This is a genomic window from Lysobacter korlensis, assembly GCF_042434515.1.
In genome coordinates, this window is record NZ_JBHLTG010000007.1 from 1 (window position 1) to 115032 (window position 115032).

The following is a 115032-nucleotide window of genomic DNA, read 5'->3' on the forward strand; positions in this document are numbered from 1 at the left end:
GGTCAGCATTCAGGTCCGCCGCCTCCACCACCAGCCGCTCCGCCGCCGCGGTGAGCATCGCGATCGTGACCGTCTCGCTCGGAGTGCCCAGCCCGGTTCGAATCGCATCCGCCCCGGTCACCGGGAGCCTCCCCGCCGCGACCGCACGCCCCACCGGCGCGAGCCACGCCGTGCCGGTCCCATCCCAGGGCGCAGGCGCCGCTTCAGCCGTCGCGGTGTCACTCTCGGGTGCCGGCGGAACGAACTCCGCTTCCTGCATCACCTTGCCCACCCGCACCAGGGTGGCCGCCTCCCGCCCGGTGGAGCCGGTCAGCTGCTGCACCAACGACTCCGGCGTCCGCGCACCGGTGCGCTGCGCCAGACCGGCATACCCGAGATCCGGCCGAGACCGCCACGCGATCTCACCCGCGTTGGCCGCAGCACTGGCCGAGATGCGCTGCCCGATGTCGGCCAGGGCGCTCTGCGCGCGCATCAGCTGGTCGTCATCCAGCGGCGAGAACGCCGACCCCTCGACCGGCAGCCGCGACGCAGCGGCCTTCATCCCTTCGAGGAGATCCAGCAGTTCTGGCATGCCTCCATTCTCCCACGAATCGAAGCTTCGTTCGAGTAAATGTGGAAAGATTCTTTCCACAGATTTGCTGGTGAAGCGGCTCTTTTATCCACCTGTGGGGGAGGGGTCCCGCACCGGCGGCTAGTGTCCGCGACGCACCAGACTCCGAGCCGACGACGCGAATCGGCGTGCACGAAGCGAGCGTGACGCCGGCCGCGGCAGCTCGCGAAGCAGGTCGCCGACGGCCGAGACACCGCTCGTCGGTGCGCCCGCCGCAGTCCGCGTCGGCAGGTCGCCCGCGAGCGCCGCGTTGAGCAGCGCGACGAGCTCATCCCGCGTGGTCGCCCGGTGGATAAGGCCGAGCCGGGAGACCTGCTCGCTGAAGATCAGCTGGTGGTCGTCCACCACCTCGTCGTCGACCGGCACACGCGGAACCACAATGGGGATCCGGCCCAGCTGGCGCATGTCCATGACACCGCCGGCGCCACCCTGCAGCACCACGGCGGTCGCCTCAGCGCACAGGGCGAGCAGCTCGGCGTGGCTCAGGATGGCGTGATTCTCGGCGCCCGGAAGCGGCCTGCCCGGACCGTGCTGCATCACCACACGCACGTCCGGGTGCGCCTGCACCCACGGCTCCATCCAGTCGACCAGGCGATTGAACGGCAGATGGTAGGTGCCGGCACTGACCACGACGGTCGCGCTCACAGCACGATCCCGACGTTGCGCGATCCCGGGTACTTCACGGCCAGGTCATCCCATTGCACGAGGAAGCTGTCCGTGAAGGGGAACACGAGCCGCCCGCTGAGCGACGGGGCCGCGATCCGGTCCACCGGCTCCAGGTAGGCCGTGCGCGCTCCGAACCTGCGGGCCTGCACGAAGAACGGCAGCGCCGCAGCCGCGCCGGTGCTGAAGACGAGATCCGGCCGCTCGCGTCTCAGCACCTCGCGAGCCAGGCCGAAGTTCCTCAGCAGGTTCGGCAGGTTCCGGACCGTCGGGTAGTGCGCCTCGACGACCCGCTCCCCCGCGAGCCGCGAGCGGGCGTCCTCGGTCGGCAGCGTCACCCAGCTGCGCTCGTGCTGGCCCCACCAGGGGCGCAGCGCGAGGGCCTGCGTGAGGTGGCCGCCCGACGAGCAGACGATCAGGATGCGCATGTCAGATTCCCTTCCCGAAGCGCTGCACGATGCGTGCCACACGGTCGGCGGTGATCAGCCGCAGCGCGATCGCGAGCGCGAGATGCGCCTTCGGCTGGCGGAAGTCGTTCCGGATCGCCCGGCGGGCCCAGCCACGTGCCTCGCGACGCTGCCCGCTCGCGGCGAGCGCGAATGCGATCTGCGACTGGATGTGCCCGAGATTGCGGGGATCCGCGCCGAGATCCGGGTGCTTCGCGAGCAAATACTGCAGCGCCTCCGCGTAGAGCGCCCACTTGCCGAAGAAGTACGACTGACCCTGCCAGGTCACGCCGACCAGCGGGCGGTTGACCACGTGCACGTCGGTGATGGCGGATGTCCGGAGCAGGATGTCCCAGTCCTCGCCGTACGCCTTCGGCAGGTCCTCGTCGATCATGCCGAGCTGCTCGATGAGCGCGGCGCGCCGGAACACGAAGCTGCTGGAGTGCAGGCCGGCGAACTTCTTCTTCAGGAGGTCGCGGTGCGTGACCGTGTCGCTCGGCACGAGCCGCTCGTGCGTCCGCTCACCGTCGTCGACGACCATCGCCGTTCCGACGAGCAGGGCATCCGGGCGCTCAGCGAACAGCTCCATCTGGCACTCGAGCTTCTCGGGGAACCAGTAGTCGTCATCGTCGAGGAACGCGACGAACTGCGTCGTCGCCGCGAGGATGCCGGTGTTCCGTCCCCCCGCGAGGCCGCGGACCCGGTCGTTCACGAGCGCCGCGAGTGTGCGGTTCGGCGGCAGCTCCACGTCGGGCAGCACCGGCTCGCAGGCGTCGAAGACGACGAGGATCTCGATCGGGCCCTGGTAGGTCTGGTCGACGATGCTCTGCACCGCCCGCTTCATCATCTCGGGCCGGTTGTGCGTCGGCACCACCGCCGTGACGGGCGCGTGGGTCCGGACGGGGGCCGGAAGCGTGTCGGTCATGCCATCACCTCGGTAGCGGGGACGTCGGAGATCACGACGCGGGCCTTGCCGCGGTCGTGCGGGATGGAGTCGACGAGCTGGACCAGCACCGGCACGGATCCCTCGACGATCGACCGCAGCTCTGCCGCCGCCCGTTCGATGACCGCGTCGGCGTCGGCGACGGCGCCCGGGACGCAGCGCAGCACGATGCCGGCGTCGGCCTGCTGATGCACCTGGAACTGGCGGACCGCATCCGGCCGCGCGTTGAACAGGCCGGTGAGCCCGCCGGACACCCGCGCGCCGTTCGGCAGTCGCAGCACGTCGCTGACCCGCCCCTGCACGGCCGCGATCCGCGGCAGCCGCAGCGGCCCACCGGGAGCGTCCGGCAGGGCGCGGGTCCGGTCGCCGAGCCGGTAGCGGATCAGCGGGAAGACGCGGTTGCAGAGGTCGGTGACCACGACGTCGCCCTCGACGCCGGACGGCGCGGGGCGGTCCTCGTCGTCGAGGATCTCCACGACGCGGAGGTCCCCGAGCACGAAGAGCCCCTCGGCGCCGGGCGCCTCCGCGGCGATCCATGGCACCTCGGCTGAGCGGTACTGGTCGAAGACGGGAGCACGGAGCGTTTCGCGGAGGAACGCCCGCTGCGACGGCGTGATCGGGGCGGCGGTGACACCGATGGCACGGGGCGCCGGCAGCCGGAGGCCGCGTTCCCGCAGGAACGCCGCGAACTCGGTCAGGCCGCCGACGTATCCGTTCACGAGGGCCGGCGGATGCCTGCGCCACTGCTCCGCGAACGCTGCCATCGACTCCGGGGTCAGGGAACGCGCGTCGAGGAACCGGTGGCGTGTCGGCCACCACTCCAGCGTCTCCTTCAGGCGCGCACCGTCGGTGCGCCGCTCCCGCTGGACGAAGGCTTTGTCATCGCCGGGGTGGATGCCCCACCAGCGATAGATCCGCCACCACATCGCGGCGACCGGCGCGCGCCGGTCGTGCAGCACGCGCAGCGGCTCGCCGGTGCTGCCACCGGTCGACGACGGCAGCCGACGCCTGGCCGGAACACCGGCCACCAGGAGATCATCGCGTCGTTCGCGGAGCTCCGCCTTCTCGATAACCGGCAGCGACTCGAAGACGTCCGGGTCGAACAGGTCGTCGCGGGTGAAGCCCGCCTCGCGGTAGCGGTCGCGGTAGAAGGCGGTGGAGTCGAACGCGAACCGCACCAGCTCGAGCGCGCTGATGCGCTGGAACCGACGCAGCTCATCCGGGTGGGCGTCCTCCCACGCGGCGCTCTGCTGCGCGGCCCGGCGAACACGCGGTTGCGCGACGCCCGACTTCAGGTCGAACGCCGCGCGGGCGGCGCGCCGGCCGGCGCTGAGCTGCCGCGACGCGCCGGGAGTTCGGAGACCGGACATGGCTCAGGCCGGCTGTGCGAGCGCGGCGACGGGAACCGGGCGAGGCTCCTGCCAGATCTCTTCGACGAGGCGCGCGGTGCTGCGGATGTTCCCCGCGCTCGAGGCGCCGAAGACGATGGACTCGATGCCCGGCTGCTCGTGCACCCACTCGAGCGCCTCGCGCGGTGGAATCGCGCCAGAGGCGAACACCGACATGGCGACGGGGCGGAACCGGCGGTGCTGCAGCGCCTCCGCGTACGCGGAAGTGCCGCCGGAGACGCGGAAGCCGAGCTTGTTCATGTTGGCGCAGACGATCGGATTGTCGATGCCGACCCGGTCGAGCGTGTCGAGGAGCATCGGCAGGTTCATGGTGATGAACCCGGGCTCAGCGCCGTAGCGCTGCTTCACGTGCCGGGCGAAGATCGCGAACGCCTCGTCGAACCCGAGTCCGAGCAGCAGGTCGACGACGACGTTCTGCAGGAAGATGACCGGCGTCGAGAGACCCGCGAACATCTTCATCTCGGCGTCGACGAGGAGGGTCACGATCCCCTCGATGTCCTTGGTGGCGAACGACTTGCCGCCGCGGAGCGCCGCGTTGAGGAAACCCTCATCCGGCAGGAAGCGCTTCAGCGCCCCCATCATGCCGTCCTCCGTCACCGCGTTGGCGTACTTGTGGGCGTACGGCATGCACGGGTAGAAGCGGTAGTCGGGGTACTGGTCCGGGTTGCGGCGGACGTGGTCGGCCACCTCGGCGATGCGGTCATGGGTGGTGCACATGAAGGTGCGGATGCCCTCGGCGTAGGCCAGGTCGAGCACCTCGAGGATCGCGGAGGTGTCCTGAAAGCGGATGGCCTGAGCGCGCGCCTTCTCCTCCGACATGTGGTTCACCCCGAAGAACTGGTTGTCGCCGAACAGCAGACGGTCCATGGGCTGGCTCTCCTCTCTCATCGGGCGACCTTCCCGGCGGTGCGGCGCAGCCAGCCGAGTCGCTGGGCGACCGGTGCGGTTGCAACGGCAGCAGCGCCGGCGGCCGCGAGCTGCGGCTCGGCACGACCGACCGGGGTGCTGGACCCGGCGTCGGCGTCCGCGATCAGCAGCTCGATGGCGCGGTCGGTGACCGACGCGCTGCCGAAGCTGTTCTGGCGATGCGGGCGCGCTGCGACTTCCACTGCCGCGATCGACTCGACGAAGTACGCCAGCTGCGCACTGTATTCCTCGCCTCGGAGGTAGAACCAGACCGGCTGGGTCAGTTCCGTCGTGTAGCGCACGTTCCAGCCGTGTTCGTAGCCCGCGGGCGGCTCGGCCGTGTCCCGCAGGTACAGCTGGCACTCCTGGCGGTCCGCGGCGATCTTGCCCTTGGACCCCCAGATGGTGATCTTGGTGGTCATCTTCCGCTGGGACTCGTCGGACCAGTTGACCGAAAGCTGCGCGCTGGTGCCGCCTTCGTAGAACAGGGTGCTGTAGACCTCGTCGTCGGTCTCTGCGGAGAAGATCCGGCCGAGCACCGTGCCGCCGGCGGCGACCGGCTCGCCGAGGAACCAGCTGAGCAGATCCAGCGGGTGGGCGGCGTAGTCGTAGAGCGACCCGCCTCCGGTCTCTCGCTTGCTGCGCCAGGTGGAGCCCTTCGGCTTGAGCACGACTGGGCCGTAGGACTCGGCGAGCACGTGGCTGACCTCGCCGATCACACCGCTGTCGAGCAGCCGCTTGACCTCCTGGAAGGCGCCGACGAAGCGGTTGTGGTAGCCGACCTGCGTGACCAGCCCGAGATCCGCCGCGCGGGCCGCGAGCTCCTCCGACTGCGCCGCCGAGAGGGAGAGCGGCTTCTCGCAGAAGACGTGGAGCCCGCGGTCGAGCGCCTGGTTCACCAGAGCGTAGTGCGACGCGGTGGGCGTCGAGATGACCACGGCGTCGAGCTCGATGCTGTCGAGCATCCTGCCGTAGTCGGTGAAGGTGCGAAGACCCGTGTACTTGCCGAGCACGTCGAGCACATAGCCGGTGGCGTCGCAGACGGCGGCGACCTCAACGCCGGGGTGGGCGCGGATCATCGACAGGTGGGACATGCCCATCTTGCCGACACCCACGACGCCGACGCGGATCATCGCACACCCCCGGTCGTCGACGCGGCACGCCGGTCCTGAGCGGCGCGGAGCGCCGCCGACTTCGCGGCGCGGGCGTTGGACGGGTGCTTGCGCTTCGAGGTCGCGGGCTGGGGCGGACCGCTCGTCCTGGCCGGAGCCGCGGGGCGGCCCGACGCGTCGGACGTCCGATCGCGACGGGCGGCGGTGCGGGCGTGGATGAGCGCGGCGAACGCGCCGAGCAGACCGCCGAGGAAGAGCCCGGCGGCGAGGAAGGTCGGCAGGGACGGCTTGTCCGAGTCGGCGGGCGCGGTGGCCGGGCTGACCAGCGTGCCGGAGTAGAAGGTCGCGGAGGAGAGGGACGCGAGCTGCTCCTGCAGGGTCTGGATCTGCAGCTGCAGCGCGCGCTCGGTCTCGCTGCCGTCCTTCGCCTCCTCGACTTGCACCTCGAGGTCCACGATCCGGGCGGTGATGTTGTCGGTGGCTTCAGTGACGACCCGCTGCGCGTTCGCGACGCGCTGGTCGCCGTAGGCGTTCGCCACCGCGTTCGCGCCGGCGGCGGCGCCCTCGGCGGTGCCCGACGTGAACGTGAACTGCAGCACCTGCGAGCCGCGGGGCACGGTCACCTCGGTCGCCTCGCGCAGCGACACGATGTCGGAGCCGGGCAGTGCCTTGGCCGCACGGCCGAGCACCTCGGTGGAGGTCGCGACGACCTTCTCGGTGTCCATGTTGACGCTGCCGGATCCGCCGACCTGGCCGACCGTGATCGGCTCGACCGTCAGAACCGCGGTGGTGGAGTACTTGTCCGGCCAGAGCGTGAATGCCAGCACGGCGAGGAGGATGAGCGCCGCAGCAACCCCTGCGAGGGTGCGCCAATGGTGCGCGATGTCACGGTAGAGGTCGTCCAGCGACCATGTGGTTTCCACAGAGGCGTCCTTTTTCGGGTGTCAAGACAGCCTTCAGCGTAGGTTGCGGGTTCCCCCAGCCTCAGTCCCCAGTCCGAGGGACACGGCGGTCCCCCTTCCGGCGGACCCGGCGGCGAAGCGGTGGCTCACCACTGCGGCGGGTGCCGCCGGTGCCATCGAATGCGCCGCTCCAGCTGCGCACCGATCGACAGCAGCACGTGCTCACCGCCCGGACGTCCGATCAGCTGCACGCCCATCGGGAGCCCGTCAGTGGTCTGCGAGACGGGGAGCACGAGAGCGGGCAGTCCGCTGACGTTCACGAAGCTGGTGAACGGGGTGTACTGCACCTGCTGCGCGAAGTTCCGCTCCGGATCCTCCGCGTCGTACCAGCCGAGCGGCCGCGGCGGCAGGGCGAGGGCCGGGGTCAGCACCGCGTCGAACGGCGCGAACAGGCTGATCACCCGCCGCTCGAACGCCGCCAGCGTCGCCAGGGCCTCCACCAGGGTGCGGGCGGGGAGCTCCCTGCCGCGGCGGACGAGCCACGCCGTGAGGGGCTCGAGCAGGTCGAGCTCCGCTCCCTCCGCCGGGACGGTCGCCGCGCCCGCCTGCCAGAGCGTGCGGAACGCGTCCGGGTATTCCGGCGTGGAGCCGAGGTCGAACGATTCCAGACCGTGCCCGAGCCCGTTCAGCTCCCTCAGCGCCGACTCCACCGCGGCCGTCGCGTCCGGGTGCAGGCCGATCTCATAGGCCTCGTCCCAGGGGCTCGACGTGAGCACGCCCAGCTGGAAGCGTCCCTCCCCGCGCACCGCCGCATTCAGCAGGGCACCGCCGTCCCACGACGGGGCACGGGTGGCGAAGGCGTAGTTCCCCCCCTCGACCAGCGCGTCGAGGAGCATCGCGGCGTCGGCGACCGTGCGGGCGAGGGGCCCGGGCACGACGAGCCCGCCGAGCCGGTCGAGGCCTGAGCCGGAGGGCACACGCCCGCGCGCCGCCTTCAGCCCGACCAGTCCGGTGGCGGCCGCCGGGATGCGCACCGACCCGCCTCCGTCGGATCCGGGCGCGAACGGCAGGAGTCCCGCGCTCACCGCCACGGCGGCGCCGCCGCTGGAGCCGCCGGCGCCCAGCCGGGTGTCCCAGGGGTTCACCGCCGGGGGTGCGACCTTCGACTCGGTGTAGGAGGGGAAGCCGAACTCCGGCGCATGCGTCTTGCCGAGGCTCACCGCACCAGCGGCGTCCAGGGCCTCGACGACCTCGTCCGACTCGTCCGGCACGAACTGCTCGAACAGCCGCGACCCGAACGTGGTGCGCACGCCCGCCCGCCGGTTCAGGTCCTTGTCGCCGATCGGCAGCCCCCACAGCGCCGCGGCGCGGGGCACCTCGGCCAGCACCCGCGCCGCGCGGGCTCGTGCGGCGTCGGCGGTCACGGTGGTGAACGCGCCGAGCTCTGGGTTCAGCCGCTCGATGCGGGCCAGGTAATGCTCGGCGAGCTCGACAGGCGAGATGTCACCCCGGCGCAGCCACTCCGCCTGCTCCTGCGCGGTCAGGTGGTGCAGCTCGAACATCCCCGAAGCCTACCGAGGGCGTTCAGCCGCGTTTCTTGATCGACTTCTGCATCAGCACGGTGCCGAGCCAGCGGTCGAACTTGAACCCCACCTTGCCCATCCGCCCGATCTCCTCGAAGCCGAACGCCTTGTGCATCGCGATCGACGCGTCGGCGCCCCGATCGGCGATCACGGCGATCAGCTCCCGGATGCCGGCCGCCCGGCTCCGCTCGATCAGCTCGGCCATCAGCGCCTTGCCGAGGCCCTTCCCGGTCGACGCCGCGCCGAGATAGATCGACAGCTCCACGGTGTACCGATATGCGGCCTTCTCCCGCCACGGATAGACGAAGGCGTAGCCGAGGATCGTGCCGCTCGGGCTCTCGGCGACCAGGTACGGGAAGCCCAGCTTCTTCACGTGACCGAACTTGCTGCGGAGCGCCTTCAGGGTCACGGGCTTCTCGTCGAAGGTGACCGTCGAGTTGCGCACGTAGTAGTTGTAGATCTCGCGCACGTACGGCAGGTCGGTCTCCACGGCGTCCCGGATCGAATACGCGAACGGCGCCTCCGGGGCGGGCGGCTTCCGCAGGTGGGGCGGCAACTTCCGGCGCGGCGCGTACTCCTCCTCGAGCATCAGTGCTGGGCCACGGCCGGTCGGTCCATGGGCGAGAGTCTAGGCGTTCGCCCCCGCGGCGTCGCCGTCGGGCAGCCGCCAGTCGATCGGGGCCGCTCCCTGCGCCTCCAGCAGCGCGTTGGCGCGGCTGAACGGCCGGGATCCGAAGAACCCCCCACTCGCCGAGAGCGGACTCGGGTGCACCGACTTCACCACGGGCGTCGCGCCGAGCAGCGGTTCGAGGCGCTGTGCATCCCGGCCCCACAGGATGGCGACGAGCGGCGTGCCGCGGCCGACGAGGGCACGGATGGCGTGCTCGGTCACCGCCTCCCAGCCGATGCCGCGGTGGGCGCCCGCCGCGCCGGGCCGCACGGTGAGCACCCGGTTCAGCAGCAGCACGCCGGCATCGCACCACGCGGTGAGGTCCCCATGAGCGGGCGGGTCGACGCCGAGATCGTCGCGCAGCTCACGGTAGATGTTCGTGAGACTTCGCGGCAGCGGCCGGACGTGCCGCCCCACCGCGAACGCGAGACCGATCGGGTGGCCGGGTGTCGGGTAGGGGTCCTGACCGACGATCAGCGCTCGCACGGAGGACAGCGGATACGTGAACGCCTTGAGCACGTCGGCTCCGGCGGGAAGGTAGCCGCGGCCGGCCGCCGACTCGGCCCGCAGGAACTCCCCGATCCCGGCGATCGCCGGGGCAACCGGCGCGAGCGCCTCCGCCCACTCCGGGTGGACCAGCTCGGCAAGCGGCCTCGGTGTCACGGCTCTGACCGTCAGCTGCCGACGGTGCGGACCAGCACGCCGGCGGAGTCCTCCGACACCTGCCACACGCTGCCGCGCCCCTCGACGCGCAGGGCGCCGTCGCCGACGATGAGCACGGTCGACTCGTCGATCGCCACCGCGCCGTCCAGCAGCCCGGCCTCCGTGGCGGCGATCACGCGGGCGAGGGTTCCCCACTGCACTGCGTGCGCGTCGACTGCCAGGTCGACCAGGGCGAGTCCCTCGGCGACGGTGACCTCGTCGAGGTCCTCCCCCGCCTCCTCCGGGCAGACCGGCACCTCGCCGATCCGCCAGCCGCCGAGGATGGCGCTGTCCGCCGCGATGGCGGCGCCTGCCGAGAATCCGAGGTACGGCAGGCCGTCGGCGACCAGCAGGCGGATCTCGTCGATGAGTCCGGCGACGGCCTCGAGATAGGCCGGTGTCAGCCCTCCGCCGACCAGCAGCGCGTCGATGCCGCTGAGCACCGGGGAGTCGAAGGTCTCGCCCTCCTCCACCGCATGCACGACGGTCTCGCAGCTCGCCACCGATGCGAGCGCCCCGGTGTAGCGGGCTCCGACCTCACCCGAGGCCTCCCCCTCTGCCAGCACCAGCAGCACCCCGATGCGCGGCACGACCCGCCCCGCGCCCGCCGCACGGATCTCCGCCTCCGCCACGAACGTGCGGTAGACGGCACCGAAGTACTCGGCGTCCCAGCCCCCGCCGACCAGGTGAATGCTCATGCGTCGAGCCTAGGACTTGTCTGCGGCGGGGTCGCCGCGGAACGGACACCGCGGCACCGGCCGCCGGGCGACGCACTACCATTCCGGCATGGCGGTGCAGCGTACTGGTGCGGTGACGCTCGCACTCGTCGGCTACCTGTTCCTGGTCGAGATCGTCAGCGGCGTGCTGCAGGGCTACTACGTGCCCCTCATCCCCGATCTGGTGAAGCACTTGGGGATCCGCGACGCGGACTTCAACTGGTTCGAGGCGGCCCAGCTGCTGCTCTCCGCGATCGTCGTGCCGGTGCTCGCGAAGCTCGGCGACATGTACGGGCACAAGCGCATCCTGCTCGTCTCGACGGCGCTCACGGCTGGGGCCACCTGGTGGCTCGTGATCGCCGCCGACTTTCCCACCTTCCTCGTCGCATGGGCGTTGCAGGGCTTCTACGTGGTGTGGCTGCCGCTCGAGGTGGCGCTGATCTTCGACCGAGCCCGCCGCACCCGCACCGGCCCGTCCGACACCCGCCGCGCCGCCGGCTACCTGGTCGTTGCGCTCGAGACGGGGGCGATCCTCGGCGCGCTGGGCGGTGCGCGGGTGTTCGCGGCGCTCGGCGAGAACGTGCCCGGCACGCTCGCAGTTCCGGCGATCGCGGTGACGCTGGTGTTCTTCGCGATCCTGTTCGGCGTGCCGGAGTCGACGCCGACCCGCGGGCGGTCGCTCGACACGCTCGGCTTCGTGCTCCTCACCGTGGCGCTGCTCACCCTGACCTCCGGGCTCACCTTCCTGCGCATCAACGGGCCGGGGGCCTGGTGGGTGTACCTGCTGATGGGAGTCGGGCTCCTCGCCTTCGTGCCCTTCGGCCGGCACGAGCTCCGGCACCGCGATCCCGCGATCGACCTGAGGATGCTGCGGCAGCCCAGCATGTGGCCGATCCAGCTGACCGCGGGCCTCGTCGGCATCAGCATCCTCGGGGCGCAGGCGCCGCTCAGCACGTTCGCCGGCACCGAACCGTCGAACGGCTTCGGGCTGGGACTCGGATCGGCCGAGATCTCGTACATCATCGGCGGCTATCTGGTGTCGATGATCGTCGGCGCCCTGCTGTTCCCGCAGCTGTCGCGGTGGACCACCCCGCGGATCGCGATGATCGTCGCGGCCTTCTTCGTGGCCGCGGGCTACCTGGCGTTCCTGCCGTTCCACGACACCGTGGCGCAGGTGACGGTGAACATGGTGATCGCCGGGGTCGGGTCCGGTGCGCTGGTCGGCGCTATGCCGGCCGCCGCGGCTGCGGCGGCGCCCCGCGGGCAGACGGGTGTCGCCACCGCGCTGACCAACACCACGAAGACCATCGGCGGATCGCTGGCGTCCGCGGTGTTCGCGGTGGTGCTGGTCTCACTCGCGGCGGAGGCGGTGACCTCGACGGCGGCGAGTCTCGCGGGCTACCTCGTCGTGTTCGCCATCTGCGGCGGCGGCGCCCTCGCTGCCGCGGTGCTGCTGTTCTTCGTGCCGAGGCTCGCCTTCGCCGACCCGGCCGACGACACGGACATCCCCACTCCCGCGACTGTTCCCGTTCCGGACTAGTGCGTCCGGCGTGCCGGACGCACTAGTCCGGAACGGAAGCACTTCATGGCGCGGCGCACGTCAGTCCCGAATGCGCAGATCGCCCCGCATCACCTTGTGCGGCGCGGCCTGCGCCACCGGCTTGATCGTGATGTGGTCGATGTTGACGTGTGCGGGAAGATCCAGCGTCGACGCGATCGCCGATGCCACGTCCTCCGCGACGAGCGGCGCGACGACGCCGTCGTACACCGCGTCCGCCTGCTCACGGTCGCCCTTGAAGCGCACGAGGGTGAACTCCTCGGTCTTCACCATTCCGGGGGCGACCTCGACGACCCGGATCGGCTCGCCGGCGAGCTCCAGCCGCAGCGCACCGACGAGCGCCCGCGCGGCGAACTTCGATGCGTTGTAGCCGGCACCGCCCTCGTAGACCACATGCCCCGCGATCGAGGTGACCGTCAGCACATCCGCGACGCCCGCCTCTTTCGCCCCCTGGCGCAGCAGCGGCAGCAGTGCGCTCGTCACCCGCTGCACCGACAGCACGTTGATGTCGTACATGCGCCGCCAGTCCTCGGCGTCGCCCGCCTCCACCGTCGCGAAGCCGATGGCGCCGCCGGCGTTGTTGACGAGCGCGGAGATCGGCGGACCGGAGCCGAGGAAGTCCCGCAGCGCCGCCACATCGTCGGCGGAGGTGAGGTCGGCGCGGAACCACTCGGCGCCGGTCTCTGCGGCGAGCGCCTTCAGCCGGTCCTCCCGCCGCGCGACGCCGACCACGTCCCAGCCGCGCTCCCGCAGCTCGCGCACCGTCGCCGCCCCGATCCCAGAGCTCGCCCCGGTGACGACCGCGCGTCGTGCCATGCCGTTCCTCCGTCCCGGCAGCCCCGATCCGGTGGCCGCCACTGCAACGCTAGCGAGTTCGGACCGGCGTCCCCACACGGCCGAATGACCGCTGGGACTCGCCTGAGCGACAGCCGCGCGTGGCTAGGCTGGAAGCGATGACGAGTCCGCCGGACGCCACCACCGCACCGCCCCCGGCGACCGCCCAGACGGTCGTCCCGAAGGTGCGCGTCCCGTTCTGGGACAACGCCCGATTCGTCTGCGTCACGCTCGTGGTGGTCGGGCACGCCATCCAGCGGCAGACGGCCGACAGCGACAACGCCCTCATCGTCTACCTCTTCCTCTACGCGTGGCACATGCCGGCATTCGCGATCATCAGCGGCTACTTCTCGAAGACCGGGTCGCCGAACGCCCGGCAGATGAAGAAGGTGCTCACCGACATCCTGCTGCCGTACGTGATCATGGAGACGATCTGGACGCTCGTGCAGTTCCTCGTCGAGGGCAAGCGTGAGTTCAATCCGACGCAGCCGTCGTGGACGCTGTGGTTCCTGCTCGCCCTCGGCATCTTCCGGCTGATCCTGCCGTACGTCGCACTGATCCGGTGGCCGCTGTTCTGGTCGGTCGCGATCTCGGTGGGTGTCGGCTACTTCGACAACGTCGATACGACGTTCTCGCTGTCCAGAGCCATCGGGATCCTGCCCTTCTTCGTGCTCGGCTGGAAGGTGCGGGAATGGGGCCTGATCGATCGGTTCCGGGTGATGGACCGGCAGGCGTGGTGGCTGCGGCTGTCCGCCGTCGGGGTGCTCGCGCTCTGGCTCGCCGTGGTCGTCGCGTTCCTGCCGACCTGGCGCGAAATGGATCTGCGGTTCTGGTTCTTCTACGACCGGTCCTACGAGGGGCTGGGCGAGGACCAGTGGTGGGGCGGGATGTTCCGGCTGGTGTGCATCGCGCTCGCGGTGCTGCTGTCGGCGGCGTTCTTCGTGCTGATCCCCCGGCACGAGACCTGGATGACCGGGTTCGGTCAGGCGACGATGTACATCTACCTGCTGCACAGCTTCGTGCTCTATCCGATCCGGGAGACCGGGATCCTGCGCGACGAGAACTCGTCCGCGATGTGGCTCGTCACGATGATCCTCGCGAGCATCGCCGTGTCGATCGCACTCGCGAGCCCCGCGGTGCGGCGCGTGTTCCGTCCGCTGATCGAGCCGAAGCCGAGCTGGCTGTTCCTCGACAGCGACGCGGGCGGCCGATCGAAGACGGATCCGACCGGCTCCCGCAGGGACGCCCAGACCGGCCGACCCGGACGCTGAGCGCGGCGGGCCCGTTACGCCGTGTGTCGCACTCGTTGACCCCTCAGCCGACGGTTCTTAGGCTCGCTGAGGAGGGGCGTGCCGACGCGTCCGAATACGACTTCAGCCCGAGAACCGGCCCCAACGGAGGAACATCATGAGCGACTGGCAGTTCGAGACCAAGCAGATCCATTCCGGGGCAGCGCCCGACCCGGTCACCGGCGCTCGCGCCACCCCGATCTACAAGACGACCTCGTACGTCTTCAACAGCTCCGAGCACGCGAAGAACCTGTTCGCGCTCGCCGAGTTCGGCAACATCTACACCCGGATCCAGAACCCGACGCAGGCCGTCGTTGAGGAGCGGGTCGCGGCACTCGAGGGCGGCACCGCGGCACTGCTGGTCGCCTCCGGTCAGGCAGCGGAGACCTTCGCGGTGCTGAACATCGCGCAGGCGGGCGACCACATCGTCTCGTCGTCCTCCATCTACGGCGGCACATACAACCTCTTCAAGTACACCCTCGCGAAGCTCGGCATCGAGACCACGTTCGTCGAGAACCAGGACGACGCCGAGGAGTGGCGCCGCGCCGTGCGGCCGAACACGAAGCTGTTCTTCGCCGAGACCATCGGCAACCCCAAGATCAACGTCCTCGACATCTCGCTCGTCGCCGATGTCGCCCACGAGAACAACCTGCCGCTGATCGTCGACAACACCATCGCGACCCCGTACCTCATCCGTCCCTTCGAGCACGGCGCCGACATCGTGCTGCACTCGGCCACCAAGTTCCTCGGCGGACACGGCACGGTCATCGGGGGCGTGATCGTCGACGGCGGGAAGTTCCCCTGGTCGAAGCACGTCGACAAGTTCCCCGGCCTCACCGAGCCGGACCCGTCGTACCACGGCGCCAGCTACACCACCGTGCTCGGTGACGGCCTCGCCTACATCATCAAGGCGCGGGTGCAGCTGCTGCGCGACCTCGGCTCGGCCATCTCTCCCGACAGCGCATTCACCCTCATCCAGGGGATCGAGACGCTGAGCCTCCGGATCGAGCGCCACGTGCAGAACGCGCAGGAGATCGCCGAGTGGCTCGAGAACCACGAGGACGTCGCGAGCGTGAACTACTCCGGCCTGCCGTCGAGCCCCTGGTACTCGGCCGCGAACACATACGCCCCCAAGGGGGTCGGCGCGGTGCTCTCATTCGAGCTGAAGGGCGGCGTGGACGCGGGCGCCGCGCTGGTGGACAGCCTGCAGCTGTTCAGCCACCTGGCGAACATCGGCGACGTGCGCAGCCTCGTGATCCACCCGGCCTCGACCACCCACTCCCAGCTGACCCCGGAGCAGCAGCTCACGGCGGGCGTCACGCCTGGGCTGGTGCGGCTCTCGGTGGGCCTCGAGAACGTCGAGGACCTGAAGGCGGACCTGGCGGCCGGCTTCGCCGCCGCCCGTGAGGTGACCCGCGCCGCCGCCGGCGCCTGACCCGTCCGTCGCAGCTGGAGCTGCGACCTCCCGGCGGGAGTCGTCTCTCGCGCCGCGAGGTCGCGGTTCCAGCTCTGACCGCCTGGGCGCTGTAACAAATGCGAGCGGTCAGCCGCGGCCCGCGATACTGAGGGGACGATGGACTGGCAGACTCCCGAGGACGCGGTGCCCTCGGCGTTCGTCACCGAGGCCAACACCCGAGCGCTGCTCGGCAAGCCGCCCGCGAGCGGCGCCTGGCGCGAGGGCGACCCGTCCGGCGACCGGCTGTTCGCATCCCTCGGCCCCCTGGACCTGGAGCGCGGCGGGCATCTGCCGGCCGTCCGAATCGCCTACGAGTCCTGGGGCACGCTGAACGAGGACCGCAGCAACGCGGTGCTCATCCTGCACGCGCTCACCGGGGACAGCCACGTGATCGGGCGGCCCGGTCCCGGGCATCCGACCGCCGGCTGGTGGCCGGGACTCGTCGGTCCCGGCAGGGCCATCGACACGGATCGCTGGTTCGTGGTCGCCCCGAACATGCTCGGCGGATGCCAGGGCAGCACCGGTCCCGCCTCCCTCGCGCCGGACGGGCACGAATGGGGTCCGCGGTTCCCGTACCTCACCATCCGCGACCAGGTGGAGGCGCAGCGGGCGCTGACCGACGTGCTCGGCATCTGGCGGTGGGCCGCGGTCGTCGGGGGGTCGATGGGCGGGATGCAGGCGCTCGAGTGGGCGATCGGGCACCCCGACCGGCTCGAGCGGGTCGCCGTGCTCGCGGCTCCCCCGCAGAACACCGCGGACCAGATCGCGCTCAACTCGGTGCAGCTGGAGGCGATCGAGATGGACCCCGCCTTCGCCGGCGGCGAGTACTACGACGCCCCCGACGGCGACGGCCCGCACCGTGGGCTCGCGCTCGCCCGCCGGATGGCGCTGCTCAACTACCGCTCGCCCACCGAGCTCAACGACCGGTTCGAGCGGACCTGGCAGGGCCGGGTCGATCCCCTGGGTGGCGGCGGTGTCTTCGCGGTCGAGAGCTATCTAGACTTCCACGGCAACAAGTTCACCCGCCGGTTCGACGCCAACAGCTACATCACGCTGGTGAACGCGATGACCTCGCACGACATCGCCCGGGACCGCGGCGGCGTGGCCGCGGCGCTCTCCCGGGTGACGGCTCGCGCCCTGGTGCTCGGCATCGACTCCGACCGGCTGTTCCCGCTCGCCGGGCAGGAGGTCATCGCCCGGCATCTGCCCCACAACCTCGACGGCACCGTGCCGGCGGTGATCGAATCGCCCTTCGGACACGACGGGTTTCTCATCGAGGACCGCGCCGTCGGACCGCACGTGCAGCGCCTGCTCGACAGCTGATTCTGACCGCTCAGATCCTCGCTGATCGCTGATCCGGTGGCCCTGCGGGTCTCAGACGTCGGAAATCGGAGATTCGAGTTCGCGTCACCTTCGCTACACTCTCGCTTGTGGTGACGGCCCAGCAGCCCGGCGCCGAGAACGCGACCCGACGCGTGCGAGTCGCGCTGCTCGACGATCACCGCCTTGTGCTCGACGGCCTGAAGGCCCGGCTCGAGCAGGGCGGTGAGTTCGACGTGCCCATCAGCGCCGCCACGTGGGCCGAGCTTCTCGACCACCCGGACTTCCCCGTCGACGTCGTCGTGCTCGACCTGTTCCTCGAAGACCGGATCCCGGTTCCTACGAAACTGCGGACCTTGTCGTCCACCGGCGCGACCACCGTGGTGATGAGCCGTCACGCCGATCCGGCCTCGATCACGTCCGCGATCCGCGCAGGGGCGCTCGCGTTCGTGCCGAAGACCGAGTCCGCGGAGGAGCTGATCCGGGCCATCCGCTCGGCGGCCACCGGCCGGTCGTACCTGTCGGAGCCGCTCGCCGCGACGCTGGCCGCATACACGCCGCCCGACGATCCTCGCCTCGGCGCGCAGGAGCAGCGGGCCCTGATGCTGTACGCGAGGGGGAACACGATCCGGGAAGTAGCAGATGAGATGAACACCACCGACGAGACCGTCAAGTCGTACATCAAGCGGGGCAGGCGGAAGTACCGTCGGGTCGGGATCGATCTCGGCACACGGGTGCTGCTTCGTCGCCACGCAGTGCGCGAGGGCTGGCTCGCACCGGATCAGCCATGACCGCCGACCAATCCTGACGCGAGCCCGCTCTGATCCGCGCGCGCTTCCCCGCCGTCCCCGCGCTCCTCGCGGTGGTCACCCTCACCGGCTGTGTTGCGGCGGCGCCGGCACAGCCGTCGGCGTCGACGTCCGAGCCACGCGTCTCGGTGGCACTCGTGCAGAACCGCAGCGACGCGCCGGTGAGACGGCTGCAGCTCCGCGTCACCAACGAGTCGGCGGAGGAGCTGCGGATCCGGACGGCGACGCTCGAATCCACCGCGCTCGCGGCCCCCGCGGTGTGGGAGAAGGGCACGACCGTGCCGGCCGGGGCGACGCGCGACCTTCCCGTGCAGTTCCCTGGCGCCAGCTGCGCGGACGGCGAGCCGCAGACGGTCGTGCGGATGGAGGTGGAGACGGCTGCCGGACCGGCCACCGTCGAGGTGCCTCCGGCCGACCCGAACGAGCGGATGCCGCTGCTCACCGAGACCGACTGCTTCGCACAGGACGTCGCCGCCGCAGGGCGGGTGTCGCTGGCCGGCCTGCGCGTCGGGGATCCCTCCGAGCCGGCGAAGCTCGAGGTGCGGGTCGAGTCGGCCGGCGGCGACACGGACCTGCGGGTCGACTCCATGGAGTCCACGGTGCTCTTCAATCCGCTCGACGCCTCCGGCGCACCGTCCGCCTCCGGCGAGGTCGGCCTGGAGCTGCGCGGCGGGGACGCCGAGGCCACTGCGCTCGTGCCCATCGTGCCGAACCGGTGCGACCCGCACGCGCTCGCCGAGGACAAGGTCGGCACGCTCTTCGTGTTCGCCGCGGAGGTCGAGGGTGGCCGGTCCGGCGAACTGAGGCTGCAGGCGTCGCCTGAGCTTCGCGCCGACCTGTACGAGTACTTCACCCGCGCCTGCGGCCTCTGAGCCGTTCCCCTCACGCCGCGATGGACAGGCGGGCACGGATCCGCCACGCGCATGCGGCACGGATCCGCCGTTCGCGCCCCGCACGCACCCGCGGGAGTTCGCGGTTCTGAGCGACGCTCATCCCGCTGCACCCCGCGTGTCGCGCCCCCGTGTCCCCCGCCGAACCGCAGAATTCCCAGCGGGGGGAACGAACACCGATGGACCTGATGACGCGTGAGCGGGATCGCCTGCTGCACCGCACGGCCCGCGCCTACGGGATCTCGTTCACCGTGGTGTCCGCGCTCTGCCTGAGCGTGCCGGGCGCCGTGGGCATCGACGTCTATCTGGTCTGCCTGCCGCTCTACGCGCTCCTCGCCTCCTTCCAGTTCCGGATGGGCCGGACCCTCTCGGCGCGCTGGGGGCTCGCCGCCCTCGTGATCGGGCTCGGCATCCTCGTGCTGGTCGCGTCGCCGGAGGCGGCTCCCCCCGGAGACGCCGGCGTGCTCGCGATGACGATCCTCGCCGCCGCATCCCTGGGGTCCTCTGCGACGGCGCTCGTGGTGTCGGCTCGCCGGCTCTGGGTGCTGGGCGCATCCTTCCTCACGACTGCCGCCGTCGTCACCGCACTGACCTTCCGGCTGCAGGATCCGTTCGAGACCGTCGCGGTCGTCACGCTCGGCTGGCTGCTGGCGGCGCTGCTCGGCGTCTGGATCTGCTCGGCGGTGCCGCGAGCGGTGCAGCGCATCGCCAGCATCGGCCGGGCGCACCGCGCAGAGCGCCAGGCCAGCGAACTGGAGGCGCAGCGCCGGCAGAGCGCCCGCCTGCTGCACGACACCGTGCTCGGCACGCTGACGCTCCTCGCCCACTCGGGCGTCGGAGTGTCCCCCGCTGCGCTCCGCCAGCAGTCCGAGGAGGACGCACAGCTGCTGCGACAGCTGCGGCTGGGCGCGAATCCCTCCCCGTCGCCGTCCGCACCCGCAGCGCTGCAGCAGCCGGTCGCGGAGACCGTGCTCGGCACCACGCTGGAGTCGGTCAAGCGCCGGTTCGGCCGGATGGGCCTCGAGGTCAGCTGGCACGGCACCGGGCAGCTGCTGCTGCCGAGTGAGGTGCTCGACGCGTTCCTGCTTGCGCTCGCCGAGTGTCTGGAGAACGTGCGCCGCCACTCCGGCGTCACCAACGCCCACGTCACCATCACGGATGACGAGACGACGGTCCGCGCCCTCGTCACCGACTCCGGCGTCGGCTTCGACCTCGACGGCGTCGAGGACGACAAACTCGGCTTCAAGGAGTCCGTCGTGGGTCGCCTCGCCGAGGTCGGCGGCAAGGCGCGCCTGTTCTCGGCGGCGGGTTCGGGCACCACCGTGGTGCTGGAGGTGCCGCGATGACGTACGCCTACCCGGAGGAGAACACCCTCGGCGTGCCGCTGGCGCGACGTGGGCGGCGCTCCGCCCGTGCGGCGAGCCGCACCGTGAACCGCGCCAGCCAGGCATACCGCGGCAGCCTCGGCACCTCGTACCTCGCCGCCGGCGCCATCGTCCTGGTCGCCCTCCGCGCCATCTACGGGCTCGCCTGGTTCGCCGGCTACTGGGAGAGCTACCCCGAGCCCCTGCTCGCCCTCGCGGCGTGGCTGGCGCTGCTCGCGACGGGCCTCTTCGCCGTGGTGGAGCTCCGCGGCCCCGGGGAGCACCTCTCGGGCGGCAAGTTCGCACTCTTCCTCGTCGGCATCACCGTGGCGACGGGGCTGGACCTCGTCGCGGTGTGGGGTCTGGGCGACATCGGCCGCTACGCCACCGCCTCCGTCGCCGCCGGGATGGCGCTGCTGCTGGTGCTGACCCTGCGCGGCGCCGTGGAGCTGCTGATCTCCGCTGGGCTGCTTGGCGCGGTGCTCGCCACCGCGATGGTGCTCGAGACGGGGATCTCGACAGCGCACCTGGCGCAGCAGATCGCGACGCTCGCCTTCGCCGTGCTCCCCACCGTCATCGGTGTCGTGCTCGTGCACGGGTTCCGGCGGATGATGCAGGTCGAACTCGACCGCGTGCTGGTGCAGAGCACCGTCTCCGCACCCCGATTCGCCGTCGGCATGCTGGCCTCGGAGGAGCTCGCCCGGCTCGACCTCGACGCCGAGAAGCTGCTGCACTCCATCGCGAACGGAAGCGTGCCGCTGCCGCTCGACGGGCGCACCGCATCGAAGGCGGCGTCGCTGGCCACAGAGCTGCGCCTGCACCTCATCGAGGGCCGCCGGGAGACGTGGCTGTATCACGCCATCACGGAGTCCGACCTGCTCGGCAAGTCGGTGACGCTCAGCGACCCGGGGTCCCTCGCCGGCCTCCTCGACCCGCGCCAGCGCGACGGCCTGCTGTCGGCGGTCTGGCTGCTCGTCAGCGACAGCGCGAAACCGACGTCCGCCCGCACCGCTCAGCTGACGCTCGGTCCGGTCGTTCCGGAGACCGACTTCCAGAGCTCGATCCGCTTCCCGATCGAGATCCAGACCACCGGGGTGTCCCGCGCCCGTGTCGACCCGTCGGTCTGGGAGGCGCTGGGTAAGGTGGGCTCCTACTTGGACTCCAGCCGCAACTCGAGCCTGCGGGTCGAGATCCTGTGCGTCGTCGCGCGTCCGAGTGACGTGCACACGCCGAGCCGTGACGCCGGCCGTGACACCACCCCTGAAGACTCCACCCAAGAAAATCCGAGTTCGGCGGCACCTGCGCCGATGGAGAGATAGAGGCACACCGTGTTCGACGCCACCCCGAAGATCCGGCTCGCGCTGGTCGATGACCACCGCATGATCCTGAGCGCACTCACCGAGTGGATCCGCAACGCGGCCGACGACATCGACATGGTCGCTGCCGTCGCCACGTGGCCGGAGCTGCTCACCCACCGCGAGTTCCCGGTGGACGTGGTGCTGCTCGACCTCGATCTCAAGGACAACATCCCGGTGTCCCTGAAGATCTCCACGCTGAAGACCACGGGCGTGAAGGTGGTGCTGATGAGCACCTACTCGGAGCCGAACGTGGTGCGGGAAGCGCTCGCGGCCGGCGCGCTCGGCTACCTGGTGAAGAGCGAGGATGCCAGCATGATCGTCGAGGCGATCCGCTCCGCGGTGAAGGGCGAGTCCTTCATCTCGGCGGAGCTCGACCTGGCGCTCAACGCGAACGACATCGGCGGCTCCCCGAAGCTCTCGGCGCAGGAGCGTCGCGTCATGGCCCTCTACGGCGGCGGTGAGCCGGTGAAGAGCGTCGCCTACCAGCTGGGCATCTCGGAGGAGACGGCGAAGAGCTACCTCAAGCGGATCCGCGAGAAGTACCGCATCGCGGGCTTCGACGTCGGAACCAAGGTGGGCCTCCGCAAGCGCGCGATCGAGGACGGCATCCTGCTCGAGACGGGTGTGCCGCGCGAGTTCTGAGTTCCGCGCTCGCCCGACGTGGCCCGGCTGCCTCACGGTGGCACGGGCCACTTCGGCGTTCCGGGGCAGGCCCGCCGGCCCGCATCCTCCGATCCGGCCTGCCGGAGTGCGCTACAGTCCGGGCAGCGGGATCGGCTGCGTACGGGGCACGGCGGGCACCTGAGAGGCGGGAGCCGCCGCGCGGGAGGTCAGCACGCTGACCGCAACGAGGAGGACGCCGGCGGCGCAGGCGACGAGCCCCAGCCACGCGGGGGCGACGTAGCCAAGGCCCGCCGCGACGACGACTCCCCCGAGCGCGGCGCCGAGGCTGTTCCCGATGTTGAATGCGGAGTGGTTCACCGCCGCGGCGATGCTCTGGCTGTCGCCGGCGACATCCATCAGCCGGGTCTGGATCGCCGGGGACAGCGCCGCGCCGGTCGCGCCGATGGCGAACAGGAAGAAGAACATGCCGGCCGGGCTGGCGGCGGTCAGCGCGTACCCGAGCAGCGCCAGCGCGAACAGCCCGAAGCCGAGGAACAGGGAGCGCACCACATTGCGATCGGCCAGCCATCCGCCGAAGAGGTTGCCGACCGTCATCCCGGCACCCATCGTGATGAGGGCGATCGGCACGAGCGACGGATCGAGCCGGGCGAAGTCGGTGACGGCCGGCGCCACGTAGGTGTAGACCGCGAAGAATCCGATGAAGCCGACCGAGCCGACGCCCAGAGCGAGCCATACCTGCAGGCTGCGGAATGCGCGCAGCTCCCGGCCCATTGTGGCGGCCGGATCGCCGGCCTGCTTCGGCACCAGCAGCCGGATCGCGACGAACGTCGCCGCGAAGATCGCCGCCACAGCGAAGTAGGCGACGCGCCAGCCCGCCACCTGGCCGAGGAGCGTGATCGACGGCACCCCGACCACATTCGAGATCGTCAGCCCCGACATGACGAGCGCGACACCCTGCCCGCGCTTGCCGGGTCCCATGATGTCGGCGGCCACGAGGGACGCGATGCCGAAGTACGCGCCATGCGGGAGCCCGGCGACGAAGCGGGCGGCGAGGACGGTCTCGAAGGTTGGCAGCAGTGCCGACGCGACCGTGGCGAACGTGAAGGCGGCGGCGAGGCTCAGCAGCAGGGTCCGCCGTGGGAAGCGGGCGGAGAGCGCCGCGATGGTCGGGGCCCCGACCACGACGCCGAGCGCGTAGGCCGAGATGAGGATGCCGGCCTGACCGTTCGCCTGCTCGGGCGAGCGGCTGTAGAGGCCCGGGAGCAGGTCCGCCGCGAGGTTCGGCAGCAGCCCCATCGCGACGAACTCGGTGGCGCCGATGCCGAAGCCGCCGAGGGCGAGGGCGAGGAGCGCGAGGCGGGCGCGGCCGGGGGTCAGCGACACGGGAGCCAATCCGGAGGAACGGGAGGGGACGGGCTCACCGTCGAGCCCCGCAAGTCTACGGGGCGCGTCTTTCGGTCGGACGCATCCGGGATCAGCGCACGGTGATCAGCCCGGGGTGATCAGCTCATGGCGCGGGCACAGTCGATGCAGTGCTCCGCCTCGGGCCGCGCCTCCAGACGGTCGACTGCGATCTGTCCCCCGCAGCGCAGGCAGCGGCCGTATGCCGCGCCGTCGATCCGCTCGAGGGCGCGGTCCACCGCGGTGAGGCGGCTCCGGGTGGCGTCGCGGAGCCCGGCGATCCGCGACCAGTCCGACGAGAGGGTGGAACCCTCCGGGTCGTGCTCGTCGTCGGCGGCGTCGGCGCGCGCCCCGCGCACCAGGTCGAGCTCCGCCGCCTCCTCGCGCAGGCGCTCTCGCAGCGTCGCACGCCGTTCGAGCAGCGCGTGGCGCAGCTCGGCGAGCGTGCCGGCGGGGAGCGGAGTGGCATCGGTCATGGTGCGCCCATCGTAGGGCGCACCATGCCGACGTCTCAGGCCTTGGAGAGGGTCGTGGTGACCGGCGTGGGGTTCTCGAACAGGTCGAGCACGGGGCAGTGCCCGTCGACGGCGTTCTTCAACTCCTCGTAGCGCTCGAGCGTCTCGGGTCCGGTGATGCGGATGTCGAGACGGACCGCGCCGAAGCCGGGGCGCACGCTCTCCTCGATGCCGAAGAGCCGGCGGGCGTCGAGATCACCCTCGGCGACGATGTCGATCTCGTCGACCTGGATGCCGAGCGCGTGCGCGTAGAGACGGTAGACGACGACCTGGCAGGAGAGCAGCGCGCCGAGCGCGAACTCGACGGGGCTCGCGGCGACGTCGTCGCCGGCGAGTGCGGCGGGCTCGTCCACCGTGAACACGTGCTTGCCTGCGGTGATGCGGGTGGCGACCGCGCCTTCGCCGGCCGCCTTCACCCGGTAGGTCAGCTGGGCCGAGGCGGTGTCGGCCGCGATGCGCTCCCCCCACGCGGTGGCTGCGGCGGTGAGGCGCTCAGCGCGCTGCTGGGCGATCGATGCGGTATCTGATGCGGTGTCGAGAAGGGTCATGCGGCGACGGTATGCGGGCCGCGCCGACCTCGCGAGCCGCATCGACACGCTGCGAAACGGAACGCAATCCTGGGTAACACGCCAGGAGCGTGCGCTACTCGGCCGACTCGAGCGCCTGCTCGAGCCGCTCCACCTTGCCGGTGAGCTCGCCGGTGCGGCCGGGCCGGATGTCGGCCTTCAGCACCAGGGAGACCCGGGACCCGAACTCGCCGACCGCCTCGGTGGCCCGCTTGACGACGTCGAAGACCTCGTCCCACTCGCCCTCGATCGTGGTGAACATGGAGTCGGTCTCGTTGGGGAGTCCCGACTCGCGCACGATCCGCACGGCGGCGGCGACGGCGTCGTGAACCGAGCCGTCGGAGCGGCCGGTTCCGCTCGGCGCGACGGAGAATGCCACCAGCATCGTTCTTCCTCCTGTCCGGGCGGTTTCCCGCCCCTGCACACGAGGCTACGGCTCGAGGGTGAGAGCGGGTTCCGAGTTCCTGGACGGGCCGGCGAGCACGCTTCCCTCCTGCGCGCCGCGAGCGCCCAGCCGCCAGAGCTCCCGCACCGCCCAGGCGAGCAGCACGAAGTACAGCAGATTCCGCATCGTGAGGGCGACCAGCATCAGCGGATGCAGGGCCAGCAGCGCCCCGTACAGATGCGGATAGACGATCTGGGTGAGCCCCGCGAGCATCAGCGTCAGCGCCGCCGGGACACGGAACGGGCGCGCACGGGCGAGCGTGCCGGCGAGCACGGGCACCGCCAGCCAGGCCACGAACTGCGGCGAGCCGACCTTGTTGACCGCGACCAGCGAGACCACCAGCGCCAGCGCGAGCACCGGGAACAGCTCCTCCCCCGCCGCGCCGGCGCGGAACGCGCGCCACCCGAGCCAGAGCACCGCGAGGACGGCGAGTGCGAGGGCCGGGGTCACCAAGGAGGCCGCGAGGCCGACGCCGGGCCCATCGACCTGGAAGGTCAGGATGCGGGTGTCGTAGTAGATGCGGGTGCCGCCGGTGGCCAGCGCATGCCACAGCCACGGGGTGGCGACCGGCGCCTCGATCTGCATGCCGCGATCCGCCTGCGTGGTGAGGAAGCTGAACACGTGCAAGCCGCTGCCGTAGAGCTGCGCGATCAGCAGGACCAGCAGGCTGGTGACTCCGGCGGCGACGAGCACTCTGGCGCGGTCGCGCAGCGCCACCACCGCGGCGAGCACGAGAGCGGCCGGCCACACCTTCATCCAGGCGGCGACCGCCAGCAGCACGCCAGCGACGGCGGGCCGCCTTCTCAGCCACAGCACCGCGACGAGCGCGAGCGGCACGGTGACCGCGTCCAGCCGCCCGATGGCGATCGGTCCGAGCAGCGCCAGGAATGCGAGCCACCACCAGGCGGCGCCCTGGTTGCGGCCGGTGCGGCCGACGCCGGTGAGCAGCGCGAAGGCGCCGGCGTTCAGCGCAAGAACCAGGGTCAGCCACGTGCTGCTGTAGTACTCGAAGCCGGCGACGGCCGCCGCCAGCATGGGCAGCAGCGCGAGGATCGGGTACACCCACTCGGCGTGGATCCCCACCCAGTAGTCGGAGTAGACGGCTCGCTCGATCCATCCGCGGTAGACCCAGCTGACGTCGCCGAGCGGCAGGCTGGGTGAGGTGAGGTTCACCAGCCCGAGCCAGAGGTGGAGCAGAGCGAACGCGGCCCAGAGCACCAGACGCCGCTCGGCCAGCGCTGCCAGCGCTGCCAGCGCCGGCCGGCGTCGGGTCACGCGCGCGTCCCGAGCAGGTGCGCGATCGTGGCCGGCAGCGCGGCCGCGAGATCGAGCACGGTGACCGGTCCGCCGTTCGAGGCGCGGTCGCCGGCGATGCCGTGGATCACGGCCGCCGCTGCGGCGAGCCGCGGCAGCACGGCTCGGTCCGCCAGGATCTGGTCCGAATGCGTGGCGAGCAGCGCGCCGAGCACGCCGCCGAGGGCGTCGCCGGAGCCCGCCGTCGCCAGCCATGGGGTCGCGCTGCGTGCCTTCAGCAGCACGCCGTCCCCGGCGACGTGGGTGACGAAGCCCTTCAGCAGGACGGTGACGCCGAGCTGCTCGGCCGCACGCGATGCGAACCGGGCGGGGTCGGCGGCGATGTCGGCCCGCTCGGCCCCGAGCAGCCTGGCGAGCTCCCCGTAGTGGGGTGTGATCACGACGGGTCCCGCCGCGTCGCCCACCAGGTCAAGCGCCCCGGCGTCGATCACGGCCGGAAGATCCTCGCGCAGGGCGTCGCGCAGCAGCGCGGTCTCATCGCCGGTCCGGGACTCGGCGTCCATGCCGCTCCCGACGAGCCAGGCCTGCACGCGGCCCCTCCCGCTCACCGCCTCCGGGCGGCGGGCGAGCACCAGCTGCTTCGCGGATTCCGGACCGACGTACCGCACCATCCCGACGCCGGTTCGCAGCGCCGCTTCCACACCGAGCACCGCGGCACCCGGATACTGGGCCGAGCCGGTCATCACGCCGAGCACGCCGCGCGAGTATTTGTCGTCGCCCTCGTCCGGCACCGCGATCAGCTCGGCGGCCTCCTCGGCGCGGAAGAAGTCGGTCACGGAACCGACCATAGTTCGATCGGGCGGTAGTTTGAGCGGATGAGCATCAGCATTCCAGGACGCGTCGTGCTGTTCGACTACGGCGAGGTGATCTCCGTCTCTCCGTCCCGGCAGGACCGGGACGAGCTGCTGACCATCGCCGGTGTCGACCCGGAGCCCTTCTGGCGGGCGTATGACGGTCACCGCGACGAGCTCGACCGCGGCACGCTGTCGGTGCCGCAGTACTGGGCGCGGATCGCCGAAGACGTCGGCGCCGGCTGGCCGCTCTCCACCGTGCACCGGATGTGGACGGTGGACTTCCGCTCCTGGATCACCGTGGAGCCCGGCACGGTCGACCTGATCGACCGGCTGCACCAAGGCGGCACCCGGATCGCGCTGCTCTCGAACGCCGGCTTCGACTACTCGTCGCCGTTCCGCTTCTCCCCCATGGCGCAGTGCTTCGAGCGGATGTTCGTGAGCGCCGAGATGCTGAGCCTGAAGCCGGACCCGGAGATCTACCTCGAGGTCGCGCGGGAGCTGGCTGTGGAACCGGAGCAGCTGGTGTTCATCGACAACAAGCTCGTGAACGTCGAGGGTGCCGCGGCCGTCGGCATGACGGCGCACCATTTCACCACCGCGGACGGGCTTCGCGCCTTCCTGGAGTCGCTCGCCGCCTGATCCCGCGGATCCGCCGGACGCGCGTGCCGTCAGACCGCGGTGTGCGCTTCATCGGTGTCGGTGGTGCGGGCTCTCTGCCGGCGGGCACGGTCCAGCCTGCGCATGACCGGGGTCGCGCCGACGCCGTGGATCAGCACCGATCCGACGACGACGAGCGAGACGATCGCGAAGAGCCGCTCACCGCCGGGGAAGTCGCCGTTCTGCAGCGCGTACGCCACGTAGTAGAGCGATCCGACGCCACGGACGCCGAAGAACGCGATGACCATGCGCTCCCGGGAGCCCGTCTTGCCGCCCGCCAGCCCGATCAGGCCGCTCAGCGGCCGGATCACCAGGAGGAAGGCCAGGGCGATCAGGATCTCGGCCCACCCGATGTCCGCGAAAAGGCCCCGGGAGATCGCGCCGCCGAGCAGCACCAGCACGGCCACGGTGAGCAGTCGCTCGATCTGCTCGACGAACTGATGCATCACCGCGTGATAGCCGTGCTCCCGCTCCGCGGCGCGGACGGTGCAGGCGCAGACGAAGACCGCCACGAAGCCGTATCCCTCCGCCAGCTCCGCGGCTCCGTAGGCGAGGAAGGTCGCAGCCAGCGCCACGAACCCCTCGGTGCTGGTGAGATTGAGCCGCTCGCCGACGCGCGAGAAGAACAGCCGGCCGAGCAGCCACCCCACCGCCAGTCCGGCGAGCAGACCGATCCCCAGCCGCCAGAGGACGTCGACCGCGAGCCACTCGGGCAGCCAAGCCGACGGCGCTGCACCCACGAGGCTGATGGCGATCGCCGCGTAGGTGAACGGGAACGCCAGCCCGTCGTTCAATCCCGCCTCGGAGGTCAGCGCGAACCTCGCCTCGTCATCGTCCTGCTCCGAGTCGGTCATCGGCTCATTGACCTGCACCTCGCTGGCGAGCACCGGGTCCGTCGGCGCCAGCGCCGCGGCCAGCAGCACCGCGCCCGCCACGCCGAGGCCGAGGGCCGCCCAGCCGAGCACGCCGACGAGCAGCATGGACAGCGGCATCGTGATGGCGAGAAGCCGCCACGTCGATGACCACGACCGCCAGCCCGGCTTCCGATTGAGCGCGAGGCCCGCCCCCATCAGCGAGATGATGACGCACACCTCGGTCAGGTGCACGGCCACCTCGACGTGCTCTGTCGGGTCGGGATCCGGGAGGCTCGGCACGAGCGCGAAGCCGACGACCCCGGCAGCCAGGAACACCATCGGCATCGAGAGCGGCGCCCGCCCGAGCAGCCGGGGAAGCAGCGCCGCGCCGAGGGTGGCGACGCCCACCGCGGCGAAGACGGCGGCGGGGCCGTCGAGCTCGAACTCCACCGCGGGTCAGAGCCTCGCGCGGCGGGCTCGAACCACGCAGTACACGCCGTAGGCGATGAAGCCGACGCCGACGGCGATCAGGACGGCGACACCGTACGGCAACTCAGCGAGCGCGAGCAGGGCCGCGTCGAGCCCGGTCGCCTGCTCCGGATCGGTGGTCACGGCGGCCACACCGAACAGCACGCCCACCACCACCAGTGCGATCCCCTTCGCCACGTACCCGGCGACGCCGACCACTACTGTCGCGTCCCCCGCGGAGCCGGTCGGCGTGCGGATGTCCTCGAGGAACTTCTTCCGCACTCCCTTGACGATGAAGAAGCCACCGACACCGATCACCAGCGCCGCGAGGAGCAGCAGCAGCAGCACGCCGAACGGCTGCCCGAGCAGGCGGGCCGTGAAGTCGCGGGTCGAATCGCCACCCGAGGAGCCGCCTGGCACGGCGAATCGGAGGGCCGACACCGCAAGGGAGAGGTAGACGACCGCCTTGCCACCCTCCTTGACCCGTCCGATCCAGCGCCGCTTGGTGTCGGCGTCGCGCACCAGCAGCGTCTCCAGCAGCTGCCACAGGCCGAGAGCAGCGAAGCCGACCACCATGACCCACAGCAGCGCGCCGCCGCCGGGGGTGGACGCAAGGGCTGAGAGCGCGCCGGACTGGTCGGGATTGTCTCCCGTGCCGAGCGCCACCGCGATGGCCAGTCCGCCGATGACCCCGTGCAGCAGTCCGTTGACCGCGTAGCCGATCCGTGCGCCGAGTTCCACCGGGCGGCTGTTCGCCGCCTTCCGAAGCGGCGATCGCGCCGATGAGCTCACCATGCCGTCAGCATATTGGCGAGGATGCCCGCCTCCCAGCCTCCGCCCGGATGCCCCGAGCGAATTGGCGGGCGGTTGGGAGGAAAGCAGACTCAGCGACGTCTCGTGGCGTCCTGCACCTCGCCGACGAGCTCCTCGAGGATGTCCTCGAGGAACACCACGCCACTGGTCGCGCCCTGCTCGTCGAACGCGCGCGCCACGTGCACCCCGGTGCGGCGCATCGTGGCGAGGGCGTCCTCGAGGTCGGTGCCGCGGAAGATGGAGATCAGCTGGCGGATGCGCTTCGGCGGCACCGGCTCGGTGAACTCCTCCTCGTCCAGGTCGATCACATCCTTCAGGTGCAGGTAGCCGGTCGGCTCGTTCCGCTCGTCGACGAGCACATACCGCGAGAACCCGCGCTGGGCCACCGCGCGCTCGATGTCCGCCGGTGTCGCATCCTCGGGGAGTGTGACCAGCTCGCTGGTCCGGAGCGTGATGTCCTCGACCTTCTTCTCCGTGAACTCGAACGTCGCGAACAGGGCGCCGGTGGTGTCTTCGAGCACGCCCTCACGTGTCGAGTGCCGCACGATGGACGCCACCTCGTCGAGCGTGAAGGCGCTCGTCGCCTCATCCTTCGGCTCGACGCCGAAGAGCCGCACGATGGCGTTCGCGATCGCGTTCAGTGACCAGATGATCGGCTTGAACACCCGGGCGACCATCACGAGCGGCGGCGCGAGCAGCAGCGCGGCACGGTCGGGAAGCGAGAACGACAGGTTCTTCGGAACCATCTCGCCGAGCACCACGTGCAGGAACGACACGACGACCAGAGCGATCACGAACGCCACCGTGGCGACGACGGACTCGGACCAGCCGGTGATCGCCAGCGGCACCTCGAGCAGGTGGTGGATCGCCGGCTCCGACACGTTCAGGATCAGCAGCGAGCAGACGGTGATGCCGAGCTGGCTGGTCGCGAGCATCAGCGTGGCGTGCTCCATCGCCCACAGTGCCGTCTTCGCCGCCCGCGACCCGGCCTCGGCGCGCGGCTCGATCTGCGAGCGCCGGGCGCTGATCACCGCGAACTCGGCGCCGACGAAGAACGCGTTGACGGCGAGCAGGATGCCGAGCCACGCGATCCCCCACCAGTCGGCGGCGCTCATGACCGGCCTCCCGCACGTGCGGATTGCGTCTCGGCGCGCTGCTCGGGACGCGGGGTGAAGCGCACCCGGTCCACCCGCCTCCCGTCGAGACGCTCGACGCGGAAGACTCCGGCATCGATCTCGACGTGGTCGCCGACCACCGGGAGCCGGCCGAGCTCGCTCATCAGCCAGCCGCCGACGGTCTCGTACGGCCCATCCTCCGGAACCGTCACTCCGGCGCGCTCGAGCAGCTCGTCGGGGCGCAGCAGCCCGGGGAAGGTGAGCCAGTCGCGGCTGCGCACCACGTCGACCCGGCTGCGGTCGTGCTCGTCCGAGACCTCGCCGATGAGCTCCTCGACGAGGTCCTCGAGCGTCACCACTCCCGCCGTGCCGCCGTACTCGTCGACCACGATGGCCATCTGGTAGCCGCGCTGGCGCAGCTCGGTCAGCAGGGAGTCGAGCCGCATGGTCTCCGGCACGCGGAGCGCCTCGGTGGTCAGCGCGCCGACGGGCACGTCCGCGCGCTTCTCCCGCGGCACGGCGACGGCTTGCTTGACGTGGACCAGACCGACGACATCGTCGATGCCGTCGTCGGTCACCGGGAACCGGGAGAAGCCCGTCCGGACGGCGAGCTGCAGGACGTCCTTCGCGGTCTCGCCGCGCTCGATGCTCGTCACCCGCGGGCGCGGCGTCATGACGTCCTGCGCGGTGTGGTCCGCGAACGCCAGCGTGCGGGCGAGCAGCGTCGCCGTCTCACTGTCAAGGCTTCCCTGGCTTGCGGACCGGCGGACCAGGGAGGAGAGCTCCTCTGCGGTGCGCGCACCGGAGAGCTCCTCCTTCGGCTCGATGCCGACCGCGCGCAGCAGCCCGTTCGCCGAGTTGTTGAGCAGGGACACCGCCGGCCGGAACACCGTGGTGAACAGCGTCTGGAACGGCACCACCACCTTCGCGGTCGCGAGCGGCAGGGCGAGCGCGAAGTTCTTGGGCACCAGTTCGCCGATGATCATCGAGAGCAGGGTGGCGAACAGCACCGCGACCACGGTCGCGATCGGCTCGACGCCGCCCTCCGGCAGCCCCAGCGCGGTGATCGGTCCGCTCAGGATCGCCGAGAAGGCCGGCTCGAGCGTGTAGCCGGTGAGCAGCGTCGTCAACGTGATCCCGAGCTGTGCGCTCGACAGGTGCGTTGAGGTGATCTTCAGCGCGTTGATGGTCGGGCCGAGACGCTTCTCCCCGCGGTCGCGGCGCTCCTCCAGGTCCGCCCGGTCGAGGTTGACGAGAGAGAACTCACTCGCGACGAAGAGGCCGGTTCCGACCGTGAGGACCAGGCCGATGAGCACCAGAAGCCACTCAGGCACAAGCGGCTCCCGTGCCGCGGCGGGGCAGGCGCCCGACACCGCGGGGCTCGCGGAACCGAGCCGCTATCGCGGGAAGGGAGGGCGCCGGCGTATGAGACGGAGGGTCATCCATTACCGGGGAGTATACGGCCACTCCCCCTCCGCCGACCCGGGAACCGGGACAGAGCAGGCCGCTACCAGCTGACCGGCAGCGCCTTGCCCTCCTCGTAGCCCGCCGCGCTCTGCAGTCCCACGAGTGCGCGTTCACGGAACTCTGCGACGGTGCGGGCGCCCGCGTAGGTGAACGAGCTGCGCAGTCCGGATGTGATCATGTCGAGCAGGTCCTCGACGCTCGGGCGGTGCGGGTCGAGATAGATCCTCGAGCTCGAGATCCCCTCGGCGAAGAGCTCCTTGCGGGCGAGCTCGTACGGGTCGAGCCGCCCGAACCGCTCCTGCACCGCCTTCGTGGACGCCATGCCCCAGCTCTGCTTGTACAGCCGCCCGTCAGGCTCACGCTCGAGCTGCCCCGGCGCCTCGATCGTGCCCGCGAACCACGAGCCGATCATCACGGACGACGCTCCGGCGGCGAGCGCCAGCGCGACGTCACGCGGATAGCGGACCCCGCCGTCCGCCCACACTCGGGCGCCGATGCCGAGCGCCGTCTCCGCCGTCTCGAGGACCGCCGAGAACTGAGGACGGCCCACCGCGGTCATCATGCGGGTGGTGCACATCGCACCGGGGCCCACTCCGACCTTCACCACATCCGCCCCGGCGCCGACGAGGTCCCGCACGCCGTCCGGGGTGACGACGTTGCCCGCCACCAGCGGCACACCCAGCTGCAGCGCAGCGACCTTCTCCAGGGCGCGCAGCATCCCGTCCTGGTGGCCGTGCGCCGTGTCGAGCACCAGGGTGTCGACACCGGCCTCGGCGAGGGCCTTCGCCTTGCCCGCGACGTCCCCGTTGATGCCGAGCGCTGCAGCCACCTTCAGCCGGCCCTTCCGGTCCACCGCCGCCGTGTAGAGGGTGGAGCGGAGCGCGCTCTTGCGGCTCAGCGTGCCGACGACACGCCCGTGCTGCACGACGGGCGCGAAGTCGAGCTCTGCGGCGACCATCACGTCGAACGCCGCACGCGGGTCATCGACGTCCTCCAGCTCCAGAGAGGTGAGCGGACCGTGGAGCAGGTCGCCGAGACGGGCATCCGGGAGCGCGCTGCCGAGCCGCGTCGCCGCGATGCACCCGAGATAGCGGCCGTCGTCATCCTCGAGCACCACTCCGTGTCCGGTCAGGGCCGGGAGCAGCGACAGCGCCGTCGAGACGGTGTCGTGGGCCGCGAGCCGCAGGGGTGTGTCGAACCAGGTGGGCTGATCCTTCACCCAGCGGATGGCGGCATCCAGATCCTGCAGCGGCATGTCCTGCGGCAGCACACCGAGCCCGCCCCGCCGTGCCAGGGTGGCCGCGAGCACCGGCCCGGTGACCGAGTTCATGTTGGCCGAGACCACCGGGACGGTCGCGCCGGTGCCATCGTCCGGCGCAAGATCGACCTCCAGGCGGCTGGTCACGGTTGACCGGCTCGGCACCAGGAAGACGTCCGAATACGTCAGGTCGTCGCCGGACGTATTCCCGTAGAAGCGCATGAATTAAGGGTACCCGCCGGGAGGGTGCCCCCAGCCTGAGCCGTTACGCTGGACAAGGCCGGTCCCGCATCGCTGGGCCGGGGTCCTCAGCATCGAAGATGAACGAGAGTGGGCGGTCGGCTGTGTCGAGCCAAGTGACCGGAAGAACGTCGGAAGACGGGGCGGAGCAATTCGGCGCCAACGAGTGGCTGGTCGCCGAGATGTACGAGAAGTACCTCGCAGACAAGGACTCCGTCGACCGGTCCTGGTGGCCGATCCTGGAGGACCGTCGCCCGAGCGAGAGCGAGGACCCGACGCCCACCACCGCCATCCCGGTGGTGCAGCCGGAGGGCGAGGCCGCCCCGGCAGCGCAGCCCCAGCCGACGGCGCAGCCTCAGTCGATGGAGGAAACTCACGTCGAGCACGAGGCGATGGAGGTCGGCAGCAACGACCCCGACAACGCCGCCGCAGCGGAGGAGGCCGCCCGCAAGGCCGGAACCACGACCGCGGAGACGGCGGAGCCGGAGCCGCAGGCGCAAGCCGAGGGCGCCGAGGCGCAGATCCCGGCGGAAGTCACCGGAGAGACTCCGCCTGCTCAGGCGCCGACGGGCGCGGCGGGCCAGCGTGTCGCGCGCACCACATCCGTGCAGCCCCGGCCGCAGCCGATCCCCGCCCAGGCCCCCGAGACGGCGCCGATCGCAACCGCACCGGAAGAGCCGCAGGACGTCGTCACGCAGCTGCGCGGCATGCCGAAGGCGCTCGCCGCGAACATGGACGCGAGCCTCACCGTCCCCACCGCGACGAGCGTGCGGACCGTGCCGGCGAAGCTGATGATCGACAACCGCATCGTCATCAACAATCACCTGAAGCGTGCCCGTGGCGGCAAAGTGTCCTTCACGCACCTCATCGCGTGGGCGATGGTGCAGGCGCTCAAGGAGTTCCCGAGCCAGAACGTCTACTACGACGAGATCGACGGCAAGCCGAGCGTCGTGACGCCCGCGCACATCAACCTCGGCATCGCCATCGACCTGCCGAAGCCTGACGGCACCCGCGCGCTGCTCGTCCCCGGCATCAAGCGGGCGGAGACCCTCGGCTTCGGGGAGTTCCTAGCCGCGTACGAGGACGTCGTGAAGCGGGCGCGGGCGAACAAGCTCACCGCCGCGGACTTCCAGGGCAACACCATCTCGCTGACCAACCCCGGCGGCATCGGCACCGTGCACTCCGTGCCGCGCCTCATGCGGGGCCAGGCCTGCATCATCGGGGCCGGGGCGCTGGAGTACCCGGCCGAGTTCCAGGGCGCGTCCACGAAGACGCTCACCGAGCTCGGCATCGGCAAGACCATCACGCTGACCAGCACCTACGACCACCGGGTCATCCAGGGCGCCGGATCCGGCGAGTTCCTCGCCAAGGTGCACGAGCTGCTGATCGGCCAGCGCCACTTCTACGAGGACATCTTCGCCGCGCTGCGGATCCCCTACGACCCGATCCACTGGGCTGCCGACATCCACGTCGACCTCGCGGACGCGGTGAGCAAGACCGCCCGCGTGCACGAGCTCATCAACTCATTCCGCGTCCGGGGCCACATGATGGCCGACACGGATCCGCTGGAGTACCGCCAGCGGTCCCACCCCGACCTCGACATCGCGAGCCACGGACTCACCTTCTGGGACCTCGACCGCGAGTTCGTCACCGCCGGCTTCGGCGGCAAGCGCTCCATGCTGCTGCGCGACATCCTCGGCGTGCTCCGCGACTCCTACTGCCGCACCGTCGGCATCGAGTACATGCACATCCAGGACCCGGAGCAGCGCCGCTGGTTCCAGGAGCACCTGGAGAAGCAGTGGCAGAAGCCCAGCCACGACGAGCAGATGCGGGTGCTCGGAAAGCTCAACGAGGCGGAGGCGTTCGAGACCTTCCTGCAGACCAAGTACGTCGGCCAGAAGCGGTTCAGCCTTGAGGGTGGCGAGTCGGCCATCGCCCTGCTCGACGCGGTGCTCCAGGATGCGGCGGAGGCTGGACTCGAGGAGGTCGCCATCGGCATGGCGCACCGCGGGCGCCTCAACGTGCTCACCAACATCGCCGGCAAGACGTACGGGCAGATCTTCCGCGAGTTCGAGGGCACCCAGGACCCCCGCACGGTGCAGGGCTCCGGAGACGTGAAATACCACTTGGGGACCGAGGGCACTTTCTCGGCCGCGAACGGCAAGCAGATCCCGGTCTACCTCGCGGCGAACCCGTCGCACCTCGAGGCGGTCGATGGCGTGCTCGAGGGCATCGTGCGCGCGAAGCAGGACCGGCGCGCCCCAGGCACGTTCCCGGTGCTGCCCATCCTGCTGCACGGCGACGCCTCCATGGCCGGCCAGGGCGTGATCGTGGAGACGCTGCAGTTCTCGCAGCTCCGCGGCTACAAGACCGGCGGCACGATCCACGTCGTGATCAACAACCAGGTCGGCTTCACCACGCCGCCCGGCGAGGGCCGCAGCTCCATCTACTCCACGGATGTCGCGAAGACCATCCAGGCGCCGATCTTCCATGTGAACGGCGACGACCCGGAAGCCGTCATCCGGGTGGCCCAGACCGCGTTCGCGTACCGGCAGCAGTTCAACCGCGACGTCGTCATCGACCTCATCTGCTACCGCCGGCGGGGCCACAACGAGGGCGACGACCCGTCGATGACCCAGCCGCTGATGTACAACCTGATCGAGGCGAAGCGCAGCGTCCGCACCCTCTACACCGAGGCACTGGTCGGCCGCGGCGACATCACCGAGGAGGAGTACGAGGCGGCGCACGCGGACTTCCAGGACAAGCTGGAGCGCGCATTCCAGGAGACGCACGCGGCGCAGACCGGGTCCATGCCGATCATCACGGACGACACCCAGGCACCGTCGGATCTCGAGCGGCCTGACTCCCAGCGGGACGACGCCGCCGGGGAGCCCGAGACGACCGGCATCGACGAATCCGCGCTGCAGGCCATCGGCGACGCGCACGCGAACCCGCCATCAGGCTTCAACGTGCACCCGAAGCTGCAGGCGCTCTTGAAGAAGCGCGTCGACATGAGCCGGAACGGCGGAATCGACTGGGGTTTCGGCGAGCTCATCGCCCTCGGATCCCTGCTCGTCGAAGGAACCCCGGTGCGGCTCGCCGGTCAAGACAGCCGGCGCGGCACGTTCGTGCAGCGGCACGCCGTGCTCCACGACCGGCACAACGGTCAGGAGTGGATCCCGCTCGCGAACCTGCAGGAGAACCAGGCCAAGTTCTGGATCTACGACTCCCTGCTCAGCGAGTACGCCGCGATGGCGTTCGAGTACGGCTACTCCGTGGAGCGGGCGGATGCGCTGGTGCTGTGGGAGGCGCAGTTCGGCGACTTCGCCAACGGCGCCCAGATCGTCATCGACGAGTTCATCTCCAGCGCCGAGCAGAAGTGGGGTCAGCGCTCGAGCGTCGTGCTGCTGCTGCCGCACGGCTACGAGGGCCAGGGACCCGACCACTCGTCGGCGCGCATCGAGCGATTCCTGCAGCTCGCGGCGGAGGACAACATGACGATCGCGCGTCCCTCGACGCCGGCGTCCTACTTCCATCTGCTGCGCCGTCAGGCGTACGCGCGTCCGCGGCGGCCGCTGGTGGTCTTCACCCCGAAGGCGATGCTGCGCCTGCGGGGGGCGACGAGCGAGGTCGCCGACTTCACCTCCGGCCGGTTCGAGCCGGTGCTCGACGACCTCTCGGTGACCGACAAGGGCGCGGTGAAGCGGGTGCTGCTGCACGCCGGCAAGTTGCACTACGACCTGAAGGCCGAGCGGGACAAGCGCGGCAACGGGAGCGAGTTCGCGCTGGTGCGGCTGGAGCAGTACCACCCGCTGCCGGTAGCGCAGCTGAACTCGGTGCTCGCTCAGTATCCGGACGCTGAGCTGATGTGGGTGCAGGAGGAGCCGGAGAACCAGGGTGCGTGGCCGTTCATGTGCCTGGAGCTCACCCGGCACCTCGGCGGACGCACGATGAGCGTCTCGTCGCGGAAGGCGTCGGCGTCACCGGCGACCGGCTCCACCAAGCGCAGCGCTCAGGAGCAGACAGCCTTCATCGAGCGGGCCTTCACCCTCTGACGCGACCTGCCGTCAGCTCAGAGTTCCCGTTCCGGCCCAGAGTTCCCGTTCCGCGGGACGCTCTCGGCCGGAACGGGAACTCTTGGCCGGCGAAGGGGTTGCGAGCATCTACGCCTGGAGCTGGCGGATCTTGAGCAGCACCTGCTGCCGGAGCTCCTCCGGCGCAGTCTCTCGGCACGCGCGGCGCACCTTCTCGGTGAGGGTCACGCCCACCAGGTGCTCGGCCGAGCAGTCCTCGCAGTTCGCCAGGTGCTCACTGACGTCGCGGAAGTCGTCGTCGCTCAGCTCTTGGTGCAGATACTCCTCGAGCTCTGCCTTCGCCTTGTCGCAACCACAGTCGGTCATTTGGTTCTCCCAGTGTTCGGCACGACGATCCCCCGCTCGCCGGCGTACTCGGTCAGAAGTCCACGCAGCAGCCGCCGGCCGCGGTGCAGCCGGCTCATCACGGTGCCGACCGGTGACTTCATGATGTCCGCGATCTCCTGATACGAAAAGCCCTCCACGTCCGCGAGGTACACCGCGAGGCGGAAGTCCTCGGGGATCGCCTGCAGCGCATCCTTGACGGTGCTGTCCGGGAGGTGATCGATGGCCTCCGCCTCGGCCGAGCGCGACGCGGGGGACGTCGCCGACTCGGCGCTGCCCAGCTGCCAGTCCTCCAGGTCGTCGATGGTGCCCTGGTACGGGTTGCGCTGGTTCTTGCGGTAGTTGTTGATGAAGGTGTTGGTCTGGATGCGGTACAGCCAGGCCTTCAGGTTGGTGCCCTGCTTGAAGCGCTCGAACGCGGCGAAGGCCTTCAGGTACGTCTCCTGGACCAGGTCGCCGGCATCCGTGGGGTTGCGGGTCATCCGCATCGCCGCGGCGTAGAGCTGGTCCATGTACTGCAGGGCCTGCTCCTCGAACAGCTCACGCAGCCGCTCCGGGTCGAGCGGCGCCTCGCCGGCGGGCACGTCGTCGCCGGACTCATCGTCGCCCGACTCGTCGGCCGCGGACTCGTCATCCGGCACCAGTTCGACGTCGTCGGACGCGTCCAGCTCGTCGTCGGCGGGGTCCAGCGCGTCGTCGGGGCCGTCGAGCTCATCGTCGTCGGCATCCTCGGCGGCGGCCTGGTCGAGCTCCCGCTCGACGTCGTCCAGCCCATCGATCCCGAGCCTGCCCGGGCGGTCCGTGTCGCCGGTTCCCGGCGTTCCGATCTCCATCGCGCGCCAGTCTAGGACGGGGAACTGGACTGCGAGCACGAGCAGCCCTCCGTTCCTCTTGGCTTCGGCCGATACTCTGGTAACCGATGCAGGTGTACAGGTATTCCGCCCCGGAGTTCGACCCATACGGCGAACCGCGCCCCGTCGCGGAATCGGGGGCCGGCGCCTGGGCGGCTCCCGTCGCCGACGGCCCGCTCGTGGCGACGGTCCGGCTTCCGGGGTCGAAGAGCCTGACCAACCGCGAGCTGGTGCTCGCGGCCCTCGCCGACGGCCCGTCGCGGCTCACCGCGCCGCTGCACTCGCGCGACACCGCCCTGATGATCTCGGCCCTGCGCTCGCTCGGTGCCGGAATCAAGGAGATCGACGGTGAGGGTGGCTTCGGCCCAGACCTGCTCGTCACGCCGGGTGAGCTGGCGGGTGGCGTCTCGATCGACTGCGGTCTCGCCGGCACCGTCATGCGCTTCCTGCCGCCGCTCGCCGCACTGGCGCTCGGACCGGTCGCCTTCGACGGGGATGAGAGCGCACGCCGGCGTCCCATGCGCACCACTGTGGATGCCCTGCGCGCCCTCGGCGTGGACGTCAACGACGACGGCCGCGGGGCGCTGCCCTTCAGCCTGTACGGCACCGGCTCCGTGCGCGGCGGCGAGATCTCCATCGACGCCTCCGCATCCAGCCAGTTCGTGTCGGGGCTGCTGCTCGTCGGCGCGCGCTTCGACGAGGGCCTCATGCTGCGGCACACCGGCGAGAAGCTGCCCAGCATGCCGCACATCGAGATGACGATCACCGCCCTCGCCGCGCGAGGCGTCGACGTGACCTCGCCGGAGCCGGGAGTGTGGGTGGTGCCGCCGGCCCCGATCCGCGCCCGCGACGTCGCCATCGAGCCCGACCTCTCGAACGCCGCACCATTCCTGGTGGCGGCATTGGTGGCGGGCGGCACGGTGCGTGTGCCGGGCTGGCCCCAGACGACCACCCAGGTCGGCGCCGACCTCGAGACGCTGCTGCCGCTCTTCGGCGCGCGGGTGAGCCGGGACGGCGACGTGCTCGTCGTCGACGGCGGGGACGGCGTTCGCGGGGGCGCAGCGCTGCCCGGCGTGGACCTCGACCTCAGCCGCGGCGGCGAGCTCGCCCCGGCGATCGTCGCACTCGCCGCCCTCGCCGGTGGGCCGAGCCGCATCACCGGCATCGGGCACCTGCGCGGTCACGAGACCGACCGGCTGGCGGCCCTCGCGGCCGAGCTGAACGGGCTCGGCGGTGCCGCCACCGAGCTGGAGGACGGGCTGGAGCTCGAGCCGCGCACCCTCACCGGCGGACCGTGGCACAGCTACGAGGACCACCGGATGGCGACGGCGGGCGCGATCGTCGGCCTCGCGGTGCCAGGCATCGAGATCGACGACATCGGCACGACGGCGAAGACGCTGCCGCAGTTCCCGGAGCTCTGGCGGCGGATGCTGCACCCCGACCTGCCCGCCGCCGGCGCCGCGCCGCTGCCGGTGCCCTGAGCGGCACGCGAGCCGAGACGACCCGGAAACGCATGAGCTGGCTGACCGACGACGAGGACGACGACGAGGAGTACTCCGAGTTCGACGAGTCGAGCGTCAAGGTGCGGCCGAACCCCAAGGGGTCACGGCCGCGGACCAAGACCAGGCCGGAGCACAGCGATGCGGTGACCGGCCGCGTCCTCGCCATCGACCGCGGCCGCTACCTGGTGCTGCTCGGCGAAGGCACGGACGATGAGCACGAGCTCACCGCCGCCCGCGCCCGTGAGCTCGGGCGGAACGCCATCGCCACGGGCGACCGGGTCGACGTCGTCGGGGATGTCTCGGGTGCTGAGGGCAGCCTCGCCCGCATCGTGCGCATCCAGGCCCGCACCACCCTGCTCCGCCGGAGCGCCGACGACACGGACGAGGTGGAGCGGGTCATCGTGGCCAACGCCGACCAGATGCTCATCGTCGTCGCCGCCGCGAACCCGGAGCCACGCGCCCGGCTCGTCGACCGCTACCTGGTGGCGGCGTTCGACGCCGGGGTGCGCCCACTGCTCTGCCTTACCAAGACGGACCTCGCTGACCCCGAGCCGTTCCTCAAGAACTTCGCCGGACTCGGCGTGACGGTCTTCCGGCGACGGGCCGACGATCCGGATGTCACGGAGCTGCGCCGGGAGCTGGAGGGTGTCACCACGGTCGCCGTCGGGCACTCCGGCGTCGGCAAGTCGACGCTGGTGAACGCGCTGGTGCCGAGCGCGCACCGGGCGACCGGCGTCGTCAACGTGGTCACCGGCCGGGGCCGGCACACGTCGTCGTCGACGGTGTCCCTTCGCCTGCCGGGCGGCGGCTGGATCATCGACACCCCGGGCATCCGCAGTTTCGGCCTCGGGCACGTGCAGCCGGAGAACCTGCTGCGCGGCTTCACCGACCTGGCCGCGGTCGCCGAGGACTGCCCGCGCGGCTGCACCCACCTGCCCGACGCGCCGGATTGCGAGCTCAACGAGGCCGCCGCCCGCGGGGACTTGAACCCGGACCGCGTGGACTCGCTGCAGCGGCTGCTCATCACGCTCGCCGGCTGAGCGCCGCGAGAACGGGCCGAAGCGGCGCATCCGGCCCGCCGCGGCGTGCCGCCACCGCCGATCCGGCCCGTTTCCCGACCGGTACGCTGAACCGGTGACGCACTTCACGGTGGCCGACGACCTGGCCCTCGCGCTCGCGCTCGCCGGGGAGGCGGACCTGATCTCCGCGGACCGGTTCCGTGCGGCCGACCTCACCATCGACCTGAAGCCCGACGCCACCCACGTCACCGACGCCGACCGGGCGGTGGAGCGGGTGCTGCGCGACGGGATCGAGGCCAGCCGCCCGGGCGACGCGATCTTCGGCGAGGAGTACGGCAGGCAGGGCGGCGGAAGCCGGCAATGGATCGTCGACCCCATCGACGGAACCGCGAACTACCTCCGCGGTGTGCCCATCTGGGGCACCCTCATCGCGCTCGCGGTCGACGGGGAGCCCGTGGTCGGGGTGGTGAGCTCCCCCGCCCTCGGCCGGCGCTGGTGGGGCGCACGCGGGCACGGCGCCTGGAGCGCCGACCGCGACGCGTCGCCGAAGCGGCTCAGCGTCAGCGGCATCCGCTCGCTCGGGGACGCCAACATCAGCTACAACCGGATCGAGGGCTGGGACGAGCTCGGCAGGGTCGAGCAGATCCTGACCCTGACGCGCCGCGCCTGGCGGGCCCGCGGCATCGGCGACATGTGGTCGTACATGCTGCTCGCCGAGGGGGCGCTCGACGTGGTCACCGAGCCCGACCTCCAGCCGTACGACATGGCGGCGCTGGTGCCGATCATCGAGGAGGCGGGCGGACGGTTCACCTCCATCGAGGGCGAGCCCGGGCCCTGGCACGGCAGCGCGCTGGCGACGAACGGCCACCTGCACGACGAGGTCCGGGCGATCCTCGCCCGCTGAACCGGGAGCATCCCGACGAGGCCTGTTACGCGGCCTCGTCGGTTTCCGCGGCCACCACCCGCCGGCGGAGGTCGACGAGCGACACGACGAGCGCGACCACGAGCACGCCGATGCAGACGAGCATCCCGTTCCGCAACGCGTCGTGATACACGGTGAGCCTCGACTCCTCGCCCGCCTCCCGGTAGATGGTGGAGAAGAACATGGCCGAAGCGCCGGCAACCCCGATCGCGGTGCCGACGCGCTGGGCGACCTGGGTGAGAGAGCCGGCGACGCCCGCCTGCCCGAGCGAGACGTCCTGCAGCGTCAGCGTCTGGTTCGGGGAGATGACGAACCCGCCGCCGGCTCCGGCGAGCGCCATGGCCAACGCCATGAACCACGGCGCCTGCTCCGGCGGCAGCGCGACGCCCGCCAGCAGCACGAGGACCAGCCCAGCGAGCGCCGCGACGATGCCGGCGACGACGAGTCTGCGGCCGTGCCGCTCGACCAGGTTGCCGCCGATCCACGCGGTGACGGCGGACGCCAGCGCGAACAGGATGCTCACCATCCCGGCATAGACGGGCTCCAGTCCGAGCCCTGTCTGCAGGAACAGCGTGGCGATCAGGAACATCGCCGGTATCCCCGCGAACCAGGCGGTGGCGATCATGAGCCCGTTCCGGTAGGAGGCGAGCCGGAGCAGCTTCACGTGCAGCACCGGCGATTTGCCGCGGGCGAGGAACGCCCGCTCCCACAGGACGAACGCGGCGAGCGCGACGACGGATCCCGCCAGCCAGAACCAGCGGCGGGGATCGTCGGAGGGCGCGCCGGTGGTGAGCACGAACGGCAGCATGAGGCTGAAGGTGGCGAGCCCGAGCAGCAGGATGCCGACGAGGTCCAGCTCTTTGCCCGCCTCGTCGTGGGCCTGGATGGACGGAAGGAGCTTGATCGCGAAGAGGAGCGCCGCGATGCCGAGCGGGATGTTCATCCAGAACAGCCATCGCCAGCCGTCCTCCTGGCCGCCCACCCCGATCAGGAACCCGCCGAGGGTCGGCGCGAACGCGGTGGAGATGCCGATCACCGCGCCGAACAGCCCGAACGCGCGTCCTCGTTCGGCTCCGACGAACAGCTGCTGGATGAGTCCGAGCACCTGCGGCATCTGCACGCCTGCGGCGATTCCCTGCACGATGCGGCCGACGATGAGCACGGTGACGTTCGGGGCGAGGGCGCACATCAGGCTCGCCACCGTGAACAGGCTCAGCCCCACCACGAACATCGCCTTGCGGGAGTGCAGATCGCCGAACCGGCCGGACGGCACCAGCGCGAGCCCGAACGCCAGCGCGTAGCCGGCGACGATGATCTGGAGCTCGGTGGGACCCGCCCCGAGCGCCTCCTCGATGGGCGGCAGGCCGACGTTGATCTTCGCGAGATCGAGGATGGTGAGGGACGCCACACCCACGCAGATCGCGAAGGCCTGCCACCGGGTGTGGTCGCTCGCCTCATCAGCGGAAAGGCGGCGGTTCGACATGGGCGGGTCTCATTCAATCAGAGCGCGAATGCGGCTTCTCTGGGAGCAGTGCGGGAAGGAACCCCGCGCCGAGCCTCTAGGCTCGAAGGGGTTTTCCCGCGACGGTTCCGGGGCGACGGATTGGGGGCGATCGTGCGCCGCACTCCCATCGTGTCCCGCTGCGCGGTCCCGGTCGCAGGTGCCGCCGTGTGCCTCTCGCTCGCCGGGTGCACACCTCCCGTCGCATCCGCGCCGTCACCGACGCCGACCGAGTCGCCTGGCGCCCCGGTGCCGGCCGACCCGTTCAGTCTCCGCGTCGGCGACTGCATCGACGACGACCTCGCCGGAGAGGTGCTGCAGGTGCCGGTCGTGGACTGCGAGCTGGAGCACACCGCAGAGGCATACCATTCCGAGCGGCTGCCCGACGGCGAGTACCCCGGACTCGAGGAGGTCAAGCACACCGCGGTCGACGTGTGCCTCGACCGGTTCGAGCCATTCGCCGGCATCGACTACGACGAGTCGCAGCACCTCGACTTCGCCTGGTACTACCCCACTGAAGGCAGCTGGTCCACCGGAGACCGGGAGGTGCTCTGCCTGATCATGCGGATGGACCCGTCGACCGGCCAGACGGTGCCGACCCGCGGCACGCTCCGCGGCTTCGCGCAATAGCGCTTCCCACCATCCCGCGCACGATCGGAGACGCATGCTCGACGAGATCTTCTACGGTGTCATCCCACGCAATGTGGGCCCGGACGGCTTCCGGAGCGTGACGGCGAAGCTGGCCGGCTGGCATGACCTGGGTGTGACGGCGCTCTGGATCTCGCCGGTCAACACCACGCCGCCGGGCAACTTCGGCTACGCCGTCACGGACTACTTCCGGCTGCGCGACGACGTCGGGTCCCAGGAGGACTTCCGCGAGCTGGTGCAGGCGGCGCATGACCGGGGCATCCGCGTGCTGATGGACTTCGTGCCGAACCACACGTCGGACCAGCATCCGTACTTCCAGGACGCACGCGACCGCGGCACGGAGTCACCGCACTACGACTTCTACGACCGCGACGAGCGCGGCGAGCCGACGCACTACTTCAGCTGGACCGACCTGCCCAACCTGAACTTCGACAACGACGAGGTCGAGCGGTGGATCACCGAGGCGTTCTGCCACTGGGTGCGCGAGTTCGACGTCGACGGGTTCCGGGTGGACGTCGCCTGGGGCATCCGGCAGCGCAGACCCGACTTCTGGCCGAGGCTCAGCCGGGCGGTGCGGGAGCTCAAGCCCGACGCGCTGCTGCTGGCGGAGGCGAGCGCCCGTGACGCCTACTACGTCGAGCACGGCTTCGACGCGGCCTACGACTGGACCGACGAGCTCGGCCACTGGGCGTGGGAGCAGGTGTTCGATGACCCCGAGCAGCTGGTTCCGCGGCTGCACGCCGCACTCACCAACGAGGGACGCGGCTTCGCCGACGAGCGGCGCGTCTTCCGCTTCCTGAACAACAACGACACCGCGGCGCGCTTCGTCACCCGCTACGGGGTGGACATGACGCGCGTCGCCACAGCGATGCTGCTGACGCTGCCCGGGGTTCCGTGCGTGTACGTCGGCGACGAGGTGGGCGCCGAGTTCGAGCCGTACCGGGATGCCGGTCCGATCTCGTGGGAGGACCGCCACGGCCTGCGGCCGCATCACCGTCGACTGATCCGGCTGCGAAGGGCCATGCCGAGCCTGCGGGGGCCGGGTTGGCATCCGGTGGAGCTCGACGGCTCCGCGCAGCTGTACGGCTACGTCCGGTCGCTCCAGGGCGGCGGGGATCCGGTGCTCGTGCTGCTGAACTTCTCCGGGAACCGCGCCGAGGCACGGCCGGCGCTCCCGGCGGCGTTCCGCGACCTGACCAGGCGCTCGCTCACCGACCACCTCACCGACGAGCCGATCGCCGCCCCTGCGGATGGCGCCCTCACCATCAACCTGGAACCCTGGAGCGCCCGCATCCTCGCCTGAGCCGCCGCCATCTTCCCCGATTCAGAGGGTGCTCTTCGGGAGCGGGAGGCCGGTGAGGGTCGACACGTCGACGTCCTGCACCGCTGCCCCGCTGCGGGCGGCCTCGGCCGCGGCGAGCCCGGCCGCGGCGCCGAGCATCTGGTACTGCGGCTCCATCCGAACCGACGAGAACGCCACGTGCGACGCGGAGACGCAGACCGGCACCACCAGGTTCTCGCAGTCCTCCTGCCGCGGCACGAGCGATCGGTAGGGAATCGCGTAGGGCGGCACCGGCACCGACAGGTACCCCTCCGTGAACACCATGCCCACCGGCCGCGGATGCTCGTACACCCACCGCCACGTGCGCTGCACCTCGCGGATGTCGATGTGGTACGAGCCGAACGCCACCGCGTCCGGATGCCGCCGCCCCGCCAGGAGGTCGTGCTCGGTGAGCACGTACGAGCCCACCATCCGCCTCGCCTCGCGCACGTACAGCTGGTGCGGCAGGTGGCCGGTGTCCTGGAACTCCTCGCGCGGCAGTCCCCAGCGCTGGAGCTCCCGGCGCACCGCGGCGGGCACCGCGGGGTCGTTCGCGAGGAAGTACAGGAACCCCTCGGCGTGGCGCAGGTGATGCAGCCGCAGCGCCTCCCGCCGCTCGGGAGCCGCGAGCGGATACTCCCACGCCGATCCGTCGTGCACGCTCAGCGAGAAGGGGCCGAGCGAGTTCGCGTCGCACTTGCCGCCGGGAAGGTTCGGCTCCAGTCCGATGAGCAGGCTCGCCGGCACGTCGACACCGTCCCGGCGCCACTCGGCGAACAGCCGCCGGCCGAGCTCCCAGTACTCCTCGTCGTAGCCGGCCGGGCGGTCGAACGGGATGCGGTCGGCCGCCGTGGTGAGGCAGACCCGGTACCCGAACGACATGACACCCCCATCCCCCGCACCCACCTCGGCCATCCGTCCGGCCTTGATCTGCGGCAGCAGGCGGCCCTCGGTGTGCCCCGATGGGTCGTCGGCGAAGGGGGAGATCCATGGCGGCATCGCGTGGCGTCCAGGGACGAGTTCCTGCCTGCCCGCGAATCGCTCGCCGTGCAGGCCCTGGTCCTCCCGCCCGACCGCCGCCGGCACGCCCGCGGCCGCCAGCAGATCACCCTCGTACCCGGCGTCGACGAACACGGCGCCGGTCACGCCGAACTCCCCCCGGCCGTTCGGCGCCGGCGCGATCCCGGGGCCGAACGATGCCGTGCGGATGCGGCCGCCGACGACCTCCGCCGACCGGACCCGCGCCCCGAATTCCACCTGGACGCCGGCCTCGTCGAGCCACCGACGGAAGATCGCCTCGGCGACGTGCGGCTCGGGACCTGCGTAGCGTCCGGGCTGCACGCCGTAATGCTCGGCGATCGCGTTGCGGAACCGCTCGGCCGGACCGGCGAGCACCCGCGGGTCGCCGATGTCGGTGTAGCCGAGGCCGCCGCTCGTCATCCCGCCCACGTGGGTTCCGGGCTCGAGCAGCAGCGTGGACGCGCCGGCGCCCGCGGCGGCGACCGCGGCGCACACCCCGGCGGACGTGGCGCCGTAGATCACGACGTCGGCCGACCTTCCGGGTTCAGCACGTCCGGACGTCGACACGATCTTCGTCATGGGGTGCAAGTCTGGCAGTCCTCTGCAATCGTTGCCACAAGATCTCCTGCGCCACGCCACATTGGAGTGGCGCTCCCCGAGTAGCAGAAGTTACGCTTTCGGCGCACTCACGGCGCCCTGCCGGGTGCAAACGATCCCACCTCACCCCACTTCGGAGCTGCTCCCCCATGACTCGACCGACGAAGGTTGCCGTCCTCGGTTTCTGGCACGTCCACGCCACCGACTACGCCAGGGAGGTCCGGGAGCACCCGGACACCGAACTGGTGGCGGCCTGGGACCCGGAGGTGCCGCGGGGCACCGAGGGCGCCGCCGGGCTCGGGGTCGAGTTCGTTGCCGGCCTCGACGAGCTGCTGGCACGGGACGACATCGACGCCGTGACGATCACGACGGCGACCGACCAGCACCGCGACGTCATCCTCGCCGCCCTCCGGGCCGGCAAGCACGTCTTCACCGAGAAGCTGCTCGCCCCGACGGTCGCGGAGTGCGAGGAGCTCGTGGACGCCGCACGGGAGCACGACGTCGCCCTCGTCGTCTCGCTGCCCCAGCTCGCGACCAGCACCACCCGCACCATCCGGCAGCTGGTGGACGAGGGCAGACTGGGAAGGCTCACCTACGCCAGAGTGCGGATGGCGCACAACGGCTGGATCGGCGGCTGGCTGCCCGAGCGCTTCGCCGACCCGAAGTCCGCGATCGGCGGTGCGCTCACCGACCTCGGCTGCCACCCCGTCTACGTGCTCCAGCACCTGCTCGGCCCGCGGCCCGCGAGCGTGCAGGCGACCTACACGGCGGTCACCGGCCGTCCCGTCGAGGACAACGCGAGCGTCACCCTGGGCTACGCCGACGGCGCGATCGGCGTCGCCGAGGCGAGCTTCGTGACCACGCCGGGCGCGTATGCCGTCGAGGTCCGCGGCACGGAGGGCTCGCTGCTCTTCGGCTTCGGCGGAGAGACCCTGATCGGGAAGGGCGAGGCCCTCGGCTCGGATGCCTGGACCGAGGTCGCGCCGGCCGGCGCCGGCGAGCCGCCGTTCGCGGAATGGGTCCGCCACATCCGCTCCGGAAGCCGCCCCACCGACAACCTCCGGAACGCCGTCGAGCTCACCAGGCTCGTCGTCGCCGCGAACCAGGCGGCAGCCTCCGGCACCGCCGTCGACTACGCCTGACCGCCTCCACCCCACCTCACCCCGAAAGGCACCAATGACCTCGCTCGACCGCCCCGTCCGCATCGGCCTCATCGGCGCCGGCGGCATCGCCGGCGCCCACGTCGCGGGCATCCTGCGCAACCCCGAGAAGGCGGTGCTCGCCGCCGTCGCCGACCCCGTCACCGAAGCGGCGGAGAAGCGGGCCGGCGACACGGGCGCCGCGATCTACCCCGACTACCGGCAGATGCTCGCGGAGGCGGACATCGACGCGGTGGACATCTGCCTGCCGCACCACCTGCACCGCGACGCCATCGTCGCGGCCGCCGAGGCCGGCAAGCACGTGCTCTGCGAGAAGCCGCTCTGCCTCACTCCCGACGAGGCGGTCAGCATCGCCGAGGCGGTCGAGAAGTCGGGCGTCACCGTGATGTGCGCTCACAACCAGCTGTTCCTCCCCGCCGTCGCGCGCGCGAAGGAGCTGCTGGAGAGCGGGACGATCGGCAAGGTGTACGAGGTGCGAACCACCGACAGCTTCTTCAACGACTTCACCCCCGAGAACATGGGCTGGCGGGCCAGCGCCAAGACCGCCGGCGGTGGGGAGCTGATCGACACCGGGTACCACCCCACCTACCTGATGCTGCACCTCGCCGGCGGTGTGCCCGTCGAAGCGACGGCGATGCTGAGCCGTCACCGTCTGGAGTTCATGGAGGGCGAGGACTCCGCCCAGGTGCTGGTGCGCTTCGACAACGGCGTGGTCGGGCACCTCGTCACCAGCTGGGCGTACCAGGCGGCGGAGAACACGGAGCGGTTCTCCGCGGTGGGCGAGCTGGGCTCACTGCACAGCGACGGCACAACGCTGAGCTACCGGCTGCGCGGCCAGGAGTCGGTCGTCGAGGAGTTCGAGCCGGTGCATGAGTTCGGAGCCGAGATCGAGCACTTCGCCGACAGCATCCGCAACGGCACCCGGCCGATCCACACGCACAAGGAGGGCACCGAGGTGCTCGGCATCATCCTCGCGGCGTACGAGTCGGCCCGCAGCCGCACCATCGCACCGGTCCTCCGGGCGGACTTCGAGCCGGCACCGGCCGGCTGAGCTTCGTCGGTCCTGAGCCGGTCGCTTGTCCCGAGCTTGCCGAAGGCACGGGACGCGACCGAGGTACTCACTCGGACGCTTAGACAGGCTCAGCGACCGAGTGCGCCTACGCCTTGGCGGTGGTGGAGCCGACCGAGCGCGGCGCCGCCGTCGAGCCGCGCGGGCGGATCTGCGCCTCCAGCACCACGGTGCGCGGCGGCGCGTCCGGATCCTCGATCCGGGTCAGCAGCCGGTCCATCGCAGCCTCGCCGAGCGCTACGGCGTCCTGCGCGATGGCGGAGATCCCCGGGGTCACCATGCTCATCCACTGGGCGTCGTCGAACGACACGATGCTGAGGTCGTCCGGCACCCGCAGGCCGAGGTCGGACGCCGCACGCCAGACCCCCTCGGCGAGGAGGTTGTTCGCGGCGAACACGGCAGTGGGGTGGTCCCGGCGCGCGAGCAGGTCGATCGCGGTCTTCCGGGCCGTCTTGGAGTCCCAGCCCGCCGGCACCAGCAGGTCCGGCTCCATCGGGAGCCCCGCGTCCTGAAGCGCGCTCTGATAGCCCGCGAACCGCTCTCCGCCGGTGGTCCACTCGGTCTCGTCGATCAGCAGCGCGATCTTGCGGTGACCGAGCGCGATCAGGTGGTCCGTCATCCGCCGCGCGACGCTCGCGTTGTCGATGATGACGCCGTCGCACACCCCGGCGGCGAACTGGCGGTCGACCTCGACCACGGGGATGTGCTGGCCCAGCAGATAGCGCGGCACCGACTCGGACAGCGGCGTGACGATGACCCCGGCCGCGCGAGTGGCCACGAACACCTTCGCGGCGCTCAGCTCGTCTTCGACGAAGCCCTCGTTGTCGACGAGCATCATCACGTAGCCGTGCTTGCGGGCGCGGTTGGCGATGCCGGCCGCCAGGTCGGCATAGAACGTGTTCCGCAGGTCGGAGACGAGCACGCCCACGGCGCGGCTGCTCTGCTTGCGCAGGCTCCGGGCCATGGCATGCGCCACGTAGCCGAGCTCCTCGGCGGCGGCGACGACGCGTTCGCGGACGGCTGGAGCGACGTACCCCTCACCGCTCAGAGCCCGCGACGTGGTGGACTGCGAGACGCCCGCCGCCCTGGCGACGTCCTTGAGGGTCGCACGGCGCGGAGGCGTCGAATGCGGCATGGCATCGCTCATCTGACCTCCTCGGGCGTTCGGAGCGTATCGTTCACAGGCTTCGCGCGCCAACATTGAGTTCATACGTCTCGGGCCGTATGCTCACCCTGTCTGGCAACGATGCCACACACGATGATCATTTCGCGAAGGGGCGGTACGGTGAGCACGAAGAATCCCCGCATCAGAACTGGGAACGGAACCCGGCAATGACGGCGCCCGTCGACACCTCCCAGGCGGAGGGGGGAGCCAGCACGCCGAACGGGAAGAAGACCAAGGTTCCCCGCGCGAAAGTCAAGTACAACAAGCGCGAGGCGGTGGCCGGCTACCTCTTCATCCTTCCCTGGATCCTCGGGTTCCTGGTCTTCACCGCCGGCGCGATGATCTACAGCCTCGTCATCTCGTTCAGCAACTACAATCTCGCAACGCAGACGATCCGCCCAGCGGGCATCAGCAACTACGAGCGGCTCTTCGATGACCCGCGTGTCTTCATTGCACTCGGCAACACGCTGTTCTACACGATCCTCGCGGTGCCCCTCGAGATCGTCTTCGCACTGGTCCTGGCCATGCTGCTCAACAAGGTCGGGCGCGGGGCCGGCATCTTCCGGACCATCTACTACCTGCCGAAGATGACGCCGGCCGTCGCGACGGCCACGCTGTTCTTCCTGTTGCTGAACGGAAACGTCGGCGCGATCAACCAGGGCCTCGGGTTCTTCGGGATCCAGGGCCCCCAGTGGCTCATCGACCCGGACTGGGTGAAGCTCTCGATCGTGCTCATGGCGATGTGGTCCGTGGCCGGCACGATGGTGATCTTCCTGGCGGCGTTGAAGAACGTCCCGGGCGAGCTGTACGAGGTCGCATCGCTCGACGGCGCCGGCGCGGTCCGGAAGTTCTTCTCCATCACCCTGCCGATGATCTCCGGCGCCATGTTCTTCAACGTCATCGTGCTGTCGATCGCGGCGTTCCAGATCTTCGATCAGGCCTACGTGCTGTTCTGGCGCGATGAGCAGAATGCGTCATCGGACGCGGCCCTGTTCTACGCCATCTACATCTTCCAGCAGGCCTTCCAGCGCTTCGACTTCGGCTTCGCGTCGGCGATGGCCTGGGTCCTGTTCCTGATCATCGGAGTCGTCACCTTCATCCAGATCAAGTTCGGCAACAAGTTCGTCTACTACGAGGGGGACCGATGACAACGACGTCGAGCTCGTCCAACATCCGCACGGTCCAGCCGGCCGCGGCGGAGGCGGCCAATCCAGACGCGTTCCTCGGGGCCCCGAAGCGTCGCAAGGAGGACAAGTACACCGGGCCGAAGAGCAAAGCCGCGAAGGTCGCCCTCTGGGTCCTCCTCATCGGGTTCTCGCTGCTGTTCATGTACCCGTTCGCGTGGCTGCTGTCGGCGAGCTTCAAGCCGCGGGGTCAGGTGTTCGACAACGCCCTCATCCCGAGGACCTTCCTCCCGTCGAACTACGTCGAGGTGTTCAACCAGCTGCCGCTGATGAACTGGCTGTTCAACAGCGTCGCGATCGCGCTGCTCGCCGCAACCGCGGTCGCCGTATCGAGCTCGATCGTCGCGTTCGGGTTCGCGTACTTCAAGTTCCCCGGGCGCGGCGTCCTCTTCGGCCTGGTGCTCGGCACCATGATGCTGCCCGGGGTCGTGCTGCTGATCCCGCTCTACCTCATCTGGCAGCAGACAGGGCTCATCGGCACCTGGGTGCCACTGTGGGGCGCGAATCTGTTCGGCTCTGCGTTCTACATCTTCCTGCAGCGGCAGTTCTTCCTCGGCTTGCCGAAGGAGCTGTTCGAAGCCGCACGCATCGACGGCGCCAGCTACTGGGGCATGTTCTGGAAGATCGCGATGCCGCTGTCGATCCCGTCGTTCATCATCGTGTTCCTGTTCGAGTTCCAGGCCAGCTGGAACAACTTCCAGGGCGCGCTGATCTACCTCAACGCGGGCGGCATCGAGGACTACACCGCCCCGCTCGGGCTCGCGCACGCCATGACGCGCTACAGCCCGACCGCAGGCGGGCAGGGCGATTACCAGTACGTGATGGTGGCCTCGGTGCTCATCACGCTCCCGATGCTGCTGCTGTTCGCATTCGGTCAGCGGTACTTCATCGAGGGCGTCGCGACCCAGGGCCGGAAGGGCTGAGCCGCACGAGCTACACGAGGGCCGGATCCGCATTCCGCGGGTCCGGTCCTCGCGCGTTCAGGACCAGTGCGCCGGACGGGCGATCGCGCTCGGGAGCCGGGTCCCGACATCGCCGCCGGCCGCGTTCGCCTGCGTGGGGGTGACGAACAGTGCGTCCGAGAGATCTGCGCCGGAGAGGTTCGCGTCCCGCAGATCGGCGCCGCGCAGGTCCGCCAGCCGAAGGTCGGCGCCGGTGAGATCCGCCCGGATCAGCAGGGCGCCGCGGAGGTCGGCGCCGCGAAGGTCGCGGCCTCGGAAATCGGCGCCGATCAGCTCCCCTCCGGGTTCCGGGCGCGGTCCGCGCCGCACCGGGGCAGGGTGGAGTCCCGCCCGGGCGAGGGCGCTCGCGTGCGACAGGAGCGGGCCGACGAGGACCCGCTGAGCGTCGACGTCGGCCTCGACGAGGCGCTCCGGTGAAGCCTCAAGCCGCCGCTCGATGGCCGCACGCGCCTCCTCGAGATCGTGCCGCAGCGCTCGGGCGGCCGGGAGGCCGAGGGCCTCGTCGAGCAGCCACAGCAGCTCGTGCAGCGACCGGACGATCGGGAACACCGCGAACATGCCGGCGCGGGTCGCGGCATCGTCGCGCCAGGAGCGTCCGCCGAACAGCTGCTGCGTCACCTTCTGGCCGGCGCCGAAACAGTCGAACGCCGTGCATCCCGGAAAACCGCGCTCGCGGAGCACCGGGTGGATGCCACAGCGGTAGTCCGGGCCGAGGTGAGTGCACGGCTCCCCCGCCGGCTTGTCGAATGCGAAGTCGGCGGACCGGGCGAACGCCAGCGCAACGCAGCACAGTCCCACGCACCGCGAGCAGTCGGCCCGGAGATCATCCCGGCGGCCGAGCCCGAGGGGGACGGGTGCTGCCATGCCCACCATTCTCCCCGCAACGCGAAGGGGCGGGATCCGCGTTCGCGGATCCCGCCCCCTGCTCAGACGAGGATCGTCCGGCGGCTCAGCCGGCGGTCACCTGGTCGTAGGCACGCTGCGCAACCTGCTGAGCGTCGGCGAGTGCCTCCTCAGGAGTCTTGTCGCCCAGCAGCGCCGCAGTGATCGCGTTGACGAGCTCCGCGGTGATCTCCTGACCGGCGGGCGACGATGCGTAGCTCTGCCCGTAGTCCACGACCTCGTAGTAGGTCTCGATCACCTGGTCGAGCTCCGAGCCGCTCTGCGCGGCCACGTACTGCTCGCGGATGGCCTGGTCTGCCTCCGTGTTGCCGGTGAACAGACCGGTGAAGATGCCGCCGTCCTGCTCGATCGTCGCCGCACGGGCCTCACCCGCGGCGAGCCACGCGTCGAGCTGATTCAGCTCCAGCGCCCAGGCGCACGCGGCGTCGGGGTTCTCGGCACCCTCGGGGATGACGAACGTCGTGCCACCGGTCACGGCGAACGGCTCGCCATCGGCGTTCCGGAACGGCACCGCCTGCAGGTCGATGTCGTCGAGGTACGGCGACAGCACGTTCGGGTACCACTGCGCGTTCACCTGGCCGCCGACCTGGTCCGCGACGTACTGGTTGTTCTCGCCGAAGAAGTCGAACGTGTCGGTGAAGCTCTTCAGCTGCGCGTAGCCGCCCTGAGCGTCGGTGATCTGCTTCAGCACCTCGATGCCGGCGACGTTGCTGGGGTCGTCCAGCGTGGGAGCGCCGTTCTCGTCGACCAGCTGTCCACCCATGCCGAGGATCCAGAGGCCGGCCTGACCGGTCGCCTGCGGGTCGAAGCCGAGTCGGGTCGGCGTGCCGCCGTCCTCCTCGTAGATCTTCTCGATGGCGCCGAGCAGCGTGTCGATGTCCGAGGTGTCGAACTCCTCAGGCGACACACCGGCCTCCTCGAGGACCTCCATGTTGAGGATGATGGCCGGCGGCTGGAAGAACTGCGGAACGCCGTAGACGGCGCCGTCGTAGGTGACGTCCTCCATGATCGCCTGGTACCAGGTCTCCTCGGGGTTGACGCCGTGCGCTTCGAAGCACTGGTCGAGCGGCATCAGCAGGCCCTGCGCGGCGTAGGTCGGCACGAAGCGCCGGTCCATCTGCACCACGTCGGGCACGTTGCCGCCGGCGAAGCTGGTGGTGAACTTCTGGCTGTCGAAGGCCGTGGCGTCGAGATCGATCTCGACATCCGCCAACTGCTCCTCGGCGTAGTCGAGCCGGGCCTGACCGACGTCGTCGGCGTTCTCAAAGCCCCAGGCGTTCAGCGTGCCGGTCGGCTCTGTGCTGAACTCGGGACCCTCCCCGCCGTTCTCGGTGCCGTTTCCTCCGCCGCCGCCGCACGCGGTCAGTGCGAGGGTGGCCGTGATCCCGGCCGCGAGGAGTACGTTCTGCCTCTTCTTCATTGGTGCTTTTTTCCTTCCATGAGGACCTGGGCGGCGTCGTCGCCTGCCACCGGGAACAAGGGGTTCCCACAAGAGTGGAATCCTTACCACATCGCAAGCTAGCCGAGCATTCCGCTCAAGGCAAGGAACGTCACCGTATCGATACGGTGTGGCGCGGAATCGTTCACCCCTCGCCTTGTGATCCTCCGGAAGCACCGCCTAGGCTCGATGTGGCATCGTTGCCACATTTCCGAGCCCCACGCATGAGGACCCTGTGCCGTCTATCCGCGAAATCCTGCTCGTTCCGCACACCCACCACGACGTCGGCTACACGAACAGCCCCCGCATCGTGGACGACGCGCACCGGCGCATCGTCGGCGAGATCCTGAACCTCGCGGAGCGCGGGCCGGCGGATGGACCGGACGCCTTCCGCTGGACGTTCGAGGTGGCGCGTCCTGTGCTCCGCTTCCTGGAGCAGGCGGACCCCGCTGACGCCGACCGGCTCCGCCGCCTCGCGGACGCGGGCCGCATCTCGGTGACGGGCGGCTACCTCAACATGACCCAGCTGCCCTCCGAAGCCGAGTTCGACGTCACCTACGACGCGGTGCAGCGGCTGCGCGACGCCGGACTCGAGGTGCGCACCGAACAGCACGGCGACGTCAACGGCACCGCCTGGGGCACCGTCGACGGGATGCTCCGCGCCGGAATCGACCGTCTCGTGATGGCACTCAACCCGGACCACGGGCGGCCGCCGTTTCCTCAGCCGACCGGATTCTGGTGGGAGGGTCAGAGCGGCGGCCGGGTCTTCGTCTGGCTGTCGACCCACTACGGCTACGGCGAGGAGTGGGGCATCGTCGACGGGGACACGGAGCTGGCAGAACGCTCGATCGCGCAGTTCCTCGAGAGGCTGGAGGCGCGCGCTGACTACCCCTACCAGACCGCGCTGGTGCACGCCGCGAACGACAACCGCTGGCCCACGGCGCTGTTCCTCGACGTCGTCCGGCACTGGAACCGTTCCCACCCCGATGTGCCGATGCGCACCGCGACGGTGGACGAGGCGCTCGACGTGCTGATCCGCCAGGCTCAGCAGGCGGAGGTGCCGATCGCGCGCGGGGAGTGGTCCGACTGGTGGTCGCACGGGCACGGCTCCACCGCGCGCGAGGTCGCGGTGTACCGGGAGGCGCGCTCGTTCGCACGGGCAGCGCAGTCCGCGTCGGCGCTGAGCCTGCTGCGCGGCGACGGCGTCCCGGCGCTCGCTCCGGTGATCGGCTACCGCCGCGGTCCGGTCGGCCTCCGTTCGCCGGAGGAGACGCTGCTCGACCTGGACCTCGTCGACGAGCAGCTGCTGCTCTTCGGCGAGCACACCTGGGGATCGTGGGAGACCTACTCGAAGCCGTTCTCCACCTTCAGCCACTCGCACTGGAACGCGAAGGCGGGCTTCGCCTACACGGCGTACGACTGGGCACGCGACCTCGCCATCGAGGGGATGTACCGGGCATTGGCCAGTGGAGCGGACACCGGCGAGGATGCCGAGTTGTCCGGGCAGTCGTCCATCGTGGTGCTGAATCCGTCCGAGCGTAAGCGCACCGAGCCGGTCTCCGTGGAGGTCGCCGGGTCGCGCCGGGCACGGACGGTCGCGACGGTCCCGGCGTTCGGCTCGGCCGTCGTGCCGGTGCCGCAGCCGCTGCCCGAGCGCACCGGCCGGGAGGTCGAGTTCGGCGGATACCGGGTCGCCGTCGACCCGGCCGCCGGCGGAATCGTGTCGCTGGTCCACCGCCCGAGCGGGCGGGAGCTGGTCGACGAGTCCGCCATCGCCGGCCTCGGCGCGGTGGTGCTCGAGCAGGTCGACCCGGCCGACCCCCACCCCATGCTGACGCGCAGCCCGAAGGACTTCCATCCCGACTTCCCCGGTCCGGACTTCTCGCACGTCGTCGCCACGGGCACCGCTGCGCCCACGATCCTGGAGTCGGACGAGACGACGCAGATCGTCTGGCGGAGCACGCCTGCGGGTCTTCCCGAGGCGGTGACGACGCTCACCCTGTACCGGGACTCCGAGCTGCTCGACCTCGAGGTCGCGCTCGCGAAGCCCGAACGATTCGGTCCGGAGAGCATCTTCGTGACGTTCCCGTTCGCTGTCCCGGACCCGGACTTCCTGCTGGAAACCGCCGGCGCCGTCTACGCCGCCGACACGGAGCAGCTGCCCGACACCTCCAAGGACTGGTACTCGATCCAGCACGCCATCGCGGTGAACGGCGACGGCACCGGGATCCTGTGGGGCACGTTCGACGCGCCGCTCGTGCAGCTCGGCGGATTCCAGACCGGCCGCTGGGCGCGCACCCTCGAGGCGCGCGGCGGCTGGGTGAACAGCTGGCTGATGAACAACCTGCACTTCACGAACTTCCAGGCGCGCCAGGAGGGCACCCGCACCTACCGGTACCGCTTCGCGCCCACGCCGGCACCCGTGCTTCGCGAGGAGGTGCGGGTGTTCGGGCGGAGTCTGCTCGAGCCGCTGCAGGCGCGCACGTACGACGGACCGGTCCGGCTCCGGGGCTCCAGCGGCCTCTCGGTCGAGCCGGCCGACCGCCTGCTGGCGGAGCTGCGCCCGGTTCGCGGCGACGCGGTGCGGCTCCGCCTGCGGAACGTCACCGCCGAACCGGTCGAGGCGACCGTGCGGTGGGATGGCGGCCCGGATGGGACGGTCGAGATCGTGGAAGGAGGTGGCGTGCGGCTGGAGGGCCACGGTGTCGCCGACGTTCTGCTCCGCCGCACCGTCTGATGTCCGTCGCCGGCGATCCACCGCTGAACTCCATCCCCCGATTCCTGCTCTGGCAGGCCGCGCGGCAGCCGCTGCCGCTGGCGGGCGGCATCTTCTTCGGCGTCGTGTGGATGCTCTGCCAGGCCGTCTGGCCGTATCTGCTCGGCCGCGCCATCGACGAGGGCATCCGGAACGGCGCCGAACAGGTGCTCGTCTGGTGCCTCGCGCTCCTCGGGATCGCCCTGGTGCAGGCCGGCGCCGGTGTGATGCGCCATCGCATGGCAGTGACCAACTGGCTGGACTCCTCGCTCGCCACCGCCCGCCTGGTCGGGCACCACTCCGCGGACACCGGCCGTGCCATCACCGCGACCACCGCCTCGGGCGAGATCGTCTCCACCGTCCAGTCCGACGCACTGCGGCTCGGCGACATGTTCGACGTCGTCGCGCGCGTCAGCGGCGGCGTGATCGCCTACCTCACCGTCAGCACGATCATGCTGTTCACGTCCGTGCAGCTCGGTCTCGCCGTGCTCATCGGCCTGCCGGTGCTCGGGCTCGTTCTGTTCTTCCTGATCCGGCCGCTGCAGAACGCGCAGACCGAATGGCGACGGGAGACCGGGTTCCTCACCACCCTCGGCGCCGACACCGTGGCGGGGCTGCGCGTGCTCCGCGGGATCGGGGGCGAAGACGAGTTCGTGGCTCGCTACGCGGCCCAGTCGCAGAACGTCCGGAAGGCCGGCGTGCGGGTGGCCGGCACCCAGTCGTGGCTGGATGGCCTGCAGGTGCTGCTGCCGGGCCTCTTCCTCGCGTTCCTCGTCTGGTTCGGCGCCCGGCTCGCGCTCGACGGGTTGATCACGCCGGGGCAGCTGGTGGCGCTGTACGGCTATGCCGCATTCCTCGTCCTGCCGCTGCGGACCGCCGTCGAGGCCGCGCAGGTGTTCACCCGAGGGATCGTCGCTGCACGCCGCGTGCTCGACGTGCTGCGCATCCGGCCGACGGCGGTCGACCCGGACCGGCCCACGCAAGCACCGCCTCGTGGCGCGGACCTGGAGGACGTCGCATCAGGCGTGGTCGTGCGACCGGGGGTGTTCACCGCGATCGTGTCGCCCAACCCGGATGCAGCCGCAGCGGTCGCGAGCCGGCTCGGCCGGTTCGACGACCGCGCCCATCGGGAGTATCCGGTGCTCTGGGGCGGAATCGACCACACGACGGTGCCGGTGAGCGAGGTGCGCCGCCGGATCGTGGTGAGCGATGCCGATCCGCACCTGTTTGCCGGCCCCTTGCTCGAGGGACTCGACGTGCTCAAAGTCCGCGAGCCGGAGCGGGTCACCACCGACACCGGGCGGATGCGCCGCGTCGACTGGGCCCTCGAAGCTGCGGGTGCGACGGAGACGGTGCAGGCGCTGCCGGAAGGTGTGCGGGAGCGGGTGGCCGAGCGGGGGCGGTCGTTCTCCGGCGGGCAGCGACAGCGGCTGAGTCTGGCCCGCGCGCTCCTCACCGACGCAGAGGTGCTGGTGCTCGTCGAACCGACCAGCGCCGTCGACGCGCACACGGAGGCGCTCATCGCGGAGCGGGTGCGCCGTGCCCGGCACGGCCGGACGACGGTCGTCGTGTCCTCGAGTCCGCTGCTGCTCGACCGGATGGACACCGTGCAGGTGCTGAAGAACGGCAAGGTGGTCGGGGAGGGAACGCACGCCGAGCTCCTCCGCCGCGACGATGGCGTCGGTGCGCTCTACCGGTCGGTCGTGGCTCGCACGATGAGCGCCGCCGAGCCCGCCGATGGCGAGGATCTGGACGGGGCGTGGACCGGATCGATCGACACGCTGTGGAGCGGCAGCATCTCGACGCCAGAGCCGTCCGACGAGGCGTCCGGTCAGGACCCGGAGATGCGAGGAGGCCGCGATGCTGCTGCCGATCGCTGACCTCGGCCACGTCCGCGCGACGGCCGGGCGGCTCATCCGCCGGCACTGGCGCGCGCTCTCCGTGGTGCTGCTGCTTCACCTCGTTGCGGCCCTGTGCGGCCTGGTGGCCCCACGCGCGGTCGGGATCCTCGTGGACGCGCTGACCCGCGGCACCGCGACCGCGACGGGGGTGAATGTCTTCCTCGCCGTGGTCGCCGGCGCCGTGCTGGCGCAAGCGGTGCTGATCCGGTTCGCGCAGCGCCAGTCCATGGTGCTCGGCGAAACGGTGTTCGCTCGGCTGCGTGAGGAGTTCATGGCCGTCGTCAGCCGCCTGCCGCTGTCGACCGTCGAACGGGCGGGCACGGGAGACCTCCTCTCCCGGACGACGCACGACATCGAGAGTGTCGCGCGCACGGTGCGCTTCGGCGTGCCGCGCGTGCTGGTCGCATCCATCACGTCGGTGCTGATCTTCGTCGCGGCGATCGCGACGCATCCGCTGCTGGGGATCGCCATGTTCGCAGGTGTGCCGCTGCTGCTGCTCAGCACCCGCTGGTACCTCCGCCGATCCGGTCCCGCCTACCAGCGGCAACTCGCCTCGTATGCCCGGCTGAGCGGCTCCGTCTCGGAGACCGTCGAGGGCGCGCGGACCATCGACGCCCTCAGCCTCGCGCCGGCTCAGCGGGAGAAGATCGACGCGGCGCTCTCCGAGCGGCTGGAGTCGGAACGCGGCACGCTGCGCTTGCGGATGGTGTGGTTCCCGTCGGCCGACTTCTCGTTCCTGCTGCCCGTCATCGTCGTGATCGCCTGGGGGGCGGTGCTGCTGGACGCCGGGAATGCCACCATCGGGCAGATCACGACGGTCGCCCTGTACGCCATGCAGCTGGTCGCCCCGGTCTCGGAGCTCATCATGTGGATGAACGAGATCCAGATCGGCACGACGGCGCTGTCGCGGATCGTCGGTGTGGAGCAGGTGCCCGCGGACCGGCAGCAGTCCGGTCGCCGCCCCGCCGACGAGCACGTCGTCGTGGACGACGTGCGCTACGCCTACCGTCCGGGTCACGACGTGCTGCACGGCATCGGCCTCGATCTCGAGATCGGCGAGCGGGTGGCGATCGTCGGCCCTTCCGGTTCGGGGAAATCCACCCTCGGCCGGCTGCTCGCGGGCATCCACGGCCCGTCGGGCGGGTCGGTGACCGTCGGTGGCGTGCCGCTGCTGGAGCTGCCTGTCGACGACCTCAGGCGGCATGTGGCCCTCGTCACCCAGGAGCATCACGTCTTCGTCGGCACCATCGCCCAGAACCTGCGGCTCGCGGCGCCGGGTGCCTCGGAGGCAGAGCTGGAGGAGGCGCTGCAGGTGGTGGGTGCCCTGGAGTGGGTGCGGGCGATGCCCCAGGGACTGGCCACCGGGGTCGGCTCCGGCGGGGTGGTGCTCACCCCGGCGCAGGCCCAGCAGGTGGCGCTCGCCCGGCTGGTGCTGCTGGATCCGCACACGCTGGTGCTCGACGAGGCGACCTCGCTGCTCGATCCCCGCGCGGCACGCGATCTGGAGAGCGCCATGTCGCGGCTGCTCGAGGGCCGGACCGTCGTGGCGATCGCGCACCGGCTGCACACGGCCCATGACGCCGACCGCGTCGCCGTGCTGCAGGGCGGGCGGATCGTCGAGCTCGGTCCCCATGACCGGCTGGTCGCAGCGGGCGGTGAGTACGCGTCACTGTGGGCGTCCTGGCACTCAGAGGAGAGCGGCCACGCGTGACCGCCGACGGCCATCTCATAGTGCATTCCCAGCGTCAACGGGTTGTCCGGATTTTCGCCCCGACTTATCGTTGCGCCATGCCGAAGAACACCCAGACGGACACCCTTGCGCGCGTGCTGGTCGTCGTGACCCCGGTTCTCAGCGCCGGTGTGCTGGCGCTGATCGGAACGGCAATCCGGTTCCTGGTGAAGAGCACTCCGAAGGCGGTGGAGCCGGAACCGACTCGCCAGCCCTGGAGGTTCGAGCCCGGCATGCCCGGCTACCGCGCCGAGATGCGGTCGGTCTCCCCCGTCGGGGCCGACAACCCGCACTCGCCGCCGACCCCGCCGTTCGGCGTGCGCCGGATCGGCTCGGCGGTGCCGAGCGTGTCGCACGGCCGCTGAAGCAGCCGCCTGATCAGGCCTCGAGAGAATCCTCGCAGGCCAGCAGCAGCACGCCCACACACCAGGCGTGCGACAGGGTGAGCAGCATCCCCTTCGGCTGGAAGCACTCGGTCTGGTAGAACCGCTCGCTGACCATGCCCCGGTAGGCGTTGAAGTCGCCGTCGAAGCGGGCGATGAACTGGCGGAAGCACGCCAGCGTCTCGTCCGCCCGCTCGGCGTAGTGCGGATCGCCGAGGGCCTCGGACAGCGAACGGAGCTCACGCGTGCAGATCAGGCCGTATGCGTGCAGGTGCTGGTTGGAGGGTGACGCCTGATCGGCGCCGCGGGTGCCGAAGTCGTACATGCCGAGGATGGTGGTCGGCGCCCAGGACACGTCGTAGCTGTAGCGGAACGTGAGCAGCCAGTCGGCGCTCCGCCTGGCGAGGTCGAGCCAGCGCTCCTCGCCGGTCGCCTCGAACAGTGCGAGGTATGACATGAGGGCGACATAGCCGTCCTCGGAGGTGGGCGCGAGATCCACATCCTCCGGCGCACCGTGGAGGAACTCGCTCTCCACGAACCGGGCGTAGTACTCTCCCGCGGCGACTGCGGCGGGCAGATACCGCTCGTCGCGGTGCCGGGACGCTGCCAGCGCCGCGACCCAGGCCAGCCCCGATGCGCCGGACCAGGAGAGCACCTCGCCCGTCTCCGCATGGTGCACGGAGCCGAGGTTGCCGTCCTGGCGCTGCCGGCCGACCACCACGTCGAGGCTCGACCGGACGGCGCGCTCCCATTGCGGCGAGTCCTCGAGCTGCAGCGCCCGCTCGAGGAACAGCGTGGCCTCCGCGAGGGTCCGGGAGTGCAGGCCCCGTTTCAGCTCCGTCCAGCTCTGCGTCCATCCCTTGCCGCGATACCAGACACCCCACAGCGTGCCGGACGGCGACAGCTCGGCGGTGAGAAAGTCCAGCACCCGCCGCGCAGCAGCGCACTCCTCATCGGACCCGATCCGGATGCCGTGCCGCAGCAGTGCGTAGGCCCACGGCGCCCCGCTCACCCAGCCGACGTGCATCGCCTGCCGATCGACGCGCTTGCCGTCCTGACCGCTCACCTCGCGGTCGAAGCCCACGGTCTCGAGCAGCACCCCGGGTTCGGGGTCGTAGTGCCACCGCAGCAGGCCGTGCGCGGCGAGGTCCGCTGCGGTCGGCACGTCCACCCACGGCCGCAGCGGAGCCGCCGCAGCCGACTCGGCGTGCAGCCGCCGCAGGACGGGCGCGTAGGAATGGCGGTCCGCTCCGAGCTCGAACAGCCGCACCTCGACCGAGACCTCCTCCCCCGGCGCGAATCGGTGGGACGCCGTCTCCGCCGTCCTGGGCTCGGCATCGCCGTAGTAGCCGACCGGTCCCTCGCGGAACGGAAAGCTGAGGTGCACGCGGGCCCTGCCGGTCAGACTGTCGTGGGCGAGGCCGATCCCGGTGAGCCCGAGACTCGTCTCCGCCGCACCGGCGAGCGCGATCCCACCCTGGCCCGGCGCACCCCAGACGAACACCGCGGGTGTCGCCGCGCGGTCGCTGCGGAACTCCCAGGCCTCGCTGATGAGCCGCTCCCAGTCGGCCGGGCGGTTCGCGCCGATCTGGAATCGCGGGAAGACGCGACTGTTCTCGATCGGCCGGTTCTCGCCGTAGAAGGCGCCTGGGATGAGCCACCACGGGTCGGCAGAGGGAATCGCGACGGCGACGCGGACGACCGCATCGACGGGCGCGGAGGAGTCGCTTCGCACGTGGATGCTCGCGAGCCGGCTGCCCGAGAGCCCGTCGGCGACGGGTTCCAGGCCGACGCGGAGAGCGAAGTCGCCGGTGCGATCGTCACCGTCCGCATCGATGACCGTGACCTCCACAGCGGGGGGGATCACGAGACCGTCGGTGCCGGCTCGTCGCCTTCCGCCGCGTCCTCCGGGCCCGTCGCCGTGACGCCGGCGCTGCGACGGGCTTCGGCACCTGGCTCAGGAGCCGGGCCGACCTGCTCCGTCGTGCCCGCCTCCGGTTCGGCACCCCCGGCCGCTTCGCCGACCGCCTCGTCGCCGAGCGGGCGCTCGATGAGGTCCACCTCGACGACCGGCTGCGCGGGATCGCGCGGCACGCGGAAGGTGCGGAGCTGATGAGGCCCGAACTCCTCCTCGAGCACACGGTCCACGACGCCGAGCTCGATGCGGGCCACCGTCCGCTCGCCGCGGCTCTCGACCGCCCGCACGATCAGGTCGGCGCCGCCGGTCGACGGCGCGTCCGCGACGTCCTCGCTGCCCTTCAGCGCGGTGACCCGCACCGCCCCGCCGCCGTCGGAGGCGAACGAGTGGACGGCTGGGAGCCTTCCGCCGTGCGACGACTCGAGCATGGCGCGGACCGGCGCCTCCAGCAGCGCCGCGCGGCGCGTCGGGTCAGCCTCGCGGAGGTCACCGGCGTGCGGGACCAGCTCGTAGCTGAACTTCTGTGCGCCCTGGTCCTGGAAGGCGTAGACGTCGCCCTCGGTGAGCAGCCGCGGGTCGTGCCATGAGTAGACGGGGCTCCGCACTGCGGTGATGCCGATGCTCGGCCCGCCCTCGGAGGGCGAGACGTCGTAGGCGTGCTTGTTCGTGGTGATCACGGTGAGCCCGGCGGGCTGCCCGTCGATCGTGCCAGTGAGGTCGATCCACGACTGGCCCGGCTCCTCGGCCCCGTCGACGGGCCGCTCGATCGATCCGAAGGGGATCTCGTACGTGCCGGTGGGATCGGTGAGCGACGTCGGGAAGCGCAGCTTCAGGAGATGGGCCTGCTCACGCCAGTCGAGCGTGACGTTGACCCGCAGCACCGTGGAGTCGGCGTCGAGCACCAGCTCCTCCGCGAGGGTCGACGCACCCCACTTCCGCTCGATGCGCACCCGGGAGCGCAGCGGACCCGTCTCCCGGACCTTGATCCGCACCAGCTCCATCGCCTCGCCCGGCCAGGCATACGAGATCACGCGGTGCCCCCACGTGTCGGTGGGGTCCTCGCACACCTGCGTGTGGGTCGAGCCGTCGGCGCCGGCCAGCACATCGAGGCCGGTGGCCTTGTCGAGGTAGGACGAGATCCAGCCGGTCGCCGGATCCAGCTCGATCCGCACGTGGTCGTTCTCGATCACGGTCTCGCTCACGGAGAGCGCACCGAGGCGCTCATCGGTCGCGACGACGGGAGCGGGGCCCGGCCGGAGGCGGTAGAGGCGGAACCCGAATGCGGGAAGCTCGGCGCGGAACACCAGGGCGCCGCGGCTCGTCTGGTTGGTGGTCGCCTGCGACTGGGTCGACTGGTGCACGACGTTGTTCCCGTCGGCGTCGACGACGTGCACGCCCACCGCCGTCGAGCCGTAGTGGATCTCGACGTCGGTGGTCACCGGCCACGGATGCTGGTTGAAGACCAGCACGGGCTGCGTGCCGTCCTCGAACGGCACATCGACCTGGCGCGCGATCACGTTGTGGGCGCGTACGATCAGCCGTTTCGCGATCGACACCGCCTCGCCGAGCTGGTCGCGGGCGTCGTCGTACGCCGTCTCGATCGCGGAGCCGGGCAGGACGTCGTGGAACTGGTTGAAGAGGATCTGCTTCCAGGCCGTCTCCAGCTCCTGGCGAGGGTACGCCACGTCGTCGCGCACGGCGATCACCGCCGCCCATCGCTCGGCGGAGAGCACCGCGTTCTGCGCCCGCCGCTGCCACGCCTTGATGCCGGAGTGCGCCGAGTAGCAGCCGGGCGCGTGGTGCTGCAGGTCGTCGCGCCGCACGTCGAGCCCGTCCAGGAACTCCTGGCCGCGGGCCAGCACCTCGTCGAAGTACTCCCGGGGTGAGGACATCTTCATCCTTCCGAACGAGCCCATCCGGTCGTACCGGTAGATCGACTCGATGTTCGCCTTGGTGGGACCGCCGCCGTGGTTGCCGACGCCGTAGAAGACCATGGCGTCGCCGAGTCTCGGGTCGAGCGTCTGCAGCGACTTCTCGGTCTGACCGTCCACGGATCCGGGCGGACTGCCGTATTCGAACGGGATGCGGTAGGCGAGCACGCGGGAGCCGTCCGGCGCCTCCCACCAGAACAGCGTCTGCCGGAAGTCGCTCTCGTGCCCTCCCGGGCGCAGGAACATGTACGAGTCCATTCCCTGCCCGCGGAGGATCTGCGGCAGCATCGCGTTGTGCCCGAACGGGTCGACGTTCATCCCGACGGTCGCGGGCGCCCCGAACCGGGAGAGCAGGTAACGCTGGCCATACAGGCCCTGCCGCACGAAGCTCTCACCCATCGGCATGTTGCAGTCTGGCTCCACCCACCAGCCGCCGGCGTTGACCCAGCGGCCGTCGGCCACCCGCTCCCGGATCCGTTCGAAGAGCTCGGGGTCCGACTCCTCCACCCAGCTCAGCAGCACGATCTGGTCGCAGGTGAAGACGAAGTCGGGGTACTCCTCCATCCGCTGGATCGCTGACCAGAACGTCGCCCGCGCCTCCTGGTAGCCCTCCTGCCACGGCCACAGCCACACCGGGTCGAGGTGCGCGTTGCCGATCATGTGCAGGGTGCGGTCCGGGGTCGCGACGGGGCGGTTCTCGCGCGACAGGCCCTTCGGCTGGGCTCCCGCGGGCGCGTTCGAGATCGGTGCGGGGCTCATCCCTGGCCGCCCTGGGCGGCGTGCGGCTCGCGGCTGTCCGTCGCGGCGGCGGGGGCCTGCTCCGCGCGGCTGTGGGTGCCGGCGGCGGGCGTCGCCGCCTCGGTCTCCGTCTCCGCGGCCCAGGCGTCGACCACCTCGGAGATCGCGTGCAGCATCAGCGTGTGCATCTCCTGGATGCGCGGGGTGTGCTTCGAGGGCGAGAGCAGCACGCGGTCGGCGTGCTCCTTCGCAGCACCGCCGTCCCCGCCGCCGAACAGCACCGTGGTCGCACCGCGTCCGCGTGCGGCCTTGAGCGCTGCGACGACGTTCCTGGATCCGCCGCTCGTGCTGAAGCCGCACACGACGTCCTGTGGGCGGGCGAGCGCCTCCAGCTGACGGGCGAACACGTCGTCGTAGTCGTAGTCGTTGGCGATGCAGGTCATCACGGTCGGGTCGGTGCTGATCGTCACCGCAGGAAGTGCCCGGCGGTCGCGCTTGTAGTGGCCGATGAGCTCGCCAGTGAAGTGCTGGGCGTCTGCGGCGCTGCCGCCGTTGCCGAAGGTGTAGACCACGCCGCCGGCGGCGTACGCCTGACAGACGAGCTCCGCGACGGAGCGGACCTCGGGCAGGAGCGCCTCCATCGCCTGGGCTGTCGCGACGTGCTCCGACCAGTCCTCCCGGACCGTTCCCAGTGCTGCGGGGTCCGCCACGTCGACGGGCTCAGCCGCGTTGCCGATATCAGCCAATGTTCATACTCCTTCGTGGATCTTCTTGTTGAGCGCGTCGAGGGCGACGGCCGCCGCCCCGACCACGCCGACTTCGTCGCCGAGCGCCGAGAGTTCGACGCGCGCCGCCGCAGCGGCGGGGGCCATGGCGTCGCGGCGCACCGCCTCGCGGACGGGGTCGAGCAGAGCGCTGCCGGATCGGGTGACCCCGCCGCCGAGCACGACCAGGTCGGGCTCGAGCACGTTCACCAGGTCGGTGAGCGCGCTGGCCAGCAGCTCCGTGGTCTCGTCCCACAGCTCGCGCGCCAGCGCATCCCCGGCGGCGGCGGCGGCCACGACATGCTCCGCCCGGATCTCCGGCAGCTTTGCGAGGGAGGACCCCGCGCCGCGGTCGGCGACGGCCTCCCGGGCGCGCGCCGCGATCGAACTGCCGGATGCGTACACCTCGAGGCATCCGCGCCGGCCACACAGGCACTCCCGGCCACCGGAGCGGACGAGCACATGACCGAACTCGCCGCCGTTGCCGGCGGCGCCGCGGTGGAGCTGCCCGTTCAGGATCGCGCCGCCACCGATCCCCGTCGACACGGTGAGATAGACCATCGAGCTCACCCCTCGGCCGGCTCCGAACTGGAACTCCCCGAAGGCGGCCGCCGTGGCGTCGTTCTCGAGAAATGCGGGCACGCCGAAGCGGGCGGCCGCAAGGTCGGTGATCGGGATGTCGATCCAGCCCGGAAGGTGCAGCGGGGCGCTCAGCACCCCCGCGGTCGCGTCGAGCGGTCCCCCACAGGCGACACCGACCGCGGATACGGAGCCGAGCCCGCTGGCCTCGATCGAGCGCTCTCCCAGGACGAACAGCCGCTCGATCACCGCGTCAGGTCCCTCGTCGCGCCGGGTGGGCTCCACCAGCACGCCGTGGGTCCTTCCGTCCTCCGTGACGACCCCGACGGCGAGCTTCGTGCCGCCGATGTCGAGACCGAGCACGGCGGGGCCTGTAACGGTCAAGAGTGTCCCTTCGCGGGATTCGCGGCCGGCCGTCGGACGGCCGATGTGGAAACGTTCCCAGCGCTAAATCCTAGGAGGTGGCTCGGGGTCGGTCAACAACACCGCGCCGCCTGGGAGCAGGTCACCTGCCCGGGTGAGCGGCGGCCCGTCCGGGCGGCTGCTCAGTCCCCGTTCGAGTGGAGCACGTTGACGAGCGCCTCGGCGTGCTGGCCCAGGAGCAGTCCGCCGATGGTGAGGTCGACCGTCACGCGGTATCGCTTGCTCCCGCCGCCGGACGGCACGACGTCGAACGTCACCTCCCGCTCCTCCCCCGGCTCCAGCCAGACGCGGATCGCCGCCGTGCTGGTGCGCCAGCCGTCCGGCAGCACCGGGCGGAGCATCGCCTCCGCCGGATGCCGGTGCGGGTTCTTCACCGTCCCGGTGAGCGTCAGCGTGGCACCGTCCCGCACCCGGGAGCGGTAGGGGGTGAGCCTCAGCAGCACCCCGTCCGAGCCGAGGTCGAGCTCGTCCAGCGGCAGCAGCGCCTCGTGCATCTCGTCGAGGTCGTGCCCGGCGAAGAGCAGGTAGTCGAGGTACTGCGCGTCCACCTCGCGCGGCTCCCAGTGCCCGCTCAGCAGCAGGCCTGGGGCGATCTTCCGGTAGAGCCGCGCGCTCTTCACGTAGTCGCCCAGGCGGAACCGGTTGCGGTACTGGTAGTTCAAGATCTCGTGCCGCTCGCCGGGAAGACCGAGGTTCTCCTGCTGGTCGCCGGTGAACACCACGGTCACCCCGTCCACGGTGAGCTCGTAGGCCACCGCGAACAGGGTGTGGCCCGGCTGCTCGTGCACTGTGATGGTGTGCTCGTTCCAGGTGAACGACTCCCCGACCGGCAGCACCCGGTCGGAGGGGATCGGCTCGTACCACTGGCACGGCAGATCGTGCATCCACGGGTCGGCGAGCACCGGCGCCACGTTCGACGGGGACCAGATCTCGGTGCCCTCCACCTCGCGCAGCAGCGGCATCCCGGCGATGTGGTCGTCGTGGTAGTGGGTGGGCAGCGCCGCGGTGATCTTCGTGACGCCGTACAGCTCCTTCAGCGCGGGAAGCGATGCCAGCCATGGTCGGCGGGCGTGCCGCTCGGTCCCGGGCGGGAGTCCGGTCGTCACGTCGTAGCCGTAGTCGATGAACAAGGCCTCGCCGGTGTCCGACAGCAGGACGTATCCGGTCGCGAGGCTCGTGCGGTTCAGCAGCAGGTGCTCGGTCAGCGGCACGTACGGGTTCCGCAGCCGGTCCGCCAGGTCCCACGGGTACCAGCGGCGGGAGTCGACGTGGTACTGCATCCGTTCGCCGAGCAGCCCGAGTGCCGCGGCGGCGTCGCGCATCGGCCGGCCGTGTGACGGCAGCAGCACATCCGGGTTCTCGTCTGCGAGCAGATAGCAGCTGAGCACCACCATCGCGGGACCCTCGTGCGCTGTGTACGACCACTGCGTGGCGGCCAGCGACCACACTTTGCCAGGCGCGTAGATCAGATCGCCGCTGAAGGCCAGGCGCTTGCCGTCGCGGTCCAGCAGGTAGGTGACCGAGCCGATCGTGTGGCCGGGCGTCGGAACCGGCCGGACGCGCACGCCGCCGTACTCCGCAATCCGGTACTCCGGCACGGTGGAGGCCACCGGCACCGGCTCCAGGATCGAGAACCGGTCCTGGCGCACGTTGTAGTCGTTGTCGAGCTGCCGGCCGAGCCACAGCTCGTCGACCCGGTTGAACAGGTCCACCTCGACCGGCGGCACATGGATGCGGGCGCCGTGCTCGACGGCGAGCGGCAGGCCCTGCCCCTGATCGCGGTGATGGTGCGTCATGAGCACGTCGGTGATCCGGTCGATCCCCAGCCGGGAGAGGTGGCCGAGCACGGCGCCTGCGCCGAAGTCGATCGTGATGGCGGTGCGCGTCCCGGCGACCTCGTCGTCCGTGACGATGAGGTACACGTTGCAGGTGTCGCGGACCAGGTACACGCCGCGCGCGACCTCCTCGATGGGCGCCTGGCCGGCGGATCGCGCCTCGACCGGAACCGGTCCGAGCTCGTCCTCCGGGCGCGTCACCGCCCGGGGGGGAGGATCTCCGGGACTCATGCGAGAGACTCCCGGTACTCGCGCCAGGTGGCGGCGACCCGCTCCAGGTCTTCCGGGTGCACGTGCTCACCCGAGCGGTCGATGGACTCCAGGTAGTACAGCGCGGGGACGCCCATCGAGGCCTGCGCCTCCACGTAGCGCAGCCACTCGGCGCGGTTCGGCATCGGCCATTGGTCGGTGTCGATGGGATGATCGGGCAGGATGCGCCGTGCGATCTCATACCGGAAGGTCAACTGGTCGACGACCGGCACGCGGGCGCCGGTGACGTCGCGCTTCGACACGTCGTTCAGCCGCAGCATGTCGAGCACGTCGGCGAACGACGGATGCACCGTGTGGCACACCACGAGCGCATCCGGCTTGACTTGCTTGGCGGCCGCCTCGATCGTGCGCAGCAGCGTGTGGAGCGCGGTCATCCCCCACATGCCCGGCTGCGCCGACTTCAGTGTGCGCCCGCTGGGGCCGCGCTGGGTGAAGTCGATCTTGAAGCCGTCGGCGTCCAGCCCGTCGGCGGAGAGCAGGTGTGTGACGATGGACCGCAGCCGCTCCAGGTACGCCGGGACACCGGGGTCGACGGTGATCGGCCGGCCGGCGGCGTTCACGACGCACTCCTCGGCGGGGATGCCCTCCGGGTCCCACGCCTTCCACCACAGCAGCACCTTGCGGCCCTCGGCGTGGCGCGCGTCGATCCAGCCGCGGAGGTCGGGCCACTGCTCCAGGTTCACGGTGCCGGAGCCGTACTCCGCCTGCCAGCGGTCGTCGATCACGATCGTGCCGGGTTCCAGCCCGTGCTCGTCGAGCCGGGCGAGGAACTCGTCGTAGACGTCGGCACGCGCGAAGCTCGGCGCGGCACGCACGACGAGAGGCTCCTCGTCCGGGGTCTCCGGAGCGGTGTCCGCGGTCGGGTCGGTGGGACCCGAGTGGAGCACGTGCACGGCGCGGGCGCACTGCGCTCCCCAGCCGCAGAAGATCGGCTCGAGCCACCAGCGGTGCACCTCGGGCCCTCCGCCCGGGGCGAAGCCGCTCGCCACCAGATCGGCCCGGTAGTCCTCGAGCACGCCCCAGCCGGACTCGGCCGGCCGCAGCACCAGCGTCGGGGAGCGCCACTCGCCGTCGACCTCGGTGTGCCCCTCGTAGTCCAGCTGGATCAGGTAGCCGTTCTCGAGCGCGGAGTACCGCATCGCGGTGAAGGAGAGCTCCTCGACGGGCGCGCGGAGCCACAGCGCCAGCCAGTCGCCGCCGGGCACCTCCGTCGGCCCGGCCGGCGCCTCGCGGCCGAAGCCGTATGCGAGCGGCGGCGGCGAGAAGATGGCGTTCAGCCGGCCGGGATCCGAGTCGCCGACCACGCCGAGCACCGCGCTGCCGGTCGCCGGGCGCACCAGCTGCACCGGCTCGCCGGCCGCGGGAACCAGCACGCTCGAGAACCGGATCTTCGACCGGAAGGTGCCGCACGCGCCGCTCGACATGCTCGCCTGGCCGCCGAACAGCGTCACGTCGGTGATGGCGCCGGTGCCCTGCACCGTCACGTCCACCTCCACGCCCTCGGGGGTGCACACCATCCGGGTCTCATGCCGCGTCCACGCCGTGCTGTGGAGCGCGACGGTCAGCACGACGGTGCGATCGTCCGTCCGCTCGGCGCTGAGGCCGTCGACCTTCCAGGTCTCGTCGGGCGACTGCGTGGTGTGCACGCTCGACAGCAGGTTGATGTCCGTCCACTTGCCGCCCTGCGAGTCGCGCAGCCGTGCGTACGGGGAGCGCTCGAACTGGGCGGGGTTGTCGCGCAGCTCGAGGCGGTACCGGTCGGTGCCGACGGTGAGGATGCCGCCGCTCCGGTCGAGATCGACCGTTGCGGTCGGCTGGGTGGTCTGCAGGGTCACAGCTGCTCCGGGTCTGGGGTTGCGCGGATGGTGGCGGCCAGGGCGGCGACGCCGCCCGGCGGAGAGGTGAGGACCGGGACGTCGAGGTCCGTTCCGGCGAGCGCGGCGGCCATCGACGCCTGCGCGAGCACGACGACATCGGCCCGCGCCGCCGCGGCGACGGCGGCCTCGCGCACCAGCCGGTCGTGGCGGGCCTGGTCGCCGGACTCCCGCGCCTCGATGGCGCCCGGAACGACCGTGGCGTCCACATCGGTGCCATCGGCCGCGGCGCGCTCGATCAGCCGGCCGGTCGGTCCGAGCGTCGCCTCCAGCGTCGCGAGGACCGCGATGCGGCCTCCGCGACCGGCGTCCCGTCCGGCGTCGCCCGCGATCCGGGCGGCCTCCCGCGCCATCGGCTCGTCGACGCGCAGCACCGGCACACCCGCGGACGCGGCGGCGGCCTCGACGGCCTCCCCGATCGACGAGCAGGTGACCAGCACGGCTTCGGCGCCGCCGTCGACGAGGGAGCGGATGTGCGCGTCCACCCGGTCGGAGACGTCCTGCGTCACGCCGATGCGCCGCGCGTCGGCGAGCAGGGACGCGTCAGCCAGGTGCACCTGGGTGGCGCCCGGCAGGAACTCCTGGATCATCGTCTCGAAGGTCCCGGCGAGCGCGGGCACCGTGTGCAGCACGCCGACCTTCGGCGCGCGGTTCGGGGTTCCGGGATCGGGCATCACGCCTCCCGCCACGGGCGCGCCTCGCGGTCGACGATCTCGGCGAGACGCTCCAGCCTCGGCACCGACACCTCGCGGAGCCGGGCCGGCACGTCGGCGGCGCCGACGACGTCGCTCCAGAGGGCACGGCCGGCGAGGAATCCGCTCGCGCCGCCCCGGCAGGCCGCCTCGACCGCGGCCGGGAACGCGTCGCGGTCGACGCCCTGCGACAGCACCACCCACGGGGTGGCGATGGATCGGCCGAGCTCCTCGCTCGCCGCCTGCTGCTCCTCGGGCGTGCCGCGGCCGGAGAGCGGCACCTGTGACTTGTAGAGGCTCGGCTGCAGCACGGACAGCTCGCGTGCCGCCTCACGAATAGCCTCGTCGGCATCCCAGGTGCCGTCGTCGAGCTCGCCCGGCGTCGCCCGGACCACCGGCTCCAGCACGGACAGGAGGCCGAGCCGGTTCGAGGCGTCGATGAACCGCTGCGCCAGCTCCACGCGCCATTCGCGCCGCTCGTCGCGCCGCCAGATGATGAGCAGCTTCAGGGCGACCACGCCGCTCAGGTCGAAGTCGGGCGCGAGCACCACCTCGTCGAGGTCCGTCTCCTCGACCGGGCCGCCGTCGTCCTGGGTCAGCGCGTCGGCGGCGAGGATGAGCCCAGAGCTGCCGGGGAGCAGTCCCTGACTGCGCACCCGGTCGAACCCGAAGTGCCGATCGATGAGGAACCCCGAGGAGAGAGGACCGAGCGCCGCCGCCACATCGAGCTTGAACCGGATGAGCACCTCATCCTCGGGTCGTCCGGCGCCGGCGGCGTCGAACATCGCGCGGAGGCTCTCCCGCTGGTCCATGGCCACCATGGCGAGTGCGCCAGAGGGCCTCGCGATCGCGTCGAGTGTGTGCGGCATCCGGTTCCTTGCTCTCTCTGTTTCTCGATCCGCCGGTCAGGCGGGGGTCAGGGGTCGTTCGGTGGCGGCGGCGAGGAAGACGGCGTAGACGCCCTCGTGCAGGCCGGCGTCGGCGGGCTCCGCGGACCGCGTCGTCGGGAGGACTGCGTGCGCGTCGGCGGCGCCGGCACGGACGGCGGCGAGCAGCGCGGCCGCAGCGGCGACCGGCTCGGCCGAGGTCACCGGCTCGAGCGGCTCGCCCAGCACGTCGGTCCGCAGCCGCATCCATGCCGCGTTGCCGCTCGCAGCCGATCCGATCATCCGGAGTGCGCCCACGGGGTGCTCGCCGGTGATCCGCTCCTGCTCGTCGCGCATCCAGCGCAGCTGCAGCGAGAGGCCGAGCAGCACGGCGCTTCCGAGCTCGCCGGCCTCCAGGGTGTGCGGGTCGACGGCGCCGCCCTCGGCGTCCACGAACCGCAGCCTGGCACCGGGGTCGGGCGCCGGGCACTGCCTGCCGAGCGGATACGGCAGGACCATCGCCCGCGGCGTCGCCGGGATGGCACCGAAGACGTCGTCCGGGTCGAGCGACGCGCCGCCGAGCTCACCGCGCAGGAGCGCCGCGATCATCGACCCCCCGGCGGGAGAGCCGGCGAGCACCGTCTCGAAGTCGCCGGACACCGTGCGCGTGAGGCTCATGCCTGCGGCGAGCACGGCGCGCCGGTCGAGCGGCACGCCCGCCACCCGCAGCAGCGCTTCGCTGGTGCCCACCGAATCCACCCGCCGGCCGGGCTCGCGCACCCCGGCTCCCCACGCGCCGACCGCGTGGTCGTGACCCGCGACGAACACCGGCGTTCCCGCCGCGAGTCCGGTCAGGCCGGCCGCTTCGGCGGTCACGGTCCCGGCGGGCGTCCCCGGCACCGCGACCGCGGGAAGGTGATCGGGACGCAGCCCGACCTCGGCGAGGAGCCCGGCATCGAACGCCTCGGCGAGCGGCTCCCCTGCGGGCGGCAGCCGGTAGGCCAGCGTGCGTCCGGCCAGCGTGTGGTCGGTGATCAGGCGTCCGGTGAGCATCCGGGTCACCAGATCGCCGGCGCCCGCCCAGGCGGCGAGTCGCGACCAGCGCTCCGGTTCCGACTCGCGCAGTGCCTCGAACACCAGCAGCGGTGCCTTCTTCAGAGGCGGCACGCCGGTCGCCTCATAGAGCGCCTCGCGGCCGAGCCGCTCCACCAGCGGGGAGCGCCCCGGATCGCCGTGGCGGTTCCAGCGCACGAATGAGCCGACCGGGCTCCCAGCCGCATCCAGGGGCACACCGGTCTCGGCCATGGAGGCGATTCCCACCGCGACCGGACGGGCGGCATGCGCTTCCAGCAGGCGCCGGATCGTCGCCGCAGCCCCGCGGATCAGCGCGCCCGGATCGTCAGGCGTGGGAAAGGCGTCGTGAGCGACCTCGGTGCAGCCGTGCCGGCCGATCGAGAGCAGCACGACCTTGGTGTTGGTGCTGCCGACGTCGATGCCGAGCGCTCGTGTCGGCTGGAGCGGACGCGCGGTCTCCTGCGCCGACGCTGGCCGCTCGCTCATGCCTCAATTCTGTCTTCTTCTGCACAAACGCTTCAACCTTTGTCCGACTATTGACACTTTTTCGTGACCCTGCTGGGATGAATCTGTGCGCTACACCGAGGCCCCAGCGCGACGTGCCGAGCTGCTGCGCCGACTCCAGACCGACGGCTACGTCAGCTGCGCCCAGCTCGCCGGCGAGCTCGGCGTCTCTGAGATGACCATCCGGCGCGACATCCGTCAGCTCCAGGTCGAGGGTCTCGCCCGCCGCGTCGTCGGCGGAGCCCGCCTCGCCGAGGCCGGCCGCGTGCCGTTCGAGCGGCGGAACCGAGAGGGCACCGCCGAGAAGCGCGCAATCGTCGCGGCCTGTGTGCCGCAGCTGGTCGGTGCATCCACGATCGCGCTCGACGCCGGCACGACCGTGGCGCCGCTCGCCGCCCTGGTGCCGCCGGGCACCACCATCGTCAGCCATTCCGTGCCCGTGATCACGGCGTGCACCCTGCGGGACGACATCGAGCTGCTCGGGCTCGGCGGCATCTACCAGCCGGACACCCGGGCGTTCGCGGGTCCCACCACGCGCGCCGAGCTCGAGTCGCTCGCGGTCGACGTCGCCGTGCTGTCCGCGACCGCTGTCGACGACACCAGCGTCCGCTGCGCCAGCGTGCTCGACGCCGACATCAAACGGGCGATGGCCGCGAGCGCCCGCCGCACCATCCTGCTGGTCGACCACGCCAAGCTCGGCGCGCGCGCCTCCATCCGCATCGGCCCGCTCTCGCTCGTGGACACCATCATCACCGGCGCCGGCGCCCAGCCCGCCGACCTGGCCCGGCTGCGCGACGCGGGTGTCGAGGTGCTCGTCGCGGACGCGTCGGAGGTCGCGAGCATCTCGTGACCGCGCCGCTGCTCGGCATCGTCGCCGACGACCTGACCGGTGCCTGTGATGTCGCGGCCGCCGCCACCGACGCCGGGCTGCACACCGTCGTGTCGCTCGGTCCCCCGTCGGGGACCCCGCTCGCGGACTGCATCGTCGTCGCGCTGAAGTCCCGCACCGCAGAGCCGGGCATTGCCGTGCGGCAGTCGCTGGAGTCGGGCCGGTGGCTGCTCGGGCACGGCACGGCACGGCTGTACCAGAAGTACTGCTCCACCTTCGACTCCACCGACCGGGGCAACATCGGTCCGGTCGCCGAGGCGCTCGCGAGCATCGTCGCGGAGCGCGCCGGCACGCCCGACGCCGCGCTGTCCATCGGCACCCCCGCGACCCCGCAGAACGGACGCACGCAATACCTCGGCCACCTGTTCGTGGGGGACCGGCTGCTCTCCGAGTCGCCACTGCGCGACCACCCGCTGACCCCGATGGGCGACCCCGATCTCGTGCGGGTGCTCGCCCGGCAGAGCACCCGGAGCGTTGGGCTGCTCCCCCATCCGGTCGTGCGCGCCGGCGGAGACGGGCTCCGAGCGGCGCTGCGGCGGCTCGCCGACAGCGGAGCCGGCCACGTGCTGGTCGATGCCCTGGACGACGACGACCTCGACCGGGTGGCGGCCGCCCTGCTCGCCGGCGACGGCCCACCAGCCCTGCTCGGCGGCGGCGCGGGCCTCGCCGGCGCGCTCGCCAGGCGGATCGCCGAATCCCTGCCCGCAGACCGCGAGGGCGCCGCGCTCGCTCCGGCCGTGCCGGCCGGCAGACGGCTGCTCCTCTCCGGCAGCGCCTCCGCGCGCACCCGGGAGCAGGTCGCCGCGTTCCCGGGGCACGTCCGGACGCTGGACCCGCTGCGGCTCGCGGATGGGTCCGACTCCGCCGAGACGGTGCTGTCGGAGCTCGCCGGCCGCTTCGCCGGCCACCCGGACGACACCGTGCTGGTCAGCGCCACCGCGGACCCCGACCGCGTGCGTGCCGTTCAGGCGCAGCTCGGCACCGCGGCCGCCGCCGAACTCGTGGAGCGGGAGCTCGGACGGATCGCGGTGGGCGCGGTCGACGACCTCGGCGTGCGGCGGCTGCTCGTCGCGGGCGGCGAGACGTCCGGCGCGGTGGCCGACGCGCTCGGGGTGCGGAGTCTCTTCGTCGGACGCTCCGCGGCACCCGGTGTGCCGTGGACGGTCGCCGGGCACCGCGATGGCCGGACGGGCGCCGACCCGATCGCACTGCTCCTGAAGTCCGGCAACTTCGGCGGACCCGACCTGTTCTCGACCGCCTGGGAGGTCGCACCATGACCGAGGAACTTCTGCCCGCACGCCGCTCCCTGGTCGCGATCGGACGTCGGCTCGCCGCAGCCGGGCTCGCCCACGGCACATCCGGCAACGCCAGCGTCCGCGTCGGCGACCTGGTGCTGCTGACGCCGACCGGGGCGCGGCTCGGCGGGCTGACCGAGGACGACATCGCGGTGGTGCGGGTGGCGGACGGCTCCCCCGCGGCCTCCGGGCCAACCGCCACGAAGGAGCAGCCGCTGCATCTCGCCGCGTACGCGGCCCGTCCCGACGCAGCCGCCGTGCTGCACACGCACTCCCCCTGGGCGACCGCGGTCGCCTGCCTGCCCCCGGACCCGGACGGCAACGCGGAGCTCCCTGCGTTCACCCCGTACTCGGTGATGCGGCTCGGTGCGGTGCCGGTCGCTTCGTACGCGACGCCCGGCTCGGCGGAGCTCGCCGCCGGTGTCGGCCCCCGGGCGGCGATCTCCGACGTCGTGCTGCTGGCGAATCATGGACCGGTCGCGCTCGGCCCGGATCCGGATGCCGCCGCCGACCTGCTCGACGAGCTGGAGGCGGCCGCCCGGCTGACGCTCACGCTGCGCGGCAGCGCCGCGGTCCCGCTCCCCGCAGCCGAGGTCGAGCGGCTTCGCTCGCGAGGCCACCGCGCCCGATGATCGCGGGATTGTCTGATGACCGCGCAGTTGCGCGATCATCCGACACGATCGCGATCGCGCGGCTCCGGTCCCTTCGACAGGCTCAGGGACCGAAGCCCTAGTCGCCCGAGTGCGCGTGCGCCTCGAGGAACTCGTAGAGCTCCCGGTCGTCCACTCCGGGGAACGTGCCGCTGGGCAGCGGCGACAGGATGTGCGCGTGCAGCTTCGCGCTCGACCACGCCTTCCCCGACCACCGGTCGGACAGGTCTGGCTCGGGTCGCCGGCAGCAGTCGGCATCCGGGCAGCGCGACACCGTGCGGTTCGTGGTCTCCCGCCCACGGAACCATTTCGACTGCGAGAACGGCACGCCGACGGTGATCGAGAACTCCTCGGCAGCCGAGGTGCCCGTCTGTGTGGCCTCGAAGAAGGTGCCCTCCGGGGTGTCGGTGTACTGGTAGTACTCGGTGGTGCGGTTCACCCGCGTGAAGGCCACCCTGGCGCTCCAGAACCGGCACACGAACTGCCCCTCCATCGACCCGGTGACGTCCAGCGGCAGGCGCAGTCCGTCGTTCTCGTAGCCCTTGTGCACGGCGCCGTCGTCGTTCACCCGCAGGAAGTGCACGGTCATGTCGAGGTACGCCGTCGCCAGATTCGTGAACCGGAGTCCGGCCGCCTCGTGGGTCACGCCGAACGCGTCGCGGAAGTCTTCCACCGCGATGTTCCGCTCCGCCTTGGCCTGGGTGAGGAACTCGACCGACTGGGTTCTCGGCATCAGGCAGGCGGCGGCGTAGTAGTTGATCTGAAGCCGCTGCAGCAGGAACTCGGCGTAGGTCTTCGGCACCTCGTGGGCGAGCAGGCGGTGCGCCATCGCCTGCAGTGCCATCGACCGCAGTCCGTGCCCGCCTGGAATCGACGCTGGCGGCAGGTAGATGCGCCCGTTCTCCAGGTCGATCACGCTGCGGGCCGAGTGCGGCAGGTCGTTCACGTGCACCAGCTCGAACCCGAGCCGCTCCGCCATCCGGCTCACCGAGCGGTGCGTCAGCGCACCGGAGACATGTCCGACGGCCTTCAGCTCCCGCTCCGCCAGATCCTCGATGTCGGGCAGGTGGTTGTTCAGCGTGCGCATGTGGAGTCGCAGATCCGTGTTGGCGCGGCGCGCCTCCTCCGGCGTCGCGATGGCCTGCCGCTCGCGGCGCACCAGCTCCCGCTGCAGACCGACGACCGTGGTGAGCGCCTCGTCCGTGAGTCCCCGGCTCGGCCGCACCGGCGGCAGCCCAAGCGACTGGAACACCGGACTGCGCTGGAGTCGATCCAGTTCCAGCTCCAAGGCGGCCCGCGGGGTCGGGGGGCTCTCGTCGAGCAGGTCGGAGAGTTCCACGCCGAGCTCCGACGCGATGGCTGAGAGCAGGCTCAATCGAGGCTCCCGCTTGCCGTTCTCCGCCAGGGAGAGCTGGCTGGGGGCCACGCCCACTGCGGCGCCGAGCTGATCCAGCGTCATGCCGGCTCGGTTGCGGAAGAAGCGGATGCGGTGCCCGATGGCGGCGAGTTCGCTCATCCGGGCAGGATATTGCAAATTTCGCAGGCCTTGCCACCCAGCCCGCGAAGAATGTCTGCGGATATGTCCGGGAATCGAGAAGATCTGCGATTCTGCAGGCCGCACGCCATCCGTCGGCGCCGCTTCGATGCGTTACGCCGTGTTGCGGGCCGGAATGGGAAGTCCCGTGCACCCGCGCGAGCATTGGCAGCAGGTATGCCGACGCAGGGAGGGCAAGCATGACCGTGACGACCACCGTGGATCGATCACCGTGGACGGGCGCCGCGACACCGGACGAGCTGAAGCGGTGGACCGCCATCGCCGACCAGGTCGGGGTGCGGCTCGCGGCAGGGGCGCTCCAGCGCGACCGCGAGAACGCCAACCCGGGCGAGGCGCTCGAGATCCTGCGCGAGGCGGGCCTTGCGAATCTGATGGTCCCCGCCGCTTTCGGCGGGGAGGGCGCGCACTGGGAGACGGCGTTCCGGGTGCTGCGCACCCTCGCACGGGCAGACGCCTCGCTCGCGCAGATCCTGGGCTACTCCTATCTCAACGAGGCGTGCATCTCGTTCTATGGCAGCGACGCGGCGGCCCGCGAGCACTGGTACCTCAGGAGCGCGCAGAACTCCTGGATCTGGAGCGACTCGTTCAACCCGGTGAGCCCGGATCTCGAATTCCGTGCGGACGGGGACGGCTATCGCCTGAGCGGTCTGAAGCGGTTCGCGACGGGCGCTTCCGCCACAGACGTCGTCATCGCCGGCGCTGTCGCGGAGGGCGGCCGGTACGACGGCGAGTTCGTCATCTTCGCGATCGACGCCCGGCGTGAGGGCGTCACGCACCTCGACGACTGGGACAACCTGGGTCAGCGCGCCTCGGCAAGCGGCTCGGTCCGTTACGAGGGCGTGCTCGTCACGGCGGACGACATCCTCGGCACCGACCCGGGTGACCCGTTCTCCTCGCTCGTCACCCCGGGCGTGCAGCTGCTGTTCGGCAACATCTACCTCGGCATCGCGGAGGGCGCGCTCGCCCAGGCGCGGACCCTCACCCGCGCCCGCGCGAACTCGTGGTTCCTGAGCGGGGTGGACCGCTACGCCGACGATCCGAATGTCCACCGGCTGTTCGGCGGGCTCGTGGCCAAGACGGCGGCGGTGGAGGCGCTCGCGGACAAGCTGAACCGGAGGTACGACGAGGCGGTCGCGCTCGGTGAGCGGACGACGGCCGAGGACCGCGCCGCCGCCGAGGTGGAGATCGCCGCGCTGAAGGTGGTCTCGACGGAGGTCGGGCTGGAGGTGTCCTCGCGCGTCTACGAGGCGGCGGGTGCCAGCGCGACGAAGAACTCGATCGGGCTGGACCTCTACTGGCGGAACATCCGCACGCACAGCCTCCACGACCCGGTCGACTACAAGAAGATCGAGGTCGGCGCCCACTACCTGAACGGCACCGTGCAGCCGATCTCGCTCTACACATGACACGAGGCCAGACGCCGACGCGGGCGCAGACCGTTCCGACGGACCGGGCCCTGCTGGAGAAGTACGGTCCCGTCTTCGAGTCGGTGGCCGAGGGCGCGGCGGAGCGCGAGCGTGATCGGGCGCTGCCGTTCGAGCAGCTCCGGGAGCTGGCCGCCGCGGGCTTCGGCGCGGTCCGGGTGCCGGTCGAGCGAGGCGGCGATGGGGCGACGCTCCGTCAGCTGTTCCTGCTGCTCATCCGGCTCGCCACGGCGGACCCGCACATCCCCCAGGCGCTCCGCGGCCATTTCGCGTTCGTCGAGGACCGGCTGCGTGCCGCCGACGGCCCGGACCGCGACCGCTGGCTCCGCCGGTTCGCGGCCGGCGAGCTCGTGGGCAACGCCGTCACCGAGATCGGGCAGGTCGAGGTCGGCAGGACCGGTACCCGGCTGGAGGCCGACGACGACGGCAGCTGGCGGATCACCGGCCGCAAGTACTACACCACCGGCAGCATCTTCGCCGACTGGATCGACGCCAGCGCGATCACACCGGACGGCGCCGAGGTCGCCGCGCTCGTCGCCACAGCGCAGGACGACGTGCTCGTCACTGATGACTGGGACGGCTTCGGGCAGCGGCTCACCGGCAGCGGCACGGCAGAATTCCGAGGTGCGCGCGTCGAGGCCGACCAGGTGTACGACTTCTCGAACCGGTTCCCGTACCAGACCGCGTTCTATCAGCTGACCCTCAATGCGGTGCTCGCCGGGATCGCGGCTGCCGCGGAGCAGGACGTCGTGGCTCAGCTGCGGGGCCGGTCTCGCGTCTTCAGCCACGGCGCCGCGCCCGAGAGCCGCAACGATCCGCAGCTGCTGGAGACGGTGGGGCGAATCTCGGCCGCCGCAGCTGCGGCGTCGGCGCTGACCCTCTCGGCGGCGGCCGTGCTCGACGAGGCGGCCGCCGCAGACGATCCTGCGGACGTCACGCGCCTCAAGCGAGAAGCGGAGCTCGAGGTGTCGCGCGCCCAGATCGTGGTGTCGGAGCTTGCCCTCCGGGCGGCCACGGCCCTGTTCGACCCGCTGGGGGCGTCCGCCACCGCTTCGTCGAAGGCGCTCGACCGCCACTGGCGGAACGCGCGGACCGTCGCGTCACACAACCCTGTCGCGTTCAAGGCGCGCATCGTCGGCGACGCCGCAGTGAACGACGCCGACCCGCCCTACGAGTGGTACGTGGGCACGGCTGCTCCTCGGCCCACGAGCTAGCAGCCACCATGCCGCTCCCCTGACGAGCACCTCATCCTCAACGCGCTCACCATGAACACGCCTGGGCACCTCTCCACGGGTCATGACCGCAAGCGTCCCGCAACGATTCGTAACGGTCGGCAACGCTGAGTAACGCAGGACGTCGCAGGCGACGCGGCCCGCTAGCTTCGCAACACATTCCGCTTTCCCGCCCTGAGAACGAAGGACGACCATGACCACCACGACAACCGATCCGACGCTCGAGGCTGCGCCGGAACGCGCCGTCACCGGACGGCTCCGCGGCTCGCTCGGCGTCGCGAGCATCGTCTTCATCGTCGTCGCGGCCGCGTCGCCGCTCGGCGTGATCGGTGGCCCTGTGCCGCTCGGCATCGCGTTCGGCAACGGCGCGGGCTTTCCCTTCACCTACCTCGTCGCGACAGCCGTGCTGCTGCTCTTCGCGGTGGGGTTCACGGCCGCGACGCCGTTCGTCCGCTCGGCCGGCGCCTTCTACGCCTACGTCGACCGCGGGCTCGGCCGCGCGGCGGGGCTCGGCACGGCGTTCGCCGCGCTGCTGTCCTACCTCGCACTCGAGGCCGGCGTGTTCGGGCTGCTCGGCCCCGCGGTGGACGGGCTGCTGCAGTCCTACGGGCTGCCTGCCGTGCCGTGGTGGGTTTACGCACTTGTCGGCTTCGTCGCCGTCTCGGCGCTCGGTTACTTCAACATCGAGCTGTCGACGAAGGTGCTCGCGGTGCTGCTGATCGCCGAGGTGCTCATCGTGCTGGCGCTCGACGCGGTCGTCATCTTCGGCGGCGGCGGGCCTGAGGGCTACTCCACCGGTGTCTTCGATCCAGCGCAGATCCTGTCCGGCGCGCCCGGCTTCGCCATCCTCTTCGCGATCCTGAGCTTCATCGGCTTCGAGGCGACCGCTGTGTTCCGCGACGAGGCGAAGGACCCGGACCGCACCATTCCCCGCGCGACGTACATCTCGCTGATCTCGATCGGCATCTTCTACGCCGTCTCGAGCTGGGCATTGATCAGTGCGAACGGTCAGAGCGGCATCGTCGAGAACACCACCAGCAATGCGGGGACCGTCCTCGCCACCACTGCGGAGACCTACCTCGGCACGGTGGGGGGTCACATCATCCAGGTTCTGTTCGCCACCAGCCTGTTCGCCTGCATCCTTTCGTTCCACAACATCGCGACGCGGTACTTCTTCTCGCTGGGCCGGAAAGGCGTGCTGTCCTCGAGCCTCGCCGCCGCGCACCCGAAGTTCGGGTCACCTGCGCGTGCCTCGCTCCTGACCTCCGGCATCGTGCTGGCGCTCGTCGCCGTGGCCGTGGTGCTCGGACTGGAGCCGATCACCCAGTTCTACACCTGGCTGGGCGGCATCTCCTCCGTCGGCGTGGTGCTGCTGCTCGTGATCACGAGCGTCGCGGTGCTGGCGATCTTCCGGAAGGACAGCCACTCGCTCGGTGCGTGGAGGACGACCATCGCGCCGGTCCTGGGGCTGATCGGCCTGCTGACGTTCCTCGCCATCATCCTGGTCAACTTGCCAGTGCTCGTCGGGGAGGCATCGTACGGCCCATTCTCGATCGGCGTGCTGGTCTTGCTCGTCGCTGCCTTCGCGCTCGGTCCGGTAATCGCGGCCGCGCGAAAGGACGCCGAGCTCGACTGACGCAGCCGGCTGTGCGGCGGGGTCGTCTTCGACGGCCCCGCCGTTGTTCGCCTGCTAGGGGCCTGATCGCTGGGCGAACCGCAGCACGTTGTCGAACGGGTCGATCGCCTCGAATGTCGGACCCCCCGGGGCGTCCTTGTCCAGCTCCCCGATCGAGCCGTCCTCCGTGATCCGCTCGAGGAACTCGTCTCGAAGCTCCTGGACGTCATCGACCGCTATCCACACCGCCGCGCCCGGAGTGCCGTCCCCGGCGTGCTCGGAGAGGTGCAGCACCGCACCCGACCGGGACACCTGCGCGTAGAGCGGCAGCCCCGGCTCGAAGCGGTGCTCCCAGTCGATCCCGAACCCGAGCACACCGACGTAGTAGTCGATCGCGTCCTCGACCGATGTGATCCGGAGGATCGGAACGGCTCTGCCGAGCTCACCCTGCCCGTTCGCTGCCTGCACTCTGTGAGGCTACGCGCGCGGCGCCCGCCTGCCTAGTGCGCGCCGGGGAAACGCGACGAGGCCGCCCTCTCGGACGGCCTCGTGCACTCCTCGCGACAGTGACGTTGGTGGAGATGGGGGGAATTGAACCCCCGTCCATTGCTGTGAGCCTGCGCCTTCTACGGGCGTAGCTTGTGAAAGCGTTCTACTCGGCTCCGACCTTCGTCACAAGCACCTAGGTCGACGAGCCCAGCCAGAGTTCGAGTCCCGCGTCGCCCTCAGGCGTAACGACGCAGCAAGCCCTCTCGATGATGCCGGCACCGGGGCGAGAGCAATACCCGGGCCGACAGACCTTGGCCTCTTACTTACGCAGCAAGAGCAAGGTCGGTGCGCTTAACATTGGCACCTATTGTTTGCAGAGATCGTTTACGAGATAACCCTGCATCCTCGACCCGCTTCTCGCAGTTTCGCAGGCAATGTCGAAACCGATCATCCCCTCGAGCGCACTCCTTCGGAGTGGGTCACTGTCGCGCTATGGAGTTGTCTCCGGCTTTGTCGCCGACTTTCCATCATACCGCCAACCACCATCGGTGACCAGCGGCTCCCCCGGCCGTGAGGCCGACCGTCCGCTCACGATGGGTGTCTGGGCGAGCACGCGAGCGGCGACCGCGGCGAGGACGAGCGCTCCGAGCCCGCTGACCACAAGGAGGCCGAAGAATGCCAGCTGCGACGGCAGCCCGAGCGAGCCGACATCGAGGCTGCGCCAGGTGACGATGCCGTAGAGCACGCAGGCGACGACGATCGCGACCGCGAAGATCCACCGGTCCCACCTGCGGTAGAGCGTGATCGCGATGGCGAGCTCGAGGAACACGCCGACCATCGCCATCGTGACCAGCGCCCGGATCCCGTACGAGGTGGTCGGCACGTTGACGAGTCCCGCCACCAGCGCCGCCGCCAGACCTGCACCCGGTCTGCGGACGGTCAACATCGAGGTGAGCACCGGCAGCAGCCAGGCACCGACCACGGGGGCGTAGAGCAGCGGGATGCCGCGGGCCACCGTCGCGGCGTACGTGTTCACCGGAATCAGCAGCAGGCCGCCGAGAATGCCGATGCCGAGCACGACGGCGATCGCCCGCCAGTGGACGCTGCTCAGTCGCACGGAGTCGCTCCCTCTCTGTTCCGATCACACATCATGACGCATCGGAGCCGGATGCCAGAAACAGCGCCTCGATCTCGTCGTGCAGCAGGTCGGTCGCGATGTGCTGACCGGCCTTGGCACCGGCCGCCGCAGCCTGGATGAGCTGCGCGGAGATGTCCACGGAGTTGCCGACCGCGTACACGCCCGGCACGCTCGTCTCACCGGTCGGTCCGGCCTCCACGAAGTCGAACCCCTGGTAGACGGAGCTCGAGGTGACGGCACAGCCGAGCGCGCGCAGCAGCTGATCGTTCGGCAGCGGTCGAGGGGTGACGAAGACACCGTCGCGCTCGTGCACGGACCCGTCGACGAGGCGCACCAGCACGCCTCCGGCCGGGGACGGCTCGATCGCGGTGATCTGCTGCCGCACGATCCGCCCGCCGCGGGCGGCGAAGGCGCGCTCGTCGTGCGGAGCCAGCGAGATGTCGCCGAACAGCGTGAGATCCGCGCTGAGCGGTGTCAGCATCACCGCACCGTGCCCAGCCCACGGGTCGAGTGCCAGCACCGCGAGCGAGCGGTCGCGCAGCTCCCAGCCGTGGCAGTAGGGGCAGTGGAAGACCCGTTGTCCCCACAGCTCCACGAGACCCGGCACATCGGGCAGCACGTCGATCAGTCCGGTCGCGATCACCACCCGGCGGCCGGTGAGCGCCGCACCGTCCTCCAGCGCGGCCGTGAACGCTCCGACGGTCCCGTCGATGTCGGTCACCCGGCCGTCGAGGAGCTTCACGCCGCAGCCGGTCACCTCACGGCGTCCTCTGGCGAGCAGCTCCGCCGGCTCGATGCCGTCGGATCCCAGATACCCGTGCAGGTGCGCGGCGGCGCGGTTGCGTGGGAGGCCGCTGTCGACCACGACAACGCGGCGTCTGGACCGGCCGAGCATGAGCGCGGCGCTGAGCCCGGCCGCGCCGCCGCCGACGATGATGGCGTCGTACTCCGGCTGCATCCCGCCACCGTAGGTGTGCCGGCCGGATGAATTGCTGTGAGTCGCGGTCCGGGGCGGTGCTCCGGGTGCCGTAGGGTGAGTGCGATTCTGGGGGGAACATGAGGCGTCGGTCGGTTCCGGCTGCGGTGATGCTGGCGGTGTTGGGGCTGACGCTGCTGCCGGGCTGCGGCCTGGTGGAGAACGCCGAGGCGATCTTCGAGCACTTGGAGCGGGAGTCGCGGGGAGCGCTGCCGGACACGCAGACCCCCGCCGACGTCACCGCGCGCACCGACATGGCGGTGGGCGCCTGCGTCACCGAATACGGCTACGACGACTGGGACACGGTCACCGGCTTCCAGGTGGTCGACTGCGACGCGGAGCACTACGAAGAGCTGTACGCGGTCGTCGAGCACACGGCCGGCGAGTATCCGGGCGACAACCGGATCTGGAAGACCGCGGAGGTGGAATGCATCGCGGCCTTCGAGGGCTACGTCGGCGTCTCGTACGAGGAGTCGGAGTACGCCGCGAACTGGATCGCCCCGACGGACCTGGAGTGGCGCGACGGCGACCGGAGCACCCTGTGCCTGCTCTGGGACTACGACTACCGGCCGCTGGTCGGATCGGTGCGCGGCTCCGGTCGCTGACCGGGGAGCGCCTCACTCCCCCATGTACTTGCGCGACGAGATCGCCCGCTCGGCCTCCCGCTTGTCCTGCCGCTCGCGAAGCGCCTGCCGCTTGTCGTACTCGCGCTTGCCCTTGGCGAGCGCGATCTCGACCTTCGCCCGGCCGTCGCTGAAGTACAGCTGCAGCGGCACGAGGGTGTAGCCGCCCTCTTTCACCTTGCTCGACAGCTTCAGGATCTGCTGCTTGTGCAGCAGCAGCTTCCGCTTGCGGCGCGGCGGGTGGTTCGTCCAGGTGCCCTCGTTGTACTCGGGGATGTGCACGGCGTCGAGCCAGGCCTCCCCCGCATCGATGAAGGCGTAGCCGTCGACCAGGGACGCCCGACCGGCCCGCAGCGACTTCACCTCGGTCCCCGTGAGCACAAGGCCTGCCTCATAGGTGTCTTCGATGGTGTAGTCGTGGCGGGCTTTGCGATTGGTGGCCACCACCTTCTGGCCACGTTCCCTGGGCACGGTCTTCACTTCCGATCGTCTGGACGCCGCAGCGGATCCGCAGGGCAGCCAGTCAGTCTAGCGAAGAGTGGGCTGGGCGGAAGTCCGCCCTGATCCGGGGTCAGACCTTGAGGTACCGGCGGATGGCGACGTTCGCCGAGAGAGCGGCGAGCACCACGCCGACCCCGAAGAGGACCGGCACGACCAGCAGCGCGTCGTCGAGGCTCACGAACGAGGTGTCCGGAAGGCTCGAGCTGAGGTATCCCTGCACGAAGAAGTGCACGAGCGACACCACCGCGGCTCCCGCGAGCACGGATCCGATCAGCGCCGCGACGACGCCCTCCAGCACGAACGGGGTCTGGATGAAGCGGTTCGACGCGCCCACCAGCCGCATGATGCTGAGCTCCCGCCGGCGCGAGAAGGCACTCAGCCGGATGGTGGTGGCGATCAGCAGCACGGCGGCAGTGAGCATCAGCGCGGCGACGCCGATCGCGGCGTAGCTCGCGGCGTTGAGGGCCGACAGGATCGGGTCGAGGTAGCCGCGCAGGTCCTGCACGTCCTCGACGCCGGCATAGCCGGCCAGCGCCTCCGAGAGCACGTCGCTCTGCGTCGGGTCCTTGAGGTTCACCCAGAACGTCTGGTTCAGCATGTCGGGAGAGACGAAGTCGGCGATCGCGTTGCCCTCGAACTGCGCGAGGAAGTTCTCGTAGGCCTGCTCCTGCGACTCGAACTCGAACCTGTCGATGAGCGGCGCCAGCACCTCGGAGGTGAGCTGTGCCTCCACGGCCGCAACCTGCTCCGGGGTCGCGCCGCCGTTGCAGTTCGCGGCCACGACGATGTCGTTGCACATGTAGACGGCCACCTGGGCGCGCTCGTACCAGTAGCCCTTCATCTGGCCGATCTGCATCTGCAGCAGGATCGCGGCGCCGACGAAGGTCAGCGACACGAAGGTGACGAGCACCACGGAGATCACCATGGAGGCGTTGCGGCGCAGGCCCTGCCCCACCTCCGAAAGCACCAGACCGAGCCTCATGGCCGCGCCCCCTGCGGCAGGAGCGCCTGCGCGAAGCCGGGCTGCTGCGGCAGCGCCTGGGTGACGTAGCCGCCGCTGCGCTCGTCGCGGACGATCTCTCCGTTCACCAACTCGATGACGCGTCGCTGCATGGAGTCGACGATCCCGGCATCGTGGGTCGCCATCACGATCGTCGTGCCGCCGGCGTTGATCCGCTCGAGCAGCCCCATGATCCCCGCGCTGGTGGCCGGGTCCAGGTTGCCGGTCGGCTCGTCGGCCAGCAGGATGGCCGGCTTGTTCACGATGGCGCGCGCGATGGCGACGCGCTGCTGCTCGCCGCCGGACAGTTCGTGCGGCAGCCGGTTCTCCTTGCCCTCGAGGCCGACCAGGCGGATGGTGTCGGCCACGGCCTCCTGGATGAAGCCCTTGCTCTTGCCGATCACGCGCAGCGTGAAGGCGACGTTGTCGAAGACGTTCTTGCCCGGCAGCAGGCGGAAGTCCTGGAACACCACACCGATGTTGCGGCGGAAGAACGGCACCTTGCGGTTCGGGATGCGGCCGAGGTCCTGACCGAGCACGTGGATGCGGCCCTTCGTCGGCCGGTCCTCCTTGAGCACCAGGCGGAGGAAGCTGCTCTTGCCGGAGCCGGAGGCGCCGACCAGGAAGACGAACTCGCCCTTCAGGATCTCGAGGGTCACCTCGCCGAGCGCCGGCCGGGACGAGCGGGCATAGATCTTGGTCACTTGGTCGAAGCGGATCATCGGGAGCGAGCCTAGGCAGGGCTCGCCCCGATCGACGGGAGCGACATACCCCACCTCAACCTTGGAGCCCCTGCACCACGGGCTGTCGGTTTGCTGTCATTGCGGCCCGACACCTTTCATCCCAAGAGTCGGTTCTTAGCGTGGGCAGAAGCCCGCCACCGCCTGTCCCATCGGGAGTCTCCCGGGGCGGAGGGGGAAATCGAACCAGAGGGGTAATCCACCATGTATTTCCACCGCCAGGAGCTGCAGTTCACGTCGTCTCCATCGAAGCCGGACGCGGTCTTCGCCAGAAAGCTGCAGGAGGTGCTGGGCGGCCAGTACGGCGAGATCACCGTGGCAATGCAATACAGCTTCCAGGCCTGGAATGCGCACATCCCGGGCAAATACCGCGACCTGCTGTTCGGGATCGCGGCAGAGGAGATGGGCCACGTCGAGATGCTCGCCACAATGATCGCGCAGCTGCTCGAGAAGGCGCCGCTCGGCATCACCGGCGACGCTGTGCAGGACGACCCGACCGTCGCCGCGGTGATCGGCGGCATGGATGTGCAGCACGCGATCGTCGCGGGCGCCGGAGCGCGGCCCGTCGACAGCAACGGCAACCCGTGGTCGGGCAGCTACATCACCGCGAGCGGCAACATGCTGGCCGACTTCACCTCCAACGCGAACGCCGAGATGCAGGGCCGGCTCCAGGTTGCGCGGCTCTACCACATGACCGACGACCACGGCGTGCGTGATCTGCTGTCGTTCCTGCTCGCCCGCGACACCATGCACCAGAACCAGTGGATGGCGGCAGCCGCCGAGCTGCGCGCCGAAGGCCATGAGGACTTCCCGGTGCCGAGCAACTTCCCGCTGAAGAAAGAGGCGCGGGAGCACTCGTACGAGTACCTCAACTTCTCCGACGGCAAGGCCGCGGCCGAGGGCGCGTGGGCCAGCGGCCCCACCCCGGACGGCAAGGGCGAGTTCAGCTATTCGGATGGTCCGACCTCGAGCGTGCCGATGCCGCCGCCGACGCACCCTGACGCGCGGTACTACGGCACCACGGATGTGCCGAACCGGGTCGAGAAGATCGCCGGGACCGTGCAGGACATGCTCAACAAGGAGTAGCGCTCCCTGCCGTAGCTGGAGCTACGACCTCGCGGCGGGAGAAACAACCCCCGCCGCGAGGTCATCTCCCCCGCCGCGAGAGCGGCGCGGCTCAGTCGTGCTTCTGCTTGCGCCAGCGGATGCCGGCGCTGATGAAGCTGTCCAGGTCGCCGTCGAACACCGCGTTGGGGTTGTTCACCTCGTGCTCGGTGCGGAGGTCCTTCACCATCTGGTATGGCGCCAGCACGTAGCTGCGCATCTGGTCGCCCCAGCTGGCGGTGATGGTGCCGGCCAGCTCCTTCTTCGCCGCGGCCTCCTGCTCCTTCTGCATGATGAGCAGGCGGCTTTGAAGCACCCGCATGGCGGCGGCGCGGTTCTGGATCTGGCTCTTCTCGTTCTGCATCGACACGACGATGCCTGTCGGCAGGTGCGTGATGCGCACGGCGGAGTCGGTGGTGTTGACGGACTGACCGCCGGGCCCGGAGGACCGGAACACGTCGACCCGGATGTCGTTCTCCGGCACCTCGACCGAGTCGGTCTCCTCCATCAGCGGAATGACCTCGACCGCGGCGAAGCTCGTCTGCCGCTTCCCGGCGGCGCCGAACGGACTCATCCGCACCAGACGGTGGGTGCCGGCCTCGACGCTCAGGGTGCCGAACGCGTAGGGCGCGTCGATCTCGAACGTGGCGCTCTTGATGCCCGCCTCTTCGGCGTAGCTGGTGTCCATCACCGTCGCCGGGTATTTGTGCTTCTCCGCCCAGCGCAGGTACATGCGCATCAGCATTTCGGCGAAGTCGGCGGCGTCGACGCCGCCGGCGCCCGCCCGGATGGTGACGACCGCAGGCCGGTCGTCGTACTCGCCGTCGAGCAGGGTCTGCACCTCGAGCTCGTCCATCATCTTCTGGAGCGCCTCGAGCTCGTCGCGGGCCTCCTGGGCGCTCTCCTCGTCGCCCGCCTCGTTGGTGAGCTCCACGAGCACCTCGAGGTCGTCGAGCCGACGCTCGATGTTCTTCATCCGGTCGAGCTCCGACTGGCGATGGCTGAGCGCGCTCGTGACCTTCTGCGCGTTCTCCGGGTCGTCCCAGAGGTCCTGTGCGCCGGCCCGCTCGGTCAGGTCGGCGATCTCGGCCTCGAGCCGGTCGACCCCGAGGACGCTGCGGATGTCGAAGAAGGTGCTGCGGAGCTCAGCGATGCGGTCGGCGAGGTCGAGTTCGATCATTTCGCCCCCAGCCTACCGGGGCGCCCCTGCGCCCCCGCCCCTGTCCCCCGCCGCCTTTCCGGGCGGCGCGGGCGTAGTGTGAGAGCGATATGGCTGCGACGGACGACGCCTTCCCCTGGCGCTCCGTCGCACTCACCGCCTTCCTGCCGGCCCTGCTCTTCGCCATCGGCGAGGGCGCCATCATCCCGATCATTCCGCTCGTCGCCGGCAACCTCGGCGCGTCGCTCGCGATCGCCGGATTCATCGCCGCAGCGCTGATGATCGGCGAGCTGGTCGGCGACATCCCCAGCGGTTGGCTGGTCAGCCGGATCGGCGAGCGGCCCGCGATGATCGGGGCGGCCTTCGCGTCGATCGTCGGACTCGTCATCTGCATCCTCGCGCCGAACCCGTGGGCGCTCGGCTTCGGCGTGCTGGTGATCGGGATGGCGACCGCCGTGTTCGCCCTCGCCCGGCACGCGTTCATGACCAGCTTCGTGCCGCTGCGTTACCGCGCCCGCGCCCTCTCCACCCTCGGCGGGGTCTTCCGCGCGGGCTTCTTCGTCGGCCCGTTCCTCACCGCCGGCGCGATCGCGGTCACCGGGGATGCGGCCTCGGCCTTCTGGATTCACATCGTCGCCTGCCTGGCCTCCGCCGCCGTGCTGCTGGTGCTCAGCGACCCGATCCCCGCCCGCCCGCCGGTGCTCGCGCCCGACGGCCGGCCGCTTCGCGAGGGCGAGGCACTCGTCGAAGCGGAGGCGCGTGGGCTCTGGCCGACGATCGCCGCGAAGCGCGGGGTGCTGCTGCGGATGGGCGCGGGGGCCGCGATCATCAGCGCGCTCCGCGCCAGTCGCGCGGTCGTGCTGCCCCTCTGGGGGATCAGCATCGGCATCGACGCGGCGAGCATCGCCCTCATCATCGGGATCGCCGGCGGCATCGACTTCGCGCTGTTCTACACGAGCGGCCAGATCATGGACCGATGGGGTCGCATGTGGAGCGCGATGCCGTCGGTCGTCGGGATGTCGCTCGGCCATCTGGTGCTGGCATTCACGCACGACGTGCCGGCGAACGTGCAGTGGTTCATCGCCATGGCGTTCTTCCTCTCGGTGGCGAACGGGATCGGCAGCGGCATCGTGATGACCCTCGGCGCGGACCTCGCCGACAATCACGATCCCGCCCCCTTCCTCGGCGCGTGGCGGTTCACGTCGAGTCTGGGTGCCGCCGCCTCGCCGCTCGCCGTCTCGGTGATCACGGCCCTCACGTCTCTGTCCATCGCCGTGGCGGGGATCGGTGTCGTCGGGCTCGCCGGCGCCGCGGTGCTTGCTCGGTACGTGCCGCGGTTCGCACCGCACCGCGGGCCCGGATAGGACTCGATCCTCGACCCGGGCGTCTCTGGCAGGTGATCGTGCGGCAATCGCAACCTGCACCGGGCGCCGCAGCGTCGAGACGTACCGTTGCCGCGTCTACGGATCGGCCTGAGCCCGCTGAGCGGCGACTGCGACCTCCCGGGCGATGGCGACCGCCTGGTCGACGGTGAGTCGCCGTCCTTGCTCGACCGCCGCGTCGAATCTCTCGCGGCCCGCTCCTCGACGGATCTTCTCCACAACGCCGAGGCGGAAGATCCCGTCCTGAGGGTCGAACACGGCGAAGCGCTCCCGGAGGGCGACCGCGGCGCCGTTCAGCAGGCCGGCCGTCTCGATGTCGCCGAGTCCGGCCGCCACTCCAAGGAAGGATTCCAGCGCGTACGCGACGCCCTGGCTGTGACCGAGGCGAAGGGTGAGCTCGAGTTGCCGCTCCATGAGCCCGGCCGCCCCGGGGACGTCGCCATCCCACAGGTTCGCCCAGCCAAGGTGGTAAAGGGGAAACGTGAGTGCGAAGTCGTCCTGAATCTCCTCCGAGAGACGCAGCCCCTCCCGGAACAGCTCGACCGAGCGGGGCAGGTTCCGCTGAGCCAGCTCCAGCCGCCCGAGCGATACGAGCGCGAACGCCCGGGCCCAGACATCCCAGCTGTCGGCACCACCTTCCGCTGCGCCGTCAAGCGCTTGCTCCATGGCCGCCGTCGCACGATCGAGGTCCGGCGGGTCGGTGGTCGCATATTCGACTCCGAGTGCCACCAGGGCGAAGCGTTCACCGGTCCGGTCCCCGACTTGAGCGAAGAGCTCCGCGGTCTCGGCGAGGCCGCTGATGGGCGACTTGCCGCCTGGCTGGAACAGTCCCGAGAAGGAGCTCATCCACATCGCGATCGCTCTGCTCCGGTTGGACATCGGCTGGCCTGTCTGGAGCAGCATCGTCATCCGCTCCCCCACCTCGCCCAGCAGCCCGTCGATCCACCAGTAGACGTAGAGCCGGTACACCAGCTGCGCAGCGGTGTCCCAGTCGCCGGCTGCCAGCAGATGCCGCAGTGCGCTGAGGATGTTGTCCCGCTCGTCGGAGAGCGCGAGCAGCGTTTCACGCTGTCTCGGGCCGACGAGGTGGTGACCCATTCGCTGACCCCAGTCGGCGTAATGGTGCGCATGGGCGTCCTCCAGCTCGGACAGCAGCCCCTCAGCCTCCAGTCGCTCGAGCGCGTACTCCCGGACTGTCGTGAGGAGCTGCAGGTAGGTGCGGCCGTTGCGCTCGTACTGACGCACGAGGCTTGCGTCCACGAGCCCTTCGAGCACGGTCAGCACATCGATGGAGGGGTCACCGATCGCGTCCACCGCCTCGAGCGAGAAGCGACCGGCGAACACGCCGACCCGCCACAGCAGCGCCCGTTCCTCGTCACTGAGCAGCCGGGTGCTCCACTCGATGGTGCTGCGCACCGCCTGCTGCCGGGACGGTGCGTCGCGGCGTGCGCCGACGAGGACCGCAAGCTGCCGGTCCAGCTTGCCGAGCAGGGCGCGCGGCGGAAGGAGCCGGACGCGGGCCGCGGCGAGCTCGATCGCCAGCGGCACCCCTTCGAGGCGGGCGACGATGTCTTCGACAGCCGCAACGTTCTCGGCGTTGACCTCGAAGTCCGGCTTCACCGACCGGGCTCGCTCGATGAACAGCTCCACCGAAGGCGTGAACGACCGCCCCGGCTCCCACGCTGCGGTGGAGGCATCCGGCAGCTGGAGCGGTGGCACCTCGTAGGCCCGCTCCGGCGCCAGATGAAGCAGCACCCGGCTCGTAACAAGCAGCTTCAGCCTCGGCGCCTCGCCGAGCAAGCGGGAGATCAGCGAAGCCGCATCAACGACGTGCTCGAAGTTGTCGAGGATCAGCAGCAGCTGCCGGGTGTGCAGAGAGACGACGAGTTTCCGGTCGAGCGGTGCATCCCCGGTGTCCGGCACGCCAAGGGCCTGCGCGATGGCGTTCGGGACCTGCCCGGCACCGTCTATCGGCGCGAGCGGGACGAACAGAACGCCGTCCCCGAAGCGGTCGGCGAACGTGCGGGCTGCCTCGATCGCCAGGCGGGTCTTCCCGATCCCGCCAGGGCCGATGAGGGTGACGAGACGCACCTCGGGTGCGGCCAGCAGATTCCCCAGGTGGCGGATGGCCTGCTCTCGGCCGAACAGGCGGGTGAGCGGATCAGGCAGGGCGGTTGCGGTCGACGGCGGGGTTTCGGGATGCTCCGAGGACTCGGACCGGGTGCGGTGCGCCGGCGACCGGCTGTCGTCGAAGCGCTCTGCCAGCAGAACGGCCAGGTCGCTCACCAGGAGCCGCGCGAGCTCCTTGGCGTCTCGGAAGTGCTTGTATGCGGCCGTGTCGTCGTTTCGGATGCGGTCCAAGAGCCGCACCAACCCGGGGTCGCGTTCCCCCTTGGTCTCCTTGAAATACATGAGTTTCGGCATCTCGGTGGGGGCGAGGTCGTATTCGTCTTCCAGTCCCGACACGGTCTCGCCGGGCGCGATCCACCCGTACCGCTCCCAGTAGATGCCGACGAAGATGTCGCTCTGCTCCAAGTAGGCGCGGTAGAGCGACCGGGGCGGGTGCGGGCGGGCGCCCAACTCGAACATCACCGGCGCCGCCGACAGCCGCTCGATCGCACGTCGCGCGGCGTTCCGCTCGGCGGCGAGTTCTTGAAGCGTCGAGCTGACGAACACGCGCAGCCGCTGATCCGGAGTCCGGATCCGCGACCGCACGGCGGGCTCCGCGGTCATGACCCCGGCGCCTCAGCCATGCGCCCATTGTGCTCCGCGAGCACGCCTGTTGGTAGGCCTGCGCCACCTTCCTGATGGGCACCGCGCGCCGTCTTCTCGAGGATTCGACCGGCGGCGATCACCCGAACACGGAGCGCGCGACGGAGGTGACCTCCACCGCGACGCCCTCCGGCAGGAACAGCGTCATCACCGGTGGACGCCACCGCGAGGTCAGCGTCACGGATGCGCTCCTGCCGTCGGTCGTGGTCGCCTCCGCCACCGTGAGTTCTTCGAACCCATCCAGCGGCATCCGGCCGACGAAGTCGACGACCGCATCCCGGACCGAGTCGCCCTGAAGCACCGGGCGCGGCCCTTCCTCGGTCAGCTCGACGTCCGCCAGCTCGAACGACTCCGCCCCGGCGAGCGCGGCGGCGTCCGCGAGGGTGAGCAGCCGCTTCCGCTCGAGGTGCAGCGACGTGGCCGCCGTGACGAGCAGGACGAGCACCAGTGCCAGCGCGCCGAAACAGGCCGTGAGCGGCAGGATCGACCCGCCGTCCGCGCGGGCGCGCCTCATCCCCCACCCCAGAACCGGCTGACCTGCTGGGTCGAGACGCCGACCATGCCCACACTGAGCGGCGCCTCGACGTCCAGTACCGGCGGCGCCAGCGGCACAGGAACCCGGATGCCGACCGTCACCGTGACGAGGGCGCGTCGAGAGAGGCAGGCGGCCGGATCGGGTGCGCACGCGACGCTCACCTCCGCGGTGGACGGGTCGACGCCGTAGTCCGCGAGTGTCAGCTCCACCGCCCGCTCCGCGCGGGCAGCGGCCTCCTCCGGCGTTGCGGCCAGCACGAAGCTTCTGGCCGCCTGCCGCGCCGCGCTCTCGACGGCGAGCGCGCCCGCCTGCAACGCGGCGAGTGTGAGCACCAGGTAGACGATGGGCACGAGCAGCAGCAGACCAACGCCGAGGAACTCGAGCGACGCGGATCCGGTCGTCTCAGCCCGCAGTCGGCGCAGCAGCGGGCGCCTCCAGCGCGGCACGGCCGGTCACCTCCAACCCCTCAGGCAGTCCGGCCATCCCGATCAGGGGAAGAGGGACTCGGACCGAAACCACGACGATCGCCTGCCCGGCCGCGTCGCCGTACGCGGCGCTCACACCCCCGGCGTAGCCCGGGCCGAGCGCCGTGGTGAGCAGCTCCTCGGTGCGCGACCGCCCGCGTTCGAGACCGGCATCGGCGAGCGCCGCGAACCTCGCGCCCTCCGACGCCGCATCAAGGGCGGTGTTCCGCACGTGCAGCACCAGTCCCAGCTGCATGACGGACAGCGTGACGAGCGTCAGAAGGCCGGCGACCAGCACGAACTCCGCGGGCGCCGAACCGGTCTCCTCCCCAAGAAGCGCGGGGCGTCGCAGGATCACAGTCCCGTGACACGCTCGATCGCCTGTTCGAACACGGAACTCAGAGCGGGCGCGGCGAGTGCCCAGATCACCACGACGAGCCCAGCGGTCATCAGCGTGATGAGCACCCAGCCGGGCACGTCGCCCCGGTCGTCACTCAGGCCCTCGGCGAGTCGCTTCATGGCGACATTGTGTCGAAGCCAAGCAGTGTGGATTGCAGACTTTCCACAGCGGTTCCCGACGCGCCACATCGAGGTGACCAGGGATGAACGCATCTGTGCTCGATCGGCGAATGGACGAGCTCAACCTGCCGGTGACGACCGACGCGACCCTCCCGAGTCCAGGAACGTCGTGCCCCAGGAGCGGACGGGCACTAGCTTTCGTTCGCTGCCCGATACTGCTCGTCGGTGACCGGCTCGAGCCAAGTGGTGGGGTCACTGCCGTCGTCGTTCCACTCGAGCATGGCCATGTGGCACATCAGGTAACCCTGGGCGGAGCCGTGCCAGTGCTCCTCACCGGGCGGCGCCCACACGGTATCGCCTGGTCTGACGCGGACGACGCCGTCGCGGGTGCCGATGATGCCGACGCCCTCGGTGACGTAGAGCGTCTGGCCCAGCGCATGAGAGTGCCAGTGCGTGCGCGAGCCGGGCGTGAACCGGACCATGGCCGCGAAGAGCCGGGATGGTGGTCGCGGCGTGGTGATCGGCGTCATGTAGACGTCGCCGGTGAAGGCCTGGGGGGAGGCTTTGCCCGTACGGCCAGCCGGAATCTGTTCCATCGAGGTTCCTAACGTGTGGTGGACCCCTGGGCCGGCGTTCGCACACCCAGTGACCGATGCGACTGCGGGACTGTCTCGTCGAATACGGAGCACATCCCGACTCGAACGCGTAGGCTCCGGCTATGAGGGCGGACACCAGCCGAGCCACGCCAGATCCGGTCTTCGCGCCCCCGCCCCTCATCACCCCGTACTCGGGTCTCGGCACGCCGGTCGAACGTCTCCGATGGTGGGCTCCTGCTGGTTGGCTGCTCGTCGCCGTATCCACCCTCCTGCTGTATCTCGCCTTCCTCGCACTCTCGCCGATCGTGTTGATCTGCATCGTCGCGCGACGGATATGGGTGAGGCGGCTGCGGTTCCACCGCAGGCCCGAAGAGCTGCGGATCGCCATCATCGGTGCGGGGTGGAGCGGGCTTCAATGCCTGGAGCGCTTCCGGAGGCTCGGCGTGGCAGACGTCGACGTCTTCGAACGCTACGACCACATCGGAGGAACCTGGTCTCCGCAGCTGCGATACCACGGCCTGCAGATCCACGGCAGCATGACCGTGACCTCGTTCGACGGCTTCGCCTACAGCGACGACCCGGACGTGCAGGGCGGAAAGGTCATGGCCGAGGAGGTCGAGCGGTACATCCACCGGTTCGCCGACGCGCACGACCTGCTGTCTTCGTGCCGATTCAACTCCAACGTCGACGCGATCAGCTACCGGTCGTCCGATCGCACCGCCACGCTGAAGGTGACCGACACTCGCACCGGGGAGGCGCGCACGACAGAGCCGTACGATCTGGTGATCTGGGCGTCCATGGCGGCTTTCGGCGAAATCCCGACGCTGGGCGGGGCGGAGGAGTTCCGCGGTCGCCAGTTGCACACGACCCAGTTCTCCACCGCCGAGCTCGAGAACATCGTGCACCGCGATCAGCGTGTGGTCGTGGTGGGCGGCGGCAAAGCGGCGTGCGACGTCGTGTTGTCCCTGCGGCGCGCCGGCCACGAGAACTTCGAGTGGGTGATGCGCAAACCGTACCTCTTCTACAAGTTCGAAACGCTGCTGCACAACGCATCATCGCCGATGGACAGAATCCGAGGTCTTTCCTACCTCGCAACCGTGCTGTGGCTCGGCGTGTCGAAGCGACTGGGGGCTGTGCTGCACTGGTCGTCGGGCTACCTCACCACCTTCGGGAGGCCGCACGCCGACTTCACCCATTTCCATGGCGGGGTGCTCTGCGCCACCCAGCGAAGGGACCTCCAGGGCATCCCGTTCACGATCGGCGATCCGGTGCGCTTCGCGGCCGACGGGCTCATCCTCGCCGACGGTCGCACCATCGAAGGCGACATCGTGATCTGGGCCACCGGGAACCGCAGCGGCATCGACACGCTCGGGCTGGAGAAGGACGGCCAGCCGGTGACCCTCGAACCTCGGGCGAAGCTCTTCAACCACTTCATCGTGCCAACGCTGCCGGCGCTCGCCTCGTCGACGGCGCTGTGGACGACGTGGGGACCGATGCGCGCCACCAACTCCGCCGACCTCGCCGTCTACCACCTGTGTGTGCGCAAGGAGCGGAGCGAGCGGCAGATGCAACGAGCAGCGCACCGCCAACTGAGCGAGAACAGCCTCACGCACTCCTTCATCTGGGCCCGCGGCGCGTGCTGGCTGCAGCAGTGGGTCTACTTTCACATCGATCTGATGCTGCAGGGCATCACCCCGGTGGAGTCGTTCCTCAAGCACGCGATCGAGATATTCGTGCTGGCGAAGGAGACCCCCCTCGCGTTCGACATCCTGCCGCGCGGCTACGAGGCGACGAAAGCCACGAGGCTGTCGCGCTCCCGATAGTGGGTCTGGACTCCCCTCCGCTTCGGACGCGATTGGCAAGGAGCGACGAGCATGCGCTGCGCCAGTCCGTCTCGCGATCCGCGACGTGGGAACGCAAGGCTTTCTCGGCCCGAACGACCTGGCCGAGCCTGACCGACCTGCTGGATTCCCGCGGAAATCCTGACTCGCTTTGCCGATCCGCGGCATCTGGGCGACGCTGAAGGAGCCAGAGGACGGAGGACCGGATGGCCGAGAACCGCAGGGAACTCCGGAAGCGGCGACGGGCCGAGCTGGGTGAGACGGACGCTCCGGTCGAGGATGAGCTCGAGGAGACGTTCGACGTCACCGTCACCCGAGGCGCTGAACGGCTGGAGCGCACATTCCGGGCGATGCTGATCACCGGGTTCTTCGGTGGCCTCGAGGTGGGTCTCGGGGTGATGGCCTTCCTGGCGGTGCTCCACGCGACCGGAATGGAGCTGCTTGCCGGGCTCGCGTTCGGCATCGGCTTCATCGCCCTTCTCCTGGCCAAGAGCGAGCTGTTCACCGAGAACTTCCTGCTGCCCATCGCCGCCGTGGTCGCGCGCGAGGCCAGCGTGACGCAGCTCGCGAAGCTCTGGGGAGCGACCCTGATCGCGAACCTCGCGGGCGGCTGGATGATCATGTGGCTCGTGGTGCAAGCGTTCCCGCAGTGGGAGGCCACCCTGACGGATTCCGCCCGCCAGTTCACGGACGCGCCGTTCTCCCTTCAGACGGTTGCCCTGGCCCTGCTCGGCGGCAGCACCATCACCCTCATGACCCGGATGCAGCAGGGAACCGAGTCGGACGTCGCGAAGATCGTCGCCGCCCTCGCCAGTGCTCTGCTGCTCGCCGGCCTTCCCCTCTTCCACTCCGTGCTCGACTCGCTGCTCATCTTCGGGGCCATCCACGCCGGAGCCGACATCACCTATCTGCAGTGGCTGGGCTGGTTCGGGTACACGCTGCTCTTCAACGTCGTCGGTGGCATCCTTCTCGTCACCGCGCTGCGTCTGCTGCGGGCCAAGGAGCTCATCGAGAAGCGGCGGGCGGAGTCGCCGGCAGATCCGGACGCGCCGCGGTCGGAGCATCCGGGCGGCGCCTGATCCGGCGAGTGGCTGGGCGGTTCAGCCTGACCCACCGACCTCGTTCACCTCGCCTGCGACGTTGAGCCGATGAGAGCAACCCGACCGGCTGAGCCATAATGCTGGTCGTGGCAGATGTGCTGGTTCTGCACGGCTCTCCGGGCTCCGGGAAGAGCACCCTCGCGCGGGCCCTTTCGGAGGCGCTACGGGTGGCGGACGTGGCGCACGGCGTCATCGATATGGACGAGCTGAGCCTGGTGCACCCGTATCCCGGTCGGTCGTTCCCGCGCGAGAACCTCCGTGCCATCTGGCCGAACTATGTCGCCGCCGTCCCCGACATCAAGCTGATTCTCCCGATGGTGTTCAACGATGAAGAGGAGGTCGGCCTTCTCCGCGCGGTCTTGCCGGGGGCACGGCTGATCATCTGTGAGACGACCGCACCGATCCGGGTGTTGATGGAGCGAGTGACAGAACGCGAGCCCACAGACGAGTGGGCCGCAGCATTGCGAGAGTGGATCGACGTCTACCACGCTCGGTCCGATCACGAGCGGATCCGGCACTTTCAGGTAGTCACCCACCCCGCGACGATCGATGAGTCCGCCCGCGAGATCCTCGAACTGACAGGCTGGATGTAGAGAGCGGCGTGGGGCTTGACGCGCCGATCGTCATAGGCGCATTCGCCTGAGCACCCATCCGGGTCACGGGTGCGCGATCCGATGGATCTCCTCGAAGAGCCGCCCGCAGGCAGCATCGCGCGAGTCGTGAGCTCAGAACTCCTGCCAGACGCTATGGTTTCGCCGTGGTCGCCCGATCGCACATGACAGCTGAGATGAAATGGCGGAACGAGTGAGCTTCCTCTACCCAACACAACTTGCTGATGCCGCCCGCCGGTCCGGCTCACGGAGAGGATGGGGTAAGACGGTGCTCGGCATCGGCGCTGGGGCGATCATTGTCGGCATTCTTGCCGGACAGCTCGTTTTCGGGATCGTCGTCGGCGCGATCGCGATCGTGGCGGGGATGTTCATGATGGCATCCGCGGAAGCCCTGATCCGCAACTCGATTGTGGAAGTCGCCGCCACCGTCGCAGGCCCATTCAACGTGATGTTCGACCAGTCGTGGTGGCCCGTCTTCACCCGCGTCTATCGTGAAGCGCAGGCCGAGGTCGTCAATTCCCGAGTGCCGCTCGACGATGCGTTCGAGGTGGCCTTCAAGCGGCACCTCGTCGCGCAGGGATATGCCCGCGTCTTCTGAGGGCACGCATTTCCGCCTCCTCAGCCATCCCTGGGTTCCCGATTCCCACCCGCCGAGCCGTGCCGCAGACGATCAGAGCGCACGGTTCCGCCCGTGCAGCACCAGCAGCACGATGGCCGGCGCCATGAGCGCGCCGCCCAGGAGGGAGCCGAACGATACCCAGACGAGCGTCGCGACGGCCGTCGTGACGATGGCGATCGCGCTCAGGATCCCCAGCACCCGACGGCGGGTCAGCGCGTAGCCGACCACCGTCCCGACGAGGAACCCGGAGCGCAGCACCGGCTCCAGCGGTGCGAACGGGCTCGTCGAGGCCAGCCCTTCGACGAGGCTTCCGGCAACCAGCAGCACGCAGAGCAAGGCAAGCACCGGCGGAGGCAGGTCGAAGCCCCGACGCGCAGCCGACGCGCCCGTCGTCCTGGCCCGCGGCGGATCCGCGGCCGCGGTCCGCCACCCCTCGGCGCGCACCAGCACGTCGCGAGCCTGAGTCACTGCGGCGAACGCCGTCGCGTCGCCGGTCAGGTCGGGATGTTCGAGGCGGGCACGTCGGCGGAACGCCCGTTCGATGTCGGCCCTCGATGCGTCCAGCGAGACACCCAGCACTCTCGCCGCCGTCGCCGGGTCCACCCACTCAGCGTAGGTCAGGGGCGATCGGCGAGCCTGGTCGCGCGGACGCCGCCCAGGCTCAGCGCTCCGTCGGCCCTACGTGCACGTCAGCGGGAACGGCATGTTCACCCCGACCGGACCCCGGTTGTGGCAAAAGAGCAGCCCCTGACCATGCAGGTCGGAGATGATGCCCGGCAGTGCGTCCGGGTACTTGGTCGACAGGTGGCCGAGGATCCCGCCGCTGGACTTCGCCGACCAGGAAGCGCCGTTGATGCGGGCCCGGATGCTCATGGCACTCCGCCGGGCCCCGTCGACGTACTGCCAGTCGAGCGTGTCGATGGTCCACATGCAGATCCGGTATCCGAGGCCGGAGGCAATGCTGGAGACCCTCGAGTCGTATGCGCCGCCCGGAGGCCGGAGACGGTTCGAGGTCACCCCGTTGCTGATCTGCCACCGCATGCTCGAGTCCGACAGGGTGGTCAGGTTCGGGTGGCTCCAGGTGTGATTCGCCACCCAATGGCCTTGCTGCCGGAGGGTTGCGACGATGTCGGGGTATTTGCTCGCGTGCTCGTTGATGAGGAAGAAGGCGGCGCGGATGCCCTTCGCCCTCAGGTTCCCGCCGATCCTCGTGGCCCGGTAGGGGTCGCCGTACGCCCAGTCGTCGAAGGTGAGGAGCACACGGCCGCTGGTGTTGCCGCAGCGTGAGTTGGTGTAGGTCGCCGCGGCCGTGACGTTCGGCGACGACGCGATCGCGGGGTCCGCGGCGAGCCCCGGGCTGGCGCCGGCCGGTGCGGGTGTGAGGCAGAGTGCGGCCCCCACCATGGCGACCACCGCGGTGCGCACCGCCAGTCTCTTCCACATCGCCGGAGGACCCCCAGAGCTCGGGTCTGGACCGGGCCGAGAGCGAATGCCCGGCATCGGCTGCCCGGCAGCCGACTCGACCGGCTGTTGTTGCTGGAACCGTAGGGCAGCCGGTGCGTGTGCGGGGAGGGCCGAAGGTCCTTCGACTCAGCGGTGGCACGGTGCGCGGGCCGATTCCACCGGTCCTCCGCACCACCTCACGCGAAGGCGAAGAGCGGCGGCAGCGCGATCGTGACGAGTGCCGCCCACAGACCGACGAACGGCAGGTACGCCGTCTGCCAGCGCTCGAGCCGCAGCGCGTTCGACCGACCAGCGATCATCCTGGCGGAGAGCCAGGCGGTCCCGGCGAGGTTGCCGACCAGCAGCAGGTTCAGACCGAGGGCCGCGACGCGGTTGGGGGTGAAGCCGAACTCGCCGATGCGGGCGAGCATCGACCCGAGCACGAGCAGGTCGAGGATCAGTGCCGCGACCACCGCCGCGAGCCTCAGCGCATCGGCGACACCGGCCCGCCGGAGCGGATCGCGCGCCGACAGTCCGTACAGCACCAGGGCGATCACCACAAGCAGCAGCACGTCGAACACGATCAGCAGGTCCCGGTCGAACTCCCGGCCGACCCCGTTGAGCCCGTACACGATCGCCGACGCGATCAGCATGATCGCGAACAGCGGGGTGAAGATGACGGTGAGCACCGGGGCGATGTTCTCGATGACGCCCTTCTTGGCCTCGACCAGCCAGGCGGCGACGACCACCGCGGCTGCCGCCCCCGACGGCAGCGCCCACATCACGACGTCGTCGATCGCCTCCGGCGCGATCGGCAGCAGCACGAGATTCGTCAGCCCGATCAGCACGCCGCCGCCGAGCGCGATCAGCACGTAATAGATGAACCACTCGCCTGAGAACCGGATGAAGTCCATCCGGCCGGACGACGAACGGAGGTCGGGGGCGAGATACGCGGCACCGACCAGGAGCCAGAGGACCACCGGCAGGTGGACGGCGACAAGCACCTGCGTGTCCGAGCCGGAACCGAACGGGTAGAGGTTGACGGCGACGGCGAGTACTGCGAGAACGGCGGCGAGCACCAGTGCGGAGCGCACGTGAACCGTCCTGCGCCACGCGAAGTATCCGACGAGCGGCACGAGGAAGAACAGGCCGAGGTTGCGGACGAACCACGGCGCCGCGTTCTCCGGCAGCCCGGCGGCGAGCCGGGCGACCTGCACCAGCACCGCGGCGGCCACGGCGAGGACGACCATGGGGATCGCTGAGCCGTGCCGCCCGGCGGGCCGGTCCGCATCGCCGAGGCCGAGCTGCTTCCAGAGCCGTTCTCCGTGCTCTCGAGCGAACTCCCCGGTGAGCTGGTCGATCGCCCCGAGCCGCTTCACGGCGATGAGGAAGGCCTCATCGTCCGACAGCCCCGCCGCCGCCAGCACGGCGACCTCCTGGCGAAGGTGCGATTCCAGCTCATCCGCGTCGGCCGGCGCGAGTGCTGTCCCGCCGGTGACGCGTGCCCGCCACTCGGCGATGTCCGTCTCGAGCGTCCCGCTCACGTCGCCGCCGCCTCGGATCCCGCCTTCCAGATCCCGCCGAGCGTTCTCGTGGCCGTCGCCCACTGCTGCCGCTGGTGGGCGAGTTCTGCGCGTCCGGGCGCGGTGATCTCGTAGTAGCGCCGTCGCCGTCCCTCCGGGGAGCGGCCCCACTGGGCCTCGACGTACCCGAGGCGCTCCAGGCGGTGCAGCAGCGGATACAGCATGCCGTCGCTCCACTCGAGCTCGCTGTCGGAGAGCTCGCGCACGCGCTTCAGGATGGCGTATCCGTAGCTGCGGTCCTCCGCGAGGATCGCCAGCACGAGCGGCGAAGCCATCGCGGCCACGAGGTCCTTGTCCATGCGGAGCCTCCGTCTCACGCCTCACGTTACCTTGCACTGCAAGGCATGGGGAAGCACGCGGAGACGCGGCCGATCGGCGAAGCGGCCGCCCAGCCCAGGCGTCTCAGCGGTGGCGCGGCTTCCGGGCCGGCCTGTCGGCTCCGCTGCGCTGCGTCGCCCCGCGATCCGGGCGCAGCTGGATGAGCTTGCCGCTGATTCGCGTGCCCCGCAGCCGGTCCAGCACGTCCGTCGGCAGATCGGCCGGCAGCTCCACGAGGGAGAAGTCCGGGCGGATGTCGATGCCCCCGAAGTCCTCCCTGCTGAGGCCGCCCTCGTTGGCGAGCGCGCCGACGATCTGCCGGGGCTCCACTCGCTGCCGCCTTCCGACGTCGATGCGGTAGGTGGCGAGCGCGGTACCGGCGCCGCGGCTGCGGCGCTCCGGTCGATCGCCGTCCTCGCGGCGGCCGCTCTCACGCACCCGGCCGCCGCGGTCCGGTCGTTCCCGGTCGTCGCGGTCGAAGCGCTGGGGGCGGTCGTCCTCGGGCGACAGCAGCAGGGGCGTCTCGCCCTGCGCGACGACGGCGAGCGCGGCCGCGACGTCCGCCTCGGGCACATTGTGATGCTCGACGTAGTGTCCGATGATGTCGCGGAACCGCGCGATCCGTTCGCTCTGCTCCAGCGCTGCGGTGATCTGGTCGTCGAAGCGCGTCAGCCGGGTGGCGTTCACGTCCTCGGCGGTGGGCAGCTGCATCTGCTTCAGCGGCGAACGGGTGGCCTTCTCGATGGCGGTGAGCATCCGGCGCTCGCGTGGCGTGACGAAGCTGATCGCGTCTCCGGAGCGGCCCGCACGCCCGGTTCGCCCGATGCGGTGCACGTAGGACTCGGTGTCGATGGGCAGGTCGTAGTTGACGACGTGGCTGATGCGGTCGACGTCGAGCCCGCGCGCGGCCACGTCGGTCGCGACCAGGATGTCCAGCTTGCCCGACTTCAGCTGGTTGACCGTCTTCTCGCGCTGCGTCTGCACCACATCGCCGCTGATCGCCGCCGCGGTGTAGCCGCGGGCGCGCAGCTTCTCCGCGAGCAGCTCCGTCTCGTTCTTCGTGCGGACGAACACGATCATCCCCTCGAAGTTCTCGACCTCGAGGATGCGGGTCAGGGCGTCGACCTTCTGCGGATACGACACGACGAGATAGCGCTGCGCGGTGTTCGCCGACGTGGTGGTCTTGTTCTTGACCGTGATCTCTTCCGGGTCGTGCAGGTACTTCTGGGAGATCCGGCGGATCTGTGCGGGCATGGTGGCCGAGAACAGGGCCACCTGCTTGCTACCCGGCGTGTCGGCGAGGATCGTCTCGACATCCTCGGCGAAACCCATCTTGAGCATCTCGTCGGCCTCATCGAGCACCAGGTACTTGAGCTCGGAGAGGTCGAGGGTCCCCTTCTCGAGGTGATCCATGATGCGGCCGGGTGTTCCCACGACGATGTGCACACCGCGCCGAAGCGCCGAGAGCTGCACCCCGTAGCCCTGGCCGCCGTAGACGGGCAGCACGTGGACGCCGCGGAGGTGCGCGGCGTACCGCTCGAACGCCTCGCACACTTGCAGCGCGAGTTCACGGGTGGGTGCAAGCACCAGCGCCTGCGGCGTGGTCTGCGACACGTCCAGCCGGGAGAGGACCGGCAGTGCGAACGCCGCGGTCTTGCCCGTCCCGGTCTGGGCGAGGCCGACCACGTCCCGGCCGGCCAGGAGGGCGGGGATCGTCGCCGCCTGGATGGCCGACGGGGTCTCGTATCCGACATCCTTGAGCGCCTTCAGCACCCGAGGGTCGAGGCCGAGTGAATCGAAGGAGGACAGCTCGCCGGCGGATTCGGCGCCGGGGTCCGCGGTGTGGTCAGAGGATGACATGGGTCAACGGTACTTCCGCGACCCGGGAAGCCTCAGCCCACGGCCTTCCGCACCAGGTCGCCGATCGTTGCCTCGTCGGCCTTGCTCAGCTCCGTCACGGCGAAGGATGTGGCCCACATGGTGCCGTCGTCGAGCTTGGCAGGGTCGTTGAAGCCGAACGTGGAATAGCGCGACTTGAACTTGTCCGCTGCCTGGAAGAAGCACACCACCTTGCCGTCGAGGGCGTAGGCGGGCATCCCGTACCAGGTCTTCGGCGCGAGGCTCGGAGCCGCGGTCGTCACGATGGCGTGGATGCGCTCGGCGAGCCCGCGGTCAGGCTGCGGCATCTCCGCGATCGCCTTGAGCACGTCCTCCAGATCGGCTGCCGCCTTCGCCGCGCCTCGCCCCCGGCCGGCCTCCGCCTTCAGCTCCGCGGCGCGCTCCTTCATCGCGGCACGTTCCTCCTCGGTGAAGCCCTCGGAGCCGGATCGGTTCTTCTTCGTCGTTGCGTCCATGTCCGTCACGGTAGCCGGGTGGGTGGGTCGGCGCTTCTCGGATCCTGATCGGCTCATCGCCCCGCGCGGTCGAGCTGCTCCCTGGTCGTCCGGTGGCGCGCGAGCACAGCGGAGATCGGCGCGACGATGCGTTCATCGGTGACCGCGGCGATGGCCTTCCGAAGCCGGCCCTCGATCCGGGAGCTGCGTCTGCGCGCGCCGATCAGCGCCAGCCAGCGTGCGAGGAGGGCGAACAGGACTCCAAGCAGCACCCCGGCGATGAGCATCAGCGTCGGCACCGGCACCACGCCCACCAAGGGAGTCTCCGGCGGTGGGATCGCGAGCAGGCTGAGCACGTAGAGGAGCAGCAGCCAGAGCGCGCCAAGCACCGCGACGACGCCGAAGAGCCACTGGAGCGCATTCGCAGCGAACCACCATCCCGGGCGACGCGCCGCGAGCGACGTGCCGAGGACAGCCTGATCGAGCGCATCCGCGAGGGTCTCATCCCCCGCCTCCGCGGCATCGTCGACTGCCCGCCCCCACCGCACCGGAAGCCCCTGTGACGCACTCTGCACGAACGCCCGGGTCGCCACCTCGACGGCGGAGCGGGTGGCGTCGCTCGGTGCTGGGATCGACGAGCGCCCGAGCGACGTCCGGACGTCCGCCTCTCCCCGCTCGACCGGCTTCGACTGCCGGCCGCCCGATCCGTCGAGCCGCAGGCGACGCATGGGATCCGCCCCACGCCGACCGATCCAGCGGGTGAAGATCCATCCCGAGTGGGCGAGCGCATCGCGCCGGTACTGGCGCCCGACGGCATCGAGCACGATCGGCACGCCCGCGGCGCGCGCGAGCGCCGCATCCAGGTCCCTGCGGGGCAGCCGGTCAGCGCGCACCTCGTCGTCGGCGACGTCCTTGCGGAGGATCCTCGCGATCGTGACCACGTCGGCGCTGAGCCGCTGACGCGATGCGGTGCGCCCGGCGACCGAGTTGGCGATGCGCTGCCGCAGCTCCGCGATGCCGGCGCCCGTGCGCACCGACGTCGGCAGCACCGTCGCGTCTGCGATGCCGTCCCGGGAGAGCAGGCTGCGGAGGTCCGCCACACACGCGTCCACGGCGTCCGGAGGGAGCCGGTCTGCCTGGTTCAGCACAGCCAGGGTCACCGACTCGTGCTGCGCGAGCAGCTGCACGAAGTCGTCGTGCAGCCTCGCGTCCGCGTACTTCTGCGGGTCGGTGACCCAGACGAAGACGTCGACCAGTTCGAGGATGCGTTCCGCTTCGAGCCGGTGGGACGCCTCGCGGGAGTCGAAGTCGGGCAGGTCGAGCAGCACCAGCCCATCGAGGGATCCGACCACCCGGTCGTGCTGTCCGTCCGGCACGACGTGCCGGGCGTCGACCTTCAGCCAGTCGAGCAGCTCGCCGGCGTCGCCGGTCCCCCACACCGCGGCGGTGGGTTTCGACGTGGTCGGCCGCCGCGCCCCGATCCGTGCGACATCGGCTCCGACCAGCGTGTTGAACAGCGACGACTTGCCGCTGCCGGTGGCGCCGGCGAGGGCCACCACCGTGTGATCACCGGACAGGCTGGTGCGCTCACGCACCTTGTCCACGACGGCCCGCGCCCGGCCGACGTGGGCGTAGTCGAGCTCATCCCCTCCGGTGCCGAGCGCCGACTCCAGCGCGGCGGTGCGGAGCCCGAGCTCTTCGGAGGAGAAGCCGCCGACCTTGGCGCCGCCGCTGCGGATCGGGCTCATCGAGCGGCCTTCACGTCGGCTGCCGCCCTCGCGAGCGTCTCGCTGCTCTCACCCGAAACCTGCAAACGCTCCACCACTTCATAGAATCGCCCGCGCTCCGCGGCGTACACCTCCGCGACCCGCTGGAGCAGCCGCTCGCGCGCCTTCTGCGCGAGCTCGCGCACCGCCTGATCCCCGAACACCGCCTCGAGCAGCTTCTGCCCGACGACCGCAGTGCCGCCGGCGATCCCGACCTCGAGCAGCACCAGGCCGCCACTGGTGAAGGCCAGCAGCATGAGCACCACCCCGAGGCCGTTGACGCTGTAGGCCGTGAAGCGAGCCATCGCACGGCGGTCCGCCCCCTCCTCGCGGACCATGTCGAGGATGTCGCCCTGCCAGTCGCGCACCAGTCGCTCGATCCGTGCATCCACGCCCGCACTGGAGCGGGTGAGCGCCGGATCGACGGCGAGCAGCTGCTCTCCGCCGGGCAGCGAGCGCCAGGCCCGGCTCGCGGCGCTGGCCGCCAGCTCGGCGTGGTTGGAGATCAGCAGCTCCGCACCTGACTGCAGGGCCTCGCCGAGCCGCTCCGCCGGCGGTGGCTCGCCTTTGAACCAGGCGGTGACCCGGTCGCGGAGCCGTGACACCGTCGTCTCGACCTGACGGAAGAACTCGCCTGTGCCGACGAACTCCTGCCACCGCGCGAGCACCTCGCCGCGCAGCAGGGAGCCGTCCCGCATCCCCACCTGCACCCCTTCGAGTGCGTCGTCATAGGCGTTCCGGGCGGTATCGAGCAGCGCGCCGGCGGCGGCGGCCTGCTGGGATGACGCAGCGGCGAGCGCCATGGCCCGGCCGTCGAGGGATTCGAGCGCACCCTGCAGGGTCTGCCGCACGACCGCCGCGCGGGCGGTGGCGTTGCCTGCCAGCGCGGCGAGCCAGTCGCGGATGCGGGCCGTCTGTCCCCGGGGAAGGAGACCGTCCTCCAGGGGTGACTCGGCGATCTGGAAGATCGGCGCCTGCGAAAGGCCCTGCTCGCGCAGCATGTCCGCAAGGTGGGCGCTGATGTCGTCCATCGCCTCGGCGGGCACACGGTCGAGCACGATCGCGACCGCCGTGCCGCGCTCCGCCGCCTCCCGCAGCAGGTCCCAGGGCACGGCGTCGGCGTAGCGGGCGGCGGTGGTCACGAAGATCCACAGGTCAGCGGCGGCGAGGAGCTGGGCGGCGAGCTCGCGGTTGGCGGCGAGGACGCTGTCGATATCGGGGGCGTCGAGGAGCGCCAGCCCGCGGCCGACGGCGTCGGTGGCGACGAGCCGCACCGATGCGGCGTTCACAGCGGTGGCAGGGCCGCCGGTCACCCGGGCGAGGCCGGGCAGGATCCGCTGATCGGCGAACCAGTCTGCGTCATCCGGGTGATGGACGAGCACCGGTGACCGGGTGGTGGGTCGCAGCACGCCGGGCGAGCTCACCTCCCGCCCGATCAGGGAGTTGACGAGTGTGGACTTGCCCGCTCCGGTCGAGCCGCCGACCACGGCGAGCACCGGGGCGTCGATCGAGGTGAGCCGCGGCAGGATGTAGTCGTCGAGCTGGTCCACCAGGCGCATCCGGAGGTGGCGGGCCTCGTTCGCGCCGGGAAGGTCAAGCGGCAGGGTTGCGCGTTCGAGCGCGTGCCGGAAGCGGGTCATCGCCGCGAGCAGCCGGGCGTTGTCGCCGTCGGATTCCCTCACCACGACTGTCATCCTTCCCTGCCGGGCTGGGACGCACATCCGACCCGCACGCGTACCAGGCGAACCGCCAGGCGGACTCAGCCGGGTCGTGGGCCGGGGAAGGACCGATCGCCGAACAGGATCCGGCGGGCGGCGGCCTTCCCCGCTGGTGTTCGCAGCACCGAGAAGGCCACCGCCGCCGCCGCGGGTGTGCGGACCTGACCGAGCCCGTGGCGAAGCGCGAGGCGTCCGCGGAAGCGGGCGCGCAGCGCGGCGCCGTCGTAGTGGGCCAAGGCGTGCGGCGTCCCTGAGCGCAGCGCGTCGTCGAGCACGCCGGCGGCGAGCTCCGACTGCCGAAGGCACGGGTCGAGACCGCCGGCGGTGAGCGGGGAGACGGCGCCCGCCGCATCCCCGACGAGGAGCCCCTCGCTGCTGCTGATCCGGCGCAGCAGTCCGCCGACCGGGATCAGACCACCGCGCCACTCCACCCGGTCGGGCCGTGCCACACCGGTCAGTCCTGGCGCCGAGAGGCTGAACCGCTCCGCCGTCCGGCGCAGCCCATCCGGGAACCGGCTCGCGTAGCCGGCGACGCCGACGTGGGCGTGCCGGCCGTCGTTCACCACCCACGCGAGGTATCCGGGAGCGAGCGACGGGTCGAGCACGCAGTGGAAGGTGGGCGGCTCGTCGCCGGGCGGGATCTCGAAGACCTCCTCGGCTCCGACGAGCAGGTGGGCGTTGCGGTCGAGTCCGAGGTCCCGGGCGACCGCGGACCGTGCTCCGTCGGCGCCCACGATGAACCGGGCCGTCACTTCAGTCGGACCATCCCTGCCGTCCAGCAGGAAGCCGCCGTCCCGGCGACCGAGATAGCGGGTGCCGAGCGCCACATGGACGCCTGCGTGGGCGGCCGTCCGGGCAGCTGCGACATAGAGCCCCGCCATGTCGCCCACCCGGAACTCGTCGCGCGCACTGACCAGGTCAACCGGGCGCCGCAGGCTCGGCGGATAGAGCACGACCCGGCGGATCGGCGGACCGAGGCATTCGGGAGGGAGTTGGAAGTCGTCGAGCGTCTTCCGGACGAAGATGCCGGTCGTCCGTATGGCTGTGGTGAGGCTGGGACGCCGCTCGGCCAGGAGCACCTGGTGGCCTCGCTCCGCGAGCAGCGTGGCGGTGGCGAACCCGGCGAGTCCGCCACCCACCACCAGGACGTCGACTGTGGTGCGGGGGTGCGGGCCGGCACCTTCCGGTGGGGTCACCCGGTCGGGGTCGACGACTCGTCGACCCACTCGAGCAGGTCGCCTGGCTGGCAGCCGAGCGTGCGGCACATGGCCTCGAGGGTGCTGAAGCGCACCGCCTTGGCACGGCCGTTCTTCAGCACCGCCACGTTCGCCGGCGTCAATCCGACCCGCTCCGCGAACTCCCCGACGCTCATCTTCCGCTTGGCGAGCTCGACATCGATCCGCACCACGATGGGCATCAGATCACCTCTTCCATGTCGGTCCGCAGCGTGGTGGCCTGGCGCAGCAGCGCCCGCATGACGAGCATGAGCAGCACCACCACCGCCCCGGCGAGCGTGAGGCCGAAGAGCAGGAGCGGAAGCCCGGGATCACGCAGCTCGGGCGTGAGGTAGAGGTACGCGGTGAGGTAGACCGCAAGCCCCGCGAAGAACACCCACGCCGCAACGAACGACCACACGATCCCGTCGACCCAGCGCAGGGACGCGTCGCTGAAGATCCGGTCCTTCCTGACCATCGTGAGCAGAACCCAGATGCACACGAGCACGATCTGGAAGCAGATCATCACCAGCTCGGCGACCACCAGCATCGGCAGCAGCAGGTGTGCGGCCTCCGGCGCCTGCCCCAGGTCGTGCAGGATGTCACCCGGGATGCTGAAGAACTCCATGACCAGGAGGAAGACGAACGCCAGCACGAGCAGCACCCTGAGCAGCGCGACGATCCATTTCACGTTGAGCATGCATCGAGTGTCGCGCAGTACCTATCGAAAGTCAATCGCTTTCGCGCGGCAATCGTTGGACCGACGGTCGTGCGCCGAACCGCCGACCGCCCGTTCGCCGCGCCGGCATCATGCGACGCGGCCGAGCGCAGCACCCGCCAAGGCGCGAGAAACCGCGGAAACAGGGGGTCGCAGCCGCGCGCCCGGCGGGAGTAATCTGCGGCCATCGCCGCGCATCGGGGCACGGCGAACCTCTGATCAGGAGCCGCTGTGCGTAAAGCCTTTGCCATCATCTCCCTCCTCCTCGTCCTCTCCTGTGTGCTGCAGTTCTACTTCGCGGCGATGGGCGTCTTCAGCAAGCCGGAGGATGAGCTGTTCACCATCCACGGCATGAACGGCGCCATCTTCGTCAGGCTGCTCGCGCTGCTCGTGCTCGTCTTCGCCGCGCTCGCCAAAGCGGGCAAGCGCGCGGTCTGGCTGAGCGCGATCGCGTTCGTCTTGGTGCTGTTCCAGACCGTGCTGTTCATCCTCACCGGCGTGATCTTCGGCACCGGACCGGAGAGCGACACCGTGCCCATCGGAGCGACGATCCTGCTGAGCGTCCACGGCCTGAACGGCGTCGTGATCACGCTGCTGGGGATCGCCGTGCTCGCAATCGCATGGAGGCTCGGGTTCCCGCGGCGCGGCGCGGGGGCGACCGCGGAGGGCGCCCGGACGGCGACGCCCGTGCAGTGACCTCCTCCCAGCTGCTCGCTCTGGAGCTCGGCGCCGCGGTCGTCGGCGCCGGCTCCTGGGTGGGCGCCGCGGTGCTCGCCGCGCTGGCGCCGTCGCGCCGGAGTGCCCGGTTCGCAGTTGCCCTCGTCGGCGTGGGTGTGGTGGCGCTGCTGGCGCAGGCCGGCCTGAGCGGCGTCCTCGTGTCCCGTCACTGGGCGTTCGCGCAGGAGCGACTCTTGTTCGCGCTGCCCCTCGCGGCCCTGGGTGCCGCGATCGCGGTGATCTTCGGGCTCCGCCCGCTGCTGGCGGCCGCACGCGGCTGGCCGGACCGGCTCTCAGCAGCGGTGCCGACCGGCATGACCGCCGCGGCGATCGCGGGCATCCTCGGGATCGTCGCGCGGTCGGTGATCGGGTACCCGCTGACACTTCCGGCGGCCGCTGTGCTGCT

The 115032-nt window shown here is 70.6% G+C and carries 104 protein-coding genes and 1 other RNA gene (1 of these 105 only partly in view); 39 read left to right on the plus strand and 66 right to left on the minus strand.

All coding sequences use genetic code 11. From position 1 onward, the window contains the following. From ACFFGH_RS24815 to ACFFGH_RS24870, 12 genes are all read right to left on the minus strand, one after another. Positions 1-571 (minus strand): hypothetical protein (locus ACFFGH_RS24815; RefSeq protein WP_386673356.1); only part of this gene is annotated, 571 nt, incomplete at its 3' end. A gap of 120 nt (positions 572-691) precedes the next feature. Further along, positions 692-1255 (minus strand): glycosyltransferase, encoded by a 564-nt coding sequence (locus ACFFGH_RS24820; protein ID WP_386673358.1) that lies wholly within the window; start codon positions 1253-1255, stop codon positions 692-694. Beyond that, positions 1252-1701 carry a hypothetical protein gene (locus ACFFGH_RS24825; RefSeq protein ID WP_386673360.1) on the minus strand — a complete coding sequence of 150 codons (450 nt, stop codon included), beginning with the start codon at positions 1699-1701 and terminating at the stop codon, positions 1252-1254. Before ACFFGH_RS24825 ends, ACFFGH_RS24820 begins: the two co-directional genes overlap by 4 nt. 1 nt (position 1702) lies before the next feature. After that, positions 1703-2644, minus strand: a complete 942-nt coding sequence (locus tag ACFFGH_RS24830; protein WP_386673362.1) for a glycosyltransferase family 2 protein — start codon at positions 2642-2644, stop codon at positions 1703-1705. After that, the gene (locus ACFFGH_RS24835) at positions 2641-4032 is read right to left on the minus strand and encodes a phenylacetate--CoA ligase family protein (protein WP_386673364.1); all 1392 of its coding nucleotides are present in this window, start codon (positions 4030-4032) and stop codon (positions 2641-2643) included. Before ACFFGH_RS24835 ends, ACFFGH_RS24830 begins: the two co-directional genes overlap by 4 nt. Before the next feature lie 3 nt (positions 4033-4035). After that, the gene (locus ACFFGH_RS24840; RefSeq protein ID WP_386673365.1) at positions 4036-4938 is read right to left on the minus strand and encodes a hypothetical protein; all 903 of its coding nucleotides are present in this window, start codon (positions 4936-4938) and stop codon (positions 4036-4038) included. A 17-nt stretch (positions 4939-4955) separates the two neighbouring features. Beyond that, positions 4956-6110, minus strand: coding sequence for a Gfo/Idh/MocA family protein (locus ACFFGH_RS24845; RefSeq protein WP_386673367.1), 1155 nt, complete (start codon positions 6108-6110; stop codon positions 4956-4958). Beyond that, positions 6107-7012 (minus strand): GumC domain-containing protein, encoded by a 906-nt coding sequence (locus ACFFGH_RS24850; protein WP_386673368.1) that lies wholly within the window; start codon positions 7010-7012, stop codon positions 6107-6109. The genes ACFFGH_RS24845 and ACFFGH_RS24850 overlap by 4 nt, the downstream gene beginning before the upstream one ends. A 125-nt stretch (positions 7013-7137) precedes the next feature. Continuing rightward, the gene (locus tag ACFFGH_RS24855; protein WP_386673370.1) at positions 7138-8553 is read right to left on the minus strand and encodes an amidase; all 1416 of its coding nucleotides are present in this window, start codon (positions 8551-8553) and stop codon (positions 7138-7140) included. Positions 8554-8575: 22 nt separating this feature from the next. Further along, positions 8576-9163, minus strand: coding sequence for a GNAT family N-acetyltransferase (locus tag ACFFGH_RS24860; RefSeq protein ID WP_386673372.1), 588 nt, complete (start codon positions 9161-9163; stop codon positions 8576-8578). A gap of 39 nt (positions 9164-9202) precedes the next feature. Further along, positions 9203-9907 carry a uracil-DNA glycosylase gene (locus ACFFGH_RS24865; RefSeq protein WP_386673373.1) on the minus strand — a complete coding sequence of 235 codons (705 nt, stop codon included), beginning with the start codon at positions 9905-9907 and terminating at the stop codon, positions 9203-9205. Positions 9908-9918: 11 nt separating this feature from the next. Then, complete coding sequence (locus tag ACFFGH_RS24870; RefSeq protein WP_386673375.1) at positions 9919-10644, minus strand: Type 1 glutamine amidotransferase-like domain-containing protein; 726 nt, start codon at positions 10642-10644, stop codon at positions 9919-9921. An 88-nt stretch (positions 10645-10732) separates the two neighbouring features. Here ACFFGH_RS24870 and ACFFGH_RS24875 point away from each other — a divergent pair, with 88 nt between their 5' ends. Then, a complete protein-coding gene (locus tag ACFFGH_RS24875; RefSeq protein WP_386673377.1) occupies positions 10733-12202 on the plus strand; it encodes an MFS transporter in 1470 nt (489 codons plus the stop codon). Positions 12203-12262: 60 nt separating this feature from the next. On the opposite strand, the gene ACFFGH_RS24880 is transcribed toward ACFFGH_RS24875, so the two are convergent. After that, on the minus strand, positions 12263-13036 hold the full coding sequence (locus ACFFGH_RS24880) for an SDR family NAD(P)-dependent oxidoreductase (protein WP_386673378.1): 774 nt from the start codon (positions 13034-13036) through the stop codon (positions 12263-12265). A 137-nt stretch (positions 13037-13173) separates the two neighbouring features. Here ACFFGH_RS24880 and ACFFGH_RS24885 point away from each other — a divergent pair, with 137 nt between their 5' ends. The 8 genes from ACFFGH_RS24885 (at position 13174) to ACFFGH_RS24920 (ending at position 22182) form a co-directional block, all read left to right on the plus strand. Beyond that, positions 13174-14325, plus strand: coding sequence for an acyltransferase family protein (locus ACFFGH_RS24885; protein WP_386673379.1), 1152 nt, complete (start codon positions 13174-13176; stop codon positions 14323-14325). Positions 14326-14458: 133 nt separating this feature from the next. Next, positions 14459-15778: a bifunctional o-acetylhomoserine/o-acetylserine sulfhydrylase gene (locus ACFFGH_RS24890; protein WP_386673968.1), complete on the plus strand. Its 1320-nt coding sequence runs from the start codon at positions 14459-14461 to the stop codon at positions 15776-15778. A gap of 138 nt (positions 15779-15916) precedes the next feature. After that, a complete protein-coding gene (gene metX, locus ACFFGH_RS24895) occupies positions 15917-17122 on the plus strand; it encodes a homoserine O-acetyltransferase MetX (protein ID WP_386673381.1) in 1206 nt (401 codons plus the stop codon). Positions 17123-17232: 110 nt separating this feature from the next. Continuing rightward, complete coding sequence (locus tag ACFFGH_RS24900; protein WP_386673382.1) at positions 17233-17910, plus strand: response regulator; 678 nt, start codon at positions 17233-17235, stop codon at positions 17908-17910. 71 nt (positions 17911-17981) lie between these two features. Further along, positions 17982-18800 (plus strand): hypothetical protein, encoded by an 819-nt coding sequence (locus ACFFGH_RS24905; protein WP_386673384.1) that lies wholly within the window; start codon positions 17982-17984, stop codon positions 18798-18800. Between the two features lie 197 nt (positions 18801-18997). Beyond that, positions 18998-20164 (plus strand): sensor histidine kinase, encoded by a 1167-nt coding sequence (locus ACFFGH_RS24910; RefSeq protein ID WP_386673386.1) that lies wholly within the window; start codon positions 18998-19000, stop codon positions 20162-20164. Then, positions 20161-21501: a hypothetical protein gene (locus ACFFGH_RS24915; protein ID WP_386673388.1), complete on the plus strand. Its 1341-nt coding sequence runs from the start codon at positions 20161-20163 to the stop codon at positions 21499-21501. The genes ACFFGH_RS24910 and ACFFGH_RS24915 overlap by 4 nt, the downstream gene beginning before the upstream one ends. 9 nt (positions 21502-21510) lie before the next feature. Next, a complete protein-coding gene (locus tag ACFFGH_RS24920) occupies positions 21511-22182 on the plus strand; it encodes a response regulator (RefSeq protein ID WP_386673389.1) in 672 nt (223 codons plus the stop codon). Positions 22183-22293: 111 nt separating this feature from the next. Here ACFFGH_RS24920 and ACFFGH_RS24925 read toward each other — a convergent pair whose 3' ends face one another. The 6 genes from ACFFGH_RS24925 to ACFFGH_RS24950 form a co-directional block, all read right to left on the minus strand. Beyond that, a complete protein-coding gene (locus ACFFGH_RS24925; protein ID WP_386673391.1) occupies positions 22294-23547 on the minus strand; it encodes an MFS transporter in 1254 nt (417 codons plus the stop codon). A 119-nt stretch (positions 23548-23666) separates the two neighbouring features. Continuing rightward, positions 23667-24041 carry a TraR/DksA family transcriptional regulator gene (locus ACFFGH_RS24930; RefSeq protein WP_386673393.1) on the minus strand — a complete coding sequence of 125 codons (375 nt, stop codon included), beginning with the start codon at positions 24039-24041 and terminating at the stop codon, positions 23667-23669. A 35-nt stretch (positions 24042-24076) separates the two neighbouring features. Further along, positions 24077-24628 carry an OsmC family protein gene (locus ACFFGH_RS24935; RefSeq protein ID WP_386673394.1) on the minus strand — a complete coding sequence of 184 codons (552 nt, stop codon included), beginning with the start codon at positions 24626-24628 and terminating at the stop codon, positions 24077-24079. A 94-nt stretch (positions 24629-24722) separates the two neighbouring features. Next, positions 24723-25031 carry a thiamine-binding protein gene (locus ACFFGH_RS24940; RefSeq protein ID WP_386673395.1) on the minus strand — a complete coding sequence of 103 codons (309 nt, stop codon included), beginning with the start codon at positions 25029-25031 and terminating at the stop codon, positions 24723-24725. A gap of 45 nt (positions 25032-25076) precedes the next feature. Continuing rightward, positions 25077-26366: a glycosyltransferase 87 family protein gene (locus ACFFGH_RS24945; RefSeq protein WP_386673397.1), complete on the minus strand. Its 1290-nt coding sequence runs from the start codon at positions 26364-26366 to the stop codon at positions 25077-25079. After that, positions 26363-27181, minus strand: a complete 819-nt coding sequence (locus tag ACFFGH_RS24950) for an ADP-dependent NAD(P)H-hydrate dehydratase (RefSeq protein WP_386673399.1) — start codon at positions 27179-27181, stop codon at positions 26363-26365. Before ACFFGH_RS24950 ends, ACFFGH_RS24945 begins: the two co-directional genes overlap by 4 nt. A gap of 39 nt (positions 27182-27220) precedes the next feature. Between ACFFGH_RS24950 and ACFFGH_RS24955 the strand changes: the two genes are divergently transcribed. Further along, the gene (locus ACFFGH_RS24955; RefSeq protein ID WP_386673400.1) at positions 27221-27838 is read left to right on the plus strand and encodes an HAD family hydrolase; all 618 of its coding nucleotides are present in this window, start codon (positions 27221-27223) and stop codon (positions 27836-27838) included. A gap of 29 nt (positions 27839-27867) precedes the next feature. Here ACFFGH_RS24955 and ACFFGH_RS24960 read toward each other — a convergent pair whose 3' ends face one another. The 5 genes from ACFFGH_RS24960 to guaB1 form a co-directional block, all read right to left on the minus strand. Further along, positions 27868-29160, minus strand: a complete 1293-nt coding sequence (locus ACFFGH_RS24960) for a cation:proton antiporter (protein ID WP_386673402.1) — start codon at positions 29158-29160, stop codon at positions 27868-27870. A 6-nt stretch (positions 29161-29166) separates the two neighbouring features. After that, positions 29167-29973, minus strand: coding sequence for a DUF1206 domain-containing protein (locus tag ACFFGH_RS24965; RefSeq protein WP_386673404.1), 807 nt, complete (start codon positions 29971-29973; stop codon positions 29167-29169). A gap of 89 nt (positions 29974-30062) precedes the next feature. After that, positions 30063-31106, minus strand: a complete 1044-nt coding sequence (locus tag ACFFGH_RS24970; RefSeq protein ID WP_386673406.1) for a hemolysin family protein — start codon at positions 31104-31106, stop codon at positions 30063-30065. Continuing rightward, a complete protein-coding gene (locus ACFFGH_RS24975) occupies positions 31103-32440 on the minus strand; it encodes a hemolysin family protein (RefSeq protein ID WP_386673407.1) in 1338 nt (445 codons plus the stop codon). Before ACFFGH_RS24975 ends, ACFFGH_RS24970 begins: the two co-directional genes overlap by 4 nt. A 173-nt stretch (positions 32441-32613) precedes the next feature. After that, complete coding sequence (guaB1, locus tag ACFFGH_RS24980) at positions 32614-34053, minus strand: GMP reductase (RefSeq protein ID WP_386673409.1); 1440 nt, start codon at positions 34051-34053, stop codon at positions 32614-32616. A gap of 134 nt (positions 34054-34187) precedes the next feature. Here guaB1 and ACFFGH_RS24985 point away from each other — a divergent pair, with 134 nt between their 5' ends. Beyond that, the gene (locus tag ACFFGH_RS24985) at positions 34188-38126 is read left to right on the plus strand and encodes a multifunctional oxoglutarate decarboxylase/oxoglutarate dehydrogenase thiamine pyrophosphate-binding subunit/dihydrolipoyllysine-residue succinyltransferase subunit (protein WP_386673411.1); all 3939 of its coding nucleotides are present in this window, start codon (positions 34188-34190) and stop codon (positions 38124-38126) included. Positions 38127-38234: 108 nt separating this feature from the next. On the opposite strand, the gene ACFFGH_RS24990 is transcribed toward ACFFGH_RS24985, so the two are convergent. Continuing rightward, positions 38235-38471 (minus strand): zf-HC2 domain-containing protein, encoded by a 237-nt coding sequence (locus tag ACFFGH_RS24990; protein ID WP_386673413.1) that lies wholly within the window; start codon positions 38469-38471, stop codon positions 38235-38237. Then, positions 38468-39361, minus strand: a complete 894-nt coding sequence (locus ACFFGH_RS24995) for a sigma-70 family RNA polymerase sigma factor (RefSeq protein WP_386673415.1) — start codon at positions 39359-39361, stop codon at positions 38468-38470. The genes ACFFGH_RS24990 and ACFFGH_RS24995 overlap by 4 nt, the downstream gene beginning before the upstream one ends. Positions 39362-39408: 47 nt before the next feature. Here ACFFGH_RS24995 and aroA point away from each other — a divergent pair, with 47 nt between their 5' ends. From aroA to ACFFGH_RS25010, 3 genes are all read left to right on the plus strand, one after another. Further along, on the plus strand, positions 39409-40821 hold the full coding sequence (gene aroA, locus ACFFGH_RS25000; RefSeq protein ID WP_386673417.1) for a 3-phosphoshikimate 1-carboxyvinyltransferase: 1413 nt from the start codon (positions 39409-39411) through the stop codon (positions 40819-40821). Between the two features lie 32 nt (positions 40822-40853). After that, complete coding sequence (gene rsgA, locus ACFFGH_RS25005) at positions 40854-41882, plus strand: ribosome small subunit-dependent GTPase A (RefSeq protein ID WP_386673419.1); 1029 nt, start codon at positions 40854-40856, stop codon at positions 41880-41882. A 94-nt stretch (positions 41883-41976) separates the two neighbouring features. Continuing rightward, positions 41977-42765 carry an inositol monophosphatase family protein gene (locus ACFFGH_RS25010; RefSeq protein ID WP_386673421.1) on the plus strand — a complete coding sequence of 263 codons (789 nt, stop codon included), beginning with the start codon at positions 41977-41979 and terminating at the stop codon, positions 42763-42765. 25 nt (positions 42766-42790) lie between these two features. On the opposite strand, the gene ACFFGH_RS25015 is transcribed toward ACFFGH_RS25010, so the two are convergent. Continuing rightward, positions 42791-44266, minus strand: a complete 1476-nt coding sequence (locus tag ACFFGH_RS25015; RefSeq protein WP_386673422.1) for an MFS transporter — start codon at positions 44264-44266, stop codon at positions 42791-42793. A gap of 132 nt (positions 44267-44398) precedes the next feature. Between ACFFGH_RS25015 and ACFFGH_RS25020 the strand changes: the two genes are divergently transcribed. Both ACFFGH_RS25020 and ACFFGH_RS25025 read left to right on the plus strand, forming a co-directional pair. Continuing rightward, positions 44399-44914, plus strand: coding sequence for a septum formation family protein (locus ACFFGH_RS25020; protein WP_386673424.1), 516 nt, complete (start codon positions 44399-44401; stop codon positions 44912-44914). A gap of 34 nt (positions 44915-44948) precedes the next feature. Beyond that, on the plus strand, positions 44949-46235 hold the full coding sequence (locus ACFFGH_RS25025; protein ID WP_386673426.1) for an alpha-amylase family glycosyl hydrolase: 1287 nt from the start codon (positions 44949-44951) through the stop codon (positions 46233-46235). A 21-nt stretch (positions 46236-46256) separates the two neighbouring features. On the opposite strand, the gene ACFFGH_RS25030 is transcribed toward ACFFGH_RS25025, so the two are convergent. Further along, the gene (locus ACFFGH_RS25030) at positions 46257-47852 is read right to left on the minus strand and encodes an FAD-dependent oxidoreductase (RefSeq protein WP_386673428.1); all 1596 of its coding nucleotides are present in this window, start codon (positions 47850-47852) and stop codon (positions 46257-46259) included. A gap of 167 nt (positions 47853-48019) precedes the next feature. Between ACFFGH_RS25030 and ACFFGH_RS25035 the strand changes: the two genes are divergently transcribed. After that, entirely contained in the window at positions 48020-49012 is a 993-nt protein-coding gene (locus ACFFGH_RS25035) for a Gfo/Idh/MocA family protein (protein WP_386673430.1), read from the plus strand. Positions 49013-49046: 34 nt separating this feature from the next. After that, the gene (locus ACFFGH_RS25040; RefSeq protein WP_386673432.1) at positions 49047-50081 is read left to right on the plus strand and encodes a Gfo/Idh/MocA family protein; all 1035 of its coding nucleotides are present in this window, start codon (positions 49047-49049) and stop codon (positions 50079-50081) included. A gap of 106 nt (positions 50082-50187) precedes the next feature. Here ACFFGH_RS25040 and ACFFGH_RS25045 read toward each other — a convergent pair whose 3' ends face one another. Then, positions 50188-51246, minus strand: coding sequence for a LacI family DNA-binding transcriptional regulator (locus ACFFGH_RS25045; protein ID WP_386673434.1), 1059 nt, complete (start codon positions 51244-51246; stop codon positions 50188-50190). Positions 51247-51431: 185 nt separating this feature from the next. On the opposite strand from ACFFGH_RS25045, the gene ACFFGH_RS25050 reads away from it, so the two are divergent. Together ACFFGH_RS25050 and ACFFGH_RS25055 are read left to right on the plus strand one after the other, a co-directional pair. After that, positions 51432-52412 (plus strand): carbohydrate ABC transporter permease, encoded by a 981-nt coding sequence (locus ACFFGH_RS25050; RefSeq protein WP_386673436.1) that lies wholly within the window; start codon positions 51432-51434, stop codon positions 52410-52412. Then, positions 52409-53371: a carbohydrate ABC transporter permease gene (locus ACFFGH_RS25055; RefSeq protein WP_386673438.1), complete on the plus strand. Its 963-nt coding sequence runs from the start codon at positions 52409-52411 to the stop codon at positions 53369-53371. Before ACFFGH_RS25050 ends, ACFFGH_RS25055 begins: the two co-directional genes overlap by 4 nt. Positions 53372-53428: 57 nt before the next feature. Here ACFFGH_RS25055 and ACFFGH_RS25060 read toward each other — a convergent pair whose 3' ends face one another. Together ACFFGH_RS25060 and ACFFGH_RS25065 are read right to left on the minus strand one after the other, a co-directional pair. Beyond that, complete coding sequence (locus tag ACFFGH_RS25060) at positions 53429-54274, minus strand: pentapeptide repeat-containing protein (protein WP_386673439.1); 846 nt, start codon at positions 54272-54274, stop codon at positions 53429-53431. Between the two features lie 85 nt (positions 54275-54359). Further along, on the minus strand, positions 54360-55733 hold the full coding sequence (locus ACFFGH_RS25065) for an ABC transporter substrate-binding protein (RefSeq protein WP_386673441.1): 1374 nt from the start codon (positions 55731-55733) through the stop codon (positions 54360-54362). A 253-nt stretch (positions 55734-55986) separates the two neighbouring features. On the opposite strand from ACFFGH_RS25065, the gene ACFFGH_RS25070 reads away from it, so the two are divergent. The 4 genes from ACFFGH_RS25070 to ACFFGH_RS25085 all read left to right on the plus strand — a co-directional run bounded on the left by ACFFGH_RS25070 (position 55987) and on the right by ACFFGH_RS25085 (position 62501). Then, positions 55987-58488 (plus strand): glycoside hydrolase family 38 N-terminal domain-containing protein, encoded by a 2502-nt coding sequence (locus ACFFGH_RS25070; RefSeq protein ID WP_386673443.1) that lies wholly within the window; start codon positions 55987-55989, stop codon positions 58486-58488. Continuing rightward, a complete protein-coding gene (locus tag ACFFGH_RS25075; RefSeq protein WP_386673445.1) occupies positions 58488-60386 on the plus strand; it encodes an ABC transporter ATP-binding protein in 1899 nt (632 codons plus the stop codon). The genes ACFFGH_RS25070 and ACFFGH_RS25075 overlap by 1 nt, the downstream gene beginning before the upstream one ends. Beyond that, positions 60367-62118 (plus strand): ABC transporter ATP-binding protein, encoded by a 1752-nt coding sequence (locus ACFFGH_RS25080; protein WP_386673447.1) that lies wholly within the window; start codon positions 60367-60369, stop codon positions 62116-62118. The genes ACFFGH_RS25075 and ACFFGH_RS25080 overlap by 20 nt, the downstream gene beginning before the upstream one ends. A 77-nt stretch (positions 62119-62195) precedes the next feature. After that, positions 62196-62501: a hypothetical protein gene (locus ACFFGH_RS25085; RefSeq protein ID WP_386673449.1), complete on the plus strand. Its 306-nt coding sequence runs from the start codon at positions 62196-62198 to the stop codon at positions 62499-62501. A gap of 13 nt (positions 62502-62514) precedes the next feature. On the opposite strand, the gene ACFFGH_RS25090 is transcribed toward ACFFGH_RS25085, so the two are convergent. The 9 genes from ACFFGH_RS25090 to ACFFGH_RS25130 form a co-directional block, all read right to left on the minus strand. Next, positions 62515-64386, minus strand: a complete 1872-nt coding sequence (locus ACFFGH_RS25090; RefSeq protein ID WP_386673451.1) for a YyaL domain-containing protein — start codon at positions 64384-64386, stop codon at positions 62515-62517. After that, positions 64383-67127: an alpha-mannosidase gene (locus tag ACFFGH_RS25095; RefSeq protein ID WP_386673453.1), complete on the minus strand. Its 2745-nt coding sequence runs from the start codon at positions 67125-67127 to the stop codon at positions 64383-64385. Before ACFFGH_RS25095 ends, ACFFGH_RS25090 begins: the two co-directional genes overlap by 4 nt. Then, a complete protein-coding gene (locus ACFFGH_RS25100; protein WP_386673454.1) occupies positions 67124-67852 on the minus strand; it encodes a D-sedoheptulose-7-phosphate isomerase in 729 nt (242 codons plus the stop codon). The genes ACFFGH_RS25095 and ACFFGH_RS25100 overlap by 4 nt, the downstream gene beginning before the upstream one ends. Positions 67853-67855: 3 nt before the next feature. Further along, complete coding sequence (locus tag ACFFGH_RS25105) at positions 67856-68833, minus strand: ROK family protein (protein WP_386673456.1); 978 nt, start codon at positions 68831-68833, stop codon at positions 67856-67858. Positions 68834-68994: 161 nt separating this feature from the next. Next, complete coding sequence (locus ACFFGH_RS25110; protein WP_386673458.1) at positions 68995-70938, minus strand: MBL fold metallo-hydrolase; 1944 nt, start codon at positions 70936-70938, stop codon at positions 68995-68997. After that, complete coding sequence (locus ACFFGH_RS25115; RefSeq protein WP_386673460.1) at positions 70935-72812, minus strand: alpha-amylase family protein; 1878 nt, start codon at positions 72810-72812, stop codon at positions 70935-70937. Before ACFFGH_RS25115 ends, ACFFGH_RS25110 begins: the two co-directional genes overlap by 4 nt. Continuing rightward, entirely contained in the window at positions 72809-73525 is a 717-nt protein-coding gene (locus ACFFGH_RS25120; RefSeq protein ID WP_386673462.1) for an aspartate/glutamate racemase family protein, read from the minus strand. The genes ACFFGH_RS25115 and ACFFGH_RS25120 overlap by 4 nt, the downstream gene beginning before the upstream one ends. After that, on the minus strand, positions 73525-74412 hold the full coding sequence (locus ACFFGH_RS25125; RefSeq protein ID WP_386673464.1) for a hypothetical protein: 888 nt from the start codon (positions 74410-74412) through the stop codon (positions 73525-73527). The genes ACFFGH_RS25120 and ACFFGH_RS25125 overlap by 1 nt, the downstream gene beginning before the upstream one ends. Before the next feature lie 36 nt (positions 74413-74448). Then, entirely contained in the window at positions 74449-75969 is a 1521-nt protein-coding gene (locus ACFFGH_RS25130) for an FGGY-family carbohydrate kinase (protein ID WP_386673466.1), read from the minus strand. Between the two features lie 85 nt (positions 75970-76054). Between ACFFGH_RS25130 and ACFFGH_RS25135 the strand changes: the two genes are divergently transcribed. From ACFFGH_RS25135 to ACFFGH_RS25145, 3 genes are read left to right on the plus strand one after another with little or no spacing between them, the layout of a single operon-like run. Beyond that, the gene (locus ACFFGH_RS25135; protein WP_386673468.1) at positions 76055-76837 is read left to right on the plus strand and encodes a DeoR/GlpR family DNA-binding transcription regulator; all 783 of its coding nucleotides are present in this window, start codon (positions 76055-76057) and stop codon (positions 76835-76837) included. Further along, positions 76834-78153, plus strand: a complete 1320-nt coding sequence (otnK, locus tag ACFFGH_RS25140; RefSeq protein ID WP_386673470.1) for a 3-oxo-tetronate kinase — start codon at positions 76834-76836, stop codon at positions 78151-78153. The genes ACFFGH_RS25135 and otnK overlap by 4 nt, the downstream gene beginning before the upstream one ends. Continuing rightward, the gene (locus ACFFGH_RS25145; RefSeq protein ID WP_386673472.1) at positions 78150-78803 is read left to right on the plus strand and encodes a class II aldolase/adducin family protein; all 654 of its coding nucleotides are present in this window, start codon (positions 78150-78152) and stop codon (positions 78801-78803) included. The genes otnK and ACFFGH_RS25145 overlap by 4 nt, the downstream gene beginning before the upstream one ends. A 97-nt stretch (positions 78804-78900) precedes the next feature. Here ACFFGH_RS25145 and ACFFGH_RS25150 read toward each other — a convergent pair whose 3' ends face one another. Further along, complete coding sequence (locus ACFFGH_RS25150; protein WP_386673474.1) at positions 78901-80337, minus strand: helix-turn-helix domain-containing protein; 1437 nt, start codon at positions 80335-80337, stop codon at positions 78901-78903. A gap of 218 nt (positions 80338-80555) precedes the next feature. Here ACFFGH_RS25150 and ACFFGH_RS25155 point away from each other — a divergent pair, with 218 nt between their 5' ends. The 3 genes from ACFFGH_RS25155 to ACFFGH_RS25165 all read left to right on the plus strand — a co-directional run bounded on the left by ACFFGH_RS25155 (position 80556) and on the right by ACFFGH_RS25165 (position 84668). Further along, positions 80556-81782 (plus strand): acyl-CoA dehydrogenase family protein, encoded by a 1227-nt coding sequence (locus ACFFGH_RS25155; RefSeq protein WP_386673476.1) that lies wholly within the window; start codon positions 80556-80558, stop codon positions 81780-81782. Continuing rightward, complete coding sequence (locus tag ACFFGH_RS25160; RefSeq protein WP_386673478.1) at positions 81779-83014, plus strand: acyl-CoA dehydrogenase family protein; 1236 nt, start codon at positions 81779-81781, stop codon at positions 83012-83014. The genes ACFFGH_RS25155 and ACFFGH_RS25160 overlap by 4 nt, the downstream gene beginning before the upstream one ends. Before the next feature lie 211 nt (positions 83015-83225). Then, positions 83226-84668, plus strand: a complete 1443-nt coding sequence (locus tag ACFFGH_RS25165) for an APC family permease (RefSeq protein WP_386673479.1) — start codon at positions 83226-83228, stop codon at positions 84666-84668. Between the two features lie 54 nt (positions 84669-84722). On the opposite strand, the gene ACFFGH_RS25170 is transcribed toward ACFFGH_RS25165, so the two are convergent. The 4 genes from ACFFGH_RS25170 to ACFFGH_RS25185 all read right to left on the minus strand — a co-directional run bounded on the left by ACFFGH_RS25170 (position 84723) and on the right by ACFFGH_RS25185 (position 87232). Continuing rightward, positions 84723-85115 (minus strand): glyoxalase superfamily protein, encoded by a 393-nt coding sequence (locus tag ACFFGH_RS25170; protein WP_386673481.1) that lies wholly within the window; start codon positions 85113-85115, stop codon positions 84723-84725. Positions 85116-85220: 105 nt separating this feature from the next. Then, positions 85221-85591, minus strand: a transfer-messenger RNA (tmRNA) gene (gene ssrA, locus ACFFGH_RS25175). A 35-nt stretch (positions 85592-85626) separates the two neighbouring features. After that, positions 85627-86253: an ECF transporter S component gene (locus ACFFGH_RS25180; protein ID WP_386673483.1), complete on the minus strand. Its 627-nt coding sequence runs from the start codon at positions 86251-86253 to the stop codon at positions 85627-85629. A 31-nt stretch (positions 86254-86284) separates the two neighbouring features. Next, complete coding sequence (locus ACFFGH_RS25185) at positions 86285-87232, minus strand: NAD(P)/FAD-dependent oxidoreductase (protein ID WP_386673485.1); 948 nt, start codon at positions 87230-87232, stop codon at positions 86285-86287. A gap of 98 nt (positions 87233-87330) precedes the next feature. Here ACFFGH_RS25185 and ACFFGH_RS25190 point away from each other — a divergent pair, with 98 nt between their 5' ends. After that, the gene (locus tag ACFFGH_RS25190) at positions 87331-87855 is read left to right on the plus strand and encodes a septum formation family protein (protein ID WP_386673486.1); all 525 of its coding nucleotides are present in this window, start codon (positions 87331-87333) and stop codon (positions 87853-87855) included. 12 nt (positions 87856-87867) lie between these two features. Here ACFFGH_RS25190 and smpB read toward each other — a convergent pair whose 3' ends face one another. From smpB to ftsE, 3 genes are all read right to left on the minus strand, one after another. Next, positions 87868-88353: an SsrA-binding protein SmpB gene (gene smpB / locus ACFFGH_RS25195; RefSeq protein WP_446686177.1), complete on the minus strand. Its 486-nt coding sequence runs from the start codon at positions 88351-88353 to the stop codon at positions 87868-87870. Between the two features lie 91 nt (positions 88354-88444). Further along, positions 88445-89356, minus strand: a complete 912-nt coding sequence (ftsX, locus tag ACFFGH_RS25200) for a permease-like cell division protein FtsX (RefSeq protein ID WP_386673488.1) — start codon at positions 89354-89356, stop codon at positions 88445-88447. Continuing rightward, positions 89353-90096 carry a cell division ATP-binding protein FtsE gene (gene ftsE / locus ACFFGH_RS25205; protein ID WP_386673489.1) on the minus strand — a complete coding sequence of 248 codons (744 nt, stop codon included), beginning with the start codon at positions 90094-90096 and terminating at the stop codon, positions 89353-89355. The genes ftsX and ftsE overlap by 4 nt, the downstream gene beginning before the upstream one ends. 222 nt (positions 90097-90318) lie before the next feature. Between ftsE and ACFFGH_RS25210 the strand changes: the two genes are divergently transcribed. Next, positions 90319-91200, plus strand: coding sequence for a manganese catalase (locus ACFFGH_RS25210; RefSeq protein ID WP_386673491.1), 882 nt, complete (start codon positions 90319-90321; stop codon positions 91198-91200). A gap of 91 nt (positions 91201-91291) precedes the next feature. Here ACFFGH_RS25210 and prfB read toward each other — a convergent pair whose 3' ends face one another. Then, entirely contained in the window at positions 91292-92398 is a 1107-nt protein-coding gene (prfB, locus tag ACFFGH_RS25215) for a peptide chain release factor 2 (protein WP_386673492.1), read from the minus strand. Positions 92399-92487: 89 nt separating this feature from the next. Between prfB and ACFFGH_RS25220 the strand changes: the two genes are divergently transcribed. Beyond that, positions 92488-93741, plus strand: a complete 1254-nt coding sequence (locus tag ACFFGH_RS25220) for an MFS transporter (RefSeq protein WP_386673494.1) — start codon at positions 92488-92490, stop codon at positions 93739-93741. Positions 93742-93837: 96 nt separating this feature from the next. Here the strand turns inward: ACFFGH_RS25220 and ACFFGH_RS25225 are convergent, their stop codons facing one another. The 6 genes from ACFFGH_RS25225 to ACFFGH_RS25250 all read right to left on the minus strand — a co-directional run bounded on the left by ACFFGH_RS25225 (position 93838) and on the right by ACFFGH_RS25250 (position 98645). Next, the gene (locus tag ACFFGH_RS25225) at positions 93838-96492 is read right to left on the minus strand and encodes a DUF4062 domain-containing protein (protein ID WP_386673496.1); all 2655 of its coding nucleotides are present in this window, start codon (positions 96490-96492) and stop codon (positions 93838-93840) included. Positions 96493-96610: 118 nt separating this feature from the next. Then, positions 96611-97045: a pilus assembly protein TadG-related protein gene (locus tag ACFFGH_RS25230; protein ID WP_386673498.1), complete on the minus strand. Its 435-nt coding sequence runs from the start codon at positions 97043-97045 to the stop codon at positions 96611-96613. After that, positions 97042-97512, minus strand: coding sequence for a hypothetical protein (locus ACFFGH_RS25235; RefSeq protein WP_386673500.1), 471 nt, complete (start codon positions 97510-97512; stop codon positions 97042-97044). The genes ACFFGH_RS25230 and ACFFGH_RS25235 overlap by 4 nt, the downstream gene beginning before the upstream one ends. Then, positions 97469-97888: a TadE family protein gene (locus tag ACFFGH_RS25240; RefSeq protein ID WP_386673502.1), complete on the minus strand. Its 420-nt coding sequence runs from the start codon at positions 97886-97888 to the stop codon at positions 97469-97471. Before ACFFGH_RS25240 ends, ACFFGH_RS25235 begins: the two co-directional genes overlap by 44 nt. After that, positions 97885-98049: a hypothetical protein gene (locus tag ACFFGH_RS25245; RefSeq protein WP_386673504.1), complete on the minus strand. Its 165-nt coding sequence runs from the start codon at positions 98047-98049 to the stop codon at positions 97885-97887. The genes ACFFGH_RS25240 and ACFFGH_RS25245 overlap by 4 nt, the downstream gene beginning before the upstream one ends. 191 nt (positions 98050-98240) lie before the next feature. After that, complete coding sequence (locus tag ACFFGH_RS25250) at positions 98241-98645, minus strand: (R)-mandelonitrile lyase (protein ID WP_386673506.1); 405 nt, start codon at positions 98643-98645, stop codon at positions 98241-98243. A gap of 122 nt (positions 98646-98767) precedes the next feature. On the opposite strand from ACFFGH_RS25250, the gene ACFFGH_RS25255 reads away from it, so the two are divergent. The 4 genes from ACFFGH_RS25255 to ACFFGH_RS25270 all read left to right on the plus strand — a co-directional run bounded on the left by ACFFGH_RS25255 (position 98768) and on the right by ACFFGH_RS25270 (position 102795). Continuing rightward, positions 98768-100468: a SidA/IucD/PvdA family monooxygenase gene (locus ACFFGH_RS25255; protein ID WP_386673507.1), complete on the plus strand. Its 1701-nt coding sequence runs from the start codon at positions 98768-98770 to the stop codon at positions 100466-100468. 224 nt (positions 100469-100692) lie between these two features. Beyond that, entirely contained in the window at positions 100693-101565 is an 873-nt protein-coding gene (locus tag ACFFGH_RS25260) for a formate/nitrite transporter family protein (protein WP_386673509.1), read from the plus strand. Between the two features lie 107 nt (positions 101566-101672). After that, the gene (locus ACFFGH_RS25265) at positions 101673-102179 is read left to right on the plus strand and encodes a hypothetical protein (RefSeq protein ID WP_386673511.1); all 507 of its coding nucleotides are present in this window, start codon (positions 101673-101675) and stop codon (positions 102177-102179) included. Between the two features lie 211 nt (positions 102180-102390). Beyond that, the gene (locus ACFFGH_RS25270) at positions 102391-102795 is read left to right on the plus strand and encodes a hypothetical protein (protein ID WP_386673513.1); all 405 of its coding nucleotides are present in this window, start codon (positions 102391-102393) and stop codon (positions 102793-102795) included. A 72-nt stretch (positions 102796-102867) separates the two neighbouring features. On the opposite strand, the gene ACFFGH_RS25275 is transcribed toward ACFFGH_RS25270, so the two are convergent. The 11 genes from ACFFGH_RS25275 to ACFFGH_RS25325 form a co-directional block, all read right to left on the minus strand. After that, the gene (locus tag ACFFGH_RS25275) at positions 102868-103419 is read right to left on the minus strand and encodes a J domain-containing protein (RefSeq protein ID WP_386673515.1); all 552 of its coding nucleotides are present in this window, start codon (positions 103417-103419) and stop codon (positions 102868-102870) included. Positions 103420-103494: 75 nt separating this feature from the next. Continuing rightward, positions 103495-104259: a polysaccharide deacetylase family protein gene (locus tag ACFFGH_RS25280; RefSeq protein WP_386673517.1), complete on the minus strand. Its 765-nt coding sequence runs from the start codon at positions 104257-104259 to the stop codon at positions 103495-103497. Between the two features lie 197 nt (positions 104260-104456). Beyond that, positions 104457-105803: a permease prefix domain 1-containing protein gene (locus tag ACFFGH_RS25285; RefSeq protein ID WP_386673518.1), complete on the minus strand. Its 1347-nt coding sequence runs from the start codon at positions 105801-105803 to the stop codon at positions 104457-104459. Beyond that, a complete protein-coding gene (locus tag ACFFGH_RS25290; protein ID WP_386673520.1) occupies positions 105800-106141 on the minus strand; it encodes a PadR family transcriptional regulator in 342 nt (113 codons plus the stop codon). The genes ACFFGH_RS25285 and ACFFGH_RS25290 overlap by 4 nt, the downstream gene beginning before the upstream one ends. 103 nt (positions 106142-106244) lie before the next feature. Next, positions 106245-108020 (minus strand): DEAD/DEAH box helicase, encoded by a 1776-nt coding sequence (locus ACFFGH_RS25295; RefSeq protein ID WP_386673522.1) that lies wholly within the window; start codon positions 108018-108020, stop codon positions 106245-106247. Positions 108021-108052: 32 nt separating this feature from the next. Further along, positions 108053-108514 carry an iron chaperone gene (locus tag ACFFGH_RS25300; RefSeq protein ID WP_386673523.1) on the minus strand — a complete coding sequence of 154 codons (462 nt, stop codon included), beginning with the start codon at positions 108512-108514 and terminating at the stop codon, positions 108053-108055. A gap of 53 nt (positions 108515-108567) precedes the next feature. Then, positions 108568-110241 carry a GTPase gene (locus tag ACFFGH_RS25305; protein ID WP_386673525.1) on the minus strand — a complete coding sequence of 558 codons (1674 nt, stop codon included), beginning with the start codon at positions 110239-110241 and terminating at the stop codon, positions 108568-108570. Further along, positions 110238-111944: a GTPase family protein gene (locus tag ACFFGH_RS25310; protein ID WP_386673527.1), complete on the minus strand. Its 1707-nt coding sequence runs from the start codon at positions 111942-111944 to the stop codon at positions 110238-110240. The genes ACFFGH_RS25305 and ACFFGH_RS25310 overlap by 4 nt, the downstream gene beginning before the upstream one ends. 74 nt (positions 111945-112018) lie before the next feature. Continuing rightward, the gene (locus tag ACFFGH_RS25315) at positions 112019-113173 is read right to left on the minus strand and encodes an FAD-dependent oxidoreductase (RefSeq protein WP_386673529.1); all 1155 of its coding nucleotides are present in this window, start codon (positions 113171-113173) and stop codon (positions 112019-112021) included. Beyond that, positions 113170-113394, minus strand: coding sequence for a helix-turn-helix domain-containing protein (locus ACFFGH_RS25320; protein ID WP_386673531.1), 225 nt, complete (start codon positions 113392-113394; stop codon positions 113170-113172). The genes ACFFGH_RS25315 and ACFFGH_RS25320 overlap by 4 nt, the downstream gene beginning before the upstream one ends. Further along, positions 113394-113891 carry a DUF2975 domain-containing protein gene (locus ACFFGH_RS25325; protein ID WP_386673533.1) on the minus strand — a complete coding sequence of 166 codons (498 nt, stop codon included), beginning with the start codon at positions 113889-113891 and terminating at the stop codon, positions 113394-113396. Before ACFFGH_RS25325 ends, ACFFGH_RS25320 begins: the two co-directional genes overlap by 1 nt. Positions 113892-114140: 249 nt before the next feature. On the opposite strand from ACFFGH_RS25325, the gene ACFFGH_RS25330 reads away from it, so the two are divergent. Both ACFFGH_RS25330 and ACFFGH_RS25335 read left to right on the plus strand, forming a co-directional pair. Further along, positions 114141-114605 (plus strand): DUF6220 domain-containing protein, encoded by a 465-nt coding sequence (locus ACFFGH_RS25330; RefSeq protein ID WP_386673535.1) that lies wholly within the window; start codon positions 114141-114143, stop codon positions 114603-114605. Continuing rightward, a protein-coding gene (locus ACFFGH_RS25335) for a multicopper oxidase family protein (RefSeq protein WP_386673536.1) crosses the window boundary here: on the plus strand, positions 114602-115032 show its 5' end (the start). It continues 1504 nt past the right edge of the window; the window shows 431 of its 1935 coding nt (coding positions 1-431); it begins with the start codon at positions 114602-114604; the stop codon falls past the right edge of the window. Before ACFFGH_RS25330 ends, ACFFGH_RS25335 begins: the two co-directional genes overlap by 4 nt.

Bases quoted from the DNA above. Each gene is read 5' to 3' on its own strand.
- ACFFGH_RS25050 (WP_386673436.1), top strand. From the start codon at position 51,432: ATGACGGCGCCCGTCGACACCTCCCAGGCGGAGGGGGGAGCCAGCACG.
- metX (WP_386673381.1), top strand. From the start codon at position 15,917: ATGGACTGGCAGACTCCCGAGGACGCGGTGCCCTCGGCGTTCGTCACC.
- ACFFGH_RS24990 (WP_386673413.1), bottom strand. From the start codon at position 38,471: ATGACCGACTGTGGTTGCGACAAGGCGAAGGCAGAGCTCGAGGAGTAT.
- ACFFGH_RS25080 (WP_386673447.1), top strand. From the start codon at position 60,367: ATGCTGCTGCCGATCGCTGACCTCGGCCACGTCCGCGCGACGGCCGGG.
- ACFFGH_RS25025 (WP_386673426.1), top strand. From the start codon at position 44,949: ATGCTCGACGAGATCTTCTACGGTGTCATCCCACGCAATGTGGGCCCG.
- ACFFGH_RS24825 (WP_386673360.1), bottom strand. From the start codon at position 1,701: ATGCGCATCCTGATCGTCTGCTCGTCGGGCGGCCACCTCACGCAGGCC.
- ftsX (WP_386673488.1), bottom strand. From the start codon at position 89,356: ATGAGGCTCGGTCTGGTGCTTTCGGAGGTGGGGCAGGGCCTGCGCCGC.
- ACFFGH_RS24910 (WP_386673386.1), top strand. From the start codon at position 18,998: ATGGACCTGATGACGCGTGAGCGGGATCGCCTGCTGCACCGCACGGCC.
- ACFFGH_RS25245 (WP_386673504.1), bottom strand. From the start codon at position 98,049: ATGAAGCGACTCGCCGAGGGCCTGAGTGACGACCGGGGCGACGTGCCC.
- ACFFGH_RS25030 (WP_386673428.1), bottom strand. From the start codon at position 47,852: ATGACGAAGATCGTGTCGACGTCCGGACGTGCTGAACCCGGAAGGTCG.
- ACFFGH_RS24880 (WP_386673378.1), bottom strand. From the start codon at position 13,036: ATGGCACGACGCGCGGTCGTCACCGGGGCGAGCTCTGGGATCGGGGCG.
- ACFFGH_RS25165 (WP_386673479.1), top strand. From the start codon at position 83,226: ATGACCACCACGACAACCGATCCGACGCTCGAGGCTGCGCCGGAACGC.
- ACFFGH_RS25055 (WP_386673438.1), top strand. From the start codon at position 52,409: ATGACAACGACGTCGAGCTCGTCCAACATCCGCACGGTCCAGCCGGCC.
- ACFFGH_RS24835 (WP_386673364.1), bottom strand. From the start codon at position 4,032: ATGTCCGGTCTCCGAACTCCCGGCGCGTCGCGGCAGCTCAGCGCCGGC.
- ACFFGH_RS24955 (WP_386673400.1), top strand. From the start codon at position 27,221: ATGAGCATCAGCATTCCAGGACGCGTCGTGCTGTTCGACTACGGCGAG.
- ACFFGH_RS24940 (WP_386673395.1), bottom strand. From the start codon at position 25,031: ATGCTGGTGGCATTCTCCGTCGCGCCGAGCGGAACCGGCCGCTCCGAC.
- rsgA (WP_386673419.1), top strand. From the start codon at position 40,854: ATGAGCTGGCTGACCGACGACGAGGACGACGACGAGGAGTACTCCGAG.
- ACFFGH_RS25305 (WP_386673525.1), bottom strand. From the start codon at position 110,241: ATGAGCCCGATCCGCAGCGGCGGCGCCAAGGTCGGCGGCTTCTCCTCC.
- ACFFGH_RS25085 (WP_386673449.1), top strand. From the start codon at position 62,196: ATGCCGAAGAACACCCAGACGGACACCCTTGCGCGCGTGCTGGTCGTC.
- ACFFGH_RS25015 (WP_386673422.1), bottom strand. From the start codon at position 44,266: ATGTCGAACCGCCGCCTTTCCGCTGATGAGGCGAGCGACCACACCCGG.
- ACFFGH_RS25320 (WP_386673531.1), bottom strand. From the start codon at position 113,394: ATGCCCATCGTGGTGCGGATCGATGTCGAGCTCGCCAAGCGGAAGATG.
- ACFFGH_RS25035 (WP_386673430.1), top strand. From the start codon at position 48,020: ATGACTCGACCGACGAAGGTTGCCGTCCTCGGTTTCTGGCACGTCCAC.
- ACFFGH_RS25045 (WP_386673434.1), bottom strand. From the start codon at position 51,246: ATGAGCGATGCCATGCCGCATTCGACGCCTCCGCGCCGTGCGACCCTC.
- guaB1 (WP_386673409.1), bottom strand. From the start codon at position 34,053: ATGCGCTTCTACGGGAATACGTCCGGCGACGACCTGACGTATTCGGAC.
- ACFFGH_RS25075 (WP_386673445.1), top strand. From the start codon at position 58,488: ATGTCCGTCGCCGGCGATCCACCGCTGAACTCCATCCCCCGATTCCTG.
- ACFFGH_RS25130 (WP_386673466.1), bottom strand. From the start codon at position 75,969: ATGAGCGAGCGGCCAGCGTCGGCGCAGGAGACCGCGCGTCCGCTCCAG.
- prfB (WP_386673492.1), bottom strand. From the start codon at position 92,398: ATGATCGAACTCGACCTCGCCGACCGCATCGCTGAGCTCCGCAGCACC.
- ACFFGH_RS25060 (WP_386673439.1), bottom strand. From the start codon at position 54,274: ATGGCAGCACCCGTCCCCCTCGGGCTCGGCCGCCGGGATGATCTCCGG.
- ACFFGH_RS25225 (WP_386673496.1), bottom strand. From the start codon at position 96,492: ATGACCGCGGAGCCCGCCGTGCGGTCGCGGATCCGGACTCCGGATCAG.
- ACFFGH_RS25095 (WP_386673453.1), bottom strand. From the start codon at position 67,127: ATGAGCCCCGCACCGATCTCGAACGCGCCCGCGGGAGCCCAGCCGAAG.
- ACFFGH_RS25150 (WP_386673474.1), bottom strand. From the start codon at position 80,337: ATGAGCGAACTCGCCGCCATCGGGCACCGCATCCGCTTCTTCCGCAAC.
- ACFFGH_RS25290 (WP_386673520.1), bottom strand. From the start codon at position 106,141: ATGGACAAGGACCTCGTGGCCGCGATGGCTTCGCCGCTCGTGCTGGCG.
- ACFFGH_RS25155 (WP_386673476.1), top strand. From the start codon at position 80,556: ATGACCGTGACGACCACCGTGGATCGATCACCGTGGACGGGCGCCGCG.
- ACFFGH_RS24965 (WP_386673404.1), bottom strand. From the start codon at position 29,973: ATGGTGAGCTCATCGGCGCGATCGCCGCTTCGGAAGGCGGCGAACAGC.
- ACFFGH_RS25300 (WP_386673523.1), bottom strand. From the start codon at position 108,514: ATGGACGCAACGACGAAGAAGAACCGATCCGGCTCCGAGGGCTTCACC.
- ACFFGH_RS24845 (WP_386673367.1), bottom strand. From the start codon at position 6,110: ATGATCCGCGTCGGCGTCGTGGGTGTCGGCAAGATGGGCATGTCCCAC.
- ACFFGH_RS25125 (WP_386673464.1), bottom strand. From the start codon at position 74,412: ATGCCGCACACACTCGACGCGATCGCGAGGCCCTCTGGCGCACTCGCC.
- ACFFGH_RS25160 (WP_386673478.1), top strand. From the start codon at position 81,779: ATGACACGAGGCCAGACGCCGACGCGGGCGCAGACCGTTCCGACGGAC.
- ACFFGH_RS25220 (WP_386673494.1), top strand. From the start codon at position 92,488: ATGGCTGCGACGGACGACGCCTTCCCCTGGCGCTCCGTCGCACTCACC.
- ACFFGH_RS25325 (WP_386673533.1), bottom strand. From the start codon at position 113,891: ATGCTCAACGTGAAATGGATCGTCGCGCTGCTCAGGGTGCTGCTCGTG.
- ACFFGH_RS24885 (WP_386673379.1), top strand. From the start codon at position 13,174: ATGACGAGTCCGCCGGACGCCACCACCGCACCGCCCCCGGCGACCGCC.
- ACFFGH_RS25190 (WP_386673486.1), top strand. From the start codon at position 87,331: ATGAGGCGTCGGTCGGTTCCGGCTGCGGTGATGCTGGCGGTGTTGGGG.
- ACFFGH_RS25210 (WP_386673491.1), top strand. From the start codon at position 90,319: ATGTATTTCCACCGCCAGGAGCTGCAGTTCACGTCGTCTCCATCGAAG.
- ACFFGH_RS25065 (WP_386673441.1), bottom strand. From the start codon at position 55,733: ATGAAGAAGAGGCAGAACGTACTCCTCGCGGCCGGGATCACGGCCACC.
- ACFFGH_RS25295 (WP_386673522.1), bottom strand. From the start codon at position 108,020: ATGTCATCCTCTGACCACACCGCGGACCCCGGCGCCGAATCCGCCGGC.
- ACFFGH_RS25040 (WP_386673432.1), top strand. From the start codon at position 49,047: ATGACCTCGCTCGACCGCCCCGTCCGCATCGGCCTCATCGGCGCCGGC.
- ACFFGH_RS24915 (WP_386673388.1), top strand. From the start codon at position 20,161: ATGACGTACGCCTACCCGGAGGAGAACACCCTCGGCGTGCCGCTGGCG.
- ACFFGH_RS25250 (WP_386673506.1), bottom strand. From the start codon at position 98,645: ATGGAACAGATTCCGGCTGGCCGTACGGGCAAAGCCTCCCCCCAGGCC.
- ACFFGH_RS24875 (WP_386673377.1), top strand. From the start codon at position 10,733: ATGGCGGTGCAGCGTACTGGTGCGGTGACGCTCGCACTCGTCGGCTAC.
- ACFFGH_RS24930 (WP_386673393.1), bottom strand. From the start codon at position 24,041: ATGACCGATGCCACTCCGCTCCCCGCCGGCACGCTCGCCGAGCTGCGC.
- ACFFGH_RS24870 (WP_386673375.1), bottom strand. From the start codon at position 10,644: ATGAGCATTCACCTGGTCGGCGGGGGCTGGGACGCCGAGTACTTCGGT.
- ACFFGH_RS25185 (WP_386673485.1), bottom strand. From the start codon at position 87,232: ATGCAGCCGGAGTACGACGCCATCATCGTCGGCGGCGGCGCGGCCGGG.
- ACFFGH_RS24840 (WP_386673365.1), bottom strand. From the start codon at position 4,938: ATGGACCGTCTGCTGTTCGGCGACAACCAGTTCTTCGGGGTGAACCAC.
- ACFFGH_RS25260 (WP_386673509.1), top strand. From the start codon at position 100,693: ATGGCCGAGAACCGCAGGGAACTCCGGAAGCGGCGACGGGCCGAGCTG.
- ACFFGH_RS24935 (WP_386673394.1), bottom strand. From the start codon at position 24,628: ATGACCCTTCTCGACACCGCATCAGATACCGCATCGATCGCCCAGCAG.
- ACFFGH_RS24860 (WP_386673372.1), bottom strand. From the start codon at position 9,163: ATGCTCGAGGAGGAGTACGCGCCGCGCCGGAAGTTGCCGCCCCACCTG.
- ACFFGH_RS24855 (WP_386673370.1), bottom strand. From the start codon at position 8,553: ATGTTCGAGCTGCACCACCTGACCGCGCAGGAGCAGGCGGAGTGGCTG.
- ACFFGH_RS25280 (WP_386673517.1), bottom strand. From the start codon at position 104,259: ATGTGGAAGAGACTGGCGGTGCGCACCGCGGTGGTCGCCATGGTGGGG.
- ACFFGH_RS25255 (WP_386673507.1), top strand. From the start codon at position 98,768: ATGAGGGCGGACACCAGCCGAGCCACGCCAGATCCGGTCTTCGCGCCC.
- ACFFGH_RS24830 (WP_386673362.1), bottom strand. From the start codon at position 2,644: ATGACCGACACGCTTCCGGCCCCCGTCCGGACCCACGCGCCCGTCACG.
- aroA (WP_386673417.1), top strand. From the start codon at position 39,409: ATGCAGGTGTACAGGTATTCCGCCCCGGAGTTCGACCCATACGGCGAA.
- ACFFGH_RS25145 (WP_386673472.1), top strand. From the start codon at position 78,150: ATGACCGAGGAACTTCTGCCCGCACGCCGCTCCCTGGTCGCGATCGGA.
- ftsE (WP_386673489.1), bottom strand. From the start codon at position 90,096: ATGATCCGCTTCGACCAAGTGACCAAGATCTATGCCCGCTCGTCCCGG.
- ACFFGH_RS25110 (WP_386673458.1), bottom strand. From the start codon at position 70,938: ATGAGTCCCGGAGATCCTCCCCCCCGGGCGGTGACGCGCCCGGAGGAC.
- ACFFGH_RS25230 (WP_386673498.1), bottom strand. From the start codon at position 97,045: ATGAGGCGCGCCCGCGCGGACGGCGGGTCGATCCTGCCGCTCACGGCC.
- ACFFGH_RS25120 (WP_386673462.1), bottom strand. From the start codon at position 73,525: ATGCCCGATCCCGGAACCCCGAACCGCGCGCCGAAGGTCGGCGTGCTG.
- ACFFGH_RS24970 (WP_386673406.1), bottom strand. From the start codon at position 31,106: ATGAGCGCCGCCGACTGGTGGGGGATCGCGTGGCTCGGCATCCTGCTC.